The sequence below is a fragment of the Myroides odoratimimus genome (genome assembly GCF_004337635.1).
Taxonomy (GTDB): domain Bacteria; phylum Bacteroidota; class Bacteroidia; order Flavobacteriales; family Flavobacteriaceae; genus Flavobacterium; species Flavobacterium odoratimimum.
On sequence record NZ_CP037427.1, the window covers coordinates 1,625,930 to 1,741,272 of the forward strand.

A 115,343-nucleotide genomic window follows, 5' to 3' on the forward strand; every position below is an offset into this window, starting at 1 on the left:
GATGCTGCTCATCAACATAATATACGAGTTTGTCGCGTACCTGCGTATTCTCCAGAAGCAGTAGCAGAGCATACACTAGCTATGCTATTTACGATTAATAGAAAGATTCACAAGGCGTATAATCGCGTTAGAGAACAAAACTTCTCTTTAAATGGATTGTTAGGAACTAATATCTATAAAAAGACAGTCGGAATTATAGGTACAGGTAATATAGGTGCGGTTTTTTGTCGCATGATGAAAGCTTTAGGTACTGAAGTGCTAGCTTATGATATTTATAAAAATGAACAATTAGAGGCTGAAGGGATTCGTTATGTAGAGTTAGAAGAACTATTTACGAAATCTGATATTATTTCATTACACTGTCCACTTACACCAGATACGATGCATCTGATTAATGAAGATACGATTAGTAAAATGAAAGATGGAGTAATGCTGATTAATACCAGTAGAGGTAAACTAATCGATACGCACGCTATTATACAAGGGTTAAGAGCAAAGAAAATAGGTGCTTTGGGAATAGATGTATACGAGCAAGAAGAGAAGGTGTTCTTTAGAGATTTATCAGGTACAATATTAGAGGATGAACGTTTACAATTATTAACTTCGTTCCCAAATGTATTAGTAACTGCTCATCAGGCTTTCTTTACAGATGAAGCACTGACTCAGATAGCCTTTATTACATTAGATAACCTAAAACAACTTAAAACGAATAATGAGATAGTAGGTAGAAATGCTGAACTATAACTGATTTATTTTTGAGATTTTATGTAAGGCAAGGGGCTGTCTCATTCCATAATGAGACAGCCCCTCTAAGTAATAATTGTTCTAACTAACTCAATTCATTTAATTACTTCTGTTTTTATCTTCGAAATTTGCTTCTTGTATTGCTTTTTTGTTCTTAGAGTTACCGAATGTATAGGATGCACTTATATTGAATCTACGAGAGTTCCAAGAGTTCTTGAAAGACTGTACATTATCTTTGTAATAAGAAGTACCATTGCTCTTACCAGTATTGAAGATGTCCTGCATGGTCATATTAATATTCAGTTTTTTGTCTAGTAAAGCTAGCTTAGCCCCAAATGAGAGTGAGCTATATGAGCTGTATCTAGTATTGTCTTCCTTGTGTGGTAATTGGTGATACCAGTTAAGTAATAGTTTTAAGGTCTTTGCGTTATTCACAGAGAATGTGTTCTGTGAATAGTAATCAAATAAGTTTCCTTTTAATCCTACTTGTGTTGCTTCTTCATTTCTGTAGTATGGAGATGACATTATGTATTCTAACCCTGAATTTGTCTCCCACCAGGCTGTTATCGTATTGTTATAAGAGATATCCACACCATAGTTATCACTGTTAAGCATATTGTATGTCGAACTCATGAATACACCATCTTCGTACTTATTCATATAATCAAACTGATCAGTCATATGATAGTAATTAAGATTCACAGATAGTGCCCCATTATATACATAACTTAGTTCGTAGTTGTTTGTATAAGAAGGATTAAGTTCTGGATTACCTTGATGATATGTATAGCTGTTAGAATAATACTTAAACGGATTTAAAACATTAGAGTATGGTCTATTAATACGCTTAGAATAATTAAAACTAAATGAGTGTGTCTCATTAGGCGTGAATGATACATACGCTGTAGGGAACCACTTACCATAAGACTTCGTGAACTTCTCGTCATTATCTATTTGATGTCCTTTTGCCTCTGTTTGTTCATAGCGCATTCCACCTTTTACACTCCACTTCTCCGTTAGCTGTTTAGTAAAACTTAGGTATGCAGCGTAGTTATCTTCAGTGTAGTTAAATCGATTACTCTTTAGAGGATCTAATGTAGCATTGCCATTCTTGATATTAAAATAAGTTACTTGAGCTTTATTGTCATAAGTAGTATACTTTGCTCCAAACTCTACTTCTGCCCAAGGCAAGTGATAAGTTAAATCCGCATTTAGGCTATATACACTATACTTAAGCGTATTAGTATAGGTATTATATCTTCTAAGTACAGAGCTATTATCAAATTCTTTGATATCAAATGATTGGTCTGGTGAATTAGAGAAGTAATTCGCACCTATAGCTATTTTACTCCCTAATGTATCTAGTTTCTGATCAAAGAATAGATTAGCTGTATGATAGTTGTTTTTAGTATAAGATCGGTTTACTGAATTAATAATAGAGTCAGTTGTTGTAAAAGGATAACTTTTATAAGTAGAAGCTGTAAATGCTCTAGGATCCCCAGAGAATTTAGTATAATTGTATGAACCACCTATAACAGCATTGTCTGTCAGTTGATAGTTAGTAGTAATACTAGCACCTCTATTTTTATAAGAAGATTCATTTAAAGAGTTATTCCCTAAGTATCTCTTGTCATCTTGATAAGTGTTGTCATTGGTGTTAGAATTGTTACTATTATTGATATTACCTTTAAGCATTACACTCCATTTCTTATTTTGATAGTTTAAGCTACCATTACCACCACCAGAATTATAGTTGTTATATGAATAGTTAGAACTCACTGTTCCATATACTCCCATGCGTTTATTCTTTTTTAAGATGATATTGATGATACCTGCATTACCACTCGCTTCATATTTAGCAGAAGGAGTTGTTATTACTTCTATTTTTTCGATATCATCAGAGCGCAGTGTACGCAGATAGTTTGTTAGTGCATCCCCTTGTAGTTCTAGCATTCTATCATCTACCATGATACGGACATTGTTTTTACCACTGATACTGATTTTGTCGTTTTGTACTTTGACCATTGGCGTAGTAGCTAGTGCTTCTAAAGCGTCCATTCCTTGAGAAGCGATACTATTTGCTGTATTGTACACCAGTCTATCTACTTTTCGTTCTACTAATCTTTTTTCAGCATGTAGAACGATCTCATCTAATTGTTGATCATTTTTTACGGAGATATTTTTTAGATCGACATCACTCTGAACTGCTAATTGTTGTTCACTTACTAATTGACCTAAGTGGAATATCTTAAGTACATAATCTCCTTTGGCAATATCCTCCATACGGAATAGACCTGTTTCGTCAGAGAAACTCTGTTTTACAAAAGTATCATTAGGTCGAAATAGTTGTATCTCTGCATAATCTACAGGTTTGTCAGATTGGTCTACCACAGTCCCCTTGATAGAAGACTGTGCTAGTATGAATTGACTACATAGAATAGTTAAAAGTAATGTGAATAAGTTTTTCATCGTTAGTTAGTTGTAGTAGGTTGTATTATATTATTTTCTGTTTCTTTCTTCAGCGTTACCACCTTGGTGATCTCTTACTTTGATCTTACTATTTCCAAATGAGTAACTTACACCTAAATTGAAATAACGTTGGTCGTAGTAGTTATAGTATTTTTGATTTACATTGTTTGTATTGGTAGAAGCTGTCTGCGAACCAGTTTTAAAGATGTCATTAGCATAGATTGATAGGTTTAACTTTTTGTCAAGCATGGCGTATTTCATTCCTAAGTTTAATGCATAGACCTCAGTTACTTCCCAGATACCTACTTTTAAACTTGGTTGGTACCAGAAGTCTACTTGAGCAGTCCATGTCTTAGATGAGTTTAGATAAGCTGTATTATTCGATGTGAAGTAATAACCACCTCCATTGTTTATGTCTAATTTTACATCTTTACTAAGTTTAGATTCAGCATAGAATGCATAGAAACCATTTTGAGATTGTAACCAAGGGAACGTATTAAATGTATAACTCATTCCAGCATTATATCTTGTATAATCTAATATATTATCTCGTAGATAAAGTGTTTTATTAGTTGCTATATCTACTATTGGATACTGAGAGTATTCGTCTTTCGTATTCGAATAAGACATACTAAAGTCTAGTTTACCTTTATAGTTATAATTAAATTCTACTTTATCCGTAAAGGCTGGTTGTAGTTTAGGGTTTCCTTCAGCTACACTATATTCAGTGATGTACCATTTAAAAGGATTCAACTCCCAAAATGCAGGTCTAGAGATACGTCTGTTATAGTTGATCGATACTGTATTATCATCATTTACCTTATAAGCTATATAGACAGTAGGGAATAGTTTCGCATAGTTCTTTTTATTCTTGATGTCATATACCACAGATGTCCCAGTAGTCTGTGTTGTTTCTAATCTCAATCCTACTTGAGCAGTCCATTTATCATTAAATTCTTTACTAGCATTAATGTATAAAGCTTGTGTATTTTCTTTGTATTCAAAGTTGTCTTTTTGTTTCAAGTCTTCTATTGGTGTACCAGATGATAGATTAAAGAAGTTTGTTTTGTTATTTGTTACAACGAAACTTGCCTTAGCTCCATAAGATAATTTAGCCCATTTTAAGGGTTGTTCGAAGTCTATCTTAGCGCTGAAGTTTTCTATTTTTTGATTACCCGTAGAGTTTGCTATGAACATATTGTTAACAGAGTTATCAACAGTTGTTGTATTTGTGTTGAAAAGTCTCTCTTTGTTGTTCACATAGTTGAAGTAATCAACATCTATTGAATACTTAGTTCCTAGAGTATCAATCTTATGTACTAAGTTTATGTTAGCAGAGTGAGTGTTATTAACTCCGTCATTTTTAGCGTTAGTTTTGACGTATTTCACAGGGTTATTAACAAGGTTGTTAACAGTGATAAGACCACCATCATCAAACTTAGGATCTCCCGTTCCTCCATTGTATTGAGCGCCTATAGATGTTTTATCAGTGATTTGATAATCTATCTGGAAGTTACCCGATAAGTAGTCATTATTGTTGTAACGCGTACTTTTTCCATTCCAAGTTTCAGTTGGATAGTATACTGTTGAGTTCTCTACTACATTGTAACCTCCTTTACTACCAGTAATTCCTGCTTTTAGTGATACTTTATCTTTATTATAGCTAAACACATCACTAATTCTGAATAGGTTCTTAGTAGACTGTTTATAACCTGCACTGATTTGGTTATTCCACGCATCAGGAAGAGCTTCTTTTAAGATGATGTTGATTAATCCACTATTTCCTTCAGCATCATATTTAGCAGGAGGTGTAGTGATTACCTCTATTTTTTTGATATTGTCAGAAGGAATACTTTTTAAGTATTGTAGTAGTTGTTCACCAGTTAGCTGTACTAGTTTATCATTTATCATTACACGTACATTACTTTTACCTACTATAGAGATGTTCTCGTTATCTACTTTTAGACTAGGAGTTAGTTTTAATAAATCTACAGCATCGTTATTCGTAGCGTGTACAGAGTTCTCTATATTAAACACAGTGCGATCTACTTTGCGCTCGAATACCTTCTTAGTCGACTCTACTACGATCTCGTCTAGTTTAGTATCTTGTTGTATCGTGATAGTTCCTAAGTCTAAAGACTGGTTTACCTCTATATTTTTATCATAGGCTTTTACTCCGAAACTGTGTATCTGGAACGCGTATGTATTATTTTCTATATCGTGTATCTCGAAAGTTCCTTGTTCGTTTGTGAAGGCAGATTGTACTAAGTTACCTTTTGTATCTAGCAAGTATATTTCTGCAAAGTCCACAGGAGCCTTTTCTGTATTTTGTACAGATCCTTTTAATGTGTTTTGTGCATTTACACTTAATGCAGTTAAGAATAAAGCAGTTGAGATAAATAATGCTTTCATTGAGTTTTATAGTTTACTTGTTTGTAAAGTATAATTCTATTTGTGTGCCAATAAATTAAATGTAATGTAAGGTGTTGTTTTTTAGTTGATTGTGTTTGTTTAAGAAAAGAGTACTGTTCATTATCGAACAGCTTTTTTCTGAAAATGAACATTTTTGAACACCAAAGGTCAGTAATGTTCTGTAGAAGTGAAAAAAGTTGTACAGTTGTACGAATTGATAGGTCTATAAACAAAGAAAACTGCTTGGGGAAGCAGTTTTCTTAGGCTAGATTATATGATTAATGAATTTCAAATTGAAGTTTTAATCATTTTGAGCTAGACTGGCTTGTTGTTTATGAAAATTTGTTCTACAAAATTAAGTATATTTTTGATATGTTTTACTTTATATGCAGAAAAGTGGTACTTTTGTTACATAGATTAGTGTAAAATTAGTGTTTTACGGGAAGTCAGTCTTTAAAAGTAATGCTATGGATATTGATAGAATCAAGAGTATAAGAAAGAATTCAGGCTATTCACAAGAGTATGTCGCTGAAAGATTAGGAATTTCGCAAAAAGCATATTCTGATATTGAGAGTGGAAAAACAAAGCTAAAGAATGAGGTGTTGTATGAAATCGCTAAGATTTTAGAAATATCTCCAGCAGCTATTTGTCCTATTTCTTGTGAATGTATCTCTAATATAGAGAATAAGCACAATGAGCTTTTAGCTTATTTAGATGCGAAAGGGATAGAGTACCCAGCTAAGTATATCTAAGAAATAGATGAACAAACTTTCATTAAGAAGAGAGTTTATACCGAAATAAGAGATATAAAAAAAGTCCTTCGAATATGGTGTTATTCGAAGGACTTTTTATGTATTTACAAAGTTGATTATATTGACCAACGCAATAAGCTAGCTCCCCATGAGAACCCTGCTCCAAATGCTGTTAGAAGCACTAAGTCTCCTTTTTTAATCTTATCTGTATTTTCCCAAATACACAGTGGGATAGTTGCTGCAATAGTGTTACCGTAGTTAGCGATATTGACTAATGTCTTCTCTTCTTGTATCTCTATTTGTTTCCCTACTGCATCGATGATTCTTTTATTTGCCTGATGAGGTACCAGCCAGTTGACATCCTCTACAGTAAGGTTGTTTCTTTCTAGAACATTTAGACAAGCATCACTCATAGACTGTATAGCCTGTTTGAAGACTACTTTTCCATCTTGTTTGATATATTTTTTGTCATCATCCTCTTCTAGATCAGTATTAGGATATAATGAACCACCACCCTCTATATTTAAGAATGCTTTTCCTTGGCCATTACTCTGCATTAGTGCATCCATAACCCCTATCTCTGTAGAAGGCTCTAACCATACTGCACCTGCACCATCACCGAATAGTATATTCGTAGAGCGATCATGAATATTGACGTACGCACTGATCTTATCTGCCCCGATGACTACTACGTTTTTATAACGTTGGCTTTCTACTAGAGAAGCTCCTAGGTCTAATGCATATAAAAATCCCGAACAGGCAGCATTGACATCGAATCCCCATACATTCTCTATCCCTAATTTTTCGCATACAATATTTGCTGTAGCAGGCATAGGCATATCAGGTGTAGACGTAGCTACTATGATAGCGTCTATATCTGTTAGTTTTTTGTTATAGGTAGTGATTAGATTTTCTATGGCTCTTACAGCCATATCAGAAGTAGCTAGTCCTTTCTCAAGTATTCTTCTCTCTTTTATTCCTGTTCTTTTTGTAATCCATTCATCAGACGTGTCTGTTACCTTAGCTAAGTCCTCATTCGTTCTTTTTTGCTCAGGTACATACCCACCGATCGCTGTGATATTTGCGTATATAGTTTTGTGAGTAGTTGTTTTTATCATATTGTTATGCGTCTTTATTTCAAGTGAGTTAAATCTTCTTAACTCTTGCTATCTTTAGATTTTATGCATCAAATATCGTTATTATTACTTGTTTTATAATAGATAATTAAACGGCAATAATTGTCTAAAAGACGTTTTTATACCAAAGGCTTCTAAATAAACTTTATAGATTATTTTTAAAATCAGTAGGAGATACTCCTGCATGCGTTTTAAAAAACTTACTAAACACGGATAAATCTGTAAAGTTCAACTCATTAATGATATCTGTGATAGATGATTTAGGATTTCTAAGGAGTACCTTAGCCTCTAAGATTATGGTTTCAGATATGATTTGTTTTGGCGTTTTTTGGAACACCTCTACTATGATTTTTGTAAGGTGCTTTCTACTGATATACATGGATTCTGCATAGAACTGTACACTTCTCTCTTTCTTGAAATGAGTTGAAACAAGGTAAATGAATTTTTTTGCCAACTCTTCTCTCCTCATCAGTTTAGTATTACTTTTTTGTAATACAGTTTTGCTGTAGAAGTTGCCTAGTTCATACATCAGTATAGAGAAGTGGTGTATGATGAGTTGTTTAGCATAGATATTATCTGTGTTATAAGACAGTTGTGTCAGCCTTTTGATATTGTTTTTAAACTCTCTAAACACCTCTCTAGTCAAGGTGATAATCTTAGGGTATTCAGAAGATAAGAAAGAAACCAAACTATGAGATTTGACGTGAAACCCCGCTTCTAAGAATAGGTCTGGGTCAATGAATACCGTCTTTACAGAGAAGTCTTCTGTTAGTCTTTTGATCTCAAAGAATTGATTAGGTAGCACTACTAGTAAGTCATCCTTTTTAATGATAGTAGGTTCTAGATTAATCGTAATCTCACATCTACCCCCTGTCACTAAGATTAACCCAAAGGTGGTAAACTGATAAGGTTTATCAATAACGAAATACTGCTTGTGCTTAGGGCCTATATCTAGTATAGCTAATCTTTTGTCCGTTAGAACATTCTTATAGCGATGCGTTATATCGCTTAGAGAATAGACTTGTATATATGAAGTATCCACGATGAATCTACAGTTTTAATTATTTTCTAAAATTAGTGATTAGATTGTAGATAGAAGTTAATATAGATTAATAAACGTATGAGAGAGTTTGATTATTATCTATCTATAAAACAGCTATACATAAGTGCTATAAAATCAAAACCTCTGAGAGAATATGATATCTCCCAGAGGTTTCTACTTGTTGTTATGAATGTTCTATTATTTTTTATCTATATGTTTAGCTGTGAACTCATCGATAAAGCCTTCATTGTAGTCATAGTCAGCAGTCATTAGCTCATTGTAATCTACTTTTTCTTTTTTAGAGAATCGGCTTCCTATCTTGTCGAAGATAGAGTAGATGATAGGCACGATGACTAAGGTCAGTAGTAGAGAGGATAGTAGTCCTCCGATGATCACTACTGCTAGTCCGTTATTCATCTCAGCACCTGCACCATTCGCTAATGCGATAGGCACCATCCCGATTACCATCGCGATAGTCGTCATTAAGATTGGGCGTAGACGCGCATGGTTAGCGGCAATTAATGCATCGTGTACACTATCTCCAGCATCTACTCTGTGATTAGCAAAGTCTACTAGTAAGATAGCATTCTTACACACCAGACCGATTAGCATAATGATACCCAGTATCGTGAATATATTCAGTGATATATTCGCTATCGCTAATGCTAATAATGCTCCAATGAATGATAACGGTACAGAGAAGATTACGATGAATGGTTTAGAGAAACTATCATATAGCGCTACCATTACTAAGTAGACTAATATAATAGCAGCTAATAAGGCTACTCCCAGTGTACCAAATCCTTCTTCTTGATCCTCCATCGTTCCAGTCCATAAGTACTTAACCCCAGGTTTTATAGTCAGTTGTTCGAACTGTGGTACCCACTCTTCTGCTATCGCACCAGGAGCACGTCCTATCGTTTGAGATTTAATAGTCACAGACGGACTCTTATCTCTACGCTCTAGGATAGAGGGACCAGAACTATACTTAATATCTGCGAACTGAGCTAGTTTTATATCTTGCCCTACATTATTCTTAAAGCTGATCTCTTTTACATCATCTATCGTCGTTCTAGCATATTCCTGAAATCTGATATTGATGTCGTACTCATATTCTCCAGCTCTAAACTTACCATCTGTATTCCCGTTGAACGCTGTTTGCATGGTCATACCTACTGTGTACATATCTAGACCTAGTGCAGCCATCTTATCACGGTTTACCTGTACATTGATTTCAGGGCTACCCGTTTCCGTAGTCAGCTTTGTCTCCATCGTACCCGGTATTTTATCTAATAGCTCTTTCGCCTGTATAGCGAAGTCCATAGCATCGTCTAAGGTAGATCCTGTTACTGTTAAGGCTAGAGGTGCTTCTTCAGCTCCGATTAGTCCTACAGGTACTGTTTTTACTTTAGCCTCAGCGATGAGTGGTGCTAGCTCATTCTTTAGCTGTGCAGCATATACGAATGAGTTCTCTTTACGCTCTTTCTTATCCGTTAAGATTATGTGTATCTCAGACTTGTATTTAGTAGCTTGTGCTCCACCATATCCTTCAGAAGATTGACCTACTGTAGTGATCATATCTACTATATCAGGTTTAGTGCTTAAGAAGTCTTCTACCTTTTGAGTTACTTTATTTGTCTGTTGTAATGACGCATCTTTATCTAGCTCTAACTGTACTAAGAATTCTCCTTTATCTGTCTTAGGGAAGAACTCTGCTCCGATATATCCCATCGGTAATAAAGCGATCGATGCAAAGAATGATATCGCTACGATAACAATAACAATGATTGTGTTACGAGTAGAGTTTAACGACCACACTAGTAGATTAGAAATCCCATGTGTGAATGAGTTTAACCCCTTTTCGAATCCATGTATAATCTTACCAAAGAAGGTAGAGGGCTTAATCACTTCGATACGTCCATATCTAGAGAATAACCATGGTACAATAGTGAATGATACTAATAAGGATAGCATAGTCGCTATAATTACAGTCACACAGAATTGTTTAATGATATTCGGTACTAGACCTGATGACATCGCGATCGGTAAGAATACAACTACGATTACTAAAGTAATAGCTGTAACAGTGAACCCAATCTCTTTAGCCCCATCATACGATGCACGTACTTTGTTTTTACCCATCTCCATGTGTCGGTGGATATTCTCTATCACTACGATGGCGTCATCCACTAGGATACCTACTACTAAGGATAGAGCTAGTAAACTCAGTAAGTTTAGCGTATACCCCAATAAATATATCCCGATAAATGTAGCAATCAAAGATAGTGGGATAGCCACCATCACGATGATTGCGTTTCTCAAACTGTGTAAGAAGAACAACATCACGAATGCCACTAAAACTATCGCTAAGAATAAGTCAAACATTACAGCATTCGCTGCCTCTAGGGTGAACTCTGAAGAGTCATTCGCTACTTTTATCTTTAAGTTTTGATCACTGTAGTTGCGTTCTACTTCTGTGATAGTCTCATGTGTTAGCTCTGATACAGTCACCGCATTGGCATCAGACTGTTTGATGACTTGCATTAAGATAGTAGATTGCTGATTTAGACGGGCGATCTTTTCGATCTCTTTAATACCGTCCTGTACATCAGCTACATCACCTAAGCGAATATCTATACCCCCCTGAGAAGCGATGACTAGCTTTCTCATTTCCTCTACATCCTTGTATTTCCCTTCTAGGCGGATGATGGTTTGTTTGTCATTCGACTTTACGTTACCTGTAGGGAAGTCTAGGTTAGACCCTAAGATGATCTGCTGTACCATAGGTACGCTCAGACCATAGGCTTCTAGCTTTTTAGGGTCTAATAATACCTGTATTTGTCTTTCTTCACCTCCGATAAGCTCTACCTTAGCTACTCCATTCACACGAGAGAAGATAGGTTGTATCTTTTTGTCTAATAAGTCATATAGCTCTTTCTCTGTTAAGTCACTCGTGATACTTAGTGTAAGAATAGGTAAGTCACTCAGTGAATATTTTTGTAGCGAAGGAGGATCTACGTCCTTAGGTAAGTCCTTTAGGATAGCGTTGATCTTGCGCTGCGCATCGTTAAGAGATAGGTCTACGTCAGCAGTAGAGTTTAAGTATATCATCACGGTAGACAAACTCTCGAATGACATGGCTTCTACTTTCTTTACGTTCTCTAGCGAGGCTACAGCATCTTCTATCTTTTTGGTTACAGTGTTTTCTATCTCAGCAGGTGAAGCTCCTGGATAGACTGTGGCTACTGTAATTACGTTTACTTCGAACTTAGGAATTAATTCGTAACTCAGATTTTTATAACTAAATAAACCACCTAGTAGTAATGTGATGAACATTACGATAATGATACTAGGACGTTTTATTGATATTTCGGCTATTTTCATAAGTCGATCCTTTGATTTTAGAGGATGTTATTTAATGATTGATACAGGCGCACCTTCTGTTAGGTTAATTTGCCCTGATGTGATAACAGTCTCACCTTCTTTAAGACCTTCTAGTACTTCTACGAAGTCTCCGAAGTTACGACCAGCTACTACTTTCTTAGCTACTGCTTTGCCTTGTACGATAGTGTACACCTGATTAGAACTAACACTACCTACGAATGCATTACGTGGTACTAATAGGATAGGAGTACCAGCATCTTTCTCTCCATCGAACAGTGCTGAGCCATACATACCTGCTCTTAATTTGTTTTCTTGGTTGTTAGCAATTAATAAGTCTACAGGATAGTTAAGCGCAGCATCTGCTTTAGGAGCGATGAATGTCACTTTACCTTGGAAGGTGTCATTAGGTAATACACTTGCTTTTACCGTAATAATATCTCCTTCTTTTAGATTAGCCACATGGCTCTCATCTACATTCACTCTTAACTTAAGCTGTGCTACATTCACTAGATCAAATAGCGGAGCACCTGGCGCTACGAAAGATCCTAACTCTACGTGTTTCTTATTAATGATACCACTGATAGGAGCCTTAATATTAGCATCACTTGCCGTGATACGAGCAGACTTCAGGTTAGCCTCTGCATTTTTTAGCATAAGACGCACTTGATCCAGCTGTTGTTGAGTCACTCCCCCAGTCTTAAAAGCACTCTCAAATCGAGTAGCATCAGCTTTAGCAGTAGCTAAGGTGGCTTCGGCATTCTGTATCTGTACATTGATCTGATCGCTATTTACCAGTGCTAATACTTGACCTTTCTGTACACGAGACCCTTCATCTACTAATAGTTTATGGATACGTCCAGGTGTTTCTGCGGAAATTGTTACTTCTTGTTCTGGCATGAAGTTTCCATTTGCTTTATAGGAAGCATCGAATACCTGTAGTTTAGCCTGTTCTGCTCTTACCGTTACCTCTGCACTGCGTTCAGCCACGATAGCAGTTTCGCGGTCATTCTTAGCTTTATTACTCGATAATATATAGACAAGACCTCCTCCTAAAACGACTAGTACTAAGGCGATAATAATTTTTTTCATGATGATAGTGATGTTAGATTTTTTGTACGATTAATCTAATAATGTCTTTAACTCTCCTTGAGCTTTTATTAATTGGATCTGTGCTAGTTTATAGTCTAGCATAGATGTAGTATAGTTATTCTCTGCCTCCGTATACGCATTCTCAGCATTGAGTAAGTCTGTTAGTGAAGCCAGACCGTGCTTATAGTTATTCTGAATATTAGACAGTATACTTTTGGCTAAACTTACATTATCTTTCTGAATATCTATGGTGATTAGAGCATTCTCTAGGGACTTCTGCGCATTGCTAAAGTCTAGTGATAGTGCCTCTTTCACATCGTGTATTTGTACATCCACTTTCTTTTGTTCGATTTCTACTTGTCTCACCTTAGAGCGTGTAGCAAACCCACTAAACACAGGTATCTTTAGTTGTAATCCTACTGCTGAGGTATTCATCCAATACACTTTATCTGCTGTAGAACCTCCCCATGGTAGTTTGTCTCCAAGCCCTTGATAAGCGAAGTTTCCGAAGGCTGCTAACGATGGATAATAGTCCGCAACGATAGACTTTCTCTTGTACTCTAGTAGGTCTTTTTGTTTCTCTAATAGGTGTATTTCTGTTCTGTCATCTATTCTATTCTCTGCTAGTATACCACTGTCATCTACTGTGAAAGTCGTGTCTGGCATCGTGATAGGCGTGTTCACATCCATTCCCATAAAGAACTTTAGTGCATTCTCTTGTAAGTCTATCGCATTGACGATCTTCTGTCTAGTAGCTTTGATATTACTAAGACTCACCTTAGTACGGTCTAGGTCTATCTGCGTAGCCAGTCCATTGCTGTGTAGGTTCTCTATAATATCTTTTATTTTCGTAGTACTCTCTATCGTAGTCTCTATCGTCTTCAGCATAGCTTTCGTCTGATATACCTGATAGTATGTACTCGCTACTTTCTCTATAATTTGCTCATCTGTAAGCTCCTTATTGATAATGTAAAATTCTTTAGCAGTGCGTGCCGCTTTAAGCCCCATGAAGACAGCTTGGTTAAACAGTACTTGTGATGCTGTAGCAGTGATACTAGAGTTCCACTTTAGATTGAAAGGAATCATCTGTGTCTGTCCACCCATCGTTAGAGGCATCTCCTGTATCTTCACATTGTTCAGTAAGTTCGCTTCTATATCTATACGAGGTAGTGCATTCGCTCTGACTTCTTCTATCTGATACTGACTGTTCTCGATATCCAGGCTAGCTTGCTTAGCCTCAGCTTTGTGCTGTAAGGCATAGTGCAGTGCATCTTTAAGACTTAAAGGCTCCTGTGCATTTACAATAAAAGTCGCTAATAGTGTAATAAGCGTTATTTTAAAGCTGTTCATTATCTATTCTTCTGGGTTAATTCTTTGTATATTTTTAAGCCTTTATCCGTAGCGATACTGCGTATGTGATACTCTAGGTGTAGTGCATGTATCTCTAGATGACTATAGCCCGAGTCAGGGAAGTAGTCTAGGTCTTCTATCGCCACTAAGGATGCGATGTGAAATCTAGCTACATAGTCTATGTCTATCTCAGAACGATATACTCCTTCTTTGATCCCTTTTTCAAGGTTCTGTTCTATAAGGCGTACATATTTTTTCTCATGAAATACCTTTTGCTTTTGTGCTAGTTTAGGATAATACTTCGTCAGCTGATAGAAGCAAGCAGAAGAGTCTATTAAGAAGGTCTCATTGATGTCATCATGTGCAGCTAGTATTTCTGGGATAGCTTCTTTACCCTCTTTTAGCGTCTGCTCTATTGTGTTTAGAAACTTAGCATTTATACTCGCCAGTGCTTTTTCTATTAATTCTGGTTTAGAAGCATAGTGTTGGTAGATTGTTTTTTTAGAGATACTTAATTCTGCTGCGATATCATCCATAGTCACAGTTTTAAAACCTTGACTAAGAAACATTTGGGTTGCTTTTTCTAATATTTGGGTTTCCATGTTCTTAATTATTTGTAGGGCAAATATAGTTTGGAAACGTTAATAATAAATTCGTTTCCATGCTAATTAGGGAAACTTTAACGTATGTATTAGTTTTTTAAACTTTGTAAAATATTGTATATGAGTGTGTAATGTTCTTTTCTAGAGAAAACTTTTTGATATAAAAAAGTTTCTAAACAAAGTGAAGAATAGGTTATAACGATCATATTTACGAACAATATTGTCTCGCTTAGAAGATATACTCATCTTTAGAGGTACTGCAATGCTATCTACTACTGAAACCTTTGTTAGTACTGCGTCGCGTTTGATTTTTGAGCACTGTTCGCATAGTTATCGGATACCTATCGCATAGTGGTCACATAATTAAGGCTGTTTTTTATGCGATCACTATGCTATCAAATTACGATTGCGATAGTAGCAATGCATTTGAGATTGGAGTAGGGCGAAAGGAATATTTGTGATAATAGGGACACTAAAATGACCATCGCTACAGGAAGGTAACTAATGTAATGGGAGGTGTTTGGTTTGTGGGTATGAGATGATTCGGGTGTGAGATGAATATAGTTCGGAAAATAACCTTTTACCCTAGTAAATACTGCATATTACCGAACACTATCCGAAGGATATGAGAGTTAATATATGTTGTGTTTTGAGTATTAGTGAGTTGTGATTATATGTGCTAGTCATAGTAAGGCAATACATCCATAAGAAGGCATTATCACCATAATAGACTATTATGGAGATTTATAGTTTGCGAGTTAAGTATTTACAATTTGATTAGTTATTTTTTACTGATGAATTTCTAGAAATTAGGATTCGATTAGGGTTAGGGTTGAAACTTGAAAAATAAGCTTAATTAAAAAGACTTATTTATAACTAAGTCTTTTAGTGTCATGTCAGGTTGTAAATGACAGAGCTCCAAAGTTTAGAATTGCACTTAAATAGATAAGAAAGAATAAAAATGATATTGCTTTTTGTTAATTAGTGAGTGATTAATTTGTTTAAATATTAATTAAATATAATAAAGTGTTGTATTTTAGGGTTATATAAATAAATGTAGAGGTGCTACTAAATTATTGAATAGGATATAGATATGTATAGAGTTTTATTAATAAACATGATCTCATTAGTACTGCTGTTTAGTAGCTGTAAGGATGATGAAGAGCAGGTGGTTATTGATACCTCTATAGAGGAGGTCATGATGGAGAGTATTGATGCTATGGATGAGACTAATTTTGGTTGGGAGTTAATAGAGTTAACTACAGAAGAGAAGAAAGCTAGATTAAGTGCACTCTACGCAGGACAAGAGGTGGAGGTGATTACAGATAGTATATTAGGTGTGATTACTAGATTTAAGAAACAAATGATAGATTTAAATCAAGTATTGGGTGTGCCTGATAGACGCTATTTTTTTGATAATCCTGAATTGTTACCAGTATTGATTCCTCATAAAATTAATTATGTCGATGGTACTTCTGGTGAGGCGGCAGGAATCTATGTAACTACAAAACGTATTAGTAGTGAAGAACGCCAAAGAGATAATGTACTGACAGATCTAGATAAAGAAAGAATAACCCAACTAGAATTGAAAGTATGGGAAGTATATGATGAGTCTGTGAATGTATTCGGGTATCTCGTAGAAAGACCTATACGTTCTATTGTCTATAATGGTACGATAGATATGCTAAAGCACAATACGTATGAGATTAGTGGTAAGGAGCCATTAATAAAGACAGAGATAGGTGAAGTAAAGTTACTGAAAGCAGATGAGAATGAAGTGACGCTAGACTTGCCTTATAACAGCGATTATTATGTGGTAGTCTATGGAATATCTGAAGAGAATAAGGTCATAAGAGATATCTCTAGAACTGGAGAAACTAAAAATATAAAAAAAGGGATACCTCATAAAGGGAGGGATCAGGTGTATATCGCATTTGCTCATCCGATAGAGAAGCTTATGATCAGGGTGTATAAACGAGCTGAGGTTACCTCACTCCCTTTTAGCTTTGAGCATCGTATAGCGCCTGATACGGAAGAAAGACTGATGACCGATAACTAGGGATTAGTCTATATAGTCGTGGCGTTCTGTACTAAAGTTAGGTATATAGGTGTACTACTGCTAGGAGGAGATAAGAGGATTAAATAGCATAATCAACATATATTAAGAATACAATTGCCATCCTGTATAGTGAAATAAGAAGGAGGTAGACAGAATGATATTTATACGTAAGCATTAGTGATAACCGTTTAAAAAAGGCATATAGATGATTATCTTCGAAAAAAACACGTATTTTTACACAAAATAATTTAAGTAATGCAATCAATAGTTAAGTATAAAGAGCAGATTTCTGAATTTATAGATTCAATTTCTTTATCAGGTACTCCAAAGGAACTTTACGAACCGATATCATATATATTATCATTAGGGGGAAAACAAATTCGACCAGTATTGACTTTAATGGCAGCTGATGTTTTTGGTATTGATCCTAAGAAAGCCATTCACGCAGCTACGGCTATCGAATTATTTCACAACTTCTCTTTAATGCATGATGATATCATGGATGATGCTCCACTGAGAAGAGGGCATCAGACGGTACATGAGAAGTGGAATACCAATACGGCTATCTTGTCAGGGGATGCGATGTTGATATTAGCATATCAGTACTTTGAAAACTATGAGAGCGATACGTTCCGTGATTTAGCGAAACTATTTAGTAAAACGGCTATTGAAGTATGTGAAGGACAGCAATGGGACATCTGTTTCGAGAATAGAAATGATGTGAGTATTCCAGAGTATATTCAGATGATTAAGTTTAAAACTGCAGTACTAGTAGGAGCAGCCTTAAAGATGGGAGCTATCGTAGCACGTAGTAGCCAGAAGAATGCTGAGGATATCTATGACTTTGGTATTAACTTAGGGATTGCGTTCCAGTTACAAGATGATTATCTTGACGCATTCGGTGATGCAGCTACATTTGGTAAACAAGTGGGAGGTGATATCTTAGAAAACAAAAAGACATTCTTATATCTAAAAGGAGTAATGAATGCAAATGAATCACAACGTGAGGAACTAGTAAACTATTTCTCTAGTACAGAACAGAATGCAGAGGAGAAAGTAACTCGTGTGAAAGAGTTGTTTATAGAGACGGGGTCTGCGAGTGATTCTAAAAACTTAATCGAGGAGTACACGATTAAAGCATTAGCTATCTTAGACCAAATGGATATTGCGGAAGATAAAAAACAGCAATTGAGAACATTTAGTCATGAACTAATGGATAGAAGAGTATAAACAGACTAGGTCATGATAGAAGAGGCTGTACTGTATATAGAACAGAAGGTAGGTGAGTATAATCTACTGGGAGAATTAGTAAAGCAAGTCGAGAAAGACTTCCGTATGACTGTGGATCCTTCTATAGAGATAGTGGCAGACACCCCTTCTAAGTTAGTCTATGAAGTTTACAATCAGTTGCATAAAATAGTCACACAGACTTCAGTGTCTAAGTTCTCTAGTCTACTGTATAGAATAGATATCGCTGAGGCAGATATCAAGGCTATTAAGAGTGTAGATATAGAGGATTACTTAAAGCAAGTGACTTTTCTAATCCTAAAACGAGAATATCAAAAGGTGTATATACGAAGTACACTGTAAGTATAAAACAGAAGAAGTACCTCATAAGGGTACTTCTTCTGTTTTATACTATAATGGTTAGAAGTAAAATCTAACGAAAGGCATATAGGCACTTCCATACACCATGTCTTTTTCTTTATATAGGACATTGTATCGAACACCGATTGTAACAGGTCCGTTACTGTATCCAATACCTAAGAATAAAGCAGTGTTCCAGAAGTTGTCATCTAGTTTTTCTCCTGTGTGATACTTATAGGTGTTGTTTACTCTTAGTTGTTCTAATTCTGCCGAAAGTTGTATTTCAGGTATAGGATTTGACAGTGCGATTATACTACCTCCGTATAACCAAGAGTTGTATTCTTTAACACTACTGTTGTAGTAGCTTCTGTTTTTACTGCTGATATAGCTTCCTTGTAGTCCTACACCTGCTGCAAAATAAGGGTTAACCTGGTATAATGCACTCGGAGCAACCATCACATCAGTGTAACCACTTCCGAAGCCAACTCCAAGGCCTCCACCAAATTTCCACCTTTTATTAAAATCATAATTTTTGGAGCTATTTCCTTGATCTTGTGCAAGAATGGAAAAAGAGCCACCTAAAAAAAATGATATTGATAAAAAAAACAGTAAATAGTTGATGTTAAATCTTTTCATTTCAATTTTATAAAATAATTATAAGATAAAAATAAGCAAAAGTTTATAGTTTTGTCATAAAGAGTTGTATTTTTGTAGATATAATATTTAAACAAAAGGTCTTTAGACGAAATTATGGATAGATATTCCTTTTTAAATGCGGCACACACTGCATTTTTTGCAGATTTATATGATCAATATTTAGAAAGCCCAGATAGCGTAGAGCCAAGCTGGAGAGCTTTCTTTCAGGGATTTGACTTTGCAAATGAATACAATGGTGGGCCTGTTGAGCAATTATCACAAGCTTATACGTCAAGTAATAGTGTTGGTGTAGATAGTTCAGCGCAGTTAGGGCAACTTCAAAAGGAGTTTGCTGTATTAAAATTAATTGACGCTTACAGAACTTATGGGCATTTATTGACTAAAACAAACCCATTAAGAGACAGAAAAGTAGAGCATCCAGATTTGAGTTTAGAGAAGTTTGGTCTTTCTCAAGCAGATTTGAATGTTAATTTTGAGGCTGCAAAAACAATACAACTACCAACTACTACATTGGGACAAATCATTGCCCAATTAGAGAAAATTTACTGTACTACATTAGGTATTGAGTACAAGTACATCACTGATGAAGCTGCTGTACAATGGATTCAAAATCATTATGAGGCTACAGAGGCAAAATTTGATAGTGAAGAGAAGAAAGAAATTCTGCACAAGTTAATTGAAGCAGTTTCTTTTGAGAACTTCCTAAACACAAAATACGTTGGACAAAAACGTTTCTCACTAGAAGGTCTAGAAGCTGCAATACCAGCGATGGACTTTATGATGGACGCTGCTGCTGAAAAAGGAGTAGAAGAGATCGTAGTAGGGATGGCACACCGTGGACGTCTTAATGTATTAGCTAACGTATTCCATAAACCTGCACAAGATATCTTTGCTGAATTTGACGGTAAAGATTATGATGCTGTTGAAGGTTTTGACGGAGACGTTAAGTATCACTTAGGTCTTACATCTACACGTAAGACTCGTTCTGGAAAAGAGATCCATGTTAACTTAACTCCTAACCCTTCTCACTTAGAGACTGTAGGGGCAGTTATCGAAGGTATCGCTAGAGCGAAACAAGATACTATCTTTGTAAACGAACCATCTAAAGTTTTACCTATCGCTCTTCACGGAGATGCTGCAATCGCTGGACAAGGAATTGTTTATGAAATTGTACAGATGGCTAAACTTAGAGGGTATAAGACAGAAGGTACAATTCACATTGTATTAAACAACCAAGTTGGTTTTACAACTAACTATTCTGATGGTCGTTCTTCTACTTATTCTACAGATGTTGCTAAAGTAACTCAATCTCCTGTATTACACGTTAACGCTGACGATACTGAAGCTGCAGTAAGAGCATTCTTATTCGCTTTAGATTACCGTATGCATTTTGGTACAGATGTATTTATTGACTTAGTTGGATACCGTAAATACGGACACAACGAGGGAGATGAACCAAAGTTCACTCAACCAATCTTGTACAAGTTAATCTCTAAACACCCTAACTCTCGTAATATCTATAACGCTAGATTATTAGAGGATAAAGTGGTAGATGATGCTTTCGTTAAATCTTTAGAGAAACAATATAAAGATGCTTTAGAACAAGAGTTAAGCACTTCTCGTGAAAAAGAATTTGCTAAGGTTAGAACATTTATGGAAGAGAACTGGGATGGATTCCACATCGCAGGTCGTGACAAAATGGTAGCTGACTACGACACTAAAGTTTCTAAAGAGAAATTAACTGCAATTGCTGAAGTAATTACTGCATTGCCTGGTGATAAAAAATTCATCAATAAGGTGACAAGACTTATCGGAGATAGAAAAGCTATGTTCTTCGAGAAAGATGCTTTAGACTGGGCTATGGGTGAGTTATTAGCGTATGGTACATTATTGACAGATGGATACGATGTGCGTATGTCAGGTCAAGATGTAGAGCGTGGTACATTCTCTCACAGACATGCTGTAGTGAAAACAGAAGATACAGAAGAGTCAATCATTTTATTAAACCAATTAAAAGAGCAAAATGGTCAAATGAGAATATTCAACTCTCTATTGGCTGAGTACGCTGTTTTAGGTTTTGAGTATGGTTATGCATTGACTAATCCTAATACATTAACTATCTGGGAAGCACAGTTCGGGGATTTCTCTAACGGAGCTCAGATTATGATGGATCAATATATCTCTGCTGCTGAAGATAAATGGAGCAACCAGAACGGTATCGTGATGTTATTACCTCACGGATATGAAAATCAAGGTGCTGAACACTCTTCTGCTAGATTAGAGCGTTACTTACAGTTATGTGCTGAAAGTAATATGTTCGTAACGAATGTAACTACTCCAGCTAACTTCTTCCACTTAATGAGAAGACAAATGATCACTGACTTTAGAAAGCCATTAATCAATATGTCTCCTAAGAGTTTATTAAGACACCCAGCTGCGGTATCTTCTATCAGTGACTTTACAGATGGTAAATTCCAATACGTGATAGACGATGCTAATGTAAATGCTGCAGATGTAAAATCAGTAGTATTGTGTAGTGGTAAGTTCTACTACGACTTAGTAGCTAAGCGTGAAGAATTAGGTAGAAAGGATATTGCATTTGTTCGTATCGAACAATTATTCCCATTACCAATCGAGCAAATTGCTGAGGTATTAGCGAAGTATACTAATGCAGACGACTTCGTATGGGGTCAAGAAGAGCCACGTAACATGGGTGCTTATGGGCATATGTTAATGAACTTTGACTTGAAACCATTGCGTTATGCAGGTAACCAAGCATTTAGTGCACCAGCTTCAGGAAGTTCTGTACGTTCTAAAAAACGTTATGCAGAAGCTATCGCTAAAGTGTTCGACAAGAATTTATAATAGAAAAAAACGTATTTTTACATAACAATATTTAATTAAAGCATATACAGATGAGCATCTTAGAAATGAAAGTTCCTTCGCCAGGTGAATCAATTACTGAAGTTGAAATCGCTACATGGTTAGTAAAAGATGGAGATTACGTTGAAAAAGACCAAGCTATTGCTGAAGTAGATTCAGATAAAGCAACTTTAGAATTACCAGCTGAAGAAAGTGGTATTATCACTTTAAAAGCAGAAGAAGGTGACGCTGTTGCTGTAGGGCAAGTAGTTTGTTTAATCGATATGAGTGCTGCAAAACCTGCAGGAGGTGCTTCTACAGAAGCTAAACCAGCTCAAGAGGCTCCTAAAGCAGAAGCTCCTAAAGCTGAACCTGTGCAAGCTGCAGCTACTACTTATGCTACTGGAAGTGCATCTCCAGCTGCTAAGAAAATTTTAGATGAGAAAAGCATCAATCCTGCTACTGTAACTGGTACTGGTAAAGATGGTAGAATCACTAAAGAAGATGCAGTAAACGCAAAAGCTTCTATGGGTACACCAACTGGAGGACCTAGAGGAGAAGAGCGTAAAAAAATGTCTATGTTACGTCGTAAAGTAGCTGAGCGTCTAGTGGAAGCTAAAAACACGACTGCTATGTTAACTACTTTCAACGAAGTTAACTTAACTAACGTAAACAAATTAAGAGCTGAGTATAAAGATGCTTTCAAAGCTAAGCATGGTGTAGGATTAGGATTTATGTCTTTCTTCACTAAAGCGGTTACTCGTGCATTAGAATTATATCCAGACGTGAACTCTATGATCGATGGTCAAGACCAAATCAAGTTTGACTTCGCTGATATCTCTATCGCTGTATCAGGACCTAAAGGTCTAATGGTGCCAGTAGTGAGAAATGCTGAGTTATTATCTTTCCGTGGTGTTGAGGCTGAAATCAAGCGTTTAGCTATCAGAGCTCGTGATGGACAAATCACTGTAGATGAGATGACAGGTGGTACATTCACTATTACTAATGGTGGTGTATTCGGATCTATGTTATCTACTCCAATTATCAACCCTCCACAGTCTGCTATCTTAGGTATGCACAATATCATTGAGCGTCCTATCGCTGTAGATGGAAAAGTTGAGATTCACCCAATGATGTATGTGGCGTTATCTTATGACCACAGAATCATCGACGGACGTGAGTCAGTAGGTTTCTTAGTAGCTATTAAAGAGGCTTTAGAGAACCCAACTGAATTATTATTAGGTAATAATCCTAAAAAAGCTTTCGAACTTTAGTAGTTAGAAACTTTTGAAATATATGAAACGGCAACTATAAATAGTTGCCGTTTTTTTATATTATATTTTTAGATAGTATGACTTTTTGTGCAAAATACTTAATCTACATTTTACAGTAAGTAATGTATGAATTAACTAAGTGGATTAGGTCTCTCATCCCTTAATGGTAGTAGGGTGAGGCTGTTTGGTGTAGTAATATTTTTTTTGTAAGATGTTGTAAATTAGTTGTTTGTGTAAGTTGTTGATTGTTAGTCATTGTTAATAACTTGTACCATTTGTGAATAACTAGGTTGTACACTAATTTTTTATAGAGCAAAAAAAACATCATATTTGTAAAAGAGAGGGAGAATTCTCTCGTGATATTTTAATCTTTTATATTCAATATAGTATGGCTGTTCAAGAACCAATTTTAACTGAAAACAAAAATAGATTCGTAATATTTCCTATCAAACATCATGATATTTGGGATTGGTATAAGAAGATGGAAGCTAGCTTTTGGACAGCAGAAGAGATTGATTTGCATCAAGATTTATCTGATTGGAACAATAAGCTAAATGAAGATGAACGTTATTTTATCAAACATATTCTTGCTTTCTTCGCCGCATCTGATGGTATAGTGAATGAAAACTTAGCAGAGAACTTCGTGAATGAGGTACAATACGCTGAGGCAAAGTTCTTCTATGGATTCCAGATTATGATGGAGAATATTCACAGTGAGACTTATTCTCTGCTTATCGATACATATGTGAAGAATGAGGAAGAAAAAGATAGATTATTCAGAGCTATAGAGGTATTCCCTGCTATTATGAAAAAAGCAGAATGGGCGCTGAAGTGGATAGAGTCTGATTCGTTTGCAGAGCGTTTAATCGCCTTTGCAGCTGTAGAAGGTATCTTCTTCTCAGGAGCGTTCTGTTCTATCTTCTGGTTGAAGAAAAGAGGGCTTATGCCAGGTCTTACTTTTTCAAATGAATTAATATCTAGAGATGAGGGAGTACACTGTGACTTCGCAGTACACTTACATAATCACCACTTGATTAATAAAGTTCCTAAAGAACGTATTAGAGAGATCTTAGTAGATGCTTTAAATATAGAAAGAGAGTTTATTACAGAGTCTCTACCTGTTAGTTTGATTGGTATGAACTCTACGTTGATGACGCAATATTTAGAGTTTGTAACGGATAGATTATTAGTGGAGTTAGGTTGTGCAAAAGAATATAATGTAGGTAATCCTTTTGACTTTATGGATATGATCTCTCTACAGGGTAAGACAAACTTCTTCGAAAAACGAGTGTCTGAATACCAAAAAGCAGGGGTGATTTCTAAAGAAGAAGGAGGTAATAAGATTAGCTTCGACGCAGATTTTTAATTGTTAACTTAAAAAGGAAAAGAGTAGATGTACGTAATAAAAAGAGACGGAAGAAGAGAGCCTGTAAGTTTTGACAAGATTACAGACCGAATTAGAATACTGTGTTATGAATTAAATGAGTTCGTAGATCCTGTAAAGGTAGCGATGAGAGTTATCGAAGGATTATACGATGGAGTAGCTACTTCTGAATTAGATAATCTGGCAGCAGAGACAGCAGCTTCTATGACTGTAACACATCCTGACTATGCGCTGTTAGCAGCTAGAATAGCAGTATCTAATTTGCATAAGAATACTAAAAAAGTCTTCTCAGAAACAGTAGAAGACTTATATAGATATGTTAACCCTCGTACAGGACAGGAAGCTCCACTTATCGCTGACGATGTGTATGAGGTAATTAAAAAGCATGGTGAGAGATTAGATTCAACTATTATCTATCAACGCGATTTTAACTATGACTACTTTGGCTTTAAAACATTAGAACGTTCTTATTTATTAAAGCTTAATGGTAAGATAGTAGAGCGTCCCCAGCATATGCTTATGCGTGTAGCTGTTGGGATACACTTAGATGATATTGATTCTGTTATAGAAACATACGAATTGATGTCTAAGAAGTATTTTACACATGCTACGCCAACGTTATTTAATTCAGGAACACCTAAGCCTCAGATGTCATCTTGTTTCTTATTAACAATGAAAGATGATAGTATTGAGGGAATATATGATACCTTAAAACAAACTGCTAAGATTTCTCAATCGGCTGGAGGTATAGGTCTATCTATTCACAATGTACGTGCGACAGGATCTTATATCAGAGGGACGAATGGTACTTCTAATGGTATCGTGCCTATGCTACGTGTGTATAATGATACGGCTAGATATGTAGACCAAGGTGGTGGTAAGCGCAAAGGTAGTTTTGCTATTTACCTAGAGCCATGGCATGCAGATGTATTTGACTTTATCGAATTGAGAAAAAACCACGGTAAAGAAGAAATGCGTGCACGTGATTTGTTTCTTGCTCTATGGATCAATGATCTATTCATGCAACGTGTGGAGGCTGATGAGAAATGGACTCTAATGTGTCCTAATGAGTGCCCTGGCCTTTGTGATGTGTATGGAGAGGAGTTCGAACAACTTTATCTGAAGTATGAGAATGAAGGTAAAGGTAGACGTACAATCAAGGCACGTGAGTTATGGGAAGCTGTTCTAGAGGCTCAGATAGAGACAGGAACACCTTATATGCTTTATAAAGATGCGGCTAATGCGAAGTCAAATCAGAAGAATCTAGGTGTGATTAGATCATCTAATTTATGTACTGAGATTATGGAGTACACTTCTCCAGATGAAGTAGCGGTATGTAATCTAGCGTCTATCTCATTGCCAATGTTCGTAGAAGATGGTCAATTTAATCATCAGTTCTTATTTGATGTAACGAAGCGTATTACACGTAACTTAAATAGAGTTATTGATAGAAACTATTATCCTGTAGAAGAGGCGTATAATTCTAATATGCGTCATAGACCTGTGGGATTAGGAGTACAAGGATTAGCAGATGCATTTATCATGATGAGAATGCCGTTCACTAGTCCAGAAGCAAAGCAATTAAACCAAGAGATATTCGAAACGATATACTTTGCAGCTTTAACTGCTTCTATGGAAATGGCTAAAGAGGAAGGAGCATATTCTACGTTTGAGGGATCACCTATTTCTAAAGGAGAGTTCCAATACAATATGTGGGGTGTGAAAGATGAAGAATTAAGTGGAAGATGGGATTGGGCTTCTTTGAGAAAAGAAGTAATGGCTAGTGGAGTGAGAAACTCTTTATTATTAGCGCCTATGCCTACAGCATCTACTTCTCAAATCTTAGGAAATAATGAGGCATTCGAACCTTATACATCGAATATCTATACTAGACGTGTGTTATCAGGAGAGTTTATTGTTGTAAATAAACATTTATTGAAAGACCTTGTAGAGTTAGGTCTTTGGAATGAAGATTTAAAACAAGAGATCATGCGTGCGAATGGTTCTATCCAACATATTGATTTTATACCTGCTGATATTAGAGAATTGTATAAAACAGTATGGGAACTTAGTATGAAAGATATCATTGATATGTCACGTCAACGTGGATATTTCATTGACCAGTCTCAATCTTTAAACTTGTTTATGGAAGGAGCGAACTATGCTAAGTTAACCTCTATGCATTTCTATGCGTGGAAGTCAGGGTTAAAGACAGGAATGTATTACTTGCGTACGAAGTCTGCTGTAGATGCGATTAAGTTTACTTTAAATAACGAGAAGAAAACTAATCCAAATGCTATAGAAGAAGTAGAGCAGGTGTCTGTAGAAGACTATCAAGCGATGTTACAGCGTGCTAGAATGGCTGCTAATAATGATGAAGATTGTGAAATGTGTGGTTCTTAAAGAACATACTTTATTGATATTAAAAGGTAGTTCTCTGAGCTACCTTTTTTGTTGTATCTTTGTACCATTAACAGTTATATACTATGTCTAAAGAAACTAAAAAAGGTATTTTTAAAGGAGCGATAGAGAAAGATGCTAAAGGAAATTATTTCTGTGGGCCTTATTTATTAGATTACCAATATACAGAAGCAAACTTCAAAGTAGGTGATGTGATTAGCATTAAGAAAGCTATTGCTAACCCTAGTAATATGAGTAGAGAAGACTACCCAATGAAGTCAATGAAGTTCTTCTTAGCAGGTGAAGAATAAGATTATAGAGACGGAGTTATACCAGAACTATAGATAAGAATAGGTAAGGAGTGATGAATAGTCACTCCTTTTTTTGTTTATGTTCTGTAAGATAATCGTTATATTTACTGTTAAAGAAATAAGCTATGAGAAAGATATTCTCTATTGTAGGAGGATTGTTATTATTGGGGATTGGTGTTTTTGTGTATCAGAATTATTATCAGGAGAACAACTACCCTTCTAAACCTAAAGTTGTAAAAAATAGTAATCGTATCCGCACTATAATAGATGAGAAAGATATAGGATTAGATATATATTATCTAATCAAACAAGATAATGGAGAAGATATAAGAATAGATCATGTATATTATTATGATGTAGTCGCTCCTGATTATTCTAGTGAGAATTACATTCGTTTTACAGATAAAGACAGAGAGTTAGTTGGTTTGTATAATGATAAAGGAAAAGTGGTCATAGAACCTATATATTCAGGGTTAACCAAAGTGCATAATGGTATGCTATATGCTCTAAAAGGTGCTGTAAAAGATAATATAGGGAGGAATGGTGATAGACATAATGTACTTCTAGGAGGAGATACCTATCTTTTAAATACTAAAGGGGAGGTATTAATTGAAGATATGCTTGAACCTCATATTGATTTAGATATGTTTAGTTTAAAAATTACTGATGAACCTTTAGAAGATAGTTATTATGTTAGCCTAAAGGGTGTAAATGGTAAGTATTATAACTTCGTCCAATTAGAGAAGTATTTGCAGTATTTCACAGAACAGGTATTCTTACCAAGTACAGAAGGAAGTAAATGGGAGAAGTATCTATCAGATAATCTGAAAGTGAACTTAGAAGTAGAGAATGATAATATAGGTAATTATATAGTCATCGATAAAAAGGAATTGTTAGAAGATAAGAGGGAACTAATAACTCAAGCATTTGACTTAGTAAGAACGGGAGATAGCAGTCGTTATCACATTGATTATTATATAGAAGATGGAGTGATCACTGATGATACAGAAATCACATCTGAGCAAGACAGAAAGTTATATTTAGATGAAGAAGGCAAATGGAGAAGTGCTGAGTTTCCTGCGTTTAGTGTAAATATAAAGGAAGTTAAAGATAAACAGACGAGATCAAATCACTTTGATTTCTATAGAAATAAAGATGGCGGAATGACTCTTTATCAGATTACTATTCGCGCTCGTTATTTCTAATCAAGGCGGAATGGTTTTATTTAGGGGATTAGTTGTGAATATACTAAAATGTTCTTTTTTTCTCTTTTCTGGAGGGGTTAATCGAGGAATATAAGCAGTATATTTGTGGATTAACACACAACAAATTTATTGTTTAATATGAGTTCTTTATATTATATAGATCGCACTAAGATTTCTTTAGACGATGTCATGTTTAATGACAACGTAAAAGCTGAGATTACTCAATTTCTAAAAGAGTATAAATACCGTGATATACTGATGAAGTATAATCTACCTGTTAGTAATAAGATATTACTTTATGGTAAGACAGGATGTGGTAAGACCATGACAGCTAAGGCTATTGCTAAACATTTAGATAAGAAACTTATCATTGTTAATCTTGCTACTATTGTTTCTTCCAAGCTAGGAGAAACGGCTAAGAATATTGAGAGTTTATTTAAAGAAATTCAATACGAGAGTTCTGTCCTATTCTTTGATGAGTTTGACTCATTAGGCCAGATTAGAGATTATGACAATAAGGATAACAGTGAGATGAAACGTGTAGTGAATGCTATCTTACAGTTAATAGATAATCTACCACAGAAGTCTATTCTTATGGCAGCTACGAATCAGATACACATGATCGATGAAGCTTTAGTTAGACGCTTTGAGTTACAGTTAGAATATACAGCTCCGAATAAAGAGGCTCTTGACTTCTATTACGATAAGTTGCTAAAGGAATATCCAGAAGAGTATAGAACATTAACGAGAATATATGACGTTTCTTATGCAGAGGCAAAGAATCATGTATTCAAAACAGTAAAAGATAATATTATAAATAGCCAATTATTATTAGAGGCTGATCAAAATAACTAGTTGAACATTTGCTTATGATGAAATGGGAAAAGTTACTATCACTAAAGAAGTATGGTGACACTTTTGTTAGAAATAGATTAGATGAACTAGAGACTCGTATAGGGTTTGAGGTGGACTATGATAGAATCATCTTTTCATCACCATTTAGAAGTTTACAAGATAAAACACAAGTAATCCCTCTGTCTAAGACGAACTTTGTTCACACTAGATTGACACATAGTTTAGAAGTGTCTGTGGTAGGACGTTCTTTAGGTAGAATAGTAGGTTCTAGTCTTTTAAATAAATATACTTATTTAGCAGAAGAATACGGATATACAGTAAATGACTTCGGGGCTATAGTAGCAGCGGCTTCATTAGCACACGATATCGGTAATCCTCCATTTGGGCACTCAGGTGAACGCGCGATAGGTGATTTCTTTAAACGAGGATTAGGAGCTAAGTATAGAGATCAGGTAACAGATAAGGAGTGGCAAGACTTGATTGACTTTGAAGGTAATGCAAATGGTTTTGCTATACTGACGAAGAGTCGTCCTGGTATGGCAGGTGGTTTGAGAATCTCTTATGCTACTCTAGGAGCTTTTATGAAGTATCCTAAAGAGAGTTTGCCTAAGAAATTGACTAGAGATATCTCAGATAAGAAATATGGCTTCTTTCAAGAGGATAAAGAGGCATTTATTGATGTAGCGAATGAGTTAGGTCTTATATCTAAAGGCGATCGTACTGAAGCAGCTTATTTTAGACACCCTTTGGCTTTCTTGGTTGAAGCAGCAGATGATATATGTTATACTATTACTGACTTCGAAGATGGTATTAATCTCGGATGGATACCAGAAGAGCACGCTCTAGAGTTTTTAATCAAGATTGTTCAGAATAGTATTAATCCACAGACTTATGCTCAGTTAGCTTCTAAAGAGGATAGAGTAAGTTATTTAAGAGCATTAGCTATTGGTAGTTTGATTCAAGATGTGTCAAGAGTATTCTTAGAGAATGAAGATAAGATACTAGCAGGTGAGTATCCTTATGCCTTAACGGAGAAGTGTAGTTATATCGCTCAGATGAAAGATATTCTTTCTGTGAGTATTAATAAGGTGTATCAGAGTCGTGAAGTGATAGAGAAAGAGATAGTAGGATATAAAGTGATCAATGCTTTATTAGAAGCGTTTACTTCTGCTGTTAATAATGTATATTATGGAGAGGAGAGTCAGTATGATCTATTGATTATGTCTCTATTACCTGATAAGTATAGAATAGAGAGTGATAGTGTGTATATACGCTTAATGAATATATGTCACTTTATCTCTATGCTGACTGATGGTAAGGCTTTAGAGCTATATAATATGATCAAGGGAAACGATAGATAAGATTATATCGATTATAATATATCAAAAAGAGGTAATAGTATTCAACTATTACCTCTTTTTTTAGCTTAAAATATCTGTGAAATTAAATTACTCTCTTGTAGTAGGTATCCAAAGATGTGCGTATTTCATCATATCTTTTTCCCAAACTTTATCAGCTTCAGGAGCTTTGATTTCTTTAGCTTCTTCTATAGTCTTACCTACGATATCACCTTTACTACCAGCTACAGAATTACCTCCGTCTTTAGTAGCAATGGCAAAAGTTGCTTTAGAACCATCTGTAGTAATATCTTTTACGTATACAGTAAGGAATTGTCCAGTTCTTCCTGAATAATAACCAGTAGAACCAGTTACTTCATAGATTATTTGTCCTTTAGTTTCATCTGTAGCTACTTTTTTAAGTGTAAATGATGCTGAATCACCGAAACCATTCCCCATATTTGCTCTAAAAAGGAAAGCCTCATCTTTATCATTTAGTTTAAAAACATACTGAGCTTTTGGTTTGTTGTCGTTGTCTAAGATAACTTCAGAACCATAAACTCCTTTTAGTTTATCCATGTTCTGTACCTTCTCTTGCTCTTTGTTTAATTGTAACCAACCAAACTTCATGCTTCCATGAGGATTGTCAGCTTTAATTGTAATATTTCTAGTTGTAGTTTTCTTATCAGTTGGATATGCAGTATTTACTGCTTCACTTTCAGTATCAAAAGTGTAATCCATATGGATTTGTACACCATTTTCTGTTTGTTCTCTAAAGAAGAATGTTTTATATCCTTTACCATCTTTAGGAGTAGTTACAGCTTTGATAACATTAGCTGTGTTTTTATAAACTTTTACTACATTATAAACTTCATTTGTTGCCTGATCATTATCAGCAAAGAATATAGTAATCTTATCTGATTCAAATTTAAATGGCAATGGCATTGTTGGTGTATGTGGGAATACATAATAACCAGTGATAGGTAATGATGTACCAACCTCTACTTGATCTTTTTGTTCTGGTCTGATGATTTCGTTATCATCACTAGAACAACTCGTCAACAAAAATGCAGTGATTGCAAATAACGAAAGTACTTTTTTAATCTTCATTTTTAATAAGTTAGATTGTTTAATTATTTAGAACAAATGTAAATAAAATATCTAATTCTACAATAGTTATTTTTATTTTGTCTAAATAATTAATATTAAGTACTGATTTATAGTTTGTTATGTTGTTTTAGGGGATGGTCTTTATTGTAATGAATCTAAATAAAATAGATAATCTAAAGAGCTTTATTAGTTTTTTTGAAGAGCAAAGAAAGTAAGGAGGTGAGATGCGAGACTATAGTGCACAAAAAAAGGCGCTATAACTACTTATAGCGCCTTCTCTATGTTTTCTATTTATTTGTCTTAAACAAATAAATAAGTTTGATTCTTAAGCTTCAAATGGTAAAATAGAAACGTAAGACTTGTTGTCTTTTTTCTTTTGGAATTTAACAACACCGTCAACTTTTGCATGTAAAGTATGATCTTTCCCCATGTAAACGTTTTCACCAGCATTGTGCTTAGAACCTCTTTGTCTAACGATGATATTTCCAGCGATAGCTGCTTGACCACCATAAATCTTAACGCCTAAACGTTTCGATTCTGATTCTCTACCATTCTTAGAACTACCTACACCTTTTTTGTGTGCCATGACGTTTTAAATTTAGTTTGTTAATTACTCAGCTGCTTCAGCAGTTTCTTTTTTAGTTGCTTTCTTTTTAGCTCCTCCTGCATTGATTCCCTCAATAACAATTTGAGTTAAAGCTTGTCTGTGTCCGTTTTTCTTTTTGTAACCTTTTCTTCTTTTCTTTTTGAAAACGATTACTTTGTCACCTTGTAGGTGTTGTAAAACTTTAGCTTCCACAGAAGCACCTTCTATAGCTGGGGCGCCTAGAGTGATGTTGTTGTTGTCATCAACTAAAAGAACTTTGTCAAAAGTAACTTTTGATCCTTCTTCAGTTGCTAAACGGTGTACATACACTTTTTGGTCTTTGCTAACTTTGAATTGTTGCCCTGCTATCTCTACGATTGCGTACATAACAAAAAATTAAAATGTTTATTAAGGGTGCAAATATACATTTAATTTCTTATTTACAAAAGTTTTACACCTCCCATTTAGAATATTTTTTATTTCTATTTTGGTGTAAATGAGTTAGTTCTGTTATACTTCATTATCTTATAAAGTTTGCTTAAGGCGAGGTGTGATAGATCATTAGTAGTAGATCTATGCCTTTGATGGCGGTGTTATCTGTTTGATGAAGTTTATTTAGTACTGTCGATGAATGTCAATTTGGTGGTGTATAGGACTGTTTATTTAATAAAATATAAAAATATTTTAGAAATAGTGTAACATAATTTAAAATATGGCTACTTATTAGGTTATAACCTAATTTCAAAATATTGTAGAATGAAAAAATCTTTATTGGTTTTAGGCTCATTATTCTTCGGAATATCTGCCTTAGCTCAAAAAGTGGAATTCGAGCAGTACACTTTAGATAACGGATTACACGTTATCTTACATCAAGACAAATCGGCTCCTGTAGTAGTGACATCAGTGATGTATCATGTAGGGGCTAAAGATGAAAACCCTGATAGAACAGGATTTGCTCACTTTTTTGAACACTTATTGTTTGAAGGAACGAAGAATATCGAGCGCGGTGAGTGGTTTAAGATAGTAACTGCTAATGGGGGGAATAATAATGCTAATACTTCTGATGACCGTACTTATTATTATGAAGTATTCCCTTCTAATAATTTAGAGCTTGGACTTTGGATGGAGTCTGAGCGTCTGATGCACCCTATCATTAATCAGATAGGTGTAACTACTCAGAATGAAGTAGTAAAAGAAGAAAAGAGACTACGTGTAGATAATCAACCTTATGGTCAATTATTCTCAGAGGTGAAGAAAAATCTATTCGTTAAGCACCCTTATCGCTGGGCACCTATTGGATCTATGGAACACTTAGATGCTGCTACTTTAGATGAGTTCTTAGCTTTTAACAAGAAGTTTTATTTACCAAATAACGCTGTTTTAGTTGTAGCTGGTGATTTTGAGAAAGATCAAGCAAAAACGTGGATTAAACAATATTTTGGACCTATTGCTAAAGGAAGTCCTGTTGTAAAAAACAAATTTGAGGAAGCTCCTATAACAAAAGAAATTCACGCTGAGTTTCAAGATCCGAATATTCAACTTCCAATGTTAGTAGAAGCATATCGTACACCATCTATGAAGACTCGTGATGCTCGTGTGTTAGATATGATCTCGTCTATTTTATCAGGAGGGAAAAGTTCTAGATTGTATAAAAAAGTAGTTGACCAAAAGAAGATGGCTTTAGAAATGGCTTCATTTAACTTAAGTCAAGAAGATTATGGAATCTACTTTATTTACGGTATTCCGATGCAAGGTTTTGCTTCGGCTGATTTAATTAAAGAGATTGATGAAGAAATCGAGAAATTACAGACTGAGTTGATTTCAGAGCGTGACTTCCAGAAACTTCAGAACGTTTTCGAAAAGCAATATGTTGATTCTAACTCTAATGTAGAAGGATTAGCTGAGAATCTTGCTTCTTATTACCTATTGTACGGTGATGTTAATCTAATTAATACGAATATAGATATCTATAGAAGTATCACTAGAGAAGAGATTCGCGATGTAGCTAAAAAATACCTGAATAAAAATCAAAGGTTAATTTTGGATTATATCCCTACAAAGAAAGCTAATAACTAATTTTAACTGTAGACTAGAAATGAAAAAAATATATATTTATGCTGCAAGTGTAGTGTTTGCTTTGGCAGCTTTAGAAGTACAAGCTCAAGATAGAAAACAGCCTGTAGCGGGGCCTGCGCCAGTAGTACATGTAGGACAGCCTACCTCTTTTGTATTAAAGAATGGGATGAAGGTGATGGTTGTTCAGAATACGAAGTTACCTCGAGTATCTTATACATTGAGTATTGATAACCCACTTATTTATGATGGGGAGAAAGCAGGAGTAGCTTCTATCTTATCTGAGATGTTGGGGAATGAGACTAAGAAGATGAATAAAGATCAGTTCTTAGAAGAAATAGATTTCTTGGGGGCTAGAATTAATTTCCATACAGGCGGTGCTTCAGCGAATGGATTGTCTAAACACAATGAGACTATTCTAAACTTATTAGCTGATGGAGTAATCAACTCTGTGCTGACACAAGAAGAATTCGATAAGGCTAAAGCAAAAGCTATCGAAGGTGTGAAGTCTGGTGAGAACAGTGTGACTAATATTGCTCGTAGAGTAGAAGACGCTGTGCTATACGGAAAGAATACTCCAGTGGGTGAATTCGAAACGGAGAAGACATTAAACAATGTGACTTTTGCTGATGTTCAAGCATACTTTAAGAAATATTATTCTCCTGAGAACGCTTACTTAGTAGTAGTAGGTGATATTGATTATAAAAAGACAGAGAAGTCTATCAAGGGGCTTTTTGAGGCTTGGAATAAATCGAATACACAGTATAAAGATGTTGCCTATAAAGGGAATGTTAGTGCTACAGAGATTAACTTCGTAGATATGCCTAATGCTGTTCAGTCTGAGATAGCATTAGTAAATGAGGTTGAATTAAAAATGACAGACAAGGATTATTTTGCTGTTATTTTGGCTAACCAAATTCTTGGAGGTGGAGGAGAAGGCCGTCTTTTCTTAAACTTGCGTGAAGCACATGGTTGGACGTATGGAGCGTACTCTTCTATAAGTCCATCTCGTAAGTATCCTGGTAAATTTAGAGCCACAGCTGCAGTGCGTAACGTGGTTACAGATAGCGCTGTAACAGAGTTTGTAAAAGAGATAGACCTTATCCGTACGACTCCTGTTAAAGAAGATGAACTAAAGTTAGCGAAAGCTAAATATGTAGGGGACTTCGTGATGGAAATCCAGAAACCTGCTACTGTAGCTAGATATGCTCTTAATAAAGAGTTGTATAAACTTCCAGCTGATTTTTATGAGAACTACATTAAGAATATCAATGCTGTAACGATAGCAGATGTACAGAAAGCTGCTCAGAAGTATTTCCTTAAGGATAATATGCGTATCGTTATCGTAGGTAAAGGTAGTGACGTATTATCAGGATTAGAGAAATTAGGCTATCCTATTAAGTACTATACTAAAGAGGCTGATGAAGCTAGTAAGCCAGACTTTAGTAAAGCAGTACCTGCTGGAGTAACTGTTAATTCTGTAGTAGATAAATATTTGAACGCTATCGGTGGAGAGAAGAAAGTAGCAGAGATCAAATCTGTTGCCATAACTAGTACTGCTGAAGTACAAGGGATGAAACTAGAATCTATATCTAAAATGAAAGAGGGATATATCTTAGTAGAGCAGAAGATGATGGGGAATACTTTATCTAAGCAAGTAGTGACTCCAAAAGCTGGTTATGTAATGCAACAAGGCCAAAAACTGGAACTTACAGGTGATAAATTAGCTGAAGTACAAAGTGAAGCAACAATTTTTCCTGAGTTAAAAATGAAAGCTAATAAAAGTGCTATTGTTACTGGTGTAGAGTCTTTTAATGGTAAAGATGCTGTAGGTGTTAAAGTTGGTAAGTCTGTTTACTATTATGACTTGACTACTGGACTTAAAGTAGGTGCTGTAATGACTCAAGAGCAAGGTGGCCAAGTAATGAATATGACTACTAAGTATGAGGATTATAAAGAAGTGAAAGGGGTAAAAATACCTTTTAAACAAGTATTAAATGTAGGAATAGAGATTGTTAATATCGTTACAGATGTTAAAATCAACGAAGGAGTTACTGACGAGGATTTTAAATAATTGATTATCTAAATAATAGAATTGAAAAAGCAACTGAATTATCGGTTGCTTTTTTTATTTTTGTACTATCAAGAATGTAATTTTAAAATACCACAAAGATGAAAATAGTAAAGTCAATAGGCTTCATGATGTTAGGAGCTATATTATTAGTATCGTGTAAGAATGAAGAGAAGACGGCTGATGCGTCAGTATCTACTGCATCTACAGAAGTAGCTGGTAATGTGGAGCACACTACATTTAAGATCGATGGAATGACGTGTGAGATAGGATGCGCCAAGCTAATAGAAGGTAAGTTAGCAGGGTTAGACGGAGTGAAGTTAGCTAAAGTAGACTTTGATACTAAGACTGCAGAGATAGACTATGATGAGTCTAAGCAGAGTGTAGAGTCATTAGTAGGTACTGTAGAGAAGATCGCTAATGGGATTTATAAGGTAGAGAGCGTTAGTGCTACTAAATAATAAGAATAATATAAGAGTAGGGGCATTCCTCATCTGTTTAAATATTTGATCTAAAGCGAGTGTGTTGATACATACTCGCTTTTTTTATTGGTTTTAATGCGAGTGAGTCCGTTGTGAGTCCGTTATGAGTCCGTAGTGAGTCCGTAGTGAGTCCGTTATTTTGGATGTTTTATCGGAGTTATGATGTACTGATGATGTAGAAATATAGTTAACATGACGCAGAAGACTCCTATAAAAACAAAATGGAACTAATCTATACAGACTAGCTCCATCGGAATATAAAAATCGAGATGTATTCTATTTAATAGCAGGTGTGTTTACCTCCTGTTTACTAGTCCATTTAAGTGTCTCTAGTAGTGTTCTCATATCTTTCTTTACATATTCTGTGGCAGGTAAGATAGAGTCATAGTTTGGTTTAGCATAGAAGTATAGAGAGGCTACGATAAAGTTTTTTATACTATCTGTAGCGTAGAACTGTACATTCGTAGCAGCATTTCCCTGTACATCATATAGCATCCCATATACTCTGTCATCAGAGTTGATATAAGGTTGTTCTATAATCTCATCAGCCTTCACGAAGTGCTCATAAGTAAGCTTCTGTGCGTCTTTTAGCAGTAGATTTAAGTTGTTTTCTACAGGCTTATAGTTGATGAAGATGGTAGCCTTCATCTGTGGATAATGTATTTCTAGTGAATTCTTTTTAGTCTCTTTAATAGTAGACCATTGATTTTGACTAAACTCAAAACCGTTTTCGTTTTGATAAGTCTTGTATTCCTGATTAGGATAGTCTAGAGCTAAGAAAGCATTTGGCTTAGGAGTAGTATCCTCTTTGCAGGCAGCGAAGAAGGCTACAGATAATAGTAAAGTGCTTATATATTGGAATTTCATCTTTCTTATTTCGATTAAGGTTTACAAAGTAGTAACCTACTTAAAACGGCAAATTGTCATTATTAGTCTCTTTAGGGATATTAAAATTGTCTACAGCCTCTTTTTTTTCTTCTTCAAACGATGTTTTTTGTCTGTAGTCATTTTCTTTTTTGGTATCTAAGAACATAAACTCTGTTACCATAATCTCTACTGTCTGTCTATTCATGCCATCTTCTCCTTGCCATTGACGGGTGCGTATTCTCCCTTCTACATAGATGCGATCTCCCTTAGATAGATATTTCTCACACACTTCAGCAGCTTTGTTTTTGACGACTAGATTATGCCATTCTGTAGAAGTATATTTTTCTCCGGATGTTTTATTGACATAAACTTCGTTAGTCGCAATCGGAAAACGACCTATACAATTACCATTTTCGAAGTAATGCATCTTGACGTTATCACCTAAGTGACCTATTAATGTAACTTTGTTAAGGGTGCCGTTCATAGTGTTAGGATATTAGTGTTTTTAAATCTAAGGATGTAATAAAGTTATGAATTACAATCGGAAAACCAAATTTATTTAAATCCTCCCAACTCGTTTGTAAAGAAGGCGTTGCTTCTATTTGTACGCACCAGAACTTGATGTGTAACTTCTGATGTGATAGCTGGTGTATGATAGCGTCAATCGTCAGTTCTTTTATCTCCTTTATATATAAGGTGTCGTATCGCTCTCTCAGTGCAGAGTCTATGTCTTCTACATGATGAGTGAAACTGTCGAATACTGGAAATTGGTATAGCTGTTGCCAGATATCTTTAGCTGTGCGTTGTTCTATATGAGTATTACCATCTTTATCAATGAAGATGATGAAGTCTAAATAGCGTTTTTTTACCTTTACCTTGCTTAGTTTGATAGGGAGTACAGCCACCTGATTAGTCTGATAGGCTACACACTCTTTAATATAAGGGCATGATGGACAGTCAGGACTCTTCGGGGTACATTGTATCGCACCGAAGTCCATGATCGCTTGATTAAAGGTCGCAGGGTCATGCTGAGGAATTAGAGTAGCAGCTAGTGCTTGAAATTCTTTCTTAGTAGTATTGGTAGAGATATCAGAAGTGATACCGTATACACGTGATAATACTCTGAATACATTGCCGTCTACTACAGGTACTACTTCATCATAAGCGATAGAGGCTATGGCAGCAGCAGTATATTCTCCTACACCTTTTAATGTAAGTAGTTCTTTATAATTAGGAGGAAATACTCCATTTAGTTCATAGGCTACCTTTTTTGCTGTTGCATGAAGGTTTCTAGCTCTACTGTAGTAGCCAAGTCCTTGCCATAAGCGCATTACATCATCTTCGGGTGCATCTGCTAGATCTTTTACAGTAGGATAAGTGGTTAAAAAGGCTTCAAAATAGGGTAAACCTTGCGCTACTCGCGTTTGTTGCAGTATTATTTCTGATAACCAAATGGCGTAAGGGTTTTTAGTTTCTCTCCAAGGTAAAAAACGTTTGTTTTCTAAGTACCAAGTAATGAGTTTATTAGAAAAAATCATTGTAAAAAGTATTGAACGCAAACTTAAAACTTTATATATTTAAATTTTAATCAATTAAGGTTGAATTATTGGGATATAAATTAATATATTTGCACACTCTAAAAATATCAGACAACAACAAAATAATTTATATCTAAAATGACGAAAGCAGACATTGTAGCTAAAATTTCAGAAAAATTAGGGCTTGAAAAAGGTGAAGTACAGGCAACAGTAGAATCTTTTATGGAAGAAGTAAAAGGATCTTTAGAAGCTGGTGAAAATGTTTATTTAAGAGGTTTCGGTAGTTTTATTATTAAAACTAGAGCTGAGAAAACAGGAAGAAATATCTCTAAAAACACAACTATCAGAATCCCTGCACACAATATCCCAGCATTCAAACCAGCTAAGGTGTTTGTAGAAGGCGTAAAGTCAAACACAGAAGTAAAAGTAAAATAATTTATTAATCTCTAAATTACACACATTATGCCAAGTGGTAAAAAAAGAAAAAGACATAAGGTAGCGACGCACAAACGTAAAAAAAGAGCGAGAGCTAACCGTCACAAAAAGAAAAAGTAGTTTAAAACTACTTTTTTCTTTTAGTAGAAAAAAGATACTGAAAAAACTTGCCTTGCAAAAGGTAAGTTTTCCAGATAGAAATATCTGTATTAATGTTTAATCCATCTATACAAACTCATTTGGTCTTTTAGACATCGTAATGGATGAGTATGGATAAAAATGTACAGTGTGAATAAAGAGCTAATTGTTAGGTCGAATTCTGATACAGTAGATTTTGCCTTATTAAAAGATGGAAAACTAATTGAACTACACAGGGAGAGAGAAGAGAGTGAAGATGATGGTTTTCAAGTTGGCGATATCTTTATCGCTAAGATTAGAAAACCTGTAGCAGGACTTAATGCTGCATTCGTTCACGTAGGCTTTGAGAAGGATGCTTTCTTGCATTACCATGATCTAGGTCCTAACCTTCGAACTTTGCTGAAGTTCACTAAACTTGTAAGCGGAGGTAAATTAAAAGATTACTCCTTAAAGAACTTTCCTTTTGAGGAAGAAATTGATAAAGATGGAGTGGTTAGTGATGTATTAAGTGCTAATCAGTCTTTATTAGTTCAGATTGTTAAAGAACCTATTTCTACTAAAGGACCTCGTATTAGTTCTGAACTTTCTATAGCAGGACGTTATGTAGTCTTAGTTCCTTTCTCTAATAGAATCTCTATTTCTCAAAAGATAGAATCTAAAGAAGAAAAAGAACGTCTAAAGAAACTTCTTCAAACAATCAAACCAAAGGGATTTGGAGTAATAGTACGTACAGTGGCAGAGGGAATGAAGGTAGCTGAGATCGAAAAAGATCTGCAGAACCTAATGACTCGCTGGAACAATATGTGCAAAAAATTAAGCGTAGCTCATCATCCTTCTAAAGTATTAGGAGAGGTTAATAAAGCATCATCTATTCTTAGGGATGTGTTTAATGATACTTTCACGGGTATCATGACTGATGATGAAGATATGTATTACCAAACGAAAGACTATTTGCAAGAGATAGCTCCTTCGAAAGTTTCTATTGTGAAGCACTATCAATCATTAGAAGTTCCGATTTTCGAAAAGTATAATATCGAACGTCAGATCAAGACTTCTTTTGGTAGAACTGTTTCTATGAGTAAGGGAGCTTATTTAATCATAGAACATACAGAGGCGTTACACGTCATAGATGTAAACAGTGGAAATCGCTCAAACAAAGCTCAGTCTCAAGAAGACACTGCCCTTGAAGTTAACCTTATCGCTGCAGCTGAGATAGCTAGACAGCTTAGATTAAGAGATATGGGTGGAATTATCGTAGTAGATTTTATTGATATGGGAAATCCAGAGAATAGAAAGACACTATACGACTTCTTAAAAGAAGAAATGAGTGATGATAAAGCAAAACACAAGATCTTGCCTCCTAGTAAATTTGGATTAATTCAAATCACTAGACAACGTGTTAGACCTGAAGTTAATATTGAAACAAGAGAGGAAGATCCGAATGAACACGGTGAAATCGAAGCTCCTATTCTTGTTATTGACAAAATAAAGGCTGACCTAGAAAATATTATTTCGAAAGATAAGTCGAAAAAAATTATCTTAAATACGCATCCATTCGTTGCTGCTTATTTAACTAAAGGAATTCCATCTATTAGAGCTAAGTGGTACTTAGAGTTTAAAAAATGGGTTAAAGTAATTCCACGTGACGCTTACACGTATCTAGAATACCATTTCTTAGATGATAAAGGAAATGAACTTTCAGAATAACAAAAAAACCACTAGTCGGAGATTAGTGGTTTTTTTGTTTCTAACCTTTTTATGGGACACTAGCCTTTTAATAATCAAATATTCTTTTCTTAAAAAAGTGATGTAAAACTGGGTGAAGTCACTTTTTGTCTTTTTTAATACCAGTGTTATACTTATAAGGTATAGTTTTTTAAATAATAATTTATGTCAGTGAGTGTAGAAGAATGTTTGCTTTCTAGCTATTGTGTTTATTATTAGTAGTTTATTTGTGGTGTTTTCTATCTTATGATTTGCTTTGTATAATTTTTTAAACTCTTAAAAAAGTAATTTAGTCATATAAAAGGTTTTACTATAAGTGTTTGTCGTTTACTCGTATGATTTAGAAATTTTTATCATCCTGAATAAGCATACAGATATAAAATAGAAAAAGAAGAAGAGAAGCTGTTTTGAGTGCGAGTGATGAGTAGAGGAGCTATGTTTAGCTCCTCTATTTTATTTAGGGCTACTGAGTTCTAATGTGATTTGAATCGTTTTAGTATTTCCATCAGCATCTACTATGGTTAAATAGTGTATGCCTGGATCTGCCTGTATAGCTTGCTCATGAAATAATGAGGTCTCGCCTAAGTATTCTTCATCTAGGTACCAGTATAGTGTTTTAGCAGGGTTGCTGGTTGCTGCTTTAGCTATAAAGGGCTGCACATTAGAATAGAAGTCTTTAGTTAGATAGATTAGATCATTGTGCTTAGGATAGATAAACTCTGTCGTATTCTGTGTGCTATAATCTATACAGTCTGGTCTATAAGGAGGAAGGTCTTTATAATCACTGTGATGTCGCTTATAGAAGTGAGCCATAGTCGGAGGTAAGATGAACCAAGGTTGATTCATGATATTGTCAATGGGTTCACACATACTGTTGACCTGATAGCTCATTGACTGATCTAGGTGAACAAGTTTGTGATAAGGGCATAGCTCCGTCTTTTTAGCACGATAAGGTACTAGTTCTGTTCTCTTGTCACAGTATGGGCCAGCTAGGTATCCTGATTGGGTACATACTTCTATCTCTTCCATGTCGTTTAACGGTTGTTCAAACCAGCTCGTACGTGGTAATAAATTAAATACGTCAAATAGTATAGGACCAGCCATACGCACTCCACTGATAGATGGACGACCTTCTCCTGAGGCATTCCCTACCCAGATGCCTACTACATACTTTTTATTAACACCGACTGCCCATGCATCTCTACCTCCAAAGCTTGTACCTGTCTTCCAAGCTATTTTAAGCGATGAGTCATAGTATCTCCATGCTTCATCTCCTTCTGGTCGATTAACTTGTGTAAGTGCTTTAAAAGTGTTGTAAATAGCTCCTGCGCCAAGATGTGCTTTCTCTTTGCTATCCTGTCCAAAGTCAAGCTGAATGTTTTTATTCCAGTTTAAGTCTTGTATTTCGTTGCTTCTATATTGACCTTTTGTTCTATTGTAATAGTTAAGGGTAGAAGCTAGTCCTGTATATGCTTTCGTTATCTCCCATAGATTGCTCTCCGCTCCTCCTAATATCAGGGATAGACCATAGTGATTAGGGTGTTTAGAAATAGATTTAAAGCCCAAGTTTTGCAATTGATTATAGAATCTATAGATACCATATTTCTGAAGCATTAATACAAAAGGAATATTTAGTGATCTAAATAAGGCTTCGTCTGCTGGTACTGCTCCTTCATAAGAGCTATTAAAGTTCTCAGGTTTATAGCCCGATATCACTACAGGTATATCAGCAGCTAATGTTTTGGGTAGGAGTTCTGCATCATCTAGCATACTCGCGTACAAGAAGGGTTTAATGATACTCGCTGTACTGCGCTGTGCATGGATGATGTCTACATCTTTTTTATGTTGTACTGTAGTAGGGGTATTTCCTACATAGCTGATGATATCACGTGTTTCTACATCTATGACGATAACAGCCATATTATAGATTTCTGTTTGACTATAATTAAAATAATACCCCTTCACGATATCATTGACACGTTGTTGAATATTATAGTCTATCGTAGTATGATTTCTCTCTTGACTATTTGTCTTAGCTACATACTGTAATAGGTGAGGTGCTATCTGAGGTAGCTCATGAGGCTTCTGAGGTAGAGGCTCTTCTAATGCTAGTAGATAGGTGCTCTCATCAAAAGTGCCTTTGTCTAGTAACTTTTTCAGTAAGGCATTTCTTTTTTTAAGTAATGTTTCTTGGTTTTTTCCTGGGTATATTAAGCTTGGAGCGTTTGGTAACACTGCTAATGTAGCGCTTTCTGCCCAAGATAACTGTTCTGGTGTTGTCCCAAAATAACGCCAAGCAGCTACTTCTATACCTACCACATTACCTCCAAAAGGGGCATGCGATGCGTATAGGCTTAATATTCTATCCTTACTATACTTAAACTCTAGGCGAGTAGCTTGTATCGCTTCAATAAGTTTCTCTGAATAGCTTCGTTTCTTACCATCTCTAGATAGACGAATAGTCTGCTGTGTAAGTGTACTTCCTCCTCTGACTACCTTGTCAGACTGAAGATTAGCTCTAAAGGCTTTTATCATTGACACGGGGTTAACTCCCCAGTGATAGTAAAAGTATTCGTCTTCGAAGGCAATAATACACTCCTTAAACTTATAAGGTACAGAGTCTACTTCTGGAAAACGCCATTGTCCATCAGTGGCTATCTGTGCACCGAGAAGTTTATTATCATTACTTTCTATTACGGTGGAATAGGGCTTAGTAAACAATTCGCTAGGTAGCGAAAAGTAATAGAGTACTAAGAGAATAAAAGCGATGATCGTCATCACTTTTCTCTTTAAAGACCATGTTTTCCAATTCAAGTTAGGTTTCAATTTCATATAAAATAAAAATACAGGGAATTTTGTTTCCCTGTATTTATTTAATGATTGTCAATTTATTATTTTACTACTTCTATCCATTGTCCTGCTGTACGGCATCTGTATGAATTGTCATACATCGCTTCTGCATAGACTCCTGGCATATAATACTTACCTAGGTAAGATGCATTTAATACTACTCTTAATGTCTTTGTCTCTCTTGGATTAAGACTGAAGTAGAAGTTAGAACGGTCATCTCTGATATCTGTGTGTTGTACAGGATTACTCACTTCACCAGCATCTGTGTATCTCAGGTTTACAATCTCCCATCCAGATGGGATAATCTGTGTCAATGCTACATTATCAATGCTGTTAACAGTAGTATTCGTAATCGTAATATAAGCAGAGAACTCTGTTCCTTGGCTCAACTGAGTAGGGTTAATTACTTGCTGACTTGCATCTCTAAACGAGGTGCGAATACTGATATTACTTTCGTCTGTCAATTCTTTTCCTACAGGAAGGATACCACTATAAGCCACACGAGCATAAACAGTAGAGGTGTTCTTATTGACTAAACTAACTTCATTAGTAGAAGATATCGTTTTAAAGTCATACTCATACATATTGTTTTTTGTCGTAGCATTTGTAGTTGTTCCATTATTTGTGAAGTCTACATTGATACCTTCTTTTGATTTATTATTCTTTACATAAGCTGAGATTACGTTTAGTCCGAATGCTGTACTCTGTGTACTCATCCATGTATTAGAACCTAATCTTTTTGCTAATGTGTTTGCATACTCATGCATTAACTTATTATTCGATTTAGTCAGAATAAGTGTTTCTAATGCCATCGCTAATCTTCTCTCATAAGAACCATAATAGTAATACTGAGATTGATTATTCTCTATAATAGGTGAGCTTGCTATTAGTTTATTAGCAGCTTCTTTTTGCCCCGCTAAAGCATAGGCTGCTGCTAGACGTAACTTCGTATCAGCAGAAATACCTGTAGTTTCTCTTAGTCTGTTCATAGAGGCTAAGTCAGCATTACCTGCTAGTGCTAATGTGTATAATCTATAAGCCTGCGCAATATCATTATTATAACGACTGCTGTATGACCATGATCTTACTGCTTTTTGTTGATAAGCGATTGCATTAGCTTTACTTCCAATAGGTAGTGCATATCCTCTTTTCTCAGCTTCGATTAAGAAGTGTAAAATGTATGAAGTGGTCCAGTCATCAGAATAAGAATCACTGCTCCAGTATCTAAAGCTACCATCTGCCATCTGACGTTGAGCTAATGTCTTTAACCCTTCGTTGATATTGCGTTGTAGACTTTCTTTTTTACTCTTACTTACATAAACTAAATCTTCTAAGAAGATCTGAGGGAATACTCCAGAAGTCACCTGCTCACTACATCCGTGAGGATATTTAATCAAGAAGTTTAATCTAGATGTTAGATTAATACCAGGGAAAGTAGATAGCTCTAGAGTAGCTTTATTACTACCTGTCACCCCAAACTTCTCCCATTCGATTTTATTTGTACTGTTCGGTTCTAATACAATATCTTCTGTTTTTACAGTGATAGGATTAGGATTTAGTACATCTAACTCTACTACATAAGTAGCTCTCTCTTTACCAGAGATAGCTTCTATTTCTATCTTAGAGATACCTGTTTTTTGCTGTACTTCTAGGTCACAGTATACTACTTTTTCGTCAGGTTCACTGAATGTTATTTCCTGTGTAGCATTATTCTGAATCTTAAACTTGTCATCTGTTTTTACTTTTACAGTTACATTTTTTACATGACTTTCCATAGCGAATACTGTGATCGGTAGCGTCACTTTCTCTCCTGGTACAGCTCTTCTAGGAAGAGAACCTAATATCATCAGAGGGTTGTTTACTTTGACCGTTTTCTCTACACTTCCGTATGCTTTAGTAGCTACATTAGAAGCAACCACCATCGTACGAACTGATCCTATATACTTAGGTAGTTTTACTTTATGAGTTCCAGTTTTTCCTCCATCAAGAACGAATGGACCTAAGTGGATAACAACAGGTTTAAACCTATTTGCTTTCTTCACTTGACCAGCTCCAAGGTCTTCATCTCCCCCTATGCTGAATACTTGATTAATAGCACCACCATAAGCTCCAATAACGTTGTCATAGATATCCCAAGTACGCACACCTAAGGCAGTTTTGCTATAGAAGTTATCCCATGGATTAGGAGTCTTAAAACGTGTTAGATCTAGTAGACCGTCCTCTACTATGGCTATAGTATAAGTCATTTTTTGACCTGCCTTTTCTTTTACTTGAACAGTGAATTCTTGTTCAGGCTTTAGTTTGTCAGGCATAGTCAGAACAGGCTCTAGTTTAGTTTTCTTATTGTATACATTGATAGGAGCTACTCCATACATACGTATAGGAGAGTTATTTAACGTAGAAGCATGTGGCTGTATAGCAGATACATTGATGTATACATTAGGCGACATCGCTTCTGTAGTAGCGATTTCGAATGTCGTTTCTCCTTTTTGAGTTTTCACCCAATGTGTCTCTAATACAGTAGATCCATTCTCTATAGAGATTAATGCTCTACCACCTTCACTAGAAGGGAAAGATAGCTTTATCTTCTCTCCTGTATTATAATCTTTTTTATCTGTAGCTAGGGCTAATACCGTAGCTTCTTTTCCTTGTGAATGTTTGGTTTTACCAGACCAATAAGGGTAGTCTACATATACCACAGAAGAGGCAATATGTTTACCGTATTTATCACGTGCAACAATCTCATAAGTACCCCAGTCTTGTTCTGGAATAGTCAGAGACATAGTAGCTGTACCGTTAGAAGATGTCGTGTAATCTACCGCATCTTTATACACAGAGTAGTAGTCTGAACTACTATAACTAGATGCTCCATTGTTATTAGAGCTCCACCACCAGTATCCTTTTTTTCTATAAACAGTTACGTTGATATCATGAGGCTTCGGAGCCCCTTGTGCATTCACAGTAACAAAAGAGAATTTAAGTGGTTCGTCTGTTTGATAATATCCGTATTTATTAGCATCAGGTGCCTTTATCCCTACATAGGTATTGTATGGAGAGATCGTAGCTGTAGATACATCAGTAGATACATCACCTCCGTTCTCGTATACCTTAGAAGTAAAGATTGCTTTTAGCATTCCTGTGTTTTCTGGTATATTGTTTAGATTAACAGAAAATGAAAAGTCACCTTCAAAGTCTGTTGATCCTGAGAAAGCATTTATCTCTTGAGAACCATAAGAACTCAAGCTGTTACTAAACGAATATGTTTTATAGTTAGAGAAAGTTGTTGTTTGAGGAAGTAACTTTAGGGTTACTTCAGCTTTTAAGTTTTTAGCAACACTTCCTTGTAACCACTGTACGTTATAGTCGACTCTAGCACTGTTACTATTGCTGTAAACAGTTTTGCCTTCGATTGTGTTTTTAATCTTTAAACGATTCGGTTTTATCGTTTCTATTTTAATTTGCTTGTAAAATTTAGCACCTCCTACACTTACAACTGCCTGCCAATTCCCTGTAAGAGATTCAGGGTTTGTTTTTAAGACATAAGCATAGTGATTATTAGCATTCTTTTTCTGTACTATCTGATCTACTACTTTCCCGTAAGGATCAGAGAAAGTTAGTTTGATCGGGTGGTTAGCAGGTAGAGGATTAGCTAGATCATCAAGAATGAAATCTAGGTAAATGTTGTCTCCTGGTCTCCATACTCCTCTTTCAGTATAGATATATCCATTGATACCTTTTTGTAACGTAGTACCATCTACATCATAGTTACTCATAGATAGAGAGTTTGCCTCATCTATTTTTACATAAGTTGTATTTCTATCATCTTTTATAATAGCAAAGGCAGGTTTCTTTTTCTCTAGGTTAACAATAAGAATACCGTTAGTATCAGTCTTAGCAGAAGTAATTAATTGTTGTCTATACGTATAGAATTCTACTGTCGCTGCCGCAACAGGATCTGTTGTAATCAGATTCGTAACAATTGTTGTATAGATATTATTATTACCACCTTTAATGATTACACCTAAGTCAGTAGCTAATACATTAGTAGCTGCTTTCTCGTGATAGTAGTAGTAAGATTTAGAACATGGGTCATCTTTCTCACTCCAGTCATAGTAATAGTAGTAATCATCATAATACTCATCATCTTGATTTAGTTCTTCATCTATATCTTCATCTATATCCTCATCTGTAGTCTCGCTGTCTTCACTCTCAGCACACCCATATAATGAATATGAACGATCAAAAGAGAACTCCACTCTGTATATCGCTCCTGGATCAGGACTAATAAGAGTAGATAAGTCTAAGGCATAAGTATTGTACTGCATTAATGCTTTAGGATTCGCATTTGTCAGTTTAATCGTAGTTTTTGCGATAGGATCAGCCACTCTGTTAAGGCTGTATTTCCCATCTATATTATTCTCTTGTAAGAATTGAAGAATATTATTTTCGTATATTTTGTAAACTTTTACATCTACAGCTTTTAGTGTAGTAGCTCTAAAGTTTATTTTTAAATTTTCTGAGCTAGGTAATATTGTACCACTGTTGATTAGTTGTACATCAGGTTTAGGAATACCGAAGTTTAGCTCTACTACTTCTGTAGTTAGCGTTTTATTTCCTTTGTTATCTTCAATACCTGAACTGATTCTAATATTAATTTTGTCTTGTAACGGTTTGTCTGCAAATACTTTTAAGACGTTTCCATCTGTTGAGAAAGTTAGTTTTGCATCGTTATTCTCTAAGTCTATTAAACCATTAAAGTCTTGATTCTTCTTAAGAGGGTTCGAAAAGTTAATCCAAAAAGCTTGTGCGTCATCTACAACAGGCTCAACCTTAAAGTGATCAAAGTAATTCTGTTGAGGTACTGTGTGTACTTCAGTGCTTTTAGCCGCGTTATTTACAGGTTTACCATTGATAACAATATCAATAGATGATTCTGAAGGATTTCTCCTAATCTTATTGATTGTGAATTTAAATTCTTTAGCTTCTGTTTTATCATCACTATCAAATTTTAGATCTAAGTTCTTTTTTTCTTGTACTGCTGTTAATACTTTTTTAGCATCAGCAGTAGTTAACCAATCACTTGTAGTCAGTACGCCATTAAGTACATATTCTGTATCTGATACGCTCTGAAGGTCTAATAACTGTGTATGGAATGTCTGAGGTACAGTCATCACCATAAAAGAGAAGTTCTTTAGGGCATCTTCTGTCTCTGTAACTTTGTCTAAATGAAAAGTAATATTATACCTCTGATCTTGTTTTAATCGCTCAGATGGGATAAAACGGATCACGTCTGTAGGTAAGTAGACTACTTTTCCTTTTACAGCTGGAGTGATTGTAAATAGGTCGCTGTCCAACTCCTCATTAGGAGCCCAGTTTTTCCAGTTTTTTGGGATACTGATATCGATAGGATCTTTAGTAGAGATAACACCTGCTGTAAAAGCAAGTATATATTCACTAAAAAGCTTAGGGTTGGATAAGTTGACATTTAAATCCCCATTCTTTTTACAAGACTGGAGCGCTATAAATGCACAACAGATGAGGATAAGTAGATTTCTGAATTTCATAGTTATAAGCAGTTTTTTATTTTCTTTTATTTTCAAAAAACGATTTCATTAAAGCAGTGCATTCCTGTTCAAGAACACCTGAGACTACTTCTGTTCTAGGGTGAAGTTGTCCTCCTATGGCTTTATATCCTCTTTTATCATCAGATGCACCATAAACAATTTTGGTTATTTGACTCCAATAAAGGGCTCCTGCACACATCTGGCAAGGTTCTAAAGTTACGAATAAAGTGCAGTTTTTCAAATATTTAGCGTTTAAGTAATTAGCAGCAGAAGAGATAGCTTGTATCTCTGCATGAGCAGTTACATCGTGTAATAGCTCTGTCAAATTATGACTTTTAGCTATAATTTGGTTATTGGCAACTACGATTGCTCCTACTGGAATTTCTCCCTTATCATACGCTTCTTTTGCTTCGCTTAAAGCAATGCGCATAAAATATTCATCATTGAAAAATGTATCCATTCTTTTGTGTTAACATAAATGCAAACTCAAAAGTAAAAACAAAATTGTAATTTTGTTTTTATTTTATTTAGAATGTCTAAAAACTTACTTGAACATATTAATACTCCGGCTGACTTAAAGAAACTTACAATTGAAGAATTGAAAGGATTAGCTGTGGAGTTGAGAGAATTTATTATTGATATAGTTGCTAGTAAAGAAGGGCATCTAGGAGCGAGCTTAGGAGTGGTAGAATTAACGATTGCACTACATTATGTATTTGATACTCCTGTCGATAATTTAGTTTGGGATGTTGGGCATCAGGCCTATGGGCATAAACTACTAACAGGTAGACAACAAGCATTCCATACCAATAGACAAAAAGGTGGTATTAGTGGATTCCCTTTAAGAGAGGAGAGTGTTTATGATGCTTTTGGAGTAGGACATTCTTCTACTGCTATTTCTGCTATTTTAGGTATGGCTATCGCAGCTAAGTTAAAAGGGGAAGAAGATAGATGTCATATTGCCGTTGTTGGTGATGCGTCTATTGCGTCAGGAATGGCGTTTGAAGGATTGAATCATGCTGGTGTGACAGATACTAATATGCTGGTGGTGCTTAATGATAATGCTATAGGTATAGATCCTAGTGTAGGCGCATTAAAAGATTATTTGACAGCAGTAAAGGATGGAAGTAATCCACGGGCAAATAATATGATTAAGTCTCTAAACTTTGATTATCACGGACCAATAGATGGCCATGATTTACCTAGATTGATAAAAGAACTCGAAAGATTAAAGAATATAAAAGGGCCTAAGTTTCTACATGTTATTACAACAAAAGGAAAAGGGCTAAAACAAGCAGAAGAAGATCAGGTGAAATACCACGCTCCTGGTAAGTTTAATAAAGACACAGGAGAGTTAATACCTAAAAAAGAAAGTGAGTTTCCTTCTAAGTTTCAAGATGTTTTTGGATTGACTTTGGTCGAGCTTGCAGAGGCTAATGAGAAGATAGTAGGTATTACTCCTGCGATGCCTACAGGTAGTTCATTAAAGTTTATGATGGACGCTTATCCAGATAGAGCAATAGATGTTGGGATAGCAGAACAGCATGCAGTAACATTAGCTGCAGGTATGGCTACAGAAGGTCTAATACCGTTCTGTGCTATATATTCTACTTTTTTACAACGTGCATATGATCAGGTTATCCATGATGTAGCTTTACAAAATCTTCCTGTTATATTTTGTTTAGATAGGGCAGGATTAGTGGGTGAGGATGGTGCTACACATCAGGGGGTGTATGATATTGCTTATTTAAATTGCATTCCTAATATGATTATTGCAGCACCTTTAAATGAGTTAGAACTGCGTAATTTATTGTACACAGCTCAATTAGGTCTAAACCATCCGATAGCAATACGTTATCCTAGAGGAAAAGGTGTTATTGAATATTCTTGGAAATTGCCATTTGAGAAAATTAATGTAGGAAGTGTTTCTCAAATCAAAAAAGGAAATAAATTTGCATTTATCTCTACAGGAACTATTGGTAATAATGTAGTTAGAGCAATAGAGTTTTGTGATAGTACTGAGTGGTCACATTATCATTTTATGTTTGTAAAACCATTGAATGAGGAGGTATTACATCGTATCTGTCAGGAGCATGAAAGGATAGTGACATTAGAAGATGGAACTGTAATAGGAGGTTTTGGTAGTATAGTAAGCCAGTTTGTTACCAAGTATTATCCTCATATTGCGGTAGAAATATTAGGAATAAAAGATACATTTATAGAACATGCAACTGTGTTAGAACAACAACAGTTATGTGGAATAGATATAGAAAGTATAGTTGCAATAATAAAGAATTAAGTTTTGGGAAAGATTAAGAAAGGTTTACTTGGTTTAGTTGTATTAGGGAGTTGTTTACAGACGTATGGACAAGAAACGACAGAAAGTAAACAACCAGAAAATAAGAATGTTCAAAATGTAAAGAAAGATACTTTGCGTATAGAAGAGAACCCATATAATCCATTGATGGGAGTGATTCCATATAAAGATTATAGTGGAGGGACGATTATATACGATAAGAATGATAGAGGAGAGCCTTTCTTAAAACCTGCAGTGTATGTAGAGAGAAAGAAACCTAAAATGAATAAGATAAAGACCAATTATAATCCTAATATAAATTTAAGCCTTTTACCTATTAACAATGAAATAATTGGCTATTGGGAAAAAGAAAACCGCTTAGGGTTAGACTTTAATCAGATTGCTTTTGTCAATTGGAGTGCTGGGGGAGATAACTCTATTTCAGGGCTTTTAAAAGGAGAATTTGGCCGTAAGTATATTAAGGGGCGTTTATTGTGGGAGAATACTTTAAATGTGAGATATGGGCTTAATAAGCAGTCTGGAAGAGAATCTCGTAAGACAGATGATGTATTAGAATTAAACTCTGCTTTTGGGTATAAGTCTTCTGCAATTTCTGATTGGTATTATGTAGCGAAGCTAAACTTTAAAACGCAGTTTACCAACGGATATAATTATCCTGATACTGATAATCCTGTATCAGCTTGGTTTGCTCCTGCATACTTATTCGTTGGGGTTGGAGCTGAGTATATAGATCCTAAGACAGAGATGAAGTTTTATATTTCACCATTAACGCATAAAGCAACATTCGTTTTAGATCAGACATTAGCAGATCAAGGAGCATTCGGTGTGACTAAAGCAGAGAAAGATGACTTAGGTAATATTATTAGACGTGGATCTAAGTATAAAGCTGAGATAGGTTTTTTATTGAGTAGTGAATGGAAGAGAGAGATATTTAAAAATATGTTTTATCAACATAAACTAACTTTGTATAGTGATTATCTAAACAACTTTGGTAATGTAAATGTCATGTTTGAGATGAAATTAGACCTTAAGGTTAATGATTATGTACGTGCTAATGTAGGAACGTATATGATTTATGATGATAATGTAAAGAATAAAGTGATGAGGGATGGTGTGCAGGTTATGGAAGGTCCTAAGCTGCAGTTTAAACAAACTTTAGGAGTAGGATTAACTTACGCGTTTTAATTCTAAGAAGCTATGAGAAAATTACTAGTTATAGGTACTGTATTGTTGAGCAGTTTTATCGCTCATGGACAAGAATACATTGAGTCAAACGAAAATATAAATGAAGCTGTTCAGGATTCTTTAAAAACAGTTGATTTTAAATATAGAGAAGATCAGTTTTACTTCGGTATCACACATACTTTAATGCAAGATAAACCTGCTGGCTTTTCTCCAAGTTCTGTATCTATAGGAATGAATGGAGGTTTTTTAAGAGATTTTCCTATTAATAAATCTAGAACAGTGGCTATAGCACCTGGAGTAGGATACTCGTATCTAAACTTAAGAGGTAATCTGGGAATTACAGCAGAGAATGAACATATTATTTTAGGTTCTTATAAGAAAAGTAGTTTATCATTACATGCTATTGATTTTCCTATTGAACTTCGTTGGAGAAACTCAACACCATATAGTCATAAGTTTTGGCGTGTTTATTTAGGATTTAAGGCTAGTTATGTTTTCGGAGATCGTACGAAAACGACTACAGGTGATTACTCTGCTACATTTAAGGGGGATCCTAATGTGAATAAATGGTTGTATGGAGTTTATCTATCAGCAGGATTTAATACATGGAATGTTTATATGTATTATGGATTGAATAATGTATATAAAGATGAGGTATTGAAGTGGGATTCTAATAAACTAAGACTTCTAAATGTAGGAGTAATGTTCTATATTTTATAGTTGATAAAAATATAGACTAGTGAAGGTATAATCCCAATACAAAAACCTTGAATAATTTCTTTAGATGTATGTGCTCTAAGTAGTAATCTAGAACAAGCAACTATCCCGATTAAAAAGACGAAAAGAATTACCCCAATAATATTAGGTTGTTGTAGTTCCACTAGTACATAAATGTAAAACATAAAACTAGTAACTAATGTAGTGATATGGACACTTGACTTCTGTTTTAGTAACCCAAATAATAGAAGTAGGAGATAACTATTCATTAACCCCCAAATATATAAGCGTATTGTATAAGCACTATTGTTATATAGAATATAATCCTTTAGCATAAACAGTAAAACAATGTTGATGATAAAAGGGATGATACGCTCTTTTCTTGAGCTGACCATAACAGAAGTATTGACAAGCTTAAGAGATCTCAATAAAAAGTATATGCATATAGGCAATAGGCAGGTCGTAATTAGAACTTGCCCTAATATAATGGACATTTCTACTGAAGAAAAGTAAAAATAAGCCAATGAAAAATACAATAAAGTCGTTAAGAAAGGGACTGTTATTGGATGAAAAATATAAGAGAATAATTTCGCTGTTTTTTTCATTTAATAATCAGTATTAAATACGTTTACGCATTCTCGCTACAGGAATGTCTAATTGTTCTCTATATTTAGCTACTGTACGTCTAGCGATAGGGTATCCTTTGTCTTTAAGTAACTCTGCTAGCTTGTCATCAGGATAAGGTTTTTTCTTGTCCTCTTCACCGATGATATTTTGTAGTATCTTTTTAATTTCTAATGTAGAGACTTCCTCACCTTGATCATTAACCATTGCTTCAGAGAAGAAGTTCTTGATTAATTTAGTACCATAAGGTGTATCTACATATTTACTGTTAGCTACCCTTGACACGGTAGAGATATCTAGTCCTACTAAATCAGCAATGTCTTTTAAGATCATTGGCTTTAGTTTGGTCTCATCTCCTGTCAGAAAGTATTCTTCTTGGTATTCAACGATAGCGTGCATGGTTACAAATAATGTTTCTTGACGCTGTTTTATTGCGTCGATAAACCATTTAGCACCATCTAGCTTTTGTTTGATGAATTGTACAGCATCTTTCTGTGCACTAGAAGATTTTGCAGATTCCTTATACGACTGTAGCATCTCTTGATAATCTTTAGAGACGTGAAGTTCAGGTGCATTTCTTCCATTTAATAAAAGTTCAAGTTCACCTTCATTAATCTTAATTGTAAAGTCAGGCACTACATGTTCTATAGTGCGTTCATTACCTATATAAGCTCCTCCTGGTTTTGGATTTAGTTTTTCTATTTCATCAATAGCGTTTCTAAGTTTTTCTTTAGAAACACCATATCTCTGTAATAGTTTATCGTAATGTTTTTTTGTAAAAGCATCGAATTGATCTGCTATAATTTCCGTAGCTAGATCTACAGCATCTGACTGTGTTTTGTGTTTTAACTGTAACAGAAGACACTCTTGTAAGTCTCTAGCGCCTACACCAGCAGGGTCTAGTTCTTGTACGATTAGTAATATTCTTTCTACAGTCTCTTCGTCAGTATAGATACCCTGAGTGAATGCTAAGTCATCTACTAGATCTTGAGTTTCACGTCTTAAGTATCCCATATCATCGATACTTCCCACTAAGAACTCTGCAATCTTTCTGTCGCTATCATTTAACATGAAGGTGTTTAATTGATTTAACAGATCTTGATGAAATGATTCATGTGCGATGATAGGCATTTCGTACTCATCATCATCTTTACTGTAGTTATTCGCTTGTAATTTATAGTCAGGAGTTTCATCATCACTTAGATATTCATCTATATTGATGTCTTCTGCTTCTATGCGCTCATTGTCATAGTCTTCAAAGTCATTGTCAAATTCATCCACGTCTGTAGACTCATTTTCTTTACCAGTCTCTAGCGCAGGATTCTCAATTAGCTCTTCCTTCAGCCTTTGTTCAAAAGCTAAAGTGGGTAATTGTATTAACTTCATCAACTGGATTTGTTGAGGAGATAATTTTTGAGATAATTTGAGTTGTAAACTTTGTTTAAGCATTCTTTTGAATATTAATTACAAATAAAAAAAATGTTTACTTTAAAACATAATCTTTTTCAAATTTAATGAAAATATGTGATAAAGTAAACACTTTTATAAAGGTATTATGATGTTAGAACTCTGCGTTCTGCGGTGTTCTAGGGAAAGGAATTACGTCTCTAATATTCGTCATTCCTGTCGCAAATAATACAAGACGTTCAAAACCAAGTCCAAACCCACTGTGAGGAGCTGTTCCGAATTTTCTTGTATCTAGGTACCACCAAAGTTCTTCTTTGTCAATGCCCATTTTTTCAATTTTCTCTAAAAGAACATCGTAGCGCTCTTCTCTTTGAGAACCACCTACGATCTCTCCGATACCAGGGAATAAGATATCCATTGCTCTTACTGTTTTACCATCTTCATTCATTCTCATGTAGAATGCTTTGATTTCAGCTGGGTAGTCAAATAAGATTACTGGACACTTAAAGTGTTTTTCTACTAAGTAACGCTCATGCTCACTTTGTAAGTCTGCACCCCATCCATCGATAATATATTTAAACTTCTTGTTCTTATTAGGCTTACAGTTTCTTAAGATATCTACAGCCTCAGTATAGCTAACACGCTTAAAGTTGTTATCTACTACGAAGCGAAGTTTTTCTAATAGACTCATTTCACTGCGTTCAGCTTGAGGTTTTGTTTTTTCTTCATCTTGTAAACGCTTATCTAAGAAAGCTAAGTCATCAGCACATTTATCTAATACGTAGTTGATTACATATTTGATAAAGTCTTCTGCTAAGTCCATATTGTCGTCTAAGTTATTAAACGCAACTTCTGGTTCGATCATCCAGAACTCTGCTAAGTGACGAGATGTATTTGAGTTCTCAGCACGGAAAGTAGGTCCGAATGTATATACTGAACCTAATGCCATAGCATAAGTTTCAGCTTCTAATTGTCCAGATACAGTTAAGTTAGTAGTCTTTCCAAAGAAATCTTGTGAGAAGTCTATCTTTCCTTCTTCTGTACGAGGTAGATTATTTAAGTCTAAGTTCGTTACTCTGAACATTTCTCCTGCTCCTTCTGCATCAGATCCTGTAATGATAGGTGCATTGAAATAGAAGAATCCATTTTCTTGGAAATATTTATGTACAGCATAAGATAAAACACTACGCACTCTCATAATCGCTCCAAATACATTTGTACGGATTCTCAAGTGAGCATTCTCACGTAAGAACTCTAGAGAGTGTTTCTTAGGTTGTATCGGATACTCTTCTGGATTTGCTTCTCCGTATACTTTAAGATTTTCAACTTGTATTTCTACAGTTTGACCAGCCCCTTGGCTCTCTACTAATGTTCCTCTAACTGAGATTGCAGCTCCTGTGTGAATCTTTTTTAACAACTCTGCTGGGAACTTATCTAAATCAACAACACATTGAATATTGTTAATCGTAGATCCATCATTCAAGGCGATAAATTGGTTATTTCTAAACGTTTTTACCCATCCTTTTGCTTTAACTTCATGGAGTAGACCTTTGCCTGCCAGTAGATCGTTAATTTTCGTATGTTTCATCGTGATTTATAATTTTAATAATCAGTGTCTTATTTAGACAATTTCAAATACTTGCAAAAATAGTAAAATATTGTGTATTATGGAATAAAGAAATTGTCATAATGAGGTAATAATTATGAGAGAATAAAGAATTCGTCGATTATAGATAAGGAATAGAAGTGCTCTAATCGTAATGAAGAGCAGAGAACTATGTAATGAACGAGTGTTAGAAGGGAGATACAAAAGAAAAGGGGCTGTCTCATAAAGACAGCCTCTTTTTTATTCAATATTTGGTATATCTATACTTTTAAAATTTGTTTATTTCGTTGATTATCAGTATTTTTAAATCTTAAATCAATGTGTTTATGGCAAAACAATCCCCTAGATTTAAATACTACGCTCAGAATCAAATGAGCTTGATTCCTCATTCCTTAGATGATTTTATTCCTAAATTACATCCTGTACGTATTATTAATACAGTAATAGATAAGTTAGACTTAGAAAGCTTATATGATAGCTACTCTAAATGTGGTGGTATCAGTTATCATCCTAAGATGTTGCTAAAAGTTTTAATCTATGGTTACCTAAACAATGTATACAGTAGTCGCAAGCTTGAGCAGGCTTGCTTAGAGAATGTTCATTATATGTGGCTGAGTGGTATGTCTTACCCAGACCACAATACAATTAATCGTTTTCGCTCTTCAAAACTTAAGGGTTATATAGAGCAGATCTTTACTCAGATTGTTGAATTATTTATAGCCGAAGGTTTTATCAGTATTGAAGAGGCTTATATTGATGGAACTAAAATCGAAGCCAATGCTAATAAATTCACCTTTGTTTGGAAGAAAGCTATTTCAAATTATAAAGAAAAGATGGTTCAACAAATCCTAGAGATATGGGGGTATGCAGACTCTATTGCTAGACAAGAAAGTGAACTTCCACCTCCTCCAGATTTTAAGAAAATAGATACAGAAGCTATCTCTCAAGCCATTGATACATTAAATGCAGCGCTAAAAGACAATCCAGATGTTGATCAGAAAGTAAAGAATAAACTGAAGTATATTACTAAAGAGTATCCTACAAAAATTCAAGAGTACCAAGAGCATGAAGCTATATTAGAAGATCGTAATTCTTATTCTAAAACAGATAAGGATGCTACTTTTATGCGTATGAAGGAAGATCATATGAATAGTGGTTTTCTAAAAGCAGGCTACAATGTTCAAATATCAACCAACAATCAATATATCCTAGCCTATAGTATACATTCAAACCCAACTGATACAACTACATTAATACCTCACTTAGAAAAATTCAAAGAGAATTATGGAGTATATCCAAAGTCTGTTATAGCAGATGCAGGGTATGGTAGTCAAGAAAATTACACCTATTTAGAGGGGGAAGAAATTAAAGCTTTTGTGAAGTATAACACTTTTGATCAAGAGCAGGAACAAGTAGAAAAAAAACCAAGAAAGAATGCTAAGCAAAGTACAAAGCCTTTTACAACAGATAAATTGTTTTACCAACACAAAGGTGATTATTTTGTATGTCCTATGGGACAAAAAATGCACTATATTGGAGATACAACAAAAACTACAACTACAGGCTTTATCCAAACATTAAGGCAGTATCAAGCTAAAAATTGTCAAGGTTGTCCTTTAAATGGTGTGTGTCATAAAGCAAAAGGCAATCGGACTATAGAGATAAACTTTGAATTACAACGACACCGAAAACAAGCAAGTAAATTACTCACTACAAAAGAAGGTATTGACAAGCGTAAACAAAGGTGTCACGATGTAGAAACAGTTTTCGGAAATATTAAACAGAACCATGGGTTCCGCCGATTTATGCTTCGTAGTAAGGAAAAAGTCGCAATAGAATGGGGATTATTGGCAATTGCACAAAATATCAGAAAGAGAGCTGCCTAAAAAGACTCTTTTTACCCTTTTTTTTTCCGAAATGTTTTTTTCAATCCTCTAAGGTTGCAATATTTCAAAAAAAATCCCCTAAAACAATATCTAAAATATCAGAACAAAGAGGGCTGTCTCTTTTTGCAATGAGACAGCCCCTTTTTAAACGACTATTTCGTGTTTTTCTTTTTGTTGATTCTGTCTTCTGCTTTTTTCATGGCAGCTTGTTGAGAAGTAATATTGTGCTCTTTAGCATAATTAAGAACTTCTAATGTGGTGTTATAGATGTTTTCAGTGCGTTTTAAAGCTTCATCTAACCCATAGTGAACGATCTCACCAAAAACATTAATAATTCCTCCTGCATTGATTAAAAAGTCGGGAGCATAGACGATACCTCGTTCTTGTAGTCTTTTGCCGTGTATAGCTTCTACTGCCAATTGATTGTTAGCTGCTCCTGCTATTACTTTTGCTTTGATTTTTTCGATAGTATCATCATTGATAGTAGCTCCTAAGGCACAAGGAGAATAAATATCTACTTCTTCTGAGTATAGGTCTGTACCTGTAAATATCTTAGTATTGTATTTTTTAGCAACTTCAGCTACTCTCTCTTCATTGATATCAGTGATTGTAACTATAGCTCCACTAGCAGTTAAGTGTTTTACTAATGTCTCGCCGACATTCCCTATTCCTTGTACGAGCACTTTTTTGCCTTCTAGGTTATCTGACCCGAACTGATAATGTACTGCGGCCTTTAATCCCATAAATACGCCATAAGCAGTCACTGGTGATGGGTTGCCTGAACCTCCTAGACTTTCTGATATACCAGTCACATGAGGTGTGATGGTATGGATTAGATCCATATCAGCAGTAGTAGTCCCCACGTCTTCAGCTGTGATATATCTACCACTAAGAGAGTTGACATATTGAGCAAAAGCTTTGATGAGTTCTGGGCTTTTATCCTTTTTAGAATCTCCCATGATTACAGCTTTTCCTCCTCCTAAGTCTAGTCCAGAGATAGCAGATTTATAAGTCATTCCTCTAGAGAGGCGCAGCACATCATTTAGTGCTTCCCACTCTGATGCATAGTTCCACATTCTAGTTCCACCTAGTGCAGGACCTAATGTAGTGTTGTGTATACCGATGATTGCTTTTAAACCAGAATCTTTATCATGGCAGAACATGATTTGCTCGTGATTATCAAAGGATAGTTGACCAAATACAGGTGCTATCTTTTTGAGCTCTTCTGGTGAATAGATTGTTGTATTCATAATCAATGTATTTTGGTGTTAGTTATCTATAAAGATAAGTAAAATGTGTTGATTATGAGTGTGGTAACTTTTGTTTCCAATAAAAATAAGGATATCGCAATAACAACTCTCTAATTAGAAAGTATATGACAAAAAAAAATCCGCATACTTGCGGATTTTTTTAAACTTTCATGATTTCTGCTTCTTTTACAGCTAGAATATCATCTATTTTTTTTACGTAACCATCAGTTAATTTCTGAACTCTTTCTTCAGCATCTTTACAGATATCTTCAGATGTTCCGTTTTTCTCTTCTTTTTTGATATCGTTATTTGCGTCTTTACGCGCATTTCTGATACCTACTTTAGCATCATCTGCTTCAGATTTAGCTTGTTTAGCTAAGTCTTTACGTCTCTCCTCTGTTAATGCAGGGATATTGATGATAATGTTGTCTCCGTTATTCATCGGATTTAACCCTAGATTAGCGATCATAATCGCTTTTTCGATAGGTTGTAACATGTTTTTCTCCCATGGAGTAACTGTTAATGTACGTGCATCAGCTGCATTTACATTCGCTACTTGAGATAGTGGAGTCTGTGATCCGTAGTAGTCTACGAATACTGCTCCTAACATCTGTGGAGATGCTTTCCCAGCACGGATGTTTAATAATGTTTTTTCTAAGTGAGCTACAGTATTGTCCATAGACTCTTTGGCAGCGTCGATTATTAAATTGATTTCTTCTGTCATAACTATAGATTAATTAACGTTTACGGATACAGTAGTTCCTACTGAATCTTCTCCTTGGCAAACTTTTAATAAATTATCTTGTTTATTCATATCGAATACTACGATAGGCAATTCATTCTCTCTACTTAGAGTAAATGCTGTAGTATCCATTACATTTAGTCCTTTTGTCAAACAATCGCTGAAAGAGATTTTTTCAAATTTAACTGCTGTAGGATCTTTTTCTGGATCTGCAGTATATACACCATCCACTCTTGTTCCTTTTAAGATTACATCAGCGTTAATCTCTACTCCTCTTAATACAGCAGCTGTATCAGTAGTGAAGTAAGGGTTACCTGTACCAGCACCGAAGATTACGATTCTTCCTTTTTCTAAGTGACGAACAGCTCTTCTCTTGATATAAGGTTCTGCTACAGCCTCTATTTTTAAGGCAGTTTGTAATCTAGTTAACATTCCAGCAGCTTCTAATGCTCCTTGTAATGCCATACCATTGATAATGGTAGCAAGCATTCCCATGTAGTCACCTTGTACTCGGTCCATTCCTACATTTGCTCCAGCAACGCCTCTAAAAATATTTCCTCCACCTATTACAATCGCAATTTCAACACCTAAATCGTGAACTTTTTTTACTTCAGCAGCATACTCTGCTAATTTCTTAGGATCAATACCATATTGTTGATCTCCCATTAAGGCTTCTCCACTTAATTTTAGTAGAATTCTTTTGTACTTCATTGAAAGATATTTTTAAAGTTTTGCAAATATAAAGATTATATGCTTCTATGGAATAGCTTTTTTAAAAATATGTTGATTCTCTTCGAATGTCTCTTTCGCTGTTTGATATCCTAAGTCATAAATCTCATCCATTTTCTTCTTACTGCGTTCGAAGGTAGAGTAGAGTGTAAGCTCTTTGGGTTCTATAAGCCAGTCGCATAGTTTGCCTAACTTAGCGTTATTGATTGTTGTCATCAGTTCATATGCTCTGAAGGTTACAGATCGTATAGACGTTAGACTATCAGCACTTACTTGCTGAATAGGAGTTACATTACTTCCGATGATATAATGACATTTGTCTTTTAGAAGCTCGATAGGGAAGTTATTGATAATTCCTCCATCGCTATATATTTTATTGCCAATCTGATAAGGAGAGAACACTCCAGGAAATGCACTAGAGGCAAGGATTGCATCCACTACCTTTGTCTTCTTGTTAAATACGTGCAATTTTCCATTGACGATATCAGTAGCGTTAATGTATACAGGAATGTCTAATTCACCAATGGTTAAGTCTCCAAATACTTTGTTTAGGTATTTATCAAATGCGTTTACATCCATTAACCCTGCTTTCTTTAGAGTGAAGTGTTGCCAGTTGAAGATATTGACAGATTTAAAGAACATTAATATCTCTTTAGGTTCTATGCCTCTTGCGTATAAGGATGAGACAATAGAGCCTGCACTAGTACCTGCTAGATAGTCTGGTTTGATATGTTGTTCGTCTAAAAACTGTAATACTCCTGCATGGGCTATTCCTTTATAACCACCACCTGATAACACTAATCCGATTTTGGTTTTATGTATCATAATTTAAATTATTAAGCACGTCTAAAATGATCTATTCTATTAAGAAATACGTTACCCTAATAAGCTATTAACGGTCTAAACATGTCACTTAGGTGTTAAATTTGCTTGGACAAATTACCTCTCTGACTTTTGTCATCATTTTATTTGCTGTAAAAGGTTTATCTTTGGTAATAACAAACAATAAAAGTACACAAAATGATAAACATTGATTCAAAATACATTGACAAAAGTTTTAGTTATACTGAATTTAGACAATTTGTTACTGATGCACTGACTAATGATAAAGCTTCTCTAGAGCTAAGCGACGATTATTTGGCTTATGCAGAGCTGAATGAGGCTAGACTTCACCGTTTAGACAAGACCATGAAGGTAGAAGAAGAAGTAGCTAATAAGTTAATTAGCTTAAAGAAAAAGTACACTTGGATAGTGATAACGGAATGTTGGTGTGGAGATGCCGCTCAGATCGTACCTATTCTTAATAAGATGGCTGAAGTAACTCCTAATATTGAGATGAGATTAGTATTGAGAGATAAGAATCTAGAACTGATGGATGCATTCTTAACGAATGGAGGTAGAGCTATCCCAAAGATGATCATTGTAGAACAAGATACTTTAAAAGTATTAGGACACTGGGGTCCAAGACCTGCTTTAGGACAAAAAGTAGTGACAGATTATAAAGCTGCTCATGGTGTAGTAGACGAAGCTGGTAAAGTAGAACTACAGAAGTGGTACACGAAAGATAAAGGACATGAAGTACAAAAAGAAGTAATCGAGTTAATGACTTCTTTTGAATAATAACTAAAAAACGCTCTTTCAAATTTTTGAAAGAGCGTTTTTTAGTTATAAATAAATGATTTTAGCCTCACTGAAGGATCTGTAATCAATAAAGTAATGTTTTAAACATAGAGAGTAAAACTATCTAACGATAGGACCTATGATGTTTAGCCTAGGGTCTAATGACATTCCAGCAGGATTACATCCAGGTGCTCCTTCAGGTATAGTCTGTCCTAATTTTTCAAAGTATGTTGCCCATACAGGGAATGTTTCTTTAGTGTACTTTGACTTATACGTCATTGGGTATAGATAGAAAAAACTTTTATTCTTATTAGATGCTTTAAAGGCTTCATAGATAAGTTCTGAACAGTAGTATTTACCATTAGCATATAGATAATTGACATCATAAGGAACACCTACTTGTTTTATAGCAAATTCCTTTGCAGCAGGAATTAGTTTAGTCAGTTTACCTTTTAGACGACCTATGTACATAGGTTCTTTTGTTTTGTTTAGGAAGTCTTCCATCGGCGTAATACATACTTCAGGCCAAGTAGCTTCTATGACTTGTAGACTACCCTCGTGTTCTATAACCATCCCCATATGATTAAAATTTAAATCATTATAACCAAAAGTTACTTCATTAATAGCATCACATAAGGGACCACAATCTATGTTTTGAAAAATAAGGTCACCTTCTTGATATTCTGTTTTTTGTCCCCAAGATAGTTGTGTGATAAAAATAAATAGGAAAAGTATATTACGCATAAGTTATGTTTTTAACCCAAAACAGATAGTAAATAAAGGCAGAGGTGTAACTATGACTATTTATTATCATTGTTCTAATGTGATATTAGAGGTGATAAAAGCAGGATAGGATACACTTAGTTAGTGCTATTTATCTATTATTTATTTTGGTTTTAGGCAAAGATAGGTGGAACATTACTGATTTTCAAATCGTTTTAACCATTAGTATGAATGGTTTACTAAGAAAAAGCCATGCTTTACTTATTTGTGGTGGGTGAAGAGTATTAGTATGCCTATTTTCGTGCTAAGAAAAAAATGTTATGTCGTTGATTATAAATAATAAAAAGTGTGTTTTATCTATACTAGGGCTTTTTCTTTTATTAGGCTGCAAAAAAGTAAAAGAGGATCCTAAAGGAATTGATGATTACCAGAAGTTAGAGAAAATGGAATATACCCCAAATGAAAAAGAAAGTGAATTATCATTCTTTCTTGTGGAAGGGATGGATCGCGAAGGCTTGCATTATACTGGTGAAGTAAAACTAAAAGGAGATGTCGGTGCTGGGTATATAGCGAGTGACAGTCTAGGTATTCGATTTTATATCGAGATAGAACGCTCTCAGGAAGGAGGACTCTTAGGTATGGATACCAATGGTAATGTCTATCAACTTGCTTTTAAAAGAGAAGAGTAAAAGGCATGATGATTTAACTGTAAGATGATTACAACTTATAGGATCGTAGTAAAGTAGGTAGGAATATTCATTTTATCACTCCCTCTATCTCTCCTCAGCCTTCAGTGCTTCTAAGACAGACCGCGCTCCATAAATACCCCCTTCATGCGTATTATTACTCGAAGAATATTCTCTTGGCTTTATTTCTTTTATGATTTTCTTTCTGACTTGACGGATGAGCCCAGGTGGTAGTTCTTTTTTAGTTGTGGACTCTTCTTCCATAAGAGAGCTAGGAGGTGAAGATTCAATTATATTATCTGCTGTAGGTACAAGTGTTCTCTCGTTTTCAGTTCTCCTATTCCCAGTTTCTCTGTTCTCATTTTTCTCATTCTCTGTTCCCTTGTTACTTGTTCCACGGTTCCCAGTTTCTCTGTTCCCAGTTTCCATACTCTCCGTTCCCTCGTTTCCCGTTCCCTCGTTCCCCGTTTCCTCAAATCCAGTTCCCTCGTTCCCTGTTTTCTGTTCCCTGTTTCCATACTCTCCGCTCCCTCGTTCCCTGTTTTCTGTTCCCCGTTTTCTGCTTCTAAGATCCCATGAAAGCAACTTGTACTATGTACACTACCATCTTCTGCTTTCCACATACTCCACAGGTAGACTTTCCCCTCTTGCCATTCTTTCGGTAGAGCGAAGTGAGCATATCTATCTTTGCGTTGTCCGATAGTAGGGATAGTCATGAATTTATCTAATTCTTCGTGATACGCCATGATCGTTAGTGCGTCTGTATCGAGCGTCAGCGGATTAATCAGATGATTATCCCACTGTACTTTTAGCTTACCTGTCTTTAATCTATTGATTTTCTTGATCACAGCAGGAGCTAGGGTTCCGATAGAGAGCAGCACCTTGTCTATTTGTACATATTGCTCTCCTTCATGCATTGTGATGCCTTGTTTCATCAGCCTAGAGATCATTTGTTCTTTTCCTGTCATCCATTTCTCTCCGTTGTACACCGCAGGGCAATGCGCATTGACAAAATCCTTGAATTTACTCGCAAAGGTAGAGACGAGACTCATCTTATCCCATTGTTTCAACTGTGCTTCCGTCGCTTTTTTACTTGATTTTAGCGGCTTAGCGCGGAGTATATTTCTCCCTCTCCAGAGTACGCCCACTACGGTTCCTACCTTTCCTACTACAGCGCCTAATATTCCTTCTTTGATTTCTGCCATGATTATCTCGTTTTTTGGTTATTACAAGGTATAAAATACTGATATATGATTATTTAACTGTTCAAACAATCAATAAAAGAAGTTGTCCTAGTGTACATCACACTTTATAAAAATGAGGACATGAAATGAAGAATATCAAAGCGAATGATTTCGCCTTCTATAGAGCTTATTTTGAATATCTTATAATCACCTATCGTTTTCATAAAAGAAGAATAGAAGAAGTATAAAAGGACTATTATTGAGCAAAAGTTGCTTTAACCCCGTTATCATCCTAGTATTGTCCTATAATTGCCCAAGAAAAGGCTCTTATGGTTCAGTTTTACTGACTTTGTCAAATGGTTGGTGTGATTTCTGTTTTTAATAAATGACTGATATACAATCTATAATGTTTTTATGCAATTAAAAAAAATTAGAAAAAAGGAACCTTTTAGCAGGATTGGTTTTCTTCAAGTGGAGACAAGTGAAGGAAATAAGAGAAATTAGAGAGGGTATTCTTGTTTTTTGGCTGTAATAAGAGCGAAAAGAAGAAAAAGTGTTTTTAAATTTTTGGGTAATGTGATGTCGCGGATTATAAATCCGCGCCAACGAGTCTATTGAGTTAATTCTGTAAGTCGCTGATTTAAGGTTACTTATTCGTTATCTATGTCACACTGACGATAGGAAGGGTCTCACACGTAACTCTACAATCATGTAGAATGAGATTCTTCGCAAGCTCAGAAGGACAACGAGAACGGATGTGTAGGATGGGGGTGTTCGCAGGCTCAGAATGGATATTGGGAGTGGAGTAGTGTAAGTCACGGATTATAAATCCTCGACAATAAGCATGAGATTCTTCGCAGGCTTAGAAATACAATAGGCGTAAACGATACGATACAAAAAAAGCCACAAGATATCTTGTAGCTTTTTGATTATATATTGTTAGCGATTGCTTTTAATACCTGTTCTTCGAACTCTTCTGGAATGACTGCGTAGATAACATCGAAGTCTCTGATTTTGCTTTTGGGTAAGGCGCTCAGAGGTACTTCAGGGGTTACTTTGCTTCCAAAGATATAAACTAGAGATTAGATATAAGTCACTTAGCCTATCATATCAATAGTTAGTCTGTCTCGTCATTTAAGTACATTATGGCGAAGATAAATATCCTTAATTTCTAATTAAGTGAAGTGTTCTTCATTCTTTATTTTATCTCATAATACTCGCGTTCCCATGTAGACTTAGGATTCCAGTTTATTAGGCTGTCTCCATATTTTTCTTTTTGATACGCCTGCATTAGTTTCAGTTTTTCTGGCATTTCATTCCAGTTAGGTATTGCAGATTGATTGCGTTTGCCTTTTAAGATAGCATCTACACTAGCATAGATACGCTCTGGCTGTATCCAATGAGTAAAAGGAGTGATGTCGATTAGTTTAGACATAGTCAGAGCATCAATATCTTCCGTGTAGTGTTTATCTATGGTCTCTAGAATATTCATGAGATAACTGTATTGTTCTTGTACAAAGTCTACGCCACATATAGCGCCATGACCAGGAACTACTATTTCGGGTTTGATCTCATTGATGATGCGATCTAATACTTTTACCCAATTTATGATACCTTTTTCACTGTAAGCAGAGCAGCCATTGAATACCACATCTCCTGCGAAGAGTACTTTCTCCTTTGGCATCCATAATAGTACATCACTATTAGAGTGGGATGGAGCTACATTTAGTAATTGTAACTCGGTGTTGCCAAGGTTGATTACCGTGTCATCAGTTATTTGTATATCTGGATTTATCCATTCAACTCCTGTCAAATCAAAACCTTCGAATTCGGCAGCGAAGAAGCGCTCCCCAATAGTAGACTCTAATGAGTCTTTACCGCGTTTAATAACAGCATCCATCCATTGAATATTCTCTGTGAGACGTTCTTGTACTGCGTTGTGGTGCATAATGATACACGAGTCTTCAAATACCTTGTTTCCCCATGTATGATCACTATTGTAGTGAGAGTTTACTACATAAGCAGGAGTTTTATTATTACTTATTTCGGTATATGCCTCTTTCATTTCTTGTGCATGAAATAGGTCAAAGAACGTATCGTATACCAGACCTTTTCCACGGTTAATGAAACCAGCATTAGCCCAACTTATTCCTCTGTATGGTGATATAGCAGCGAATACATTATCTGCTATTTCGTAGACTTTTATCCTTTGTTTTTGGATAATTCTTCCTCTTTTCTTTAAGTTGTTCATAGCTATGTGTTTAAATGATTTGTAATACAAAATTAAGATGATGATTAGAAAAGAAATGCACAATATAATGGTTAATAATGTGCAATTTGTTATCTTGTAGTTATGGGATTTATACTTGAGTAGGATGAAAAAAATAGAGAGATATAGTTTTAATTCGATAATAAAGAATCATACAGATCTAACTGCGTCTGGCGTCTTTATAACAAATGGAGAGGAAGATATAAAAGACTATTTTGCGTTTATTCCTCATAGTATAGATGCTTGTGTTATTGGATTAGTGACAGGTGGTGAGGCACAAGTAAGTATTAATTTGAGAGAATATCATCTAAAGAAAGGAATGCTAATCGTACTGCCTCCTAATGCTATAGTGGTGCCGATTAGTTTTACAGAAGATCTAAAGATGAAGTCTATCATGTTTACTTTTGACTTTGTGGCTCCACTCGCTTTGATACACGATTTTAGTATTGATCTACAGCTGTATAAATCTCCAGTGATTACTTTAAATGAAGTAAATTATAGTGTTGTAAAGAGGCTTTATAAGCTAATCAGTCAATGCTATTATGATACAGTTAATTTTACTCCGCATGATGTGTTAGAACATTTGCTTTATGCATTGATTATTCAGATTAGTCAATTAATGAAAACCTTGAAATCTAAGGCAAAAAGTAGTAGTCGTGCTGAGTGTATTACAGAGGATTTCTTTGTGTTGCTGTATAAACACTATAAGAGGGAGAAGGCGGTAAGTTTTTATGCGGATAGATTAAGTATTTCGACTGCTTATTTGACAACCACTATTCGCAAACAGACAGGGCATTCTATTCTGTATTGGATAAGTGAAGCTGTTGTATTGTATGCGAAGTCACTGTTGAAGTCTTCTAGGATGAGTATTAATGAGATATCTGAAGAATTGGGCTTTAAGGAGACGACGTTGTTCTGTCGTTATTTTAAACGTTATGCTGATATGACACCTAACCAATATCGAGGACTTAAAGTGTGAGTTTTTTGGTTGACAGTTTACAGTAGAGGGTTTACGGTTTACAGTTTTGCCCTTTGGGCATCATGTACTTAAATGATTAATATAGTAGATTAAACGATAAAAAAAAACGATTTCACAGTTTTACAGAAATACGATTTCACAGAAAAACAAAAAAGCCACAAGATATCTTGTAGCTTTTTGATTATATATTGTCAGCGATTGCTTTTAATACCTGTTCTTCGAACTCTTCTGGAGTGACTGCGTTGATGACATCGAAGTCTCCGATTTTGGTTCTGCGTAGGGCGCTTAGGTGTGCTCCAGAGTTTACTTTGTTTCCAAAGTCATAAGCTAGAGAGCGGATATAAGTTCCTTTAGAACACACGACTCTAAAATCAACATTCGGAAGAGCTGTCTTGGTTAATTCAAACTCTTCTATGGTGATAGGTCTAGTCGCTATCTCTACTTCTTCTCCTTTACGAGCGTGCTCATACAGGCGTTTACCATCTTTCTTAAGCGCAGAGAAGATAGGAGGACGCTGTTCTGTAGTTCCCATAAAGGATAGTCTAGCTTCTTCTAGCAGAGCTTCTGTAATATGCTCTGTAGGGAAGGTCTGGTCTATCTCTGTCTCTAAGTCATAAGATGGGGTAGTACCCCCTAGTGTGATCGTCCCCGTATATTCTTTTATTTGTCCCTGTAATTCACTGATTTGTTTTGTGGCTTTACCTGTACAGATGATAAGAAGTCCAGAGGCTAAAGGATCTAAAGTTCCTGCATGTCCTACTTTAATCTTTTTTAAGTCAAAGTGCTTTTTTAATAGCCATTTAATTTTGTTTACTGCCTGAAATGATGACCAGTGCAGCGGTTTGTCTATTAATAGTATTTGCCCACTTTGAAAGGCTTCTGTATTGTATTGTATCATTCTTATTTAAGGTATCCGAAGTATAATAATAGTATAGCTCCAGCTATAATTCTGTAGTATCCCCAAGGTTTAAAACCGTACTTTTTAATGATTCCGATGAAGAATTTAATAGCAACAATTGATACAATAAATGCAATAACATTCCCTAATAAGAATAACTTCATATTATCAGGATTGTCAAGTAGTATCTCATATCCGATTCTTCCTGATTCATATTTTTTTAGTACAATAGAGTACACAGTCACAGCTGCCATCGTAGGCACAGCTAAGAAGAATGAGAACTCTGCAGCTACTTGTCTAGAAAGCCCTTGTTGCATACCTCCAATGATAGATGCAGCAGAACGGCTCGTACCTGGCATCATCGCAAGACACTGCCAAAACCCAATAGTAACAGCTTGTTTAACAGTAATGTCTTCTTCGCGAACTGTCTTAGGATTCTTAAAGTATTTGTCTATAAAGATTAATACAAAACCACCAATAATCAACATAATCGCGATATAGATAGTCTCTCCTAATACCTTGTCAATAGCTTCGTCAAATAGCTTCCCTAATACTAGAGCAGGGATAACTGCTAAGATTAGTTTTTTATAGAAGTTCAGTTTACTGAAGTCAAAGAACTTTCTCCAGTATAGTGCCACTACGGCTAGAATAGCTCCGAACTGTATAGCTGTTTGAAATAATTTTACGAATTCGTCTTCTTGAATACCATAAGCAGAACTTACGAATATCATGTGTGCAGTAGAAGATACTGGCAGATACTCTGTTAATCCTTCTACTATGGCTAGGAGGATAGCTTGTATTAAATCCATTTAATGTAGTTATATTATTTATTGTCTTTTTTAAATATTGCATAAACTGCTACTCCTATCCCGATAAAGAATACTGTAGGAGCTAGGTGAATACGTCTAAAGCTATAGATGTCTTCATTAAACTCTGTAGGAACATCGTTAGTAGCACCAGCCATTAAGAAAAAACTAAGTGCGATTAAAGCTATACTTACCAGTAGTATAATATAGTTCTTCTTCGTAAAAAGAAGTACGTTCTGGTTTTGATCTTGATCTTTCATATTTAATAAAGTTCGTCTGATTTTAAGTTTAAGAATCTTTGTGTTGCAAAGAATGTACTGATACTAGTGATGATCACTCCTAAGATTAATATTCCACAGGATACGATCACTAGAGGCATATAATCTTCTTTAGGGTTGATATTTAGATCAGGTAGTTTACTGTCTGCATAGAATGTAAGGGCAGTAATAGCAATGATAGCTAGTATAGAGCCTATTAGCCCTAGCTTCATACTATGTCTGATAAATGGGCGTCTGATGAAGCGCTTTGTAGCCCCTACCATTTGCATCGTCTTAATCGTAAAACGACTAGAGAAAATTAATAGACGTAGAGAACTATTGATTAATAGCATAGATATAATCGTAAGAAAAGCTGCTATAATTAGCACCCACTTCGTGATCTTATCTACATTCTCATTGACTAGATCTACTAGTTGTTTGTCATATTTTATATCGCTTATCGCTGTATTAGCATTGAATTCTTTAAGGATAATATCTATACTATCATTAACGACATATTCTCCTTTTAAGTGAATGTCGTAAGAGTCTTGTAGCGGGTTGAATCCTAAGTAATCGACGAAGTCTTCACCTAATGTCTCTTGGTGTTCTTTGGCAGCATCTTCTTTAGATACGAAACGATGCTCCTTTATATAAGCGTGCTTTTCTAGTTTCTTTCCAAATTTCTCTAATTCAGCTTTAGAAGTATTCTTCTCAAAGAATATAGTCATAGGTATATTCTCTCTAAAGTTGTCAGAGATCTTTTTAGAATTAATAACGAATAGACTTAGCGATCCTAATAGGAATAGAACCAAGAAAATACTAAGTATAACTGAAAAATAAGACGAAATTAGTTTTCGCTTTTGATATTTTTCATAAGAGCTAGCCATATATCAAATTTTAAGTGCGTAAAAATAACAAACAAAAATGTTTTTATTGAGACAATAACGATTAAAGTTTTCTAATTGTTATAAATATAGTTTATTTTTGCCTGAATTGACGGTTTTTTTTGTCAAACTTAGAATAGTGCTAGAAAATTAGTTTTGTTTATTTAGGATTCAAGATGAGTTTTCTAGATTATTACAGTGTGATCGAAGAACTAACCAAAGTATAAAAATTGATATATATAATAGTATGAAGTATTATCCAAACGAAATTGAAGCTAAATGGCAGAAATTTTGGAAAGAAAACCAAACTTTCAAAACAGAGAATAATGTTGACAAGCCTAAGTATTACGTATTAGATATGTTCCCTTACCCATCTGGAGCAGGATTACATGTGGGGCACCCGCTCGGATACATAGCTTCGGATATTTTTACTCGTTATAAACGTCAAAAAGGTTTTAATGTTCTTCATCCACAAGGATATGATAGCTTCGGGTTGCCAGCTGAGCAATATGCTATCCAGACAGGACAACATCCTGCTGTGACTACAGAAGTAAATATTGATCGTTATAGAGAACAATTAGATAAGATCGGTTTTTCATTTGACTGGAGTAGAGAGGTGCGTACTTCGAATGCGGATTATTATAAACACACACAATGGATCTTTATCCAATTGTTCAATTCGTGGTATAATAAAGTAAGTGATAAAGCAGAATCTATAGATACATTAGTAGCTATCTTCGAAAAAGAGGGGAATGCAAATGTACAAGCTGTTTCTGATGATGCGATCGAGATCTTTAGCGCTGCTCAGTGGAATGCGTTATCAGCTGATGAGAAAGAGGTGATTCTATTAAAATATAGAATGACTTACTTAGCAGAAACTGAAGTGAACTGGTGTCCTGCTTTAGGAACGGTATTAGCGAATGATGAGATTAAAGATGGTCTGTCTGAAAGAGGAGGACACCCTGTAGTTAGAAAAAAAATGAAGCAATGGAGTATGCGTATTTCTGCTTATGCAGAGCGTCTACTTCAAGGGCTAGAAGATATCGACTGGACAGAGAGTATTAAAGAGAGTCAAAGAAACTGGATAGGGAAATCTGTGGGAGCATCTGTAGTATTTAACTTGAAAGAAAGTGATGATACGATAGAAGTGTTCACTACTAGACCTGATACTATCTTTGGGGTGAGTTTTATGACTCTTGCTCCAGAGCACGATTTAGTAAGAAAGATTACTACAGCAGAACAAAAAGAAGCTGTAGAAGCCTATATAGATGCTACTTCTAAGAGAAGTGAGCGTGACCGTATGGCTGATGTGAAGACTATCTCTGGTGTGTTTACTGGTGCGTATGCGGAGCATCCTTTCACAAAAGAGCCTATCGAAATTTGGATAGGTGATTATGTGTTAGCTGGATACGGTACAGGAGCTGTAATGGCTGTTCCTGCAGGAGATACAAGAGACTATGCTTTTGCAAAACACTTCGGTATTACAATCAAAAATATCTTTGACCAAGATATCTCAGAAGAGGCGTATGCAGAGAAAGAAGGTTTCTTATTAGTAGAGTCTGATTTCTTAAATGGATTAGGGTTTAAAGAAGCTACTCTTAAGGCTATCGAAGCATTAGAGAAAATAGGACAAGGAAAGGGGAAAACAAACTATCGTTTGCGCGATGCGGTATTTTCACGTCAGCGTTATTGGGGTGAACCATTCCCAGTGTACTATGTGAATAACCTTCCTAAGATGATTGACAAAAAATACTTGCCAATCGTTCTTCCTGAAGTAGAAAAATATTTACCAACAGAAGATGGTCAACCACCTTTAGGTAATGCTGCTGTATGGGCGTGGGATACTGTTAATAATAAAGTAGTAGAAAACGAAAAGATAGACGGGGTAACGGTATTCCCTCTAGAGTTAAATACAATGCCTGGTTGGGCTGGTTCTTCTTGGTACTGGATGCGTTATATGGATCCTCAGAATACAGAAGATATCGCTTCTCCAGAAGCATTAGCGTATTGGCAAAATGTAGATTTATATATAGGAGGTAGTGAACATGCTACTGGACACTTATTATATAGCCGTTTCTGGAACAAATTCTTAAAAGATATGGGAGTAGCTCCCACAGAAGAGCCTTTCAAGAAATTGATTAATCAAGGAATGATTTTAGGTACTTCTGCCTTTGTTTATAGAATAGAGGGCACAAATAAATTCATTTCTAAAGATATGATCAAGGATGAGAAGGTTCAACAGCTATATGCTTATGTTGGATTAGTTAATTCTTCATCAGAATTAGATACAGAAGGATTTAAAGCATGGAGACCTGATTATGCAAATGCAGAGTTTGTATTAAATGCGAGTGGTAAGTATATCGTAGGACACGAAGTAGAGAAGATGTCTAAGTCGTACTTCAATGTAGTGAATCCGGATGATATCTGTGATGAATATGGAGCGGATACACTTCGTCTGTACGAAATGTTCTTAGGGCCATTAGAACAAGCTAAACCATGGAATACAGCTGGTATCTCAGGTGTAGCTGGTTTCTTAAAGAAATTATGGAGATTATATGCTGATGATAATGGTGTAATCGTGACGAATGATGAACCAACAGCAGAGATGTATAAATCACTTCATAAAACGATTAAGAAAGTGACTGAGGATATAGAGAATTTCTCTTTCAATACTTCAGTTTCACAGTTTATGATTTGTGTAAATGAATTGTCACAGCTAAAATGTAATCACAGAGCTATTTTAGAACCATTAGCAATTGTGGTATCTCCTTATGCTCCACATATTGCAGAGGAATTATGGTCTATGCTAGGACATACTACATCTGTGACGTATGCAGAGTTCCCAGAATTCAATGCATCTTACTTAGTAGAGAGTGCAAAAGAGTATCCTGTGTCGTTTAATGGAAAGATGAGATTTAAGATTGAGTTACCATTAGATTTATCAGAAGAAGAGATTAAAGCAATCATCTTAGCAGACGAAAGAACAGTAGCTCAACTTCAGGGTAGAGAGCCTAAGAAAGTAATTATTGTTCCTGGTAAGATTATTAACTTAGTTGGATAAATTACGGAATGATTTAAGTCTTAAAGTGTACTTAGAATCACAGATAAATAAAAAGCCTCAACAGTGATGTTGGGGCTTTCTTTTTAATTAAAAAAAGGTTATTAGATTTAACTAATAACCCTTTGTATTATATGGTGTGATTTATTTGCCTGGGCGCAATAAAAGTGAGAGTTCAAAGTCTTTTTGAATAGCTCTCAGGTTGCGTTCTGCTTCTAGTCTAGTTTTATAATTTCCTACTAAAACTTTGTAAGAAGGATTGGTATAAATTATCGTAGCATTAACATCTGGGTAAAGTCTTCTAAAGTTGTTTAAGGCAACTCTCGCTTCTGCGTTTTTGCCGTAAAAAATCTGAATTTTGTATTTATCGTTAACAGTTGTTGACGTATTTGTGTTTTTCTTCTTATTTAGTAGTTCTTTTATGGCTGAGGGTTCGTTTAAAGTGGTTTTAGACGATTGAGCTATAATTACGTGATTAGTAAATAGAACTAGAATTAAGACAAGAAAATTTCTTAAAAATCTCATAATGAATAATGTTTATGGCAAATTTACAAATTATCTTGATAATGAGGTAATCGTATGTTATTTAGAACGTATATAAATTGTATTTTAAGCATAGTAAAGGTTTTAAGAGTAACTCATAAATTGTATTTTTGTCGGAGTTTGTAAATAAGGTGTATAAGATAGCGGTCTAATTGGCTGTTAAATAAGACCAAGTTTAGTTGAAAATCATTTTATAACTATGAAAAAAGTGGGTAACCATAATTCGTTTTCAAAGATTTTATTCTTTTGTTTAGCGTTAATGCTATCGTTTACTACAATTTCGTTTGCTCAAGATGTAGCAAAAGGTAAGGAATTGTTCAACTCTAACTGTGCGGCTTGTCACAAGTTAGATGGAGTGTCTACTGGACCAGCTCTTCGTGGAGTAGTTGATCGTCACGATGGAAATGTAGAGTGGCTACACAAGTGGATCAAGAGTAGTTCTTCATTGATTAAATCTGGAGATGCTGCTGCTGTTAAATTGTTTAACGAGTGGAATAAGGTTGTTATGAATGACTTCCCTGGATTATCAGACGAAGACATTGATAATATCTTAGCTTATACTTCAGAAGAGAAAGCTGCTCCAGCGCCTACAGGTGATGTAGCAGGAGGAGCTGCTGGGCAATCTAACAATGATGGTGTTTCTAATATTATTGTATTAGGGGCTTTAGTTGTTGTATTGATGCTTCTAGTAACTATGCTATTCTTCGTTAAGAGAGTATTAAACAAAGTAGTAGAGGTTAATGGATTAACTCCTGAAGTACGTAAATCAATTCCATTGTGTACAGCATTCGTTAAAAATAAATTTTTAGTGATTGTTTCTGTTATCGTATTAGTGTTATTCGGATCGTACTTCGCGTATGGATGGATGATGCAAGTAGGTGTTGACCAAGGGTATGAGCCAGTACAACCAATTCACTTCTCTCACAAGATTCACGCTGGAGATAACGGTATTGACTGTAAATACTGTCACTCTGCTGCAAGATCTAGTAAAACTTCAGGTATTCCTTCATTGAACGTTTGTATGAACTGTCATGAGAATATCAATGAGTTTACAGGTGAAGCTGGAAAAGACTACGGTAAGTACACTCCAGAATTCTATACTGCAGAGATTCAAAAATTATATGATGCAGTAGGATGGGATCCTTCGACAAATAAATATACTGGAAAAGAGAAACCAGTTAAGTGGGTTAGAATTCACAATCTTCCTGACTTCGCATACTACAACCACTCTCAACACGTAAATGTTGCAGGTTTAGAATGTCAAACTTGTCACGGACCAGTTGAAGAAATGGAAATTATGAGACAACACTCTCCATTAACAATGGGATGGTGTATTGACTGTCACAGAAAAACTGACGTTAAGTTAGAGAGCAATGAGTACTACGCTAAAATTCACAAAGAATTATCAGAGAAGTACGGAGTTGAGAAATTGACTGTAGCTCAAATGGGAGGTTTAGAGTGTGGTAAATGTCACTATTAATAAATTAAGAATAAGAAGCTAATATATATATACAATGGCATCAAACAAAAAATACTGGAAAAGTGTTGAGGAGCTGAATGAAAATAGTTCTATTGTTGAGTCGCTAAGAAACAATGAGTTTGTTGAAGAAATTCCTACTGATGAATTTCTTGGAGATCAAAGTAAATTGTCTTCTTCATCAACTACTCGTCGAGACTTTTTGAAATATGTAGGTTTTTCTACTGCAGCAGCAACTTTAGCTGCATGTGAGGGACCTGTTGTGAAATCTATTCCGTATGTAGTACAGCCAGAGGAGATCATTCCTGGTGTTGCAGATTATTATGCAACAACTATTGCTGATGGATTTGACTTTGTAAACGTTCTGATCAAAACTCGTGAGGGGCGTCCAATCAAAGTTGATAATAACAGACTAGCTAATGCTTACTCAGGAGCTAACGCTCGTGTGAACGCATCAGTTTTATCGATGTATGATAGCCTTCGTTTGAAAGGTTCTAAAATCGGAGGTAAAAGTGCTTCATGGGATGAAGTAGATGCAAAAGTTAGAGCAAGTCTACAAGATGCAAAAGCAAATGGAGGAAACGTTGTATTATTAACGAATACAATGGCTAGCCCATCTACTGATAAAATTATAGCAGAGTTTATCGCTGCTAACCCAACGGCTAAACACGTTGTATATGATGCTGTATCTTCATCTGCTGCTGCAGATGCTTATGAGAAAGCTTATGGTGTACGTGGATTAGCAGATTACGATTTCGGTGCTGCTGATGTAATCGTTTCTGTAGGTGCTGATATCTTAGGAGATTGGCAAGGTGGAGGATACGATTCAGCTTATGCTCAAAAACGTATTCCTAAAAATGGAAAAATGTCTAAGCATATCCAAATGGAGGCAAATATGTCTTTATCAGGAGCTAATGCTGACGTGAGAATTCCATTAACTGTAGCTAATCAAAAAGCTGCTTTAGTTAAGTTATACAATGCTATCGTAGGAGGAAGTGCTTCTGCTCCAGCTGTAGATAAGTACGAAGATGCTATTAAAAAAGCAGCTAGTCAACTTAAATCTGCTGGAAATAAAGGAGTTGTTGTAACAGGTCTTGATGATGTAAATGCTCAATTATTAGTATTTGCAATCAACGAAGCGTTACAGTCAGAAGCTTTCTTACCAGAGCAAACAAAATATGTTAGACAAGGTAATGCTACTCAAGTAGGACAATTAGTAAAAGATATGAACGCTGGTAAAGTTCACACGTTGATTATGTCAGGTGTTAACCCAGTGTATACTTTAGCTGATTCTGCTGCTTTCGTAGAAGGATTGAAAAAAGTAAAAACTTCAGTTTCTTTCTCATTGAAAGAAGATGAAACAGCTTTACTTTCTACTGTTGCTGCTGCAGCTCCGCACTACTTAGAGTCTTGGGGAGATGTAATGATCAGAAAAGGTCACTACTCTGTAACTCAACCTACAATCCGTCCATTGTTTGATACTAGACAATTACAAGATTCATTATTATTATGGTCAGGAAGCAATACTGCATACTATGACTATGTTAAGAATGTAGGTAAGTCTTATGTAGCTGATAAAACTTGGAATCAATTAGTACACGATGGTTTTGCTGTTGTTGGAACAAACTCTAAAGTAAGTGCTTCTGCTGATTTTTCAGCTGCTGCATCTGCATTAGCTTCTGCTAAGAAAGTAGATGGTTTAGAGTTAGTATTCTATACTAAAACTGGTATGGGAGATGGACAACAAGCTAATAACCCATGGTTACAAGAGTTCCCAGACCCTATCACTCGTGTATCTTGGGATAACTACGTAACTGTAGCTCAAGCTGATGCTGAGTCATTAGGTATCAAGAACTACCACGTTGCTAATGGAGGTCTTAATGGTAGCTATGTGACTATCGAAGCTAACGGTGTTAAATTAGAAAAAGTGCCAGCTCTTATCCAACCAGGACAAGCTCAAGGAACTATCGGTTTAGCATTCGGTTACGGTAGAAAAGCTGCATTAAAAGAAGAAATGCAAGTAGGTGTTAATGCTTACACATTATACAAAGACTGTAATGGAGTACAAGGTGCTGCAATTACTCAAGTAGGTGGTGATCACGAGTTCGCTTGTGTTCAGTTACAAAACACTTTAATGAGTAGAGGTGATATCTTAAAAGATACTACATTAGAGATCTTCAATACAAAAGATGCTGAAGACTGGAATATTAAACCTGTGGTTTCTTACGATCACCAGACTGTACAAGCTTCTACTATTGATATCTGGGAATCATTTGATAGATCAGTTGGACATCACTTCAACTTATCAATTGATTTAAATGCATGTACTGGATGTGGTGCTTGTGTTATCTCTTGTCACGCTGAAAATAACGTACCTGTAGTAGGTAAGTCAGAAGTGAGAAGAAGTAGAGATATGCACTGGTTACGTATCGATAGATACTATTCTTCAGAAGATACATTCGCAGGAGATATCGAGAAAAAAGTTAATGCAAGTGGATTCGGAGAATACCGTGAAGTGTTCCAAGAATTAGAACATCCAGCTGAAAACCCACAAGTGGCTTTCCAACCTGTAATGTGTCAACACTGTAATCACGCTCCATGTGAGACTGTGTGTCCAGTAGCTGCTACATCTCATGGTCGTCAAGGACAAAACCATATGGCTTATAACCGTTGTGTTGGTACAAGATACTGTGCAAACAACTGTCCTTACAAAGTTAGACGTTTCAACTGGTTCTTATATTCTCAGAACGATGCTTTCGATTACAACATGAATGATGATTTAGGACGTATGGTATTAAACCCAGACGTTGTAGTTCGTTCAAGAGGGGTAATGGAGAAATGTTCATTATGTATCCAAATGACTCAATCTACAATCTTAAAAGCTAAGAATGAAGGTAGAGCAATTCGTCCAAATGAATTTGAAACTGCATGTTCTGCAGCTTGTTCAAGTGGAGCGATGGTATTTGGTGATGTAAATGATAAAGAGTCAGAAATTACTAAATTAGCTGAGTCAGATAGAGCTTACCATTTATTAGAGCACATTGGAACAAAACCAAATGTATTCTATCACGTTAAGGTTAGAAATATCTAGTTAAAAGAATTATTAATTAAAGAAACATATAAAGGATTATGTCGTCACATTACGAAGCACCCATTAGAAAACCTTTAGTTATTGGTGAGAAATCATATCACGATATAACTGTGGATGTGGCTAGACCTGTAGAAGGGAGAGCGAATAAACTATGGTGGAGAGTTTTTACTTTAGCTTTATTAGCGTTTCTATGGGGAGTAGGTTGTATGGCTTACACTGTAGGTACAGGTATTGGAACTTGGGGATTAAATAAAACCATTGGATGGGCTTGGGATATTACCAATTTCGTTTGGTGGGTAGGTATCGGTCACGCTGGTACGTTAATTTCTGCAGTATTATTATTATTTAGACAAAAATGGAGAATGGCGATCAACCGTTCTGCTGAGGCAATGACAATTTTCTCAGTAGTTCAGGCTGGTTTATTCCCTATCATTCACATGGGACGTCCATGGTTAGCATACTGGGTATTACCTATTCCTAATCAGTTCGGATCGTTATGGGTTAACTTTAACTCACCATTATTATGGGACGTATTCGCGATTTCTACGTATTTATCAGTATCATTAGTTTTCTGGTGGACTGGTTTACTACCTGACTTCGCTATGTTACGTGATAGAGCTATAACGCCATTTACAAAAAGAATATACTCAATCTTATCATTTGGTTGGTCAGGTCGTGCAAAAGACTGGCAACGTTTTGAGGAAGTGTCATTAGTATTAGCTGGTTTAGCTACTCCTCTTGTACTTTCTGTACACACGATTGTATCTTTTGACTTTGCTACTTCAGTTATCCCTGGATGGCACACTACAATCTTACCTCCATACTTCGTAGCAGGGGCTATCTTCTCTGGATTCGCAATGGTAAATACCCTGCTTATCATCATGAGAAAAGTTTCTAACTTAGAAGATTATATTACTGTACAGCACATAGAGTTAATGAACATTATTGTAATGATCACTGGTTCTATCGTTGGGGTAGCATATATTACTGAGTTATGGGTTGCTTGGTATTCAGGAGTAGAGTATGAACAATACGCTTTCTTAAACCGTGCAACAGGACCTTACTGGTGGTCTTACTGGTTAATGATGACTTGTAACGTAATTTCTCCACAGGTAATGTGGTTCAAGAAAATTAGAACTAATATCTTAGCATCGTTTGTTATTTCTTTAGTAGTAAACGTGGGGATGTGGTTTGAGCGTTTCGTAATTATCGTTACATCATTACACAGAGATTACTTACCATCTTCATGGACAATGTTCCAACCTACATTCGTAGATGCTGGTATTTACATCGGTACAATCGGTTTCTTCTTCGTATTATTCTTATTATATTCAAGAAGTTTCCCTGTAATTGCGCAAGCAGAGGTAAAAACAATCTTGAAATCTTCAGGAGAGTTTTACAAAAAAGAAAGAGACAGCAAAGAGAATCATCAATCTTTAAATCATTAATATATTATGAGTAATAAAGTAATTCACGCACTATACAACGATGATGATGTGTTGTTACATGCTGTAAAAGAAACACGAGATGCTCATCATCATATTGAAGAAATCTATACGCCATTCCCAGTACACGGTCTAGATAAGGCTATGGGATTAAAACCTACAAGATTAGCTATCTGTGCTTTCTTGTATGGTTTAGTTGGACTTTCTTTCGGTACATTCATGATGTATTATATTATGATTGTAGATTGGCCACAAGATATTGGAGGTAAACCAAGTTTTAGCTTCATTCAGAATATGCCATCATTCGTTCCAATTATGTTTGAGATGACTGTATTATTTGCAGCTCACTTAATGGTTCTTACTTTCTTTATGAGAAGTAAATTATGGCCTTTCAAGAAAGCTGAAAATCCTGATGTAAGAACTACAGATGATCACTTCTTAATGGAAGTAGCTTTGAAAACTGATGAAGCAGCAGCGATTGAGTTCTTCAAACAAACGGGAGCAGTTGAAGTTAAAGTAATTGAAAAGCAATTGTAGAATGAAAACGATATATAAAATAGTAGCTTTAGTAGGGGTATCAGTTTTGACTACTTCTTGTTTTAATAAAGAACGTTCAAACTATCAATTCATGCCAAATATGTACGAATCATCGGCATATGAGACATATTCTGAAGTTCCTACTACAGTTTTTAAAAATGGTAAAGAAGGTCAATTACCTGCTGAAGGATCTATACCACGCGGATTTTCACCTGAGGAGTATGATAATACTCCAGAAGGTTTAGCAATGGCTAGATTAAATCTAAAATCACCATTATCTGCTGAGGAGAAAGATTTAGAAAAAGGTAAAGAGTTATATACAATTTACTGCTCAGTTTGTCACGGAGGAGCTGGGGATGGAAAAGGTAATTTAGTGAAGAAAGAAAAATTCTTAGGGGTTCCTAACTATAAAGATAGAGAACTTACAGAAGGAGGAATCTACCACGTAATTACTTATGGTTTGAATTCAATGGGATCTCATGCTAATCAATTGACTCAACACGAACGTTGGTTAGTTACAGATTACGTATTAAAATTGAAATCAGAATAATAAATTGTAAAACTTATTTGAAAGTTTAGATATGTACACATTTTCAAAAAATTTGAAGACTTTTGCAATCGTCCTTATGGTTCTTGGACTTGTAGGGATTGCGTATGGTTTCTTCAGTGCCCCTAAGACAACTGCTGAAGTAGAGCAGATCTTAACTGAGCAAGCTCATCACGATGGTGGTGAGCATCATGTATCCGCTGCAGACCACTCTGTGTCTGACGCTGATCATGCTGAACATCAAAAACATTTAGAACATGTTCTTGGTCAAATGCAAAATAAACCTTGGACAGCGTTATATGTAGCTTGTATTTTCGTTATGCTAGTAGCTGTAGGTATTTTAACTTTTTATGCTATTAACAATGCTGCTAGTGCTGGATGGTCTCCAGTATTATTTAGAGTAATGGAAGGATTATCTGCTTATGTATTACCAGGATCAGTTATATTCTTCGTGATTTTATTAATTTCTGTATTGGGAGGAAACCATTTATTTATATGGGCTGACCAAGCAGTAGTTGATGCAGATCCAATTATTCAAGGAAAAGCTGGATACTTAAACGTACCTTTCTTCTTAATTAGAACAGTTATCTATTTAGCAGGATGGAACTTTTATAGAATTTATGCTCGTAAACAATCTTTAGCTTTAGATGAGAGTGGTGATCAAACTTACTACAAAAAGATATTTAAAGCTTCAGCTGCTTTCTTAGTATTCTTTATTGTTACTGAGTCTATGGCATCTTGGGATTGGATTATGTCGATTGATACTCACTGGTATAGTACATTATTCGGATGGTATGTATTTGCTAGTTTCTTTGTAACAGCTATTACAACTATCGCTTTTGTTACTCTTTATTTAAAGAACAAAGGATACTTAGAATATGTTAATACTAGTCATATTCACGATTTAGCTAAATTTATGTTTGGATTAAGTATATTCTGGACTTATCTTTGGTTCTCTCAATTCATGTTACAGTGGTATTCTAATATTCCAGAGGAGGTAACTTACTTCATCTTCAGAATTCAAGAGTATAACTTACCATTCTTCGGAATGTTAGTATTGAATTTCTTATTGCCATTATTATTATTGATCAATACAGATTTCAAACGTTTAACTTGGATTGTTGTAATGGCAGGATCTTGTATCATCGTAGGTCACTATATTGACTTCTTTATGATGATCTCTCCTGGTACAGTTGGAGGTTCTTGGTTTATTGGTGTTTCTGAGATAGCATCACTTATTTTCTTCATTGGATTATTTATCTATGTAGGATTTAGTGCAATTGCTAAAGCGCCATTATTAGCTAAGAATAACCCATTGATTGAAGAGAGTAAACATTTTCACTATTAATATTTAAAAATAAACAAATGACAAGTTTATTAATATTAGCTGCAGTTGTATTATTAGGAGTTGCTGTATGGCAATTGACGAAAATATTTGATTTAACTCAAGTAGGTTCTCACCCTGATGATATTTCTACAGAGATCGCTAATGAGAAGGATAATAACATCAATGGTTATTTGACTTTCGCTTTCTTAGGATTCATCTATATCTTTACTATCTTCTGTTTAGTTGAGTATGGAAGCTTTCCTTTGATGGATAACCCTGCGTCAGAGCACGGAAAAGAGGTTGACAATTTAATGTGGATCTCAATGGGGTTAATTTTTGTTGTTCAAATTTTTACTCAGTTCTTATTACACTACTTTGCATTCAAAGGACGTGGAATAAACGGTAGAAAAGCTCGTTTCTATTCAGATAATGATAAGTTAGAAGCTCTTTGGACAATTATTCCTGTAATTACATTATCAGGTTTAATTCTTTATGGATTATTTGCTTGGAATGATATTATGTTTGTAGATGAAGAAGAAGACGTTCTTATTGTTGAAGTATATGCTAAACAATTCGGATGGGATGTTCGTTACTCTGGAACAGATAACACTTTAGGTAAAGCCAACGTTCGTTTTATAGAAGGTATCAATTTAGTAGGGGTAGATATGTCTGACCCGAATGCTGCTGATGATAAAATGGCAAAAGAATTACACTTACCAAAAGGTAAAAAAGTAGTATTGAAATTCCGTTCTCAAGACGTACTTCACTCAGCTTACTTACCTCACTTTAGAGCACAAATGAACTGTGTTCCTGGTATGGTTACTCAGTTTGCTTTCGTTCCTACTGTTACTACAGCAGAAATGAGAGAGCGTGAGGCGATTGTAAAAAAAGTTAGTAATATTAACGATATTAGAGCTGAAAGAAGCCAAGAGTTAATCGCTAAAGGAGAAGAGGCATTAGAACCTTATTCATTTGATTATTTAATTTTATGTAATAAGATTTGTGGAGCTTCTCACTATAACATGCAAATGAAAGTTGTTGTAGAGACTCCTGAAGAATTCGAATCTTGGTTAAAAGAGCTTCCTACATTAAAAGAGCAAGTTGCTGCTGAAAAAGCTAGCAACGCACCTGCTCCAGCAGTAGAGGAAGTTCCTGCAGCAGTTGAAGAAGTTGAAACTGAAGCTATCGCTCAAGTAGGAAAATAAAACTCACATATTAAAATCAATCTATAACTATGTCAGTAGAAGGACACGAAAACAATCACGATCACTCACATGATCATGATCATCACGATAAAGGGAACTTCTTTACTAAATATGTGTTTAGTTTAGACCACAAGATGATTGCTAAACAATACTTGATTACAGGTATTATTATGGGAATCATCGGGATTGGAATGTCTCTGTTATTTAGAATGCAAATTGCTTGGCCAGAAGAATCTTTCACAGTATTCAAATGGTTTTTAGGTGATAAAATGGCTCCTGATGGAGTTATGAAAAATGATGCTTATCTTGCCCTAGTAACGATGCACGGTACCATAATGGTATTCTTCGTTTTAACTGCTGGATTAAGTGGTACGTTCTCGAACTTACTTATTCCATTGCAGATTGGAGCACGTGATATGGCTTCAGGATTCTTAAATATGTTATCTTATTGGTTATTCTTCATCTCTGCAGTATTAATGATTATTTCATTATTTGTAGAAGGAGGACCAGCATCTTCTGGATGGACAGTATATCCTCCGTTGAGTGCATTACCACAGGCTATTCCTGGTTCAGGAATGGGGATGACATTATGGTTAGTATCTATGGCAATCTTTATCGCATCTTCTTTAATGGGATCGTTAAACTATGTTGCTACAGTAATTAACTTAAGAACTAAAGGAATGTCTATGACAAGATTACCATTAACAGTGTGGGCTTTATTTACTACAGCTATTATTGGTATCGTATCATTCCCAGTTTTATTATCAGCAGCTTTATTATTGTTATTCGATAGAAGTTTTGGAACATCATTCTTCTTATCAGATATTTATTTAGCTGGAGAGGTATTACATTACCAAGGAGGATCTCCTGTATTATATGAGCACTTATTCTGGTTCTTAGGTCACCCTGAGGTATATATCGTAATTTTACCAGCGATGGGTATTACGTCAGAAATTATTGCTTGTAACGCTCGTAAACCAATTTTCGGTTACCGTGCGATGATTGCTTCTATCTTAGGTATTGCTTTCTTATCAACAATTGTATGGGGACACCACATGTTCGTATCTGGTATGAACCCATTCTTAGGATCTGTATTTACATTTACTACATTGTTGATTGCAATTCCTTCAGCAGTAAAAGCATTCAACTATATCACTACAATTTGGAGTGGTAATATCCAAATGAACCCTGCAATGTTATTCTGTATTGGATTCGTATCTACGTTTATTACAGGAGGTTTAACAGGGATTATTTTAGGAGATTCAACATTAGATATCAACGTTCACGATACATATTTCGTTATTGCTCACTTCCACTTAGTAATGGGTATTTCTGCTCTTTACGGAATGTTTGCTGGTATCTACCACTGGTTCCCTAAAATGTTTGGACGTATGATGAACAAAAACTTAGGTTATATCCACTTCTGGGTAACTGCAGTTTGTGCTTACGGAGTATTCTTCCCAATGCACTTCATCGGATTAGCTGGTTTACCACGTCGTTATTATTCAAATACTGCATTCCCATTATTTGATGAGTTCTACGATGTAAACGTGTTAATTACAGTATTCGCTTTAGTAGGATCTGCTTTCCAATTAGTGTTCTTATGGAACTTCTTCTATAGTATTTTCTATGGTAAGAAAGCTACTCAGAACCCTTGGAGAAGTAACTCTCTTGAGTGGACTACACCAGTTGAACATATTCATGGTAACTGGCCTGGTGAATTACCAGTTGTTTACAGATGGCCTTATGACTATAGTAAACCTGGATTACCAGAAGATTACGCTCCTCAAAACATGCCATTCGTTGCAGGTGAAGAGGAATTACATCACTAAGATTATATTTCTTATAGATATTAAAAAGTCATCCGAAAGGATGACTTTTTTTGTTAGTGTAGACTCTGATATTTGAATTATATTTGTACTATGAATGAGAATTTAAACCCAACTAATAAGCACTTTTCTTCTGATGAATTAGATGTTGAGAAGAAGTTACGCCCGCTGTCTTTTGATGATTTTGCTGGGCAAGATCAGGTATTAGAGAATTTGAAGATTTTCGTTGAAGCTGCTAATCAAAGGGGAGAAGCTTTAGATCATACTTTGTTTCATGGACCTCCAGGACTTGGTAAGACTACATTAGCTAATATTTTAGCTAATGAACTTGATGTGGGAATTAAGATCACTTCCGGACCAGTTTTAGATAAACCAGGTGATTTAGCTGGATTATTAACTAATCTTGAGGAACGTGATGTTTTATTTATTGATGAGATTCATCGTTTAAGCCCTATAGTAGAAGAGTATTTGTATTCTGCTATGGAGGACTTTAAGATTGATATTATGATAGAGTCTGGTCCGAATGCACGTACGGTTCAGATTCATTTAAATCCGTTTACATTAGTAGGTGCGACAACTCGTTCTGGTTTATTGACTTCACCAATGCGTGCTCGTTTTGGTATTCAAAGTCGCCTTCAGTATTACAATAAGGAACTATTAGCCACTATTATTGAACGTAGTGCTTCTATATTAGGTGTTCATATTGATCTAGAAGCTGCTATAGAAATAGCGGGAAGAAGTAGAGGAACACCTCGTATTGCAAACGCATTGTTGAGACGTGTACGTGATTTCGCACAGATAAAAGGGAATGGTGATATTGATATCGAGATTTCTAAATACGCCTTAAATTCATTGAATGTAGATTCTTTTGGATTAGATGAAATGGATAATAAGATATTGAGTACGATTATTGATAAGTTTAAGGGAGGACCAGTAGGATTATCTACCTTAGCGACTGCTGTTTCTGAGAATGGTGAAACAATAGAGGAAGTTTATGAGCCTTATTTAATTCAAGAAGGTTTTATTGTTCGAACTCCAAGAGGGCGTGAGGTAACTGACAAAGCTTATAAACACTTAGGTAGAGAAAGAATTCATCCACAAGGTGGGCTTTTTGATATATAGTGGTCATAGAAGTGATTAAATGATTGAAAATAAAAGTAAATATTCTAATATTATAAAAGCCGAGGCCAAACGCCTTGGTTTTTCGTCTTGTGGTATTTCTAAAGCGGATTTCTTAGAAGTAGAGGCTCCTCGTTTAGAGCAGTGGTTGAATAAACAAATGCATGGGCAGATGTCTTATATGGAGAATCATTTTGATAAACGTCTTGATCCTAGATTACTTGTAGAAGGAGCAAAAAGCGTGGTGTCATTAACTTTAAATTACTACCCAGAAGAAAGACAGATTAGCGATAGTTATAAAATATCAAAGTATGCTTATGGAGAGGATTATCACCATGTGATAAAAGATAAGTTGAAAGAGCTTCTGTACTTTATAGAAAGTGAAATAGGGGCTGTAGATGGACGTGTATTTGTTGATTCTGCACCTGTTTTAGACAAAGCTTGGGCAGCTAAGGCTGGATTAGGATGGGTAGGTAAGAATAACAATTTGATTAATAGGAAAAGTGGTTCTTTCTTTTTTATTGCTGAATTAATAATTGATTTAGAATTAGAAGAAGATGGTCCTACTACTGATCATTGTGGAACCTGTACTAAATGTATAGACGCTTGTCCTACAGAAGCAATTGAAAGTCCTCATATTGTAAACGGGAGTAAATGTATTTCTTATCTCACCATAGAATTGAAAGATGATATTCCAACCGACTTTAGTGGGAAATTAGATGATTGGATGTTTGGTTGCGATGTGTGTCAAGATGTTTGTCCGTGGAATCGCTTTGCATCTCCCCATAAAGAGCAAAGATTTATTCCTAATAATGCGTTAATAGAGTATTCAAAGCACGAATGGAAAGAACTTACGAAGGAGACTTTTAATGAAATTTTTAAAAAATCCGCAATTAAAAGGACGAAATATGAGGGCTTGTTGCGAAATATGCAATTTTTGGGGGAGTGAATTTCGTAAATCCGAATTATATTACAAAAAGGTTATCTTTGTTCATCACGTTAAATGTAAATATATGAATAAAGATAGTTTACGTAGAGAAGCACTTAAATACCATGCTGAACCAACGCCTGGTAAGATACAAGTTGTTCCTACGAAGAAGTATTCATCACAAAGAGACTTAGCCTTAGCATATTCACCAGGTGTAGCAGAGCCTTGTCTGGAAATTGCAAGCGATGTAAATAATGTATATAAATATACAGCAAAAGGAAATTTAGTTGCTGTTATCTCTAACGGTACTGCAGTACTTGGACTTGGAGATATCGGAGCTGAAGCATCTAAGCCAGTAATGGAAGGAAAAGGATTGCTGTTTAAGATTTTTGCTGATATTGATGTTTTTGACATTGAAGTAGATACTACTGATGTAGATAAGTTTATCGAAACTGTAAAAAACATTTCTCCAACTTTCGGAGGAATTAACTTAGAAGATATCAAAGCTCCTGAATCTTTTGAAATCGAAAGAAGATTGAAAGAAGAGTTAGATATTCCTGTAATGCACGATGACCAACATGGTACTGCTATTATCTCAGCAGCAGCTCTGCTAAATGCAGTAGAGTTAGCTGGTAAGAAGATGGAAGAAATTACGATGGTAGTTTCTGGTGCAGGTTCAGCTGCTATTGCATGTGCTAAGTTATATGTAGCTTTTGGTGTTAAACAAGAGAATATAAAAATGTTTAACAGTAAAGGTGTTTTAAAGAAAGACGATACACGTATTTCAGATTTACAAAGAGAGTTTGCTGTTGATAATGATATTTCTTTAGCAGATGCTTTAAAAGGGACTGATGTATTTATCGGATTGTCTACTGCGGATGTATTAAAACCAGAAATGCTTTTAGGGATGGCAGATAACCCAATCGTGTTTGCGATGGCTAATCCAAGACCTGAAATTGACTATAACCTTGCAACTTCTACACGTAAGGATGTTATTATGGCTACTGGTCGTTCTGACTTCCCTAACCAAGTTAATAATGTATTAGGTTTCCCTTATATCTTTAGAGGAGCATTAGACGTACGTGCGACTAAGATTAACGAAGAAATGAAGATGGCTGCTGTAGTGGCTTTAGCTAAGTTAGCTAAAGAGCCAGTGCCAGAGCAAGTAAATATTGCTTACGGAGAGACTAAGTTTACTTTCGGTAGAGAGTATATTATTCCTAAGCCATTCGATCCAAGACTTATATCTGTTGTTCCTCCTGCAGTTGCTAAAGCAGCAATGGAAAGTGGAATAGCACTTGCTCCAATTACAGATTGGGAAGAATATAAATCTTCTTTAGAAGAAAGAATGGGGTCAGATAATAAATTAGTACGTATGTTAATCAACCGTGCTAAGACTGAACCAAAACGTGTGGTATATGCTGAAGCTGACCATTTAGATGTATTAAAAGCTGCTCAGATTGCTTATGAAGAAGGAATGGTAACCCCAATCTTATTAGGAGATAAAGAAACTATTCAAGAGCTTAAGAAAGAAATAGAGTTTAATGATGATGTAGAAATTATTGATCCTAAGTCTGATGAGCAAAAAGAAAGAAGAGCTGCTTTTGCTAATGCTTATTGGGCAACTAGAAAGCGCAAAGGAGTTACTTTATACGATGCAGGTAAACTAATGTTAGAAAGAAACTACTTTGCATCTATGTTAGTGAATGAAGGACAGGCAGATGCTATGTTGACAGGATATTCTCGTAGTTATCCTAATGTAGTTAAACCTATCTTAGAATTAATACCTCGTGCACAAGGAGTAAGTAGAGTAGCTACAACTAACTTAATGATGACTAAGAGAGGACCAATGTTCTTAGCAGATACTGCTATTAACCCTGATCCTACAGCTGAAGATTTAGCTAAAATAGCTGTGATGACAGAGAAGACTGTACGTATGTTTGGTATGGAACCTGTTGTAGCAATGTTATCATATGCTAACTTTGGGTCTGCACCTAATGCTTCTCCAACAAAAATGAAAGAGGCAGTTAGCATCTTACATGAGCAACATCCAGAGATGATTGTAGATGGGGAAATTCAAATCGACTTTGCTTTAAATAGTGAAATGCTGAAGAATAAATTCCCATTCTCTAAGTTAGTAGATAAGAAAGTAAATACACTTATTTTCCCTAACCTAGATTCTGCTAATATCACTTATAAAATGTTGAAAGAATTGAATAAAGCGACATCTATTGGTCCTATTATTTTAGGCTTAGATAAAGCTGTTCACGTATTCCAACTAGGTGCCAGTGTTGATGAGATGGTTAATATGACAGCTGTAGCTGTAGTAGATGCTCAAGTACGCGAGAATCGCAAAAAGAAATAATATACTGGTACTCTGAATAGTAGTTGTGCGATTAGTTATTTGTTAGTAAATAGTTAATATTTATTGTTATTTTTGAAGTAAAATTCGATATAATAATGATAGCACATATTCAAGGACGCCTAGTAGAAAAAACAGCCACAGAAGTGGTAATAGATTGCGGGGGAGTAGGATATCTTATCCATATTTCCCTGCATACTTTTTCTCAAATTGGTTCCTCAGAAAATTTGAGATTATATACTTACCTACAAATAAAAGAAGACGGACATACTCTGTTCGGTTTTATAGATAAAATAGAACGTGAATTATTTAAACTATTGATATCAGTATCTGGTATTGGTGGTAATACTGCGCGTAATATGCTTTCATCTATTGCTCCTAAAGAGCTTTTACAAGCCATTGCTTCTGCTGATGTAAAAACGATCCAATCTGTAAAAGGGATTGGGGCTAAAACTGCTCAGCGTGTTATACTTGACTTACAAGAAAAGGTAATAAAATTGTATAATATTGATGAAGTTTCTCCTGTTATTAACAATACAAATGCAGATGAAGCGTTATCAGCTTTAGAGGTATTAGGTTTTGTACGTAAATCAGCTGAGAAAGTTGTTGATAAGATTATGAAGCAAACACCTGATGCATCTGTTGAATTCATCATTAAGCAAGCTTTAAAAAACTTATAAATTTTGAGGGGGCAATTTCCTATATCAAAGTCAATTTTTTTTTGGCTAGTTGTTCTTTTTTTGAGCGTACATGGGATGTATGCTCAAGATCCAGATGAACAAGTAGCTGATAGTTTACAAACTCAATATGATATTGGGAAAATTGTCATACCTGATCCTAATCTTATTAAGGAAGCATATTCCTATGATCCTTTAACGGATAGTTACTACTTTACTAAAACCTTTGACGGATTTAATGTTAATTATCCTCTTGTATTAACTCGTAAAGAGTTTGAAGAGCTTATTATGCGTGCAGAGTTGCGTAAGTATTTTCAGCAGCGATTTAATGTAATGCATGGACGTGAGGAGAACGAAGAAATCAAGCGTGATATGTTGCCGCGTTATTATGTGAATTCGAAGTTGTTCAGTACTATTTTTGGATCAAATACTATTGATGTTAAACCTACAGGATCTGTAGAGTTTGATATGGGAGTTCGTTATAGTAAACAGGATAACCCTGTAGTATCTACGCGTAATCGTAAGAATATGGCGTTTGATTTTAATCAACGCATTAGTATGGGATTACAAGGAATGGTAGGTACTAGACTAGCTGTGAATATTAATTATGATACGCAGGCTACTTTTGACTTCCAGAATATGATGAAATTATCTTTCGCACCAGACGAAGATGATATCGTACGTAAAGTAGAAGTAGGTAATGTAAGTATGCCTATTAGTGGTTCACTTGTTAGAGGAGCACAGAGTTTATTTGGGGTAAAGACCGAATTACAGTTTGGTAGAACAACTATTACAGGAGTATTCTCAGAACAGAAGTCTCAGACTACCTCTATTCGAGCTGACGGTGCAGGAACATTAGAAGAGTTCGAATTAGATGCGTTAGATTATGATGAGGATAGACACTTCTTTTTATCTCATTATTTTAGAAATAACTATGATGAGGCTTTAGAGAAATATCCTTTTATAAAAAGTAGAGTAAGAATTACCCGTGTAGAAGTATGGATAACGAATCGATATGGACGCGTTAATCAAACAGGTAATAATGCACGTAATATTATAGCTATACAGGATTTAGGAGAAGGACAGAATAAATTAGGAAGACCTAATGCAGATGTTGTTTCTAAACCAGAGCCTGATTTCTTTACTATTAATGGAGTACCTAATGCATACCCTGATAATGCGAATAACCAATATGACCCAGGAAATATTGGGGGTAATTATTTAAATTCCTCTATTCGATTAAACACATCAGGTGCAAGTGGATTTAATGTATCTGTACAAGAAGGACGAGATTTTGTACGTTTAGAGGGAGCACGTAAGTTAAGTGCCAATGAGTTTACATTCCATCCTCAGTTAGGATACATATCATTACAACAAAAACTTTCTAATGATGAAGTTCTTGCTGTAGCGTTCCAGTACTCTATTGGAGATAAGATATATCAAGTGGGGGAGTTTGGTACAGACGGAGGTATGACGGTATTGCCTCCTGGTGTAGATGAGGCAAACCCAGATGTGCCACAGAGCCAATCGCTTATTCTGAAGTTATTAAAAAGTAATTTTACTTTGGTAGGGCAACCAGTATGGAAACTGATGATGAAGAATATCTATCAGATTCCGAATGCGATGTATATCTCACAAGATAAGTTTAGATTCAATATTCTTTATACAGATCCGAGTCCACTGAATTATATTAGTTCTGTGGATGGAAAGCCATTGCCTCCAGATGTAGAGCGCACACCATTATTAAAAGTATTCCATTTAGACCGATTGAATTATACGAATGACCCTCAGCAAGGAGGAGATGGTTTCTTTGACTTTTTGCCTAATGGAGGAATGCAAAACACGTTTGATCCTACTAATGCAGGTAATATGAATAATGGTTATGGTAATAATAACAATGGTGGCTATGGTGGTAATGGAGGATATGGCGGTAATAATGGAGGCTTTGGAAACAATGGTGGTTTTGGAAATAACGGCGGATACGGGAATAATGGAGGGTATGGCAACAGTGGAGGATACGGAAATAATAATAACCAATACAACAGCAATACATTTGATGGGATTACGATAGACCCAATGTATGGTCGTATTATTTTTACGACTGTCGAGCCTTTTGGAGAGCACTTATTTAAAAAGCTTTCGGCTAATCAGTTAAGTGAAGATTATAACGAATCTAGTTCATATAATAAAAACCAATCAAAGTATGTCTTTAGAAGTATGTATCGTACTACTAAAGCAGAAGCTCTACGAAGCCAAAACGAGAAGAATAAGTTCCAGTTAAAAGGGAAATTCTCTAGTTCAATGGGAGAAGGTATTCCTATTGGATCATTTAATGTCGCTCCAGGATCAGTTATTGTAAGAGCAGCAGGTAGGGTATTGGTAGAAGGAGTAGATTATACGGTAGATTATAGCAGAGGCCGAGTGATGATATTAGATCCAGGACTACAAGCATCTAATACACCAATCGAAGTTTCTGTAGAGAATAATACGATGTTTGGTCAGCAGACTAAGCGTTTCTTCGGAATGCACGTAGAACATAAGTTTAGCAAAGACTTTATATTAGGAGGTACATTCTTACAGATGTCAGAACGTCCATTTACTCATAAATCGAGTTATGGTCAAGAAGCTGTGAATAATACAATCTGGGGATTGAATGCACAGTATTCTACTGAAGTACCTTTCTTAACTAGAATGGTTAATAAGTTACCTAATATAGATACAGATGTAGAATCTAGAGTTTCGTTTAGAGGAGAATTTGCTTATTTAAAACCAGGTTCCTCTAAATTAGATCAGATGAATGGTGAAGCGACTTCTTACATTGATGATTTTGAAGGAATGCAATCTGTTATTGATGTTAAGTCACCTCTTTCATGGAAGTTGTCGAGTGTACCAGTAGGATTCCATGGACTGAATGAACTAGATAGTGATGTAGATAAGGACATTGTTACATTACCAGCATATTCTCTAGAGGATGGATATAGAAGATCTAAGATGTCATGGTATTCTATTGACCCAACGTTTTATGTAGGGAGCAAACCAGATGGGGTAAGTGAGTATGATTTATCATCTAATAGAACACGTAGAATTTACAGTGAGGAGTTATTCCCTGACAAAGATATTGCTTATGGAGAGAGTCGAGTGATTAATACACTAGACTTGACATATTATCCAGAGGAGAGAGGACCTTATAACTTTAATAGAAGTTATCTAACGAATCCTCGCTCTTTAACACCTAGAAAAAACTGGGCAGGTATTATGCGTGGTTTAACGACTACGAACTTTGAACAAGCGAATATTGAGTTTGTAGAGTTTTGGGTAATGGATCCGTATGTAGGAAAGAGTGGTGATGCATTGACTGTTCAGAATACAGGAGAGCTTAGATTAAACTTAGGTTTTATCTCTGAAGATATTTTAAGAGATGGACATAAGCAGTATGAGAACGGACTACCTGATACAGGAGCTAATGCTGTTACAACAATTAATACTGTTTGGGGGAAAGTACCTTCAGCTCCTTCATTAGTTTATGCATTTGATAATAATGCAGAGAATAGAAGGTTACAAGACGTTGGACTTGATGGTTTAAATGACGAAGAAGAAAGAGCTTTCTTTAAAGATTTTGCAGGATTTAGCGATCCAGCAGCAGATAACTTTGTACATTATTTAGATGCTCAAGGTGGAATATTAGAACGTTATAGAGATTATAATGGTTTAGAGAATAATAGCCCAGCAGGCGGTGGGAGAGCAGGTAATAATCAACCTGATGCAGAAGATATCGATGGGGATAATACCATGAATACTATTGATGCATACTTTGAGTATAAGGTAAAAGTGAAACCTAATACTATAGTAGGTGACAAATATGTTACAGATGTCAGAGAAACTAAAGTACAGTTGCCTGATGGATCTGTATCTGATGTAAGATGGATTCAGTACAAAATCCCAATTGACACAAAAGGGAAAAAAGTAGGAGCTATAGAAGATACGAGATCAATGAAGTTTATGAGAATGTATCTTACAGGTTTTGAGAAACAAGTAACGCTTCGATTTGGAACTTTAAACTTAGTTCGATCGGATTGGAAGCGATATGACAGAAACCTTATGGAAGATACTTCAGGGACTAATGATGAGAGGTACTCTAATACAGGAATCGATGTGTCTTCTGTGAATCTAACAGATAATTATGATCGTAAACCTATTCCTTATGTAACTCCTCCTGGAGTAAGAAGGGAGCAGGTTTATATGAATAATACATTGATTAATCAGAATGAACAATCACTTTCATTAAAGATATATCCAAAAGATTTAAATGCTTATCCTTCAGGTTTACTTTCGAATGATGCTAGAGGAGTATTTAAGAACTTTAACGTAGATATGCGTCAGTATAAAAAGCTGAGAATGTTTATCCATGGAGAGTCATTAGAAGGTGGCGCATCGAGACGTTTACAAGATTATGAGATGGCAGCATTCATCCGTATAGGTAGTGATGTTATTGAGAACTTCTATGAAGTAGAGATACCATTAAAAATAACAAATGGTGGAGAAACTAACCCTGATGCGATTTGGCCGGAAGAGAATGAACTAAATCTTCCTATAGACTTACTTGCAAAGTTAAAAGTGATGAAGATGGGAGAAGTATCTCGTCCTGGTTTTGACAGCTCTAAGATATTTTATGTGAATGAAGAGGAGTTAAATCCAAGTGCAGGAGATAAACCTAACAAAGTAAGACTAGGGATAAAAGGGAATCCAAACTTCGGAAAAGTAAGGATGATGATGATAGGGATACGTAATATCTCGCCAGGAGCAGAAGCCTTATCAGGAGAGTTCTGGTTCGATGAATTACGTATGTCAGACATGGATAATAAAGGAGGATGGGCAGCTACGGGTACTATTGATGCTAATATAGCTGACTTTGCCAATATCTCTTTGACAGGAATGAAGTCTACTATTGGTTTTGGAGGATTAGAGCAAGGGCCTCATGACCGCAGTCGTGAAGATAGAAAGTCGTATAGTGTTATGACCAATGTAAACTTAGGACAACTGTTACCTAAACGTTGGGGAATCACACTGCCATTTAATTATGCTATCAGTGAAGAGTTTATTACACCTGAGTACGATCCGATGAACCCTGATTTAAAGCTTAGTTATATCAAGTCTGGAGCGAAGACATCAGCTGAGGCAGAAGAGGCGGAGAAGAGAGCGATGGACTATACGAAGCGTAAGAGTATAAACTTTATCGGTGTTAATAAGCAGAGAGGACCAGAACAAAAGAATCGTATCTATGATATAGAGAATATCACAGTATCTCACTCATATAATGAGGTAAGACACCACGATTTTGAAATAGAGTCAATGTTAGAACAACAAGTGAGATCATCACTTGATTATACTTATGCTTTCGAAACGAAGTCTGTAGAGCCTTTTAAAAATATCGGTTTTATGAAAGGGCAATATTGGGGACTATTGAGAGATTTTAACTTTAATTATCTACCGACTAATGTATCGTTTAGTTCTAATATTATGCGTCAGTATAATAGACAAGAGTTTAGACTAATAGATGTAGAAGGGATAGGTTTAGATCCATTGTATAGAAGAAATTATTTCTTTAACTATAACTTTGGATTCAATTTTGACTTGACTAAATCTCTTCGTCTAAGTTATATCGGAGGTAGTAATAATATCGTTCGAAACTATTATGACAGTGTAAATGGAATCGTAGATAATACGAATACAATATGGGATGATTACTTTAATATTGGTGAGCCTAATCAGTTTACACAGCAGTTAACAGTGAATTATGAATTGCCTTTTAGTAAGATTCCAGTATTGTCTTTTATCCGTTCTAACTATGCTTATACAGGTAGCTTTAACTGGCAACGTGCATCAGACGCTTATTCTAATATTGACATAGACGGTATTAATTATTCTTTGGGGAACACGATTCAGAATGCGAGAACACAACGTCTGAATACTACTTTAGGTATGGAGACTTTGTATCGTTATTTAGGGTTGGTGAAAAGCTCTGATCGCAAAAGAACGCCTTCTAAAGCGAAAAAAGCAACTATCGTTCCTGGACAGAAAGTAGTACAAGCGAAAGAAGATACTAAGAAAAAAGACAACAAGGAGAAAGGAGAGCCATCTGCATTTGGTACAGCTACGAAAGATTTATTAATAGGAGTATTAACATCAGTTAAAAATATCCAGATTAATTATTCTGAGAATAGTGGTACGATGTTACCAGGTTTCTTACCTACTGTAGGTTTCTTTGGTACGTCTAAACCTGATTTAGGGTTCGTATTCGGTAATCAAGCAGATATTAGATATGATGCTGCTCGCAAAGGGTATTTAACAGACTACCCAGAGATGAACCAACCTTATACTACGATTAGTAATAAGACACTTAACCTGAATGCTTCAGTATCTTTAATACCTGATTTGACTATTGATCTTTATGCTGAACGTATGAAGTCTGATAACTATTCAGAACAATTCGTGGTAGAGAACAATGAGTATATAGGACAGGCACCTTATAGTTATGGAAACTTCAGTATGTCTACGGTGATGTTAAGTACAGCTTTCTCTAGTAGCGATTTAATGAGTTCGGCTACTTTTGACAGAATGTTGGATAATCGTATTATCGTAGCAAATAGATTAGCTGTAGAGCGCGGTATTGATATTACTAATCCAGCCAACTTAGATAGAGAAGGATTCCCTATTGGGTATAGTAAAGGAAGTCAGTCTGTATTATTACCATCTTTTGTGGCGGCGTATACAGGTAAAGATGCAAATAAGGTTTCGACAGGATTGTTTAAAGGAATGCCTTTGCCTAACTGGAACTTGAAGTACAGAGGACTGATGAGAATAGGATGGTTTAAAGATAATTTCAAGAACTTCTCTATTAACCATGGATATAGAGCCTCTTATACATTGGGGTCTTACAGTTATAATACGGAGTATTATAAAGCTCCGAATGAAGTAAATAAATTTGGTAATTACCCTAGTGAATATGTTGTAAACAACGCTACATTATTTGAGCAGTTTAATCCTTTGATTCGCTTTGATGTTGAGACGAAATCTTCGATCAGAATGTCTTTAGAGATGAGAAAAGATAGAATGCTATCGTTGAGCTTTGACAACAATTTATTGACAGAGACCAATGGGAATGACTTTGTATTAGGATTGGGGTATCGTGTCAAAGACGTAGGATTTAACTCGATGTATGCTAACAATGGAATGGGAGGAAGGATTGCCAGTGATATTAATATTAAGGCAGACTTCACATTGACGAAGAGAGAGACAGTAGTTCGTTATTTAGATTATGGAAACAGCCAGACGGGAGGGGGACAAGATATGTGGTCGTTAAGACTGACAGCAGATTATATGTTGAGTAAGAACCTTACAGCGATCTTCTTCTATGACCATTCATTCTCTAAAGCGGTTATTTCGACTATGTATCCAATCACGAATATTCGAGCAGGTTTTACAATGCGATATAATTTTGGAAATTAACGGATATTGGTTCCACATTATGTAATAATATTATACATTTGCTAAAAACTTATTATAATGAATATACCAGCTAATTTAAAGTACACTAAAGATCACGAGTGGGTAGCTATCGAAGGAGATGTTGCTACAATTGGAATTACTGACTTCGCTCAGAGAGAACTTGGAGATATCGTTTATGTAGAAGTTGAGACATTGGATCAAACTTTAGATAGAGATGAAGTTTTCGGAACTGTAGAAGCAGTAAAAACCGTTTCTGACTTATTCTTACCATTGTCAGGAGAGGTGATCGAGTTTAACGAAGGTTTAGATACAGAGCCAGAGTTAGTGAATACTGATCCTTACGGAGCAGGATGGATGATTAAAGTAAAAGTGTCTAATATGGATGAAGTATCATCTTTATTATCAGATGCACAATATAAAGAATTGATTGGGGCGTAAAACTTTTTTTGTATTAGGAATACTATGGACAGGTCTTGTGTTAGCAGGTTGCCTGTTGGATAGTGATACTATTGCAAAAGCACCAAGATTTGATATCCCATATAAAGACAAAGTAGCACATTTTACTTTTTATTTTGTATTTTCCATAATTTGGTTTGTATATTTAGTGAAAAGTAAGCCAAATAGGTCTAGAATTTGGGTAAGTATTCTTATCTTTACTATTGCTAGTTTAATGGGAGGCACTGTAGAGTTATTACAGTATTACTTCACTTCTTCTCGAAGTGCAGAATGGGCTGACGAATTAGCAAACTGTCTAGGTAGTTTATTTGGGGTATTACTATGTTTGACTCTTTTTAGAAGAAAGAAATAAGATTTAAAAATGACCCCATCACGGGGTCATTTTTTTTGTTTTAAATATATTTAGATTATGAGAGACTTAAGGGAATTTATGGATTCTACTTATTTAAAATTAGCTGATCAAGCTGGTTTAACTGAAGTAGAAAATAATCAGGTAGTAGCTGATTTAATTCAAGAAGCAATTGATGAGAAATTTAAATTAGCAATGATTCGCCCTGATCAAGTAAAGATGGGACGAAAAATGGTGGATGCTGCTAACTCAAAGGTGGCGATCGGTACAGTTATAGATTTTCCAGAAGGGAACCGCGGTCTAGAGGCGAAGTTAGCTGAAGCTAAACAAGCCATTGCTGATGGGGTGGATGAAATCGACTATGTAGTTGATTATACTGCTTTCCAAAAAGGAGAAGTAGAACAAGTAAAAAAAGAAGTAGCAGAGTGTACGAAGCTAGGTCTTGATGCTGGAAAAGTAGTGAAGTGGATTATAGAGACTGCTGCTTTGACAGATAATCAAATTGTACAGTTGACAGCATTGATTAAAAATGTAGTGTTATCAAAGTTCAATGAGAAAGATTATGATAAAGTGTTTGTAAAATCTTCTACAGGATTCTATAAAACAGAAGGTGGTAAGCCGAATGGTGCTACACTAGAAGCAATGATTTTAATGTTAGAGAACGCTGGGCCTCTACCTGTAAAAGCTTCTGGAGGAGTACGTGATAAAGACTTCGCAATCAAATTAATTGATTTAGGGGTGAAACGTCTAGGAACTTCTTCTGCTAAGATCATTGTTGACGGATCAGGTACAGTAGATAATTACTAAGATTATATTTTAGTTCTATATAAGAGCATCTAGTTTAGATGCTCTTTTTTTGTGTCTTGTTGTGAGATGCTTTTTTGCGGTTTTAAGGAGTTTTACCACAATTATTAGATAAGTGTCTTGAATGTTTAGATAAGCTTTTAAACTTATTGTTTTTGATTAGAAATAGCGAAGAGGGGTATAATATCGTATATGTATAAGGAATCATTTTTGGTGCGATGAGATGGTTATGGAATAATGATAGGGTAGTGATCGCATTAAAACTAGCCAAAAATATGCGAGCAGTATGCTATCACTATGCGACCACTATGCGATAACTGCTGATTAGAAAGATTTAAGGTGTTGTAAATAAGTGGATTTTTGGTGTTTTAGTAAGGATGCCTATTTATGTCTGTTTTTGAATAGGTAATAGAGTTATGCAGCATATTAATGTTGGTGTGAATAGCATTGTATGTTTTATAAATAGGTGTTTTGTTAATAGGATTACTTTGATAGGATGGTTGCATTCTATTTTATTGTGATTGACTAATTATAAAGAAATATTGAGTTTTTATTTCTAAGTCAGAAATGAGATAACATAATTGTGTTTTATGTTTAAGACGATTATCCTTGTGTTTCTATATTTTAGTGTTGAAGTTTAGAAAAAAAGGAGGATAAGAGTTGTATAATTTTGGTTGTGAATTGCATTAAATTGACTTAGTAGCTATTGGTATAAGTGTAAGAATTGTTAAAAAACATATTTAATTCGTTTTGATAGTCATAGCAATCTTAGTTGTTTGTGATTATCATCAATGTTTCTTTTGTGAAAGTGCTGATTTATTTGAATGTTTTTTTTTTAGAACACTAAAGACTGAGGATATTTAAAAAAAGGTTATATTAAAGGCTGTCACGTTTGTTTTTAGGTATTGTTTTAAAAATTGAACTATATTTGCACATCATTAAAAACAAATGAAAACAGCTTTGAATTTATCGTCTGAAAAAAATACGTCAACTTCTGTGTTGACGGAGTTTAAAGAAATGACTAAAATGGGGTTGGCACTCAGCGTAGTTTTTTCTACCATAGCTGGTTACTTTTTAGCTATACCCGATTTAGGAAGTATTGACATTCTTACAGTACTAGCTCTTGCTATAGGAGGATACTGTATGGTAGGTGCTTCTAATGTATTTAATCAAATTATAGAGAGAGAGCTAGATGCGAAGATGACTCGTACTATGAATCGTCCTATCGCGTCTGGAAGAGTTAAGCCTAGTGCAGCTTTTATTTTAGCTTGTACGCTTACAGTATTAGGTATCGCTATCCTTTATGTAGTGAATCCTAAGACGGCTATGTTCGGTGCTATCTCTATCTTTTTGTACACGAGTGTATATACACCGTTAAAGACTATTACCCCTCTATCAGTTTTCGTAGGAGCTTTCCCAGGTGCTATTCCTTTCATGTTAGGATGGGTAGCGGCTACTAATAACTTTGGTATAGAGGCAGGAACATTATTTATTATTCAGTTTTTCTGGCAGTTTCCACACTTCTGGGCTATAGGATGGTTCTTATACGATGACTATAAAAAAGGAGGGTTCTCTATGTTACCAACAGGAGAGAAGGATTCTAAGACTGCAACACAGATTATCTTATACACGATTTGGTTAATCATTGCATCTGTATTCCCTGCATTTGGAGTTACAGGTAGATTATACCTAACACCTGTATCAGCTGTACTAGTGTTATTAGCAGGATTATGGATGTTATGGGCAGGAATAAAACTGTATAAGAAAAGAACAGATAAGGCAGCACGTTCACTGATGTTAGTGAGTGTGACGTATATTTCGCTAATACAGATAATCTATATACTTGATAAAATTTTAAGATAACAATAAATGGATATAACAGCTCAAGAACAATACGAAAGAAAAGGAAAGGCATTAAAGGTGATGATGCTTTTCGGTATAGGTAGTATTATGATGGTCTTCGCTGGTCTAACGAGTGCTTATGTAGTAAGTAAGTCACGTCCAGACTGGTTAGCAGAGTTTCAATTGCCAAATTCTTTTTTATATAGTACATTAGCAATCGCAATAAGTAGCGTTACTATGCACTTAGCATATAAGGCTATAAAACAAAATGATCGCAATAAAACAACTACTTATCTAGTTTCTACTTTGATATTAGGATTGTTATTCGTTTTTTTGCAGTTCAAAGGCTTTAATGAGGTAATATCTATGGGATATTTCTTCACTGGGAGTGAGAGTACGATTACGACATCATTTTTATATGTGATCGTAATAGTGCACATCGCTCACTTAGCTGGAGGGGTTTTATCACTATTGTATGTAATTTATAATCATTTTAAACAAAAGTATAATTCACAGCAATATATTGGAATTGAATTGTGTGCATGGTTTTGGCACTTTTTGGATTTATTGTGGATTTATTTGTTTTTATTTTTTACATTCTTTAAATAAAAAAAATAAACTAAATTTGAAAACTTTATAACTAACAACATTTTATGGGAGCGACAGTTACTACAGCAGCTACTAAAGAAACTACTTGGGGTGGAGGAAATGAGCCTCTTAAAGTAAGCTATGGTAAAATGATGATGTGGTATTTCATATTATCAGATTCATTAACTTTTTGTGGATTCCTTGTAGGATACGGGTTTACTCGTTACAAATTCATGGATACTTGGCCGATTGCGGACGAAGTATTTAATCACTTTCCATTTTTACACGGTGTAGATGCGCCGATGTTCTATGTGGCATTGATGACTTTTATTTTAATTTTCTCTTCAGTTACTATGGTATTAGCTGTAGATGCTGGACATCAAATGAAAAAGAATAAAGTAGCAGTGTACATGTTCTTAACGATCATAGGAGGTTTAGTATTCTTAGGATCACAAGCATGGGAGTGGAAAAACTTTATTAACGGAACTTACGGAGCAGTAGAGACTCGTGGAGGATCTATCTTACAGTTCGTAGGAGAAGATGGTAAACAGATTGCATTAGGTGATTTTGCAAAAGTAGATCCAAACAGAGATGAGGCTACTTTAACAAGAGCTAAAGCTACTTGGTTTGTAAAAGGAGAGAATGCACCTACATATTCTTTAGCAGAAGTAAAAGCAGGTTTTGAAGCTAATCCTAACGTAAGAATTAGAACTCAATTAACTACAGATGCTAAGCACAAAGAAATTTTAACTAGAGAGCAATCAGTTAAACGTTTAGAAGATGCTGTATTAGTAGTAGAAGGAGCTAACTTAATCCGCAATGAGTACGGACATAAAGTATTCGCAGATTTCTTCTTCTTCATTACTGGATTCCACGGATTCCACGTATTTACAGGGATTTTAATTAATGTAGTAATTTTCTTCAACGTATTATTAGGAACTTACCAAAGAAGAGGTTCTTACGAAATGGTTGAAAAAGGAGGATTATACTGGCACTTTGTGGATTTAGTATGGGTGTTTGTATTTACATTCTTCTATTTAGTTTAATTTTAAAAATAAAGTAAAATGGCAGCAGAAGGAGCACATCATTCAAATACAAAGAGAATATGGACAGTATTCGTAATCATGTCTGTAGTTACTCTAGTAGAGGTTATCTTAGGTATTATTAAACCTGAATCTCTACACCACGTACATATTTTTGGATTAAGTTTATTGAACTATATCTTCATTATCTTAACGATTGTTAAGGCATACTACATTATGTGGGCATTTATGCACTTAGAACAAGAGAAATCAGCATTCAGATGGTCTGTAGCAGGAGTTCTTACTTTCTTATGTGTTTATTTAATCACTTTAGTGTTGACAGAAGGTAATTACATCTTTGATGTATTCCAAAACTCACAATATAAGTGGATATTTTAATAACATATTATTATATATTTTAAAGGCGGTTTATTGACCGCCTTTTTTTATTTTTGTTAGTTAGTCAACATTGTGTAAAAATGAAAAAATATTTAATTCTAACGTTGCTGTTTGTGATGCCTATTTGTGCATACTTATTCTTTGCAACAGGTGTTAATCAATTTAAGCGTTTGCCTATAATTACTGAAGGTGTTCAGGATTTTCCAAAGGGAACTTCGTCCTTGGACAAGATGCCTTCTTTAGACGGTAAGATTACTGTATTAGGTTTTCCAGGAGCGCATTTGTTCCGCGATAGAGGAGATGCCTTTAATTTAAATCAGAAGATATATAAACGATATAAAGATTTTGAAGATTTTCAGTTAGTGATGGTATTGCCTTATGGAAGTGAGGAAGCCGCTCAGAAGGTAGTAGATGAGTTGAGCCCGATATCTGATATGTCTAATTGGAATTATCTATTCTTAAAACCAGAGGAGATACAAGAGTTCTTTAATTCATTGGGTCTGGTTGGTAAGTTAGATAGTGATTTAGCGAGTAGCAATGTCTATCTAGTGGATAAAGACCGAAATGTACGTGGGCGTAAAGGAGAGAATAAAATTGGGAATTATGAGTATAAAGAAGGATATTCAACAATATCAGCAGCAGAGTTAAATAATGATATGATGGATGATGTAAAAGTGCTTTTAGCTGAGTATCGATTAGCATTAAAAAAATATAAACGAATTAATACAAACGAATAATATGAAAGACAAGTCGTATATCTGGATCTCACTTATTATTTTAATATTTGGAATTTGGGCTGTGCCTAAGATTATTAAAAAGTTTGAGAAAGCTGATTTAGAAATTATAGGTACTGCACCTAAGTTCGAATTAGTGGATCACAATAATAAAACGATTACAAATGACAATTATAAAGGTAAAGTATATTTAGTAGAGTTCTTCTTTGCTAACTGTCCTACTATCTGTCCTATTATGAATGCGAATATGTTGAAAATACAAGATACATTCTATGGAAAATTAGATTTTGGTATTGCTTCCATTACGATAGACCCTACTCGTGATACTGTAGAGGCTCTACATGCTCATGCAGAAGGATTAGGAGTGAAGAATCCATATTGGCATATGATGACGGGAGATGCTAAGTATATTTATGATTTAGCGAAGAAGTTTAATTTATACACAGGAGTTAATCCTGATGCACCAGGTGGTTTTGAACATTCAGGTTTATTTGCCCTGATAGATAAGGAAGGGAATATCCGCTCACGTAAAGATGAGCATGGTAATCCTGTAGTTTATTACGATGGAACAAGTGATGAAGGTGTTGCTTGGTTAAAGGAGGATATAAAAGCATTATTAGAAGAATAATATTATTAAAATGGAAAACAATATTGAACAAAAGTACAATAAGTGGATATGGATACTTTCTATTGTAATACCTGTGGTAGTAGCTATCCTATTTGGAGTTAATCTACAGAAATTAGGATATGATGTAAAACCGTTATCATTTTTACCTCCAATCTACGCTACTATTAATGGACTTACAGCCGTATTATTAGTATGGGCAGTAATGGCTATTAAAAAAGGAAATAAGCAATTACACGAGCGTTTAATCAAATTGTGTATTGCATGTTCAGTAGCTTTTTTAGCGATGTATGTGGCTTATCACATGACTTCTATTGAGACGAAGTTTGGAGGAGAGGGAATTATACGTCCTATCTATTTCTTTATTTTGATTACCCATATTTTATTGTCTATTATCATTATTCCTTTTGTTTTGTTCACGTTTGTACGTGGTATTTCTGGATCTTATGCTAGACATAAAAAGTTAGCTCGTATTACTTACCCTATGTGGTTGTATGTAGCTGTGACAGGAGTTATCGTTTACTTGATGATTTCGCCTTATTATATTAACTAATACAATTAAGTAATGATGAAAAAGTTAGTTTGGGGTCTACTGTTTTCTGTATTTTTCTTTTCGGGTGAGGCATTTGCTCAGTGTGCGATGTGTCGAGCTACATTAGAGACAGAAGACGGAGGAGTGAAAGCAGAAGCTGTAAACGACGGAATAGTGTACCTAATGATATTTCCGTATTTGCTTGTTGCTTTTGCTATGTATTTTAGTTATAGAGTATATAAAAACAAAAAAAGTACAAAATCATAACAGAAAACCGCTAATAGTAGCGGTTTTTTTTATTACTTTATACTTGAGTTATAATTAATTATTAATTTCAGAAGAGTATATCGAATATGGTTAATCGCTACTTTCTAAAAGGTACTTGTATAGTACTGGGTTTATATTGTTCTTTTGTGAAAGGACAAGAACGTACTCTATGGTCATTAGAGAAGTGTATTGACTATGCAATAGAGAATAATATTCGTATTAAGCAGTATGAGTTAGATGAACAAAGCGCAGAGATTAATAAGGATATCGCGATAGGCAGCTTCATGCCTAATGTCAATTTAACCGGAAGTCATTCATGGACTATCGCAGATCAGCCAGATCAGTTAACAGGTATGGTAGATAGTAAGACTATTCAAGCGACAAATTTAGGTCTGGGTATGAAAGTAGATTTATACGGAGGACTGAAGAAACAGAATATGTTGGTCAAGGCTAGATTATCACATCTAGCTTCTCAGTATAAGTTGCAAAAGATGAAGGAGGATATTGCGTTGAATGTGATTAATTCTTATTTGCAGATTTTGTTTAATAAAGAATTGGTAAAGACGAATCAAACGCAATTAGAATATGACAAGAGTCAGCAGGAGCGTACGCAAGAGTTAGTGAATGAAGGTGTTGTACCAGCAGGTGATTTGTTAGAAGCCAAAGCGACTGTGGCTATAGATACACAGCGATTAATTATTTCACAGAATGAACTAGTGATGGCTCGTTTAAACTTAGCTCAATTGCTTCAAATCAAGTCCTATGAATCTTTTGATATTGTAGATACGGACTATGAAGTGTCAGAGTCAAGTATGCTTAGCTATAGCCCTCAAGATATTACTAATAGAGCTACTGAAGTATTGACAGATATCAAAACAGCAGAAACGAATGTGCTGATGGCAGAAAAAGATGTAAGTATAGCTAAGTCTGCTTATAGCCCTACTCTACAAGCATTTTATAATCTAGGTACGAATATGAATTACCAAGATCGATTAGTAGGAAATCGCTTATTAGAATCTACTTCTGAAGTAGGGTATGTAGAAGGATCTAATCAGCGTGTATTGCGACAGAATAGTATGGCTGTATACGGTGGGCCTAATTCTTTTTTCAATCAGTTTAGTGATAACTTTAATTCGAATTTTGGTTTAAGTCTAACGATACCTATTTTTAATGGTTTCTCTACTCGAAATAGTATCAAATTAAAAAAACTTACGCTACAACAGATAGAGAATGAAAGAGAGGTAATTGCACTGAATTTAGAGCAGCTCGTGTTTAAGGCTTATACAGATACGGAGAGTGCTTATCAGAAGTATGAGGCTAGTAATGCAAGTCTTGAAGCAAGGAAGCTGTCTCTAGAGTACTCAAAGGAGCGTTATTCTGTTGGCTTAATTAATATCTTTGAATTAAATCAAAATCAGACTTTATTTGTGACGGCACAGTCAGATTTATTAAAGTCTAAATATGAATACATTTTTAAAACCAAGATACTAGAGTATTATTTTGGTATCCCACTTTTTAAACATTAGAGAGATGAAGAAAAAATACATCATAGTAGTTGGTATCCTTATAGTGGCTGTCTTACTTATTGGAAAGTTTGTTTTCGGTAAAGAAGAAGATCGTACTAAAGTAGAAACGATAGAATTAGAAAAGACGAATATTATCGAGACAGTATCAGGTACAGGAAAGATACAACCCGAAATAGAGATTAAAATATCTTCAGAAGTATCTGGAGAAATCATAAATTTGCCAATCAAAGAAGGACAGGTCGTTAATAAGGGAGATCTATTAGTCGTAATTAATCCAGACTTATATACTTCTGCTATGGAGAGAGTAGAGGCGATGTTAGCGACGAGTAAAGCTGGATTATCACAGGCTGAAGCTCAGTTAAAAGAGGCTAAATCTAATTATGATCGAAATAGTAGATTGTATGACAAGGGAGTGATTTCGCGTTCTGAATGGGATCTAGTAGTGCGAACGTATGAAGTGGCTAAAGCAGCTCAATCTTCTGCTTATTATAATGTAGAGAGTTCTAGGGCTGCACTAGCAGAGTCAAAAGCTAATCTTCTTCGAACGACGATATACGCACCAGCTTATGGTACGATTTCTAGAGTGAATGTAGAGTTAGGAGAGCGAGTGTTAGGTACCCAACAGATGGCAGGTACGGAGATTTTAAGAGTGGCTAACCTTAGTGGAATGGAGGTAGAAGTCGATATTAATGAAAATGATATCGTAAAAGTGAAATTAGGGGATGAGACAAGAATCAGTGTCGATGCATATCTAAAAAAAGAGTTTAGAGGTGTAGTTACTAGTATTTCTAATTCTGCTTCTAATCAGACAGTATCAGCTGATCAGGTAACGACTTTTAAAGTAAAGATTAAAATCTTAGCAGAATCATACCAAGACTTGGTAAAAAAGGATATTGAGAATTACTCTCCATTTAGACCAGGTATGACTGCAGCTGTAGATATTATTACTGATGTTAAGAATGATATTTATGCGGTACCTATTAGTGCTGTGGTAATGAAAACACCTACTGATACTGTTATGAATAAAACAGAAGGAAAGAAGATATTCGATAAAGAGCTTATGAGAGAAGCTATATTCGTTAATGATGGCGGTACAGCAAAGCTTAAATTTGTGAAAACTGGAATAAAAGACGACTCGAATATTCAAATAATAGAAGGGCTTCATGCTGAGGATGTGATTATTACAGGACCATATTCGACTGTAAGTAGAATCCTTCAACATGGAGATAAAGTAGAAGTAGAAAGTAAAAAATAATAATGATAACGATTTTATCTATTGAGACAGCTACTAAGAACTGTTCTGTCTCATTATCAGTGACTGGAGAAGTAATAGCGTGTAAGGAGATAGCAGAAGAGAATTTCTCTCATGCTGAGAAGCTACACGTTTTTGTAGAAGAAATATTAAAAGAGAATAACAAGACTTTAAAAGATCTTTCGGCTATAGCGATTAGTCAAGGACCAGGATCCTATACAGGCTTGCGCATAGGAGTATCTTCAGTGAAGGGGCTTTGTTATGGATTGTCGATTCCTTTAATAGCATTAGACACTTTAGAGATATTAGCAAGACAGGTGGAGGTGACAGAAGGACTGATCGTACCAATGCTAGATGCTAGACGTATGGAAGTGTTCTCCGCAGTCTTTGATAAAGAGTATAATAAATTAAGTGAAATAGAGGCAATCGTTATTGATGAAAACTCTTTTAATCAATATAAAGGAACAAAATTACATCTGATAGGGGATGGAGCAATGAAGTGTAAGGAAACATTAGGTACGGAAGGTTTTATGTACTATCCTGAGATTACATATCCTTCTGCAAGTGAAATGGGAGTGATGGCTTATGATAAGTATGTGAAAGAAGAGTTTGTGGATGTGGCTTACTTTGAGCCTTTCTATCTTAAAGACTTTGTTCTCATTCAAAAGAAGAAATAAATAATAATAAATAAGGGCTGCTAATCTATAAATTAGCAGCCCTTATTTATTGAATAATTATCTATTATAGCGCATCACTAATTTCTCTCGCTTTTAAGAGTACATAAGATGTAGCAACGGTAAAGTTATCATTCTCTACCCATATCTGTACGGTGTACGTAATCTTAGTATCTAATAACTCTCTGATTAATATTCTAGGTCTTGGTTGTGAAAGTACTTTGTCATAGGAATCTAGCTCCTCTTGTAGTTTTTCTATAAAGACTGTTGTGTTTTTAAGTAGAGTTGTTTGCACTGCTATTTCAGCTCTTCTAAGGTTGTTCTGTGTAATATTTTTAATCTTACCATTAGATAGTACTCCGTTAGGGATATACACTATATTGTTCTGATAAGTTAGTACCTGAGTGGAGAAGATATGTATGGCTAGTACTTTACCTGTTTCTCCCTGTGCCTCTATAATATCTCCTATTCTAAATGGTTTAAATAGAATAATTAATACACCTCCAGCGAAGTTACTCAATGATCCTTGTAATGAAAGACCAATGGCTAAACTCATCGCACCAATAATCGCTACGAATGAACTAGTTTGTATACCAAGCTTTGAGGCGATGATAACAAATAAGAGTATTCGCATTCCCCAGATTAATACATCTAGAATAAAGCTAGAGAAAGTAGGGTCTATATTCTTTTTTAAGAATATTCTTTTTGCTAATCTCTGTAAGAAGCGAATAACCCATAGACCTATACCTAAGATAATAAGTGAAGTCACTATCTCAGGTATATAGGTAATAATATCTTCAATATATCTAGATAATAAAGTATCTAATTTTCGCATATTTTATAAAGTATAATTATCTATCTGTGTATGATCTGTATCAGGTGCTAAACATGCTCTTTCTATACAAATATAATGTAAAGTTTCTTCTGTAGGAGTATATTTAGCTAAGTAAGGTACAGTTGATGGTGAGGATACTGAGAATACAGAAGCTCTCGTTATTATGTTTTCTCTTCTCGATAGGTTATGTTGTAGAGCATCTGCACCCACCCATGTTAATTCAAGAGGTTGCTCTAAATATAGTTGTAGCAATAGCCAATGTGAGTATGCTGAAGGATAATCAACAGTAGATAGTACAGTATTCATCATATTAATTGTGAGATCACTGTAGTAACTATTCTCGTATAGCAAACCGAGTTTGTATAAATTTATAGCCATAATCGCGTTAGAAGAAGGGATAACATTATCCTCTGTTTCTATCGCTGGTGTAATAGTATCTTCTTGGTTATGCTTGCTAAAATAAAAGAACTTGCTCTCGTGATCTAAGAAGTGGTCTAAAGAGTAGTCCATAAGATTTTTGGCTTCTGTGATGTATTGTTGTTCTTCTGTGTGTTCAAATAGATAAATTAATCCTTGTATATAAAAGGCATAATCGTCTAAGAAAGCTTCTATCTTGGCATTTCCATCTTTATACGTACGCAATAGTCCACGCTCTTCACACCATAGGTTATTGTGGATGAATAGGTGTAATGCTTTAGCTTGTTCTAGATAAGCTGTGTTTTGAGTAGCCGTGTATGCATCTAATAATCCTGTGATGTACATAGCATTCCACGAAGTGAGTGTTTTGTCATCTAGGCGTGGCTTAGGTCTATTCGCTCTATACTGTCTTAGAGCTGTTTCCCATTGCTTTTTTTTATTTTCTAAGTCTTCAAGAGGGATATTATTCTCGTTAGCGATATCTATTAATTCACGGGTTTGGATTAATACATATTGGTTGTTCTCCCAATGTCCAAAAGAATTGATATTAAATACAGTACTGAATAAAGGGAAATCTTGTTGGACTAATTCTTTTAATTCTTCTATTGTCCAAATATAGAAAGCACCTTCTTCCAGCTGGTTGTGACTGTCTAAACTGTCTGCATCTAGTGCTGAATAATATCCTCCTTCACCATTAGCCCAATTGTTAGTAATAAAATTAATTGTCTTGTCAATAACTTCTTTGTAGAGTTTATTGTGAGTACGTTTATATCCATCTGCATATACAGATAACAGTTGTGCATTGTCATAAAGCATTTTTTCGAAGTGAGGAATATGCCATTTATGATCGACAGAATATCTAGAGAAACCACCTTCTACTGTATCAAATAGACCTCCCCATGCCATTCTAGTTAACGTAAGGTCTATGTATTCTAATAGTTGTTGATCTCGGTGTAATACTCCTTTTTTCTGTAAGTATAGTAAGTTAGTAGGCATCATGAACTTTGGCGCTCGTGTATACCCTCCATATTCCCAATCAAAACTCTTTTTCCAATTCTCTAATACAAGGTCTGTATTGAATCTAGATTCCTCTTGTGCTATAGGTGCTTGACTTAGAATAGATATTCCTTCTTGTAGTTGTGTTGCGAAATCTAGTACAGTATCGCGTTTTTCTTTGTACAGGTGATGTAACTGTGATAAAGAATCTATCCAATTTTGTCTTTTAAAATAAGTTCCTCCCCATATTGGTCTACCATCAGGCAAACAAACTACATTTAAAGGCCATCCTCCTTGTTTTGTCATAATTTGGATTGCTTTCATATAGAAGTTATCTAGATGAGGAAGCTCTTCACGATCAACCTTGATAGAGATAAAATGTTGATTCATAATATCTGCTACCTCTTGGTTCTCAAAACTTTCTTTTTCCATAACATGACACCAGTGACAAGTAGAGTATCCTATGCTGATAATAATAAGTTTGTCTTCCTGCTCAGCTAGTGTTAAAGTTTCCTTATTCCATGCTTTCCAATAAATAGGGTTATTGGCATGTTGTAATAAATAAGGGCTTGATTCTAAGTGTAATAAATTCATGATGAGATTATGATATTGTTGTTGCTTAACAAAAGTAGTCAAATGTATTTTAACTATAAAAAGAAGCTGAAGGATTAATAACGTTAAGTTAACATAGGTATGAATTATTATAATCAATTTTGCGGCACACTTAATTTAAATAGAATTTATAAATGGAACAGATTTTTATTGTAATGCTTATAGCCCTTGGGGTATTAGCTATTATCGATTTAACTGTTGGAGTAAGTAACGATGCGGTGAACTTCTTGAATTCAGCATTGGGTTCAAAAGCGGTTACTTTTAAGACAATTATGATTGTAGCTTCACTAGGTATTCTAGTAGGAGCGATATTTTCAGGAGGGATGATGGAGATAGCCCGAAGTGGTATATTCGTCCCTAGTATGTTCTCCTTTAATGATGTGATGGTCATCTTCCTCGCAGTGATGATTACTGATGTACTACTTCTGGATGTGTTTAACTCTTTAGGGTTGCCAACATCTACTACAGTATCTATTGTTTTTGAACTATTAGGTTCTGCTGTATGTCTTGCTGTAATCAAAATCGTATCTAATAATGATAGCTGGTCTATGTTGCCAGATTATATCAATACAGAGAAGGCCACCGAGATTGTAGTCAGTATCTTACTGTCAGTGATACTTTCTTTTACGTTAGGTACTTTAGT

At 35.3% G+C, this 115,343-nt stretch carries 88 protein-coding genes and 1 pseudogene (2 of these 89 running past the window's edge); 54 read left to right on the forward strand and 35 right to left on the reverse strand.

Annotated elements, in window-relative coordinates; translation table 11 throughout:
* On the forward strand, positions 1–744 hold the 3' portion of the coding sequence (locus tag E0Z07_RS07535; protein WP_131540528.1) for a 2-hydroxyacid dehydrogenase. The gene continues 255 nt to the left of window position 1, outside the view; the window shows 744 of its 999 coding nt (coding positions 256–999); the start codon falls outside the window, past its left edge; it ends in the stop codon at positions 742–744.
* 99 nt (positions 745–843) lie between these two features.
* On the opposite strand, the gene E0Z07_RS07540 is transcribed toward E0Z07_RS07535, so the two are convergent.
* Positions 844–3,213 (reverse strand): TonB-dependent receptor, encoded by a 2,370-nt coding sequence (locus tag E0Z07_RS07540; RefSeq protein WP_131540529.1) that lies wholly within the window; start codon positions 3,211–3,213, stop codon positions 844–846.
* Between the two features lie 30 nt (positions 3,214–3,243).
* On the reverse strand, positions 3,244–5,625 hold the full coding sequence (locus E0Z07_RS07545) for an outer membrane beta-barrel family protein (protein WP_131540530.1): 2,382 nt from the start codon (positions 5,623–5,625) through the stop codon (positions 3,244–3,246).
* 467 nt (positions 5,626–6,092) lie between these two features.
* Between E0Z07_RS07545 and E0Z07_RS07550 the strand changes: the two genes are divergently transcribed.
* Positions 6,093–6,377, forward strand: coding sequence for a helix-turn-helix domain-containing protein (locus E0Z07_RS07550; RefSeq protein WP_006257431.1), 285 nt, complete (start codon positions 6,093–6,095; stop codon positions 6,375–6,377).
* A gap of 116 nt (positions 6,378–6,493) precedes the next feature.
* Here the strand turns inward: E0Z07_RS07550 and E0Z07_RS07555 are convergent, their stop codons facing one another.
* From E0Z07_RS07555 to E0Z07_RS07580, 6 genes are all read right to left on the reverse strand, one after another.
* Entirely contained in the window at positions 6,494–7,495 is a 1,002-nt protein-coding gene (locus E0Z07_RS07555; protein WP_006262766.1) for a beta-ketoacyl-ACP synthase III, read from the reverse strand.
* Positions 7,496–7,658: 163 nt separating this feature from the next.
* On the reverse strand, positions 7,659–8,555 hold the full coding sequence (locus E0Z07_RS07560) for a helix-turn-helix domain-containing protein (RefSeq protein WP_006262767.1): 897 nt from the start codon (positions 8,553–8,555) through the stop codon (positions 7,659–7,661).
* Positions 8,556–8,753: 198 nt separating this feature from the next.
* The gene (locus tag E0Z07_RS07565) at positions 8,754–11,939 is read right to left on the reverse strand and encodes an efflux RND transporter permease subunit (protein WP_131540531.1); all 3,186 of its coding nucleotides are present in this window, start codon (positions 11,937–11,939) and stop codon (positions 8,754–8,756) included.
* Between the two features lie 27 nt (positions 11,940–11,966).
* On the reverse strand, positions 11,967–13,028 hold the full coding sequence (locus E0Z07_RS07570; RefSeq protein ID WP_131540532.1) for an efflux RND transporter periplasmic adaptor subunit: 1,062 nt from the start codon (positions 13,026–13,028) through the stop codon (positions 11,967–11,969).
* Between the two features lie 30 nt (positions 13,029–13,058).
* Positions 13,059–14,378, reverse strand: coding sequence for a TolC family protein (locus E0Z07_RS07575; protein ID WP_131540533.1), 1,320 nt, complete (start codon positions 14,376–14,378; stop codon positions 13,059–13,061).
* Positions 14,378–14,980: a TetR/AcrR family transcriptional regulator gene (locus tag E0Z07_RS07580; RefSeq protein WP_006257424.1), complete on the reverse strand. Its 603-nt coding sequence runs from the start codon at positions 14,978–14,980 to the stop codon at positions 14,378–14,380. The genes E0Z07_RS07575 and E0Z07_RS07580 overlap by 1 nt, the downstream gene beginning before the upstream one ends.
* Positions 14,981–16,073: 1,093 nt before the next feature.
* Between E0Z07_RS07580 and E0Z07_RS07585 the strand changes: the two genes are divergently transcribed.
* The 3 genes from E0Z07_RS07585 to E0Z07_RS07595 all read left to right on the forward strand — a co-directional run bounded on the left by E0Z07_RS07585 (position 16,074) and on the right by E0Z07_RS07595 (position 18,629).
* Entirely contained in the window at positions 16,074–17,039 is a 966-nt protein-coding gene (locus tag E0Z07_RS07585) for a hypothetical protein (protein WP_225581565.1), read from the forward strand.
* Positions 17,040–17,294: 255 nt separating this feature from the next.
* Complete coding sequence (locus tag E0Z07_RS07590; RefSeq protein ID WP_006257422.1) at positions 17,295–18,269, forward strand: polyprenyl synthetase family protein; 975 nt, start codon at positions 17,295–17,297, stop codon at positions 18,267–18,269.
* Positions 18,270–18,281: 12 nt separating this feature from the next.
* Positions 18,282–18,629 carry a hypothetical protein gene (locus E0Z07_RS07595; protein ID WP_006257421.1) on the forward strand — a complete coding sequence of 116 codons (348 nt, stop codon included), beginning with the start codon at positions 18,282–18,284 and terminating at the stop codon, positions 18,627–18,629.
* A 57-nt stretch (positions 18,630–18,686) separates the two neighbouring features.
* Here E0Z07_RS07595 and E0Z07_RS07600 read toward each other — a convergent pair whose 3' ends face one another.
* Positions 18,687–19,262 carry a hypothetical protein gene (locus tag E0Z07_RS07600; RefSeq protein ID WP_006257420.1) on the reverse strand — a complete coding sequence of 192 codons (576 nt, stop codon included), beginning with the start codon at positions 19,260–19,262 and terminating at the stop codon, positions 18,687–18,689.
* Positions 19,263–19,376: 114 nt separating this feature from the next.
* Between E0Z07_RS07600 and E0Z07_RS07605 the strand changes: the two genes are divergently transcribed.
* The 8 genes from E0Z07_RS07605 to dgt all read left to right on the forward strand — a co-directional run bounded on the left by E0Z07_RS07605 (position 19,377) and on the right by dgt (position 30,935).
* On the forward strand, positions 19,377–22,148 hold the full coding sequence (locus E0Z07_RS07605) for a 2-oxoglutarate dehydrogenase E1 component (RefSeq protein ID WP_006257419.1): 2,772 nt from the start codon (positions 19,377–19,379) through the stop codon (positions 22,146–22,148).
* A 50-nt stretch (positions 22,149–22,198) separates the two neighbouring features.
* On the forward strand, positions 22,199–23,419 hold the full coding sequence (gene odhB, locus E0Z07_RS07610) for a 2-oxoglutarate dehydrogenase complex dihydrolipoyllysine-residue succinyltransferase (RefSeq protein WP_006257418.1): 1,221 nt from the start codon (positions 22,199–22,201) through the stop codon (positions 23,417–23,419).
* 388 nt (positions 23,420–23,807) lie between these two features.
* Complete coding sequence (locus E0Z07_RS07615; RefSeq protein WP_006257417.1) at positions 23,808–24,785, forward strand: ribonucleotide-diphosphate reductase subunit beta; 978 nt, start codon at positions 23,808–23,810, stop codon at positions 24,783–24,785.
* 27 nt (positions 24,786–24,812) lie between these two features.
* Entirely contained in the window at positions 24,813–27,206 is a 2,394-nt protein-coding gene (locus E0Z07_RS07620; protein ID WP_006257416.1) for a ribonucleoside-diphosphate reductase subunit alpha, read from the forward strand.
* Between the two features lie 83 nt (positions 27,207–27,289).
* The gene (locus E0Z07_RS07625) at positions 27,290–27,514 is read left to right on the forward strand and encodes a hypothetical protein (protein WP_006257415.1); all 225 of its coding nucleotides are present in this window, start codon (positions 27,290–27,292) and stop codon (positions 27,512–27,514) included.
* A gap of 125 nt (positions 27,515–27,639) precedes the next feature.
* Entirely contained in the window at positions 27,640–28,719 is a 1,080-nt protein-coding gene (locus E0Z07_RS07630; protein WP_131540534.1) for a hypothetical protein, read from the forward strand.
* 138 nt (positions 28,720–28,857) lie between these two features.
* Positions 28,858–29,574 carry an AAA family ATPase gene (locus E0Z07_RS07635; RefSeq protein ID WP_006257413.1) on the forward strand — a complete coding sequence of 239 codons (717 nt, stop codon included), beginning with the start codon at positions 28,858–28,860 and terminating at the stop codon, positions 29,572–29,574.
* Between the two features lie 14 nt (positions 29,575–29,588).
* On the forward strand, positions 29,589–30,935 hold the full coding sequence (gene dgt / locus E0Z07_RS07640) for a dGTP triphosphohydrolase (RefSeq protein WP_131540535.1): 1,347 nt from the start codon (positions 29,589–29,591) through the stop codon (positions 30,933–30,935).
* Positions 30,936–31,022: 87 nt separating this feature from the next.
* Here dgt and E0Z07_RS07645 read toward each other — a convergent pair whose 3' ends face one another.
* From E0Z07_RS07645 to rplU, 3 genes are all read right to left on the reverse strand, one after another.
* Positions 31,023–32,021, reverse strand: coding sequence for a hypothetical protein (locus E0Z07_RS07645; protein WP_131540536.1), 999 nt, complete (start codon positions 32,019–32,021; stop codon positions 31,023–31,025).
* 325 nt (positions 32,022–32,346) lie between these two features.
* On the reverse strand, positions 32,347–32,607 hold the full coding sequence (gene rpmA / locus E0Z07_RS07650) for a 50S ribosomal protein L27 (RefSeq protein WP_006257409.1): 261 nt from the start codon (positions 32,605–32,607) through the stop codon (positions 32,347–32,349).
* 24 nt (positions 32,608–32,631) lie between these two features.
* The gene (gene rplU / locus E0Z07_RS07655; protein ID WP_006257408.1) at positions 32,632–32,994 is read right to left on the reverse strand and encodes a 50S ribosomal protein L21; all 363 of its coding nucleotides are present in this window, start codon (positions 32,992–32,994) and stop codon (positions 32,632–32,634) included.
* Between the two features lie 369 nt (positions 32,995–33,363).
* On the opposite strand from rplU, the gene E0Z07_RS07660 reads away from it, so the two are divergent.
* The 3 genes from E0Z07_RS07660 to E0Z07_RS07670 all read left to right on the forward strand — a co-directional run bounded on the left by E0Z07_RS07660 (position 33,364) and on the right by E0Z07_RS07670 (position 37,212).
* Complete coding sequence (locus E0Z07_RS07660; RefSeq protein ID WP_006257407.1) at positions 33,364–34,683, forward strand: M16 family metallopeptidase; 1,320 nt, start codon at positions 33,364–33,366, stop codon at positions 34,681–34,683.
* A 19-nt stretch (positions 34,684–34,702) separates the two neighbouring features.
* Positions 34,703–36,754: a M16 family metallopeptidase gene (locus E0Z07_RS07665; RefSeq protein WP_006257406.1), complete on the forward strand. Its 2,052-nt coding sequence runs from the start codon at positions 34,703–34,705 to the stop codon at positions 36,752–36,754.
* A 98-nt stretch (positions 36,755–36,852) separates the two neighbouring features.
* The gene (locus tag E0Z07_RS07670) at positions 36,853–37,212 is read left to right on the forward strand and encodes a heavy-metal-associated domain-containing protein (RefSeq protein WP_006257405.1); all 360 of its coding nucleotides are present in this window, start codon (positions 36,853–36,855) and stop codon (positions 37,210–37,212) included.
* Between the two features lie 297 nt (positions 37,213–37,509).
* On the opposite strand, the gene gldD is transcribed toward E0Z07_RS07670, so the two are convergent.
* The 3 genes from gldD to mutY are packed head-to-tail and all read right to left on the reverse strand — an operon-like array spanning position 37,510 to position 39,659.
* Positions 37,510–38,100: a gliding motility lipoprotein GldD gene (gldD, locus tag E0Z07_RS07675; RefSeq protein WP_006257404.1), complete on the reverse strand. Its 591-nt coding sequence runs from the start codon at positions 38,098–38,100 to the stop codon at positions 37,510–37,512.
* Between the two features lie 40 nt (positions 38,101–38,140).
* Positions 38,141–38,584 (reverse strand): single-stranded DNA-binding protein, encoded by a 444-nt coding sequence (locus tag E0Z07_RS07680; RefSeq protein WP_006260551.1) that lies wholly within the window; start codon positions 38,582–38,584, stop codon positions 38,141–38,143.
* A 4-nt stretch (positions 38,585–38,588) separates the two neighbouring features.
* The gene (gene mutY, locus E0Z07_RS07685) at positions 38,589–39,659 is read right to left on the reverse strand and encodes an A/G-specific adenine glycosylase (RefSeq protein ID WP_131540537.1); all 1,071 of its coding nucleotides are present in this window, start codon (positions 39,657–39,659) and stop codon (positions 38,589–38,591) included.
* Between the two features lie 117 nt (positions 39,660–39,776).
* Between mutY and E0Z07_RS07690 the strand changes: the two genes are divergently transcribed.
* Entirely contained in the window at positions 39,777–40,073 is a 297-nt protein-coding gene (locus tag E0Z07_RS07690; RefSeq protein WP_006257401.1) for an HU family DNA-binding protein, read from the forward strand.
* A 288-nt stretch (positions 40,074–40,361) separates the two neighbouring features.
* Positions 40,362–41,918: an Rne/Rng family ribonuclease gene (locus E0Z07_RS07695; RefSeq protein ID WP_006257397.1), complete on the forward strand. Its 1,557-nt coding sequence runs from the start codon at positions 40,362–40,364 to the stop codon at positions 41,916–41,918.
* Between the two features lie 471 nt (positions 41,919–42,389).
* On the opposite strand, the gene pbpC is transcribed toward E0Z07_RS07695, so the two are convergent.
* The 3 genes from pbpC to E0Z07_RS07710 are packed head-to-tail and all read right to left on the reverse strand — an operon-like array spanning position 42,390 to position 50,810.
* Positions 42,390–44,768 carry a penicillin-binding protein 1C gene (gene pbpC, locus E0Z07_RS07700; protein WP_006262781.1) on the reverse strand — a complete coding sequence of 793 codons (2,379 nt, stop codon included), beginning with the start codon at positions 44,766–44,768 and terminating at the stop codon, positions 42,390–42,392.
* Between the two features lie 59 nt (positions 44,769–44,827).
* Positions 44,828–50,350 (reverse strand): alpha-2-macroglobulin family protein, encoded by a 5,523-nt coding sequence (locus E0Z07_RS07705; protein WP_131540538.1) that lies wholly within the window; start codon positions 50,348–50,350, stop codon positions 44,828–44,830.
* Positions 50,351–50,366: 16 nt separating this feature from the next.
* Positions 50,367–50,810, reverse strand: coding sequence for a nucleoside deaminase (locus tag E0Z07_RS07710; RefSeq protein ID WP_006257394.1), 444 nt, complete (start codon positions 50,808–50,810; stop codon positions 50,367–50,369).
* Between the two features lie 72 nt (positions 50,811–50,882).
* Between E0Z07_RS07710 and E0Z07_RS07715 the strand changes: the two genes are divergently transcribed.
* The 3 genes from E0Z07_RS07715 to E0Z07_RS07725 are packed head-to-tail and all read left to right on the forward strand — an operon-like array spanning position 50,883 to position 54,572.
* The gene (locus E0Z07_RS07715) at positions 50,883–52,649 is read left to right on the forward strand and encodes a 1-deoxy-D-xylulose-5-phosphate synthase (RefSeq protein WP_058699261.1); all 1,767 of its coding nucleotides are present in this window, start codon (positions 50,883–50,885) and stop codon (positions 52,647–52,649) included.
* 3 nt (positions 52,650–52,652) lie between these two features.
* Entirely contained in the window at positions 52,653–53,852 is a 1,200-nt protein-coding gene (locus tag E0Z07_RS07720) for a DUF3078 domain-containing protein (protein ID WP_131540539.1), read from the forward strand.
* Between the two features lie 12 nt (positions 53,853–53,864).
* Positions 53,865–54,572, forward strand: a complete 708-nt coding sequence (locus E0Z07_RS07725; RefSeq protein WP_131540540.1) for a porin family protein — start codon at positions 53,865–53,867, stop codon at positions 54,570–54,572.
* Here the strand turns inward: E0Z07_RS07725 and E0Z07_RS07730 are convergent.
* The 3 genes from E0Z07_RS07730 to asnS all read right to left on the reverse strand — a co-directional run bounded on the left by E0Z07_RS07730 (position 54,560) and on the right by asnS (position 58,188).
* Positions 54,560–54,964: a phosphatase PAP2 family protein gene (locus E0Z07_RS07730; RefSeq protein ID WP_225581563.1), complete on the reverse strand. Its 405-nt coding sequence runs from the start codon at positions 54,962–54,964 to the stop codon at positions 54,560–54,562. The genes E0Z07_RS07725 and E0Z07_RS07730 overlap by 13 nt on opposite strands.
* Before the next feature lie 223 nt (positions 54,965–55,187).
* Positions 55,188–56,642, reverse strand: coding sequence for an RNA polymerase factor sigma-54 (gene rpoN, locus E0Z07_RS07735; protein ID WP_006257389.1), 1,455 nt, complete (start codon positions 56,640–56,642; stop codon positions 55,188–55,190).
* Positions 56,643–56,754: 112 nt separating this feature from the next.
* On the reverse strand, positions 56,755–58,188 hold the full coding sequence (asnS, locus tag E0Z07_RS07740; RefSeq protein ID WP_006257388.1) for an asparagine--tRNA ligase: 1,434 nt from the start codon (positions 58,186–58,188) through the stop codon (positions 56,755–56,757).
* Between the two features lie 344 nt (positions 58,189–58,532).
* Between asnS and E0Z07_RS07745 the strand changes: the two genes are divergently transcribed.
* Positions 58,533–60,092 carry an IS1182 family transposase gene (locus E0Z07_RS07745; RefSeq protein WP_006262148.1) on the forward strand — a complete coding sequence of 520 codons (1,560 nt, stop codon included), beginning with the start codon at positions 58,533–58,535 and terminating at the stop codon, positions 60,090–60,092.
* A 152-nt stretch (positions 60,093–60,244) separates the two neighbouring features.
* Here E0Z07_RS07745 and E0Z07_RS07750 read toward each other — a convergent pair whose 3' ends face one another.
* The 4 genes from E0Z07_RS07750 to E0Z07_RS07765 form a co-directional block, all read right to left on the reverse strand.
* Positions 60,245–61,342: a Glu/Leu/Phe/Val dehydrogenase dimerization domain-containing protein gene (locus E0Z07_RS07750; protein ID WP_131540542.1), complete on the reverse strand. Its 1,098-nt coding sequence runs from the start codon at positions 61,340–61,342 to the stop codon at positions 60,245–60,247.
* 160 nt (positions 61,343–61,502) lie between these two features.
* Positions 61,503–62,066 carry a ribosome recycling factor gene (gene frr, locus E0Z07_RS07755; protein WP_006262790.1) on the reverse strand — a complete coding sequence of 188 codons (564 nt, stop codon included), beginning with the start codon at positions 62,064–62,066 and terminating at the stop codon, positions 61,503–61,505.
* A gap of 9 nt (positions 62,067–62,075) precedes the next feature.
* A complete protein-coding gene (pyrH, locus tag E0Z07_RS07760; protein WP_006262791.1) occupies positions 62,076–62,795 on the reverse strand; it encodes a UMP kinase in 720 nt (239 codons plus the stop codon).
* A 45-nt stretch (positions 62,796–62,840) separates the two neighbouring features.
* A complete protein-coding gene (locus E0Z07_RS07765) occupies positions 62,841–63,638 on the reverse strand; it encodes a patatin-like phospholipase family protein (RefSeq protein WP_131540543.1) in 798 nt (265 codons plus the stop codon).
* 195 nt (positions 63,639–63,833) lie between these two features.
* Between E0Z07_RS07765 and E0Z07_RS07770 the strand changes: the two genes are divergently transcribed.
* Positions 63,834–64,433 (forward strand): thioredoxin family protein, encoded by a 600-nt coding sequence (locus E0Z07_RS07770; protein WP_006262793.1) that lies wholly within the window; start codon positions 63,834–63,836, stop codon positions 64,431–64,433.
* A gap of 120 nt (positions 64,434–64,553) precedes the next feature.
* Here E0Z07_RS07770 and E0Z07_RS07775 read toward each other — a convergent pair whose 3' ends face one another.
* The gene (locus E0Z07_RS07775; protein WP_006257382.1) at positions 64,554–65,177 is read right to left on the reverse strand and encodes a YiiX/YebB-like N1pC/P60 family cysteine hydrolase; all 624 of its coding nucleotides are present in this window, start codon (positions 65,175–65,177) and stop codon (positions 64,554–64,556) included.
* A gap of 299 nt (positions 65,178–65,476) precedes the next feature.
* On the opposite strand from E0Z07_RS07775, the gene E0Z07_RS07780 reads away from it, so the two are divergent.
* Positions 65,477–65,845 carry a hypothetical protein gene (locus E0Z07_RS07780; protein ID WP_006257381.1) on the forward strand — a complete coding sequence of 123 codons (369 nt, stop codon included), beginning with the start codon at positions 65,477–65,479 and terminating at the stop codon, positions 65,843–65,845.
* An 84-nt stretch (positions 65,846–65,929) separates the two neighbouring features.
* On the opposite strand, the pseudogene E0Z07_RS07785 reads toward E0Z07_RS07780, so the two are convergent.
* Together E0Z07_RS07785 and E0Z07_RS07800 are read right to left on the reverse strand one after the other, a co-directional pair.
* Positions 65,930–67,047 (reverse strand): annotated as a pseudogene (locus E0Z07_RS07785) (DUF6266 family protein).
* 1,177 nt (positions 67,048–68,224) lie between these two features.
* Positions 68,225–69,277 carry an MBL fold metallo-hydrolase gene (locus E0Z07_RS07800; RefSeq protein ID WP_131540544.1) on the reverse strand — a complete coding sequence of 351 codons (1,053 nt, stop codon included), beginning with the start codon at positions 69,275–69,277 and terminating at the stop codon, positions 68,225–68,227.
* A gap of 124 nt (positions 69,278–69,401) precedes the next feature.
* Here E0Z07_RS07800 and E0Z07_RS07805 point away from each other — a divergent pair, with 124 nt between their 5' ends.
* Positions 69,402–70,274, forward strand: a complete 873-nt coding sequence (locus E0Z07_RS07805; RefSeq protein ID WP_131540545.1) for an AraC family transcriptional regulator — start codon at positions 69,402–69,404, stop codon at positions 70,272–70,274.
* A 181-nt stretch (positions 70,275–70,455) separates the two neighbouring features.
* Here the strand turns inward: E0Z07_RS07805 and truB are convergent, their stop codons facing one another.
* Genes truB through E0Z07_RS07825 form a run of 4 tightly spaced genes read right to left on the reverse strand, consistent with a single transcriptional unit; the run spans position 70,456 to position 73,122 of the window.
* On the reverse strand, positions 70,456–71,172 hold the full coding sequence (truB, locus tag E0Z07_RS07810; RefSeq protein WP_006266298.1) for a tRNA pseudouridine(55) synthase TruB: 717 nt from the start codon (positions 71,170–71,172) through the stop codon (positions 70,456–70,458).
* Between the two features lie 2 nt (positions 71,173–71,174).
* Entirely contained in the window at positions 71,175–71,981 is an 807-nt protein-coding gene (locus E0Z07_RS07815) for an undecaprenyl-diphosphate phosphatase (RefSeq protein ID WP_131540546.1), read from the reverse strand.
* 14 nt (positions 71,982–71,995) lie between these two features.
* Complete coding sequence (locus E0Z07_RS07820) at positions 71,996–72,238, reverse strand: DUF3098 domain-containing protein (protein WP_006257370.1); 243 nt, start codon at positions 72,236–72,238, stop codon at positions 71,996–71,998.
* Between the two features lie 2 nt (positions 72,239–72,240).
* Positions 72,241–73,122: a cell division protein FtsX gene (locus tag E0Z07_RS07825; protein WP_131540547.1), complete on the reverse strand. Its 882-nt coding sequence runs from the start codon at positions 73,120–73,122 to the stop codon at positions 72,241–72,243.
* A 244-nt stretch (positions 73,123–73,366) separates the two neighbouring features.
* Between E0Z07_RS07825 and leuS the strand changes: the two genes are divergently transcribed.
* The gene (gene leuS, locus E0Z07_RS07830) at positions 73,367–76,180 is read left to right on the forward strand and encodes a leucine--tRNA ligase (protein ID WP_131540548.1); all 2,814 of its coding nucleotides are present in this window, start codon (positions 73,367–73,369) and stop codon (positions 76,178–76,180) included.
* 141 nt (positions 76,181–76,321) lie between these two features.
* Here the strand turns inward: leuS and E0Z07_RS07835 are convergent, their stop codons facing one another.
* Positions 76,322–76,702: an SPOR domain-containing protein gene (locus tag E0Z07_RS07835; RefSeq protein WP_006257366.1), complete on the reverse strand. Its 381-nt coding sequence runs from the start codon at positions 76,700–76,702 to the stop codon at positions 76,322–76,324.
* A 217-nt stretch (positions 76,703–76,919) separates the two neighbouring features.
* Here E0Z07_RS07835 and E0Z07_RS07840 point away from each other — a divergent pair, with 217 nt between their 5' ends.
* The 27 genes from E0Z07_RS07840 to tsaB all read left to right on the forward strand — a co-directional run bounded on the left by E0Z07_RS07840 (position 76,920) and on the right by tsaB (position 111,843).
* Complete coding sequence (locus tag E0Z07_RS07840) at positions 76,920–78,200, forward strand: cytochrome c3 family protein (RefSeq protein WP_006257365.1); 1,281 nt, start codon at positions 76,920–76,922, stop codon at positions 78,198–78,200.
* A gap of 34 nt (positions 78,201–78,234) precedes the next feature.
* On the forward strand, positions 78,235–81,288 hold the full coding sequence (locus E0Z07_RS07845; RefSeq protein WP_006257364.1) for a TAT-variant-translocated molybdopterin oxidoreductase: 3,054 nt from the start codon (positions 78,235–78,237) through the stop codon (positions 81,286–81,288).
* Positions 81,289–81,326: 38 nt separating this feature from the next.
* On the forward strand, positions 81,327–82,736 hold the full coding sequence (nrfD, locus tag E0Z07_RS07850) for an NrfD/PsrC family molybdoenzyme membrane anchor subunit (protein WP_006257363.1): 1,410 nt from the start codon (positions 81,327–81,329) through the stop codon (positions 82,734–82,736).
* 6 nt (positions 82,737–82,742) lie between these two features.
* Entirely contained in the window at positions 82,743–83,270 is a 528-nt protein-coding gene (locus tag E0Z07_RS07855) for a DUF3341 domain-containing protein (RefSeq protein WP_006257362.1), read from the forward strand.
* 1 nt (position 83,271) lies between these two features.
* On the forward strand, positions 83,272–83,820 hold the full coding sequence (locus tag E0Z07_RS07860) for a c-type cytochrome (RefSeq protein ID WP_006257361.1): 549 nt from the start codon (positions 83,272–83,274) through the stop codon (positions 83,818–83,820).
* 31 nt (positions 83,821–83,851) lie between these two features.
* Positions 83,852–85,165, forward strand: a complete 1,314-nt coding sequence (locus tag E0Z07_RS07865) for a hypothetical protein (protein ID WP_006257360.1) — start codon at positions 83,852–83,854, stop codon at positions 85,163–85,165.
* Positions 85,166–85,182: 17 nt separating this feature from the next.
* Positions 85,183–86,349, forward strand: a complete 1,167-nt coding sequence (locus E0Z07_RS07870; protein WP_006257359.1) for a cytochrome c oxidase subunit II — start codon at positions 85,183–85,185, stop codon at positions 86,347–86,349.
* 29 nt (positions 86,350–86,378) lie between these two features.
* Positions 86,379–88,181, forward strand: coding sequence for a cytochrome c oxidase subunit I (locus E0Z07_RS07875; protein WP_006257358.1), 1,803 nt, complete (start codon positions 86,379–86,381; stop codon positions 88,179–88,181).
* 90 nt (positions 88,182–88,271) lie between these two features.
* Positions 88,272–89,300, forward strand: a complete 1,029-nt coding sequence (ruvB, locus tag E0Z07_RS07880) for a Holliday junction branch migration DNA helicase RuvB (RefSeq protein WP_006257357.1) — start codon at positions 88,272–88,274, stop codon at positions 89,298–89,300.
* Between the two features lie 19 nt (positions 89,301–89,319).
* Entirely contained in the window at positions 89,320–90,246 is a 927-nt protein-coding gene (gene queG, locus E0Z07_RS07885) for a tRNA epoxyqueuosine(34) reductase QueG (RefSeq protein ID WP_131540549.1), read from the forward strand.
* A 64-nt stretch (positions 90,247–90,310) separates the two neighbouring features.
* On the forward strand, positions 90,311–92,590 hold the full coding sequence (locus tag E0Z07_RS07890; protein WP_016650168.1) for an NADP-dependent malic enzyme: 2,280 nt from the start codon (positions 90,311–90,313) through the stop codon (positions 92,588–92,590).
* Positions 92,591–92,685: 95 nt separating this feature from the next.
* The gene (gene ruvA, locus E0Z07_RS07895; RefSeq protein WP_006257354.1) at positions 92,686–93,267 is read left to right on the forward strand and encodes a Holliday junction branch migration protein RuvA; all 582 of its coding nucleotides are present in this window, start codon (positions 92,686–92,688) and stop codon (positions 93,265–93,267) included.
* A gap of 3 nt (positions 93,268–93,270) precedes the next feature.
* Positions 93,271–100,770, forward strand: coding sequence for a T9SS outer membrane translocon Sov/SprA (gene sov, locus E0Z07_RS07900; protein ID WP_131540550.1), 7,500 nt, complete (start codon positions 93,271–93,273; stop codon positions 100,768–100,770).
* Between the two features lie 57 nt (positions 100,771–100,827).
* The gene (gene gcvH / locus E0Z07_RS07905) at positions 100,828–101,208 is read left to right on the forward strand and encodes a glycine cleavage system protein GcvH (RefSeq protein WP_006257352.1); all 381 of its coding nucleotides are present in this window, start codon (positions 100,828–100,830) and stop codon (positions 101,206–101,208) included.
* Positions 101,198–101,578 carry a VanZ family protein gene (locus E0Z07_RS07910; protein ID WP_006257351.1) on the forward strand — a complete coding sequence of 127 codons (381 nt, stop codon included), beginning with the start codon at positions 101,198–101,200 and terminating at the stop codon, positions 101,576–101,578. Before gcvH ends, E0Z07_RS07910 begins: the two co-directional genes overlap by 11 nt.
* Positions 101,579–101,635: 57 nt before the next feature.
* Positions 101,636–102,382, forward strand: coding sequence for a deoxyribose-phosphate aldolase (deoC, locus tag E0Z07_RS07915; RefSeq protein ID WP_006262806.1), 747 nt, complete (start codon positions 101,636–101,638; stop codon positions 102,380–102,382).
* 945 nt (positions 102,383–103,327) lie between these two features.
* On the forward strand, positions 103,328–104,242 hold the full coding sequence (gene cyoE / locus E0Z07_RS07920; protein WP_006257349.1) for a heme o synthase: 915 nt from the start codon (positions 103,328–103,330) through the stop codon (positions 104,240–104,242).
* Between the two features lie 6 nt (positions 104,243–104,248).
* Entirely contained in the window at positions 104,249–104,830 is a 582-nt protein-coding gene (locus E0Z07_RS07925; RefSeq protein ID WP_006257348.1) for a cytochrome c oxidase subunit 3, read from the forward strand.
* A gap of 44 nt (positions 104,831–104,874) precedes the next feature.
* Positions 104,875–105,855 (forward strand): cytochrome c oxidase subunit 3, encoded by a 981-nt coding sequence (locus tag E0Z07_RS07930; protein ID WP_006257347.1) that lies wholly within the window; start codon positions 104,875–104,877, stop codon positions 105,853–105,855.
* 18 nt (positions 105,856–105,873) lie between these two features.
* Entirely contained in the window at positions 105,874–106,230 is a 357-nt protein-coding gene (locus tag E0Z07_RS07935; protein ID WP_006257346.1) for a cytochrome C oxidase subunit IV family protein, read from the forward strand.
* Positions 106,231–106,346: 116 nt separating this feature from the next.
* Positions 106,347–106,967 carry a hypothetical protein gene (locus tag E0Z07_RS07940; RefSeq protein WP_131541083.1) on the forward strand — a complete coding sequence of 207 codons (621 nt, stop codon included), beginning with the start codon at positions 106,347–106,349 and terminating at the stop codon, positions 106,965–106,967.
* A 1-nt stretch (position 106,968) separates the two neighbouring features.
* Positions 106,969–107,592: an SCO family protein gene (locus E0Z07_RS07945; RefSeq protein ID WP_006266309.1), complete on the forward strand. Its 624-nt coding sequence runs from the start codon at positions 106,969–106,971 to the stop codon at positions 107,590–107,592.
* 10 nt (positions 107,593–107,602) lie between these two features.
* Positions 107,603–108,142 carry a DUF420 domain-containing protein gene (locus E0Z07_RS07950; protein WP_131540551.1) on the forward strand — a complete coding sequence of 180 codons (540 nt, stop codon included), beginning with the start codon at positions 107,603–107,605 and terminating at the stop codon, positions 108,140–108,142.
* Positions 108,143–108,154: 12 nt separating this feature from the next.
* Positions 108,155–108,388: a hypothetical protein gene (locus E0Z07_RS07955; RefSeq protein WP_006257342.1), complete on the forward strand. Its 234-nt coding sequence runs from the start codon at positions 108,155–108,157 to the stop codon at positions 108,386–108,388.
* Positions 108,389–108,474: 86 nt separating this feature from the next.
* On the forward strand, positions 108,475–109,914 hold the full coding sequence (locus tag E0Z07_RS07960; RefSeq protein ID WP_025125381.1) for a TolC family protein: 1,440 nt from the start codon (positions 108,475–108,477) through the stop codon (positions 109,912–109,914).
* A 4-nt stretch (positions 109,915–109,918) separates the two neighbouring features.
* On the forward strand, positions 109,919–111,169 hold the full coding sequence (locus E0Z07_RS07965; RefSeq protein ID WP_006266314.1) for an efflux RND transporter periplasmic adaptor subunit: 1,251 nt from the start codon (positions 109,919–109,921) through the stop codon (positions 111,167–111,169).
* Between the two features lie 2 nt (positions 111,170–111,171).
* The gene (tsaB, locus tag E0Z07_RS07970; protein ID WP_006257339.1) at positions 111,172–111,843 is read left to right on the forward strand and encodes a tRNA (adenosine(37)-N6)-threonylcarbamoyltransferase complex dimerization subunit type 1 TsaB; all 672 of its coding nucleotides are present in this window, start codon (positions 111,172–111,174) and stop codon (positions 111,841–111,843) included.
* 64 nt (positions 111,844–111,907) lie between these two features.
* Here the strand turns inward: tsaB and E0Z07_RS07975 are convergent, their stop codons facing one another.
* Both E0Z07_RS07975 and E0Z07_RS07980 read right to left on the reverse strand, forming a co-directional pair.
* Positions 111,908–112,675 (reverse strand): mechanosensitive ion channel family protein, encoded by a 768-nt coding sequence (locus E0Z07_RS07975; RefSeq protein WP_131540552.1) that lies wholly within the window; start codon positions 112,673–112,675, stop codon positions 111,908–111,910.
* Between the two features lie 3 nt (positions 112,676–112,678).
* Positions 112,679–114,682, reverse strand: coding sequence for a thioredoxin domain-containing protein (locus tag E0Z07_RS07980; protein WP_131540553.1), 2,004 nt, complete (start codon positions 114,680–114,682; stop codon positions 112,679–112,681).
* Positions 114,683–114,834: 152 nt separating this feature from the next.
* Between E0Z07_RS07980 and E0Z07_RS07985 the strand changes: the two genes are divergently transcribed.
* Positions 114,835–115,343 carry the start of an inorganic phosphate transporter gene (locus E0Z07_RS07985; protein WP_131540554.1) on the forward strand. It continues 1,771 nt past the right edge of the window, so 509 of the gene's 2,280 nt are visible here — the first part of the coding sequence; its start codon is at positions 114,835–114,837; the stop codon falls past the right edge of the window.

Bases quoted from the DNA above. Each gene is read 5' to 3' on its own strand.
- E0Z07_RS07725 (WP_131540540.1), top strand. From the start codon at position 53,865: ATGAGAAAATTACTAGTTATAGGTACTGTATTGTTGAGCAGTTTTATC.
- E0Z07_RS07595 (WP_006257421.1), top strand. From the start codon at position 18,282: ATGATAGAAGAGGCTGTACTGTATATAGAACAGAAGGTAGGTGAGTAT.
- nrfD (WP_006257363.1), top strand. From the start codon at position 81,327: ATGTCGTCACATTACGAAGCACCCATTAGAAAACCTTTAGTTATTGGT.
- rpoN (WP_006257389.1), bottom strand. From the start codon at position 56,642: ATGCTTAAACAAAGTTTACAACTCAAATTATCTCAAAAATTATCTCCT.
- pyrH (WP_006262791.1), bottom strand. From the start codon at position 62,795: ATGAAGTACAAAAGAATTCTACTAAAATTAAGTGGAGAAGCCTTAATG.
- E0Z07_RS07710 (WP_006257394.1), bottom strand. From the start codon at position 50,810: ATGGATACATTTTTCAATGATGAATATTTTATGCGCATTGCTTTAAGC.
- E0Z07_RS07750 (WP_131540542.1), bottom strand. From the start codon at position 61,342: ATGAATACAACAATCTATTCACCAGAAGAGCTCAAAAAGATAGCACCT.
- gcvH (WP_006257352.1), top strand. From the start codon at position 100,828: ATGAATATACCAGCTAATTTAAAGTACACTAAAGATCACGAGTGGGTA.
- E0Z07_RS07745 (WP_006262148.1), top strand. From the start codon at position 58,533: ATGGCAAAACAATCCCCTAGATTTAAATACTACGCTCAGAATCAAATG.
- E0Z07_RS07575 (WP_131540533.1), bottom strand. From the start codon at position 14,378: ATGAACAGCTTTAAAATAACGCTTATTACACTATTAGCGACTTTTATT.
- E0Z07_RS07925 (WP_006257348.1), top strand. From the start codon at position 104,249: ATGGATATAACAGCTCAAGAACAATACGAAAGAAAAGGAAAGGCATTA.
- E0Z07_RS07705 (WP_131540538.1), bottom strand. From the start codon at position 50,350: ATGAAATTCAGAAATCTACTTATCCTCATCTGTTGTGCATTTATAGCG.
- E0Z07_RS07975 (WP_131540552.1), bottom strand. From the start codon at position 112,675: ATGCGAAAATTAGATACTTTATTATCTAGATATATTGAAGATATTATT.
- E0Z07_RS07600 (WP_006257420.1), bottom strand. From the start codon at position 19,262: ATGAAAAGATTTAACATCAACTATTTACTGTTTTTTTTATCAATATCA.
- rpmA (WP_006257409.1), bottom strand. From the start codon at position 32,607: ATGGCACACAAAAAAGGTGTAGGTAGTTCTAAGAATGGTAGAGAATCA.
- E0Z07_RS07955 (WP_006257342.1), top strand. From the start codon at position 108,155: ATGATGAAAAAGTTAGTTTGGGGTCTACTGTTTTCTGTATTTTTCTTT.
- dgt (WP_131540535.1), top strand. From the start codon at position 29,589: ATGATGAAATGGGAAAAGTTACTATCACTAAAGAAGTATGGTGACACT.
- E0Z07_RS07765 (WP_131540543.1), bottom strand. From the start codon at position 63,638: ATGATACATAAAACCAAAATCGGATTAGTGTTATCAGGTGGTGGTTAT.
- E0Z07_RS07845 (WP_006257364.1), top strand. From the start codon at position 78,235: ATGGCATCAAACAAAAAATACTGGAAAAGTGTTGAGGAGCTGAATGAA.
- E0Z07_RS07840 (WP_006257365.1), top strand. From the start codon at position 76,920: ATGAAAAAAGTGGGTAACCATAATTCGTTTTCAAAGATTTTATTCTTT.
- deoC (WP_006262806.1), top strand. From the start codon at position 101,636: ATGAGAGACTTAAGGGAATTTATGGATTCTACTTATTTAAAATTAGCT.
- E0Z07_RS07670 (WP_006257405.1), top strand. From the start codon at position 36,853: ATGAAAATAGTAAAGTCAATAGGCTTCATGATGTTAGGAGCTATATTA.
- ruvB (WP_006257357.1), top strand. From the start codon at position 88,272: ATGAATGAGAATTTAAACCCAACTAATAAGCACTTTTCTTCTGATGAA.
- E0Z07_RS07875 (WP_006257358.1), top strand. From the start codon at position 86,379: ATGTCAGTAGAAGGACACGAAAACAATCACGATCACTCACATGATCAT.
- E0Z07_RS07815 (WP_131540546.1), bottom strand. From the start codon at position 71,981: ATGGATTTAATACAAGCTATCCTCCTAGCCATAGTAGAAGGATTAACA.
- E0Z07_RS07870 (WP_006257359.1), top strand. From the start codon at position 85,183: ATGACAAGTTTATTAATATTAGCTGCAGTTGTATTATTAGGAGTTGCT.
- rplU (WP_006257408.1), bottom strand. From the start codon at position 32,994: ATGTACGCAATCGTAGAGATAGCAGGGCAACAATTCAAAGTTAGCAAA.
- leuS (WP_131540548.1), top strand. From the start codon at position 73,367: ATGAAGTATTATCCAAACGAAATTGAAGCTAAATGGCAGAAATTTTGG.
- queG (WP_131540549.1), top strand. From the start codon at position 89,320: ATGATTGAAAATAAAAGTAAATATTCTAATATTATAAAAGCCGAGGCC.
- E0Z07_RS07615 (WP_006257417.1), top strand. From the start codon at position 23,808: ATGGCTGTTCAAGAACCAATTTTAACTGAAAACAAAAATAGATTCGTA.
- E0Z07_RS07855 (WP_006257362.1), top strand. From the start codon at position 82,743: ATGAGTAATAAAGTAATTCACGCACTATACAACGATGATGATGTGTTG.
- E0Z07_RS07775 (WP_006257382.1), bottom strand. From the start codon at position 65,177: ATGCGTAATATACTTTTCCTATTTATTTTTATCACACAACTATCTTGG.
- gldD (WP_006257404.1), bottom strand. From the start codon at position 38,100: ATGAAATTCCAATATATAAGCACTTTACTATTATCTGTAGCCTTCTTC.
- E0Z07_RS07550 (WP_006257431.1), top strand. From the start codon at position 6,093: ATGGATATTGATAGAATCAAGAGTATAAGAAAGAATTCAGGCTATTCA.
- E0Z07_RS07555 (WP_006262766.1), bottom strand. From the start codon at position 7,495: ATGATAAAAACAACTACTCACAAAACTATATACGCAAATATCACAGCG.
- E0Z07_RS07590 (WP_006257422.1), top strand. From the start codon at position 17,295: ATGCAATCAATAGTTAAGTATAAAGAGCAGATTTCTGAATTTATAGAT.
- E0Z07_RS07935 (WP_006257346.1), top strand. From the start codon at position 105,874: ATGGCAGCAGAAGGAGCACATCATTCAAATACAAAGAGAATATGGACA.
- E0Z07_RS07565 (WP_131540531.1), bottom strand. From the start codon at position 11,939: ATGAAAATAGCCGAAATATCAATAAAACGTCCTAGTATCATTATCGTA.
- E0Z07_RS07540 (WP_131540529.1), bottom strand. From the start codon at position 3,213: ATGAAAAACTTATTCACATTACTTTTAACTATTCTATGTAGTCAATTC.
- E0Z07_RS07630 (WP_131540534.1), top strand. From the start codon at position 27,640: ATGAGAAAGATATTCTCTATTGTAGGAGGATTGTTATTATTGGGGATT.
- E0Z07_RS07980 (WP_131540553.1), bottom strand. From the start codon at position 114,682: ATGAATTTATTACACTTAGAATCAAGCCCTTATTTATTACAACATGCC.
- E0Z07_RS07820 (WP_006257370.1), bottom strand. From the start codon at position 72,238: ATGAAAGATCAAGATCAAAACCAGAACGTACTTCTTTTTACGAAGAAG.
- E0Z07_RS07960 (WP_025125381.1), top strand. From the start codon at position 108,475: ATGGTTAATCGCTACTTTCTAAAAGGTACTTGTATAGTACTGGGTTTA.
- E0Z07_RS07635 (WP_006257413.1), top strand. From the start codon at position 28,858: ATGAGTTCTTTATATTATATAGATCGCACTAAGATTTCTTTAGACGAT.
- E0Z07_RS07890 (WP_016650168.1), top strand. From the start codon at position 90,311: ATGAATAAAGATAGTTTACGTAGAGAAGCACTTAAATACCATGCTGAA.
- ruvA (WP_006257354.1), top strand. From the start codon at position 92,686: ATGATAGCACATATTCAAGGACGCCTAGTAGAAAAAACAGCCACAGAA.
- E0Z07_RS07800 (WP_131540544.1), bottom strand. From the start codon at position 69,277: ATGAACAACTTAAAGAAAAGAGGAAGAATTATCCAAAAACAAAGGATA.
- odhB (WP_006257418.1), top strand. From the start codon at position 22,199: ATGAGCATCTTAGAAATGAAAGTTCCTTCGCCAGGTGAATCAATTACT.
- E0Z07_RS07940 (WP_131541083.1), top strand. From the start codon at position 106,347: ATGCCTATTTGTGCATACTTATTCTTTGCAACAGGTGTTAATCAATTT.
- E0Z07_RS07780 (WP_006257381.1), top strand. From the start codon at position 65,477: ATGTCGTTGATTATAAATAATAAAAAGTGTGTTTTATCTATACTAGGG.
- E0Z07_RS07965 (WP_006266314.1), top strand. From the start codon at position 109,919: ATGAAGAAAAAATACATCATAGTAGTTGGTATCCTTATAGTGGCTGTC.
- E0Z07_RS07865 (WP_006257360.1), top strand. From the start codon at position 83,852: ATGTACACATTTTCAAAAAATTTGAAGACTTTTGCAATCGTCCTTATG.
- E0Z07_RS07860 (WP_006257361.1), top strand. From the start codon at position 83,272: ATGAAAACGATATATAAAATAGTAGCTTTAGTAGGGGTATCAGTTTTG.
- E0Z07_RS07570 (WP_131540532.1), bottom strand. From the start codon at position 13,028: ATGAAAAAAATTATTATCGCCTTAGTACTAGTCGTTTTAGGAGGAGGT.
- E0Z07_RS07625 (WP_006257415.1), top strand. From the start codon at position 27,290: ATGTCTAAAGAAACTAAAAAAGGTATTTTTAAAGGAGCGATAGAGAAA.
- E0Z07_RS07660 (WP_006257407.1), top strand. From the start codon at position 33,364: ATGAAAAAATCTTTATTGGTTTTAGGCTCATTATTCTTCGGAATATCT.
- E0Z07_RS07835 (WP_006257366.1), bottom strand. From the start codon at position 76,702: ATGAGATTTTTAAGAAATTTTCTTGTCTTAATTCTAGTTCTATTTACT.
- E0Z07_RS07645 (WP_131540536.1), bottom strand. From the start codon at position 32,021: ATGAAGATTAAAAAAGTACTTTCGTTATTTGCAATCACTGCATTTTTG.
- E0Z07_RS07665 (WP_006257406.1), top strand. From the start codon at position 34,703: ATGAAAAAAATATATATTTATGCTGCAAGTGTAGTGTTTGCTTTGGCA.
- truB (WP_006266298.1), bottom strand. From the start codon at position 71,172: ATGATACAATACAATACAGAAGCCTTTCAAAGTGGGCAAATACTATTA.
- E0Z07_RS07580 (WP_006257424.1), bottom strand. From the start codon at position 14,980: ATGGAAACCCAAATATTAGAAAAAGCAACCCAAATGTTTCTTAGTCAA.
- pbpC (WP_006262781.1), bottom strand. From the start codon at position 44,768: ATGAAATTGAAACCTAACTTGAATTGGAAAACATGGTCTTTAAAGAGA.
- E0Z07_RS07545 (WP_131540530.1), bottom strand. From the start codon at position 5,625: ATGAAAGCATTATTTATCTCAACTGCTTTATTCTTAACTGCATTAAGT.
- E0Z07_RS07945 (WP_006266309.1), top strand. From the start codon at position 106,969: ATGAAAGACAAGTCGTATATCTGGATCTCACTTATTATTTTAATATTT.
- E0Z07_RS07730 (WP_225581563.1), bottom strand. From the start codon at position 54,964: ATGGTCAGCTCAAGAAAAGAGCGTATCATCCCTTTTATCATCAACATT.
- asnS (WP_006257388.1), bottom strand. From the start codon at position 58,188: ATGAAACATACGAAAATTAACGATCTACTGGCAGGCAAAGGTCTACTC.
- frr (WP_006262790.1), bottom strand. From the start codon at position 62,066: ATGACAGAAGAAATCAATTTAATAATCGACGCTGCCAAAGAGTCTATG.
- cyoE (WP_006257349.1), top strand. From the start codon at position 103,328: ATGAAAACAGCTTTGAATTTATCGTCTGAAAAAAATACGTCAACTTCT.
- E0Z07_RS07680 (WP_006260551.1), bottom strand. From the start codon at position 38,584: ATGAACGGCACCCTTAACAAAGTTACATTAATAGGTCACTTAGGTGAT.
- E0Z07_RS07950 (WP_131540551.1), top strand. From the start codon at position 107,603: ATGGAAAACAATATTGAACAAAAGTACAATAAGTGGATATGGATACTT.
- E0Z07_RS07605 (WP_006257419.1), top strand. From the start codon at position 19,377: ATGGATAGATATTCCTTTTTAAATGCGGCACACACTGCATTTTTTGCA.
- E0Z07_RS07715 (WP_058699261.1), top strand. From the start codon at position 50,883: ATGTCTAAAAACTTACTTGAACATATTAATACTCCGGCTGACTTAAAG.
- E0Z07_RS07825 (WP_131540547.1), bottom strand. From the start codon at position 73,122: ATGGCTAGCTCTTATGAAAAATATCAAAAGCGAAAACTAATTTCGTCT.
- E0Z07_RS07770 (WP_006262793.1), top strand. From the start codon at position 63,834: ATGATAAACATTGATTCAAAATACATTGACAAAAGTTTTAGTTATACT.
- E0Z07_RS07690 (WP_006257401.1), top strand. From the start codon at position 39,777: ATGACGAAAGCAGACATTGTAGCTAAAATTTCAGAAAAATTAGGGCTT.
- E0Z07_RS07930 (WP_006257347.1), top strand. From the start codon at position 104,875: ATGGGAGCGACAGTTACTACAGCAGCTACTAAAGAAACTACTTGGGGT.
- E0Z07_RS07620 (WP_006257416.1), top strand. From the start codon at position 24,813: ATGTACGTAATAAAAAGAGACGGAAGAAGAGAGCCTGTAAGTTTTGAC.
- E0Z07_RS07585 (WP_225581565.1), top strand. From the start codon at position 16,074: ATGTATAGAGTTTTATTAATAAACATGATCTCATTAGTACTGCTGTTT.
- tsaB (WP_006257339.1), top strand. From the start codon at position 111,172: ATGATAACGATTTTATCTATTGAGACAGCTACTAAGAACTGTTCTGTC.
- E0Z07_RS07805 (WP_131540545.1), top strand. From the start codon at position 69,402: ATGAAAAAAATAGAGAGATATAGTTTTAATTCGATAATAAAGAATCAT.